At 47.9% G+C, this 115343-nt stretch carries 111 protein-coding genes and 1 pseudogene (2 of these 112 cut by a window edge); 51 read left to right on the top strand and 61 right to left on the bottom strand.

What is annotated here, in order from left to right:
• The 3 genes from KME11_12985 to KME11_12995 all read left to right on the top strand — a co-directional run.
• Window positions 1-2231, top strand: partial view of a PAS domain S-box protein gene (locus KME11_12985; GenBank protein MBW4516122.1) — the 3' portion only. The gene continues 1528 nt to the left of window position 1, outside the view; the window shows 2231 of its 3759 coding nt (coding positions 1529-3759); its start codon lies beyond the left edge, outside the window; its stop codon occupies window positions 2229-2231.
• Window positions 2232-2293: 62 nt separating this feature from the next.
• Entirely contained in the window at window positions 2294-5245 is a 2952-nt protein-coding gene (locus tag KME11_12990; GenBank protein ID MBW4516123.1) for a PAS domain-containing protein, read from the top strand.
• Window positions 5246-5248: 3 nt separating this feature from the next.
• Window positions 5249-5467 carry a XisI protein gene (locus tag KME11_12995; GenBank protein MBW4516124.1) on the top strand — a complete coding sequence of 73 codons (219 nt, stop codon included), beginning with the start codon at window positions 5249-5251 and terminating at the stop codon, window positions 5465-5467.
• A gap of 176 nt (window positions 5468-5643) precedes the next feature.
• Here KME11_12995 and aroH read toward each other — a convergent pair whose 3' ends face one another.
• Entirely contained in the window at window positions 5644-6021 is a 378-nt protein-coding gene (aroH, locus tag KME11_13000; protein ID MBW4516125.1) for a chorismate mutase, read from the bottom strand.
• Window positions 6022-6129: 108 nt separating this feature from the next.
• Window positions 6130-6969 carry a signal peptide peptidase SppA gene (gene sppA, locus KME11_13005; GenBank protein MBW4516126.1) on the bottom strand — a complete coding sequence of 280 codons (840 nt, stop codon included), beginning with the start codon at window positions 6967-6969 and terminating at the stop codon, window positions 6130-6132.
• 217 nt (window positions 6970-7186) lie between these two features.
• On the opposite strand from sppA, the gene KME11_13010 reads away from it, so the two are divergent.
• Window positions 7187-8008 carry a Cof-type HAD-IIB family hydrolase gene (locus KME11_13010; protein MBW4516127.1) on the top strand — a complete coding sequence of 274 codons (822 nt, stop codon included), beginning with the start codon at window positions 7187-7189 and terminating at the stop codon, window positions 8006-8008.
• A gap of 104 nt (window positions 8009-8112) precedes the next feature.
• Complete coding sequence (locus KME11_13015; GenBank protein ID MBW4516128.1) at window positions 8113-9021, top strand: alpha/beta hydrolase; 909 nt, start codon at window positions 8113-8115, stop codon at window positions 9019-9021.
• Window positions 9022-9169: 148 nt separating this feature from the next.
• Here KME11_13015 and KME11_13020 read toward each other — a convergent pair whose 3' ends face one another.
• From KME11_13020 to KME11_13035, 4 genes are all read right to left on the bottom strand, one after another.
• On the bottom strand, window positions 9170-10372 hold the full coding sequence (locus tag KME11_13020; GenBank protein ID MBW4516129.1) for an acetate kinase: 1203 nt from the start codon (window positions 10370-10372) through the stop codon (window positions 9170-9172).
• A gap of 13 nt (window positions 10373-10385) precedes the next feature.
• Complete coding sequence (locus KME11_13025) at window positions 10386-10979, bottom strand: GIY-YIG nuclease family protein (protein MBW4516130.1); 594 nt, start codon at window positions 10977-10979, stop codon at window positions 10386-10388.
• Between the two features lie 50 nt (window positions 10980-11029).
• Complete coding sequence (locus KME11_13030; GenBank protein MBW4516131.1) at window positions 11030-11398, bottom strand: hypothetical protein; 369 nt, start codon at window positions 11396-11398, stop codon at window positions 11030-11032.
• Between the two features lie 418 nt (window positions 11399-11816).
• Window positions 11817-12710: an FkbM family methyltransferase gene (locus KME11_13035; protein ID MBW4516132.1), complete on the bottom strand. Its 894-nt coding sequence runs from the start codon at window positions 12708-12710 to the stop codon at window positions 11817-11819.
• A gap of 187 nt (window positions 12711-12897) precedes the next feature.
• Between KME11_13035 and KME11_13040 the strand changes: the two genes are divergently transcribed.
• From KME11_13040 to KME11_13050, 3 genes are all read left to right on the top strand, one after another.
• Window positions 12898-13188 carry a hypothetical protein gene (locus tag KME11_13040; protein ID MBW4516133.1) on the top strand — a complete coding sequence of 97 codons (291 nt, stop codon included), beginning with the start codon at window positions 12898-12900 and terminating at the stop codon, window positions 13186-13188.
• Window positions 13189-13476: 288 nt separating this feature from the next.
• A complete protein-coding gene (locus KME11_13045) occupies window positions 13477-13758 on the top strand; it encodes a hypothetical protein (GenBank protein ID MBW4516134.1) in 282 nt (93 codons plus the stop codon).
• A 294-nt stretch (window positions 13759-14052) separates the two neighbouring features.
• The gene (locus KME11_13050; GenBank protein ID MBW4516135.1) at window positions 14053-15042 is read left to right on the top strand and encodes a hypothetical protein; all 990 of its coding nucleotides are present in this window, start codon (window positions 14053-14055) and stop codon (window positions 15040-15042) included.
• Window positions 15043-15180: 138 nt separating this feature from the next.
• Here the strand turns inward: KME11_13050 and KME11_13055 are convergent, their stop codons facing one another.
• The 5 genes from KME11_13055 to KME11_13075 form a co-directional block, all read right to left on the bottom strand.
• A complete protein-coding gene (locus tag KME11_13055) occupies window positions 15181-15651 on the bottom strand; it encodes a DUF1622 domain-containing protein (GenBank protein MBW4516136.1) in 471 nt (156 codons plus the stop codon).
• Between the two features lie 46 nt (window positions 15652-15697).
• Entirely contained in the window at window positions 15698-16822 is a 1125-nt protein-coding gene (locus KME11_13060) for an RNA methyltransferase (GenBank protein ID MBW4516137.1), read from the bottom strand.
• Window positions 16823-16895: 73 nt separating this feature from the next.
• Window positions 16896-17393, bottom strand: a complete 498-nt coding sequence (locus KME11_13065) for a DUF2243 domain-containing protein (GenBank protein MBW4516138.1) — start codon at window positions 17391-17393, stop codon at window positions 16896-16898.
• Between the two features lie 610 nt (window positions 17394-18003).
• On the bottom strand, window positions 18004-19314 hold the full coding sequence (locus tag KME11_13070) for a TldD/PmbA family protein (protein ID MBW4516139.1): 1311 nt from the start codon (window positions 19312-19314) through the stop codon (window positions 18004-18006).
• A gap of 140 nt (window positions 19315-19454) precedes the next feature.
• Window positions 19455-20315, bottom strand: coding sequence for a Tab2/Atab2 family RNA-binding protein (locus KME11_13075; protein ID MBW4516140.1), 861 nt, complete (start codon window positions 20313-20315; stop codon window positions 19455-19457).
• A gap of 218 nt (window positions 20316-20533) precedes the next feature.
• Between KME11_13075 and KME11_13080 the strand changes: the two genes are divergently transcribed.
• From KME11_13080 to KME11_13090, 3 genes are all read left to right on the top strand, one after another.
• Window positions 20534-20875 carry a hypothetical protein gene (locus tag KME11_13080; protein MBW4516141.1) on the top strand — a complete coding sequence of 114 codons (342 nt, stop codon included), beginning with the start codon at window positions 20534-20536 and terminating at the stop codon, window positions 20873-20875.
• Between the two features lie 42 nt (window positions 20876-20917).
• Entirely contained in the window at window positions 20918-21271 is a 354-nt protein-coding gene (locus KME11_13085) for a hypothetical protein (protein MBW4516142.1), read from the top strand.
• Window positions 21272-21442: 171 nt separating this feature from the next.
• Window positions 21443-22402: an NAD(P)-dependent oxidoreductase gene (locus tag KME11_13090; GenBank protein MBW4516143.1), complete on the top strand. Its 960-nt coding sequence runs from the start codon at window positions 21443-21445 to the stop codon at window positions 22400-22402.
• A gap of 13 nt (window positions 22403-22415) precedes the next feature.
• Here the strand turns inward: KME11_13090 and KME11_13095 are convergent, their stop codons facing one another.
• The 3 genes from KME11_13095 to KME11_13105 form a co-directional block, all read right to left on the bottom strand.
• Window positions 22416-24479, bottom strand: coding sequence for a thioredoxin domain-containing protein (locus KME11_13095; GenBank protein ID MBW4516144.1), 2064 nt, complete (start codon window positions 24477-24479; stop codon window positions 22416-22418).
• Window positions 24480-24837: 358 nt separating this feature from the next.
• Complete coding sequence (locus tag KME11_13100; protein ID MBW4516145.1) at window positions 24838-25080, bottom strand: nucleotidyltransferase domain-containing protein; 243 nt, start codon at window positions 25078-25080, stop codon at window positions 24838-24840.
• Window positions 25081-25089: 9 nt separating this feature from the next.
• Window positions 25090-26412 (bottom strand): D-alanyl-D-alanine carboxypeptidase, encoded by a 1323-nt coding sequence (locus tag KME11_13105; GenBank protein MBW4516146.1) that lies wholly within the window; start codon window positions 26410-26412, stop codon window positions 25090-25092.
• Window positions 26413-26552: 140 nt separating this feature from the next.
• Between KME11_13105 and KME11_13110 the strand changes: the two genes are divergently transcribed.
• Window positions 26553-27200: a cofactor assembly of complex C subunit B gene (locus KME11_13110; protein ID MBW4516147.1), complete on the top strand. Its 648-nt coding sequence runs from the start codon at window positions 26553-26555 to the stop codon at window positions 27198-27200.
• Window positions 27201-27291: 91 nt separating this feature from the next.
• Here the strand turns inward: KME11_13110 and KME11_13115 are convergent, their stop codons facing one another.
• Together KME11_13115 and KME11_13120 are read right to left on the bottom strand one after the other, a co-directional pair.
• On the bottom strand, window positions 27292-28377 hold the full coding sequence (locus tag KME11_13115; protein MBW4516148.1) for an energy transducer TonB: 1086 nt from the start codon (window positions 28375-28377) through the stop codon (window positions 27292-27294).
• Between the two features lie 568 nt (window positions 28378-28945).
• A pseudogene (locus KME11_13120) lies at window positions 28946-29188 on the bottom strand (SH3 domain-containing protein).
• Between the two features lie 413 nt (window positions 29189-29601).
• On the opposite strand from KME11_13120, the gene KME11_13125 reads away from it, so the two are divergent.
• Together KME11_13125 and KME11_13130 are read left to right on the top strand one after the other, a co-directional pair.
• Window positions 29602-30708, top strand: a complete 1107-nt coding sequence (locus KME11_13125) for a DegT/DnrJ/EryC1/StrS family aminotransferase (GenBank protein ID MBW4516149.1) — start codon at window positions 29602-29604, stop codon at window positions 30706-30708.
• Window positions 30709-30841: 133 nt separating this feature from the next.
• Window positions 30842-31399: a Uma2 family endonuclease gene (locus tag KME11_13130; GenBank protein ID MBW4516150.1), complete on the top strand. Its 558-nt coding sequence runs from the start codon at window positions 30842-30844 to the stop codon at window positions 31397-31399.
• Window positions 31400-31492: 93 nt separating this feature from the next.
• Here the strand turns inward: KME11_13130 and KME11_13135 are convergent, their stop codons facing one another.
• Complete coding sequence (locus KME11_13135) at window positions 31493-32086, bottom strand: Uma2 family endonuclease (GenBank protein MBW4516151.1); 594 nt, start codon at window positions 32084-32086, stop codon at window positions 31493-31495.
• A 183-nt stretch (window positions 32087-32269) separates the two neighbouring features.
• On the opposite strand from KME11_13135, the gene trpD reads away from it, so the two are divergent.
• Window positions 32270-33385, top strand: coding sequence for an anthranilate phosphoribosyltransferase (trpD, locus tag KME11_13140; protein ID MBW4516152.1), 1116 nt, complete (start codon window positions 32270-32272; stop codon window positions 33383-33385).
• Here trpD and KME11_13145 read toward each other — a convergent pair.
• From KME11_13145 to KME11_13155, 3 genes are all read right to left on the bottom strand, one after another.
• Entirely contained in the window at window positions 33382-34326 is a 945-nt protein-coding gene (locus tag KME11_13145) for a retroviral-like aspartic protease family protein (GenBank protein MBW4516153.1), read from the bottom strand. The genes trpD and KME11_13145 overlap by 4 nt on opposite strands.
• Before the next feature lie 105 nt (window positions 34327-34431).
• The gene (locus KME11_13150) at window positions 34432-35148 is read right to left on the bottom strand and encodes a hypothetical protein (GenBank protein ID MBW4516154.1); all 717 of its coding nucleotides are present in this window, start codon (window positions 35146-35148) and stop codon (window positions 34432-34434) included.
• A 32-nt stretch (window positions 35149-35180) separates the two neighbouring features.
• On the bottom strand, window positions 35181-35753 hold the full coding sequence (locus KME11_13155; GenBank protein ID MBW4516155.1) for a cyclase: 573 nt from the start codon (window positions 35751-35753) through the stop codon (window positions 35181-35183).
• Window positions 35754-36238: 485 nt separating this feature from the next.
• On the opposite strand from KME11_13155, the gene KME11_13160 reads away from it, so the two are divergent.
• From KME11_13160 to KME11_13195, 8 genes are all read left to right on the top strand, one after another.
• The gene (locus KME11_13160) at window positions 36239-36421 is read left to right on the top strand and encodes a hypothetical protein (protein MBW4516156.1); all 183 of its coding nucleotides are present in this window, start codon (window positions 36239-36241) and stop codon (window positions 36419-36421) included.
• A gap of 72 nt (window positions 36422-36493) precedes the next feature.
• On the top strand, window positions 36494-36676 hold the full coding sequence (locus KME11_13165; GenBank protein ID MBW4516157.1) for a hypothetical protein: 183 nt from the start codon (window positions 36494-36496) through the stop codon (window positions 36674-36676).
• Between the two features lie 5 nt (window positions 36677-36681).
• Window positions 36682-37068, top strand: coding sequence for a hypothetical protein (locus tag KME11_13170; GenBank protein ID MBW4516158.1), 387 nt, complete (start codon window positions 36682-36684; stop codon window positions 37066-37068).
• 55 nt (window positions 37069-37123) lie between these two features.
• Window positions 37124-37426 (top strand): acylphosphatase, encoded by a 303-nt coding sequence (locus KME11_13175; protein MBW4516159.1) that lies wholly within the window; start codon window positions 37124-37126, stop codon window positions 37424-37426.
• 149 nt (window positions 37427-37575) lie between these two features.
• On the top strand, window positions 37576-38955 hold the full coding sequence (locus KME11_13180) for an HlyD family type I secretion periplasmic adaptor subunit (GenBank protein ID MBW4516160.1): 1380 nt from the start codon (window positions 37576-37578) through the stop codon (window positions 38953-38955).
• Window positions 38956-39508: 553 nt separating this feature from the next.
• A complete protein-coding gene (gene leuA / locus KME11_13185) occupies window positions 39509-41203 on the top strand; it encodes a 2-isopropylmalate synthase (GenBank protein ID MBW4516161.1) in 1695 nt (564 codons plus the stop codon).
• A gap of 617 nt (window positions 41204-41820) precedes the next feature.
• Complete coding sequence (locus KME11_13190) at window positions 41821-42639, top strand: SDR family NAD(P)-dependent oxidoreductase (GenBank protein ID MBW4516162.1); 819 nt, start codon at window positions 41821-41823, stop codon at window positions 42637-42639.
• 114 nt (window positions 42640-42753) lie between these two features.
• Window positions 42754-43521, top strand: coding sequence for a biotin--[acetyl-CoA-carboxylase] ligase (locus tag KME11_13195; protein MBW4516163.1), 768 nt, complete (start codon window positions 42754-42756; stop codon window positions 43519-43521).
• 32 nt (window positions 43522-43553) lie between these two features.
• Here the strand turns inward: KME11_13195 and sepF are convergent, their stop codons facing one another.
• Entirely contained in the window at window positions 43554-44072 is a 519-nt protein-coding gene (sepF, locus tag KME11_13200) for a cell division protein SepF (protein MBW4516164.1), read from the bottom strand.
• Window positions 44073-44430: 358 nt separating this feature from the next.
• Between sepF and KME11_13205 the strand changes: the two genes are divergently transcribed.
• A complete protein-coding gene (locus KME11_13205) occupies window positions 44431-44622 on the top strand; it encodes a DUF2949 domain-containing protein (protein ID MBW4516165.1) in 192 nt (63 codons plus the stop codon).
• Window positions 44623-44659: 37 nt separating this feature from the next.
• Here the strand turns inward: KME11_13205 and KME11_13210 are convergent, their stop codons facing one another.
• Entirely contained in the window at window positions 44660-45631 is a 972-nt protein-coding gene (locus KME11_13210; protein MBW4516166.1) for a 50S ribosomal protein L11 methyltransferase, read from the bottom strand.
• Between the two features lie 30 nt (window positions 45632-45661).
• On the bottom strand, window positions 45662-45862 hold the full coding sequence (locus KME11_13215) for a hypothetical protein (protein MBW4516167.1): 201 nt from the start codon (window positions 45860-45862) through the stop codon (window positions 45662-45664).
• A 125-nt stretch (window positions 45863-45987) separates the two neighbouring features.
• Here KME11_13215 and KME11_13220 point away from each other — a divergent pair, with 125 nt between their 5' ends.
• Window positions 45988-46902, top strand: a complete 915-nt coding sequence (locus KME11_13220) for an RluA family pseudouridine synthase (GenBank protein ID MBW4516168.1) — start codon at window positions 45988-45990, stop codon at window positions 46900-46902.
• A 40-nt stretch (window positions 46903-46942) separates the two neighbouring features.
• On the top strand, window positions 46943-47530 hold the full coding sequence (locus KME11_13225; GenBank protein ID MBW4516169.1) for a 2OG-Fe(II) oxygenase: 588 nt from the start codon (window positions 46943-46945) through the stop codon (window positions 47528-47530).
• 164 nt (window positions 47531-47694) lie between these two features.
• On the opposite strand, the gene KME11_13230 is transcribed toward KME11_13225, so the two are convergent.
• Window positions 47695-48996, bottom strand: coding sequence for an aminopeptidase P N-terminal domain-containing protein (locus KME11_13230; protein ID MBW4516170.1), 1302 nt, complete (start codon window positions 48994-48996; stop codon window positions 47695-47697).
• 133 nt (window positions 48997-49129) lie between these two features.
• Here KME11_13230 and dprA point away from each other — a divergent pair, with 133 nt between their 5' ends.
• From dprA to KME11_13260, 6 genes are all read left to right on the top strand, one after another.
• A complete protein-coding gene (gene dprA / locus KME11_13235; protein MBW4516171.1) occupies window positions 49130-50266 on the top strand; it encodes a DNA-processing protein DprA in 1137 nt (378 codons plus the stop codon).
• Window positions 50267-50493: 227 nt separating this feature from the next.
• The gene (locus KME11_13240) at window positions 50494-51237 is read left to right on the top strand and encodes a fatty acid desaturase (GenBank protein MBW4516172.1); all 744 of its coding nucleotides are present in this window, start codon (window positions 50494-50496) and stop codon (window positions 51235-51237) included.
• A gap of 47 nt (window positions 51238-51284) precedes the next feature.
• A complete protein-coding gene (locus KME11_13245) occupies window positions 51285-52472 on the top strand; it encodes an NAD(P)/FAD-dependent oxidoreductase (protein ID MBW4516173.1) in 1188 nt (395 codons plus the stop codon).
• The gene (locus tag KME11_13250) at window positions 52469-53125 is read left to right on the top strand and encodes an HAD family hydrolase (protein ID MBW4516174.1); all 657 of its coding nucleotides are present in this window, start codon (window positions 52469-52471) and stop codon (window positions 53123-53125) included. The genes KME11_13245 and KME11_13250 overlap by 4 nt, the downstream gene beginning before the upstream one ends.
• 369 nt (window positions 53126-53494) lie before the next feature.
• A complete protein-coding gene (gene ispG / locus KME11_13255; GenBank protein ID MBW4516175.1) occupies window positions 53495-54727 on the top strand; it encodes a (E)-4-hydroxy-3-methylbut-2-enyl-diphosphate synthase in 1233 nt (410 codons plus the stop codon).
• A 158-nt stretch (window positions 54728-54885) separates the two neighbouring features.
• Entirely contained in the window at window positions 54886-56181 is a 1296-nt protein-coding gene (locus KME11_13260; protein ID MBW4516176.1) for a PDZ domain-containing protein, read from the top strand.
• Between the two features lie 31 nt (window positions 56182-56212).
• Here KME11_13260 and KME11_13265 read toward each other — a convergent pair whose 3' ends face one another.
• Entirely contained in the window at window positions 56213-56416 is a 204-nt protein-coding gene (locus tag KME11_13265) for a hypothetical protein (protein MBW4516177.1), read from the bottom strand.
• Window positions 56417-56462: 46 nt separating this feature from the next.
• Between KME11_13265 and lepB the strand changes: the two genes are divergently transcribed.
• Complete coding sequence (lepB, locus tag KME11_13270) at window positions 56463-57068, top strand: signal peptidase I (GenBank protein ID MBW4516178.1); 606 nt, start codon at window positions 56463-56465, stop codon at window positions 57066-57068.
• On the opposite strand, the gene KME11_13275 is transcribed toward lepB, so the two are convergent.
• Window positions 57065-57601, bottom strand: coding sequence for a ComEA family DNA-binding protein (locus KME11_13275; GenBank protein MBW4516179.1), 537 nt, complete (start codon window positions 57599-57601; stop codon window positions 57065-57067). The two genes, lepB and KME11_13275, sit on opposite strands and share 4 nt — an antisense overlap.
• 78 nt (window positions 57602-57679) lie before the next feature.
• Complete coding sequence (locus KME11_13280) at window positions 57680-58111, bottom strand: NINE protein (GenBank protein MBW4516180.1); 432 nt, start codon at window positions 58109-58111, stop codon at window positions 57680-57682.
• Window positions 58112-58196: 85 nt separating this feature from the next.
• Here KME11_13280 and KME11_13285 point away from each other — a divergent pair, with 85 nt between their 5' ends.
• A complete protein-coding gene (locus KME11_13285) occupies window positions 58197-59216 on the top strand; it encodes an aspartate carbamoyltransferase catalytic subunit (protein MBW4516181.1) in 1020 nt (339 codons plus the stop codon).
• Window positions 59217-59312: 96 nt separating this feature from the next.
• Window positions 59313-59786 (top strand): molybdenum cofactor biosynthesis protein MoaE, encoded by a 474-nt coding sequence (locus KME11_13290; GenBank protein MBW4516182.1) that lies wholly within the window; start codon window positions 59313-59315, stop codon window positions 59784-59786.
• Window positions 59787-59930: 144 nt separating this feature from the next.
• Here the strand turns inward: KME11_13290 and KME11_13295 are convergent, their stop codons facing one another.
• On the bottom strand, window positions 59931-60941 hold the full coding sequence (locus KME11_13295; protein ID MBW4516183.1) for a PleD family two-component system response regulator: 1011 nt from the start codon (window positions 60939-60941) through the stop codon (window positions 59931-59933).
• A gap of 230 nt (window positions 60942-61171) precedes the next feature.
• Between KME11_13295 and KME11_13300 the strand changes: the two genes are divergently transcribed.
• Window positions 61172-64234: a valine--tRNA ligase gene (locus KME11_13300; protein MBW4516184.1), complete on the top strand. Its 3063-nt coding sequence runs from the start codon at window positions 61172-61174 to the stop codon at window positions 64232-64234.
• Between the two features lie 103 nt (window positions 64235-64337).
• Window positions 64338-64799: a hypothetical protein gene (locus KME11_13305; protein ID MBW4516185.1), complete on the top strand. Its 462-nt coding sequence runs from the start codon at window positions 64338-64340 to the stop codon at window positions 64797-64799.
• Window positions 64800-64823: 24 nt separating this feature from the next.
• Here KME11_13305 and uraH read toward each other — a convergent pair whose 3' ends face one another.
• The 4 genes from uraH to KME11_13325 form a co-directional block, all read right to left on the bottom strand.
• Complete coding sequence (gene uraH, locus KME11_13310; protein ID MBW4516186.1) at window positions 64824-65183, bottom strand: hydroxyisourate hydrolase; 360 nt, start codon at window positions 65181-65183, stop codon at window positions 64824-64826.
• 125 nt (window positions 65184-65308) lie between these two features.
• On the bottom strand, window positions 65309-65659 hold the full coding sequence (locus KME11_13315) for a YbaB/EbfC family nucleoid-associated protein (protein MBW4516187.1): 351 nt from the start codon (window positions 65657-65659) through the stop codon (window positions 65309-65311).
• 188 nt (window positions 65660-65847) lie between these two features.
• Window positions 65848-66894, bottom strand: coding sequence for a UDP-N-acetylmuramate dehydrogenase (murB, locus tag KME11_13320; GenBank protein ID MBW4516188.1), 1047 nt, complete (start codon window positions 66892-66894; stop codon window positions 65848-65850).
• Window positions 66895-66968: 74 nt separating this feature from the next.
• Window positions 66969-68405, bottom strand: coding sequence for a UDP-N-acetylmuramate--L-alanine ligase (locus tag KME11_13325; protein ID MBW4516189.1), 1437 nt, complete (start codon window positions 68403-68405; stop codon window positions 66969-66971).
• A 327-nt stretch (window positions 68406-68732) separates the two neighbouring features.
• Here KME11_13325 and nadD point away from each other — a divergent pair, with 327 nt between their 5' ends.
• On the top strand, window positions 68733-69332 hold the full coding sequence (gene nadD / locus KME11_13330; protein MBW4516190.1) for a nicotinate (nicotinamide) nucleotide adenylyltransferase: 600 nt from the start codon (window positions 68733-68735) through the stop codon (window positions 69330-69332).
• Between the two features lie 116 nt (window positions 69333-69448).
• The gene (locus tag KME11_13335; protein ID MBW4516191.1) at window positions 69449-70462 is read left to right on the top strand and encodes a type I glyceraldehyde-3-phosphate dehydrogenase; all 1014 of its coding nucleotides are present in this window, start codon (window positions 69449-69451) and stop codon (window positions 70460-70462) included.
• Window positions 70463-70583: 121 nt separating this feature from the next.
• Here the strand turns inward: KME11_13335 and KME11_13340 are convergent, their stop codons facing one another.
• On the bottom strand, window positions 70584-71306 hold the full coding sequence (locus tag KME11_13340) for a response regulator transcription factor (GenBank protein ID MBW4516192.1): 723 nt from the start codon (window positions 71304-71306) through the stop codon (window positions 70584-70586).
• A 477-nt stretch (window positions 71307-71783) separates the two neighbouring features.
• Here KME11_13340 and KME11_13345 point away from each other — a divergent pair, with 477 nt between their 5' ends.
• Window positions 71784-72395 carry a CPP1-like family protein gene (locus KME11_13345; protein MBW4516193.1) on the top strand — a complete coding sequence of 204 codons (612 nt, stop codon included), beginning with the start codon at window positions 71784-71786 and terminating at the stop codon, window positions 72393-72395.
• 206 nt (window positions 72396-72601) lie between these two features.
• Here the strand turns inward: KME11_13345 and KME11_13350 are convergent, their stop codons facing one another.
• The 3 genes from KME11_13350 to KME11_13360 form a co-directional block, all read right to left on the bottom strand.
• The gene (locus tag KME11_13350; protein MBW4516194.1) at window positions 72602-72871 is read right to left on the bottom strand and encodes a hypothetical protein; all 270 of its coding nucleotides are present in this window, start codon (window positions 72869-72871) and stop codon (window positions 72602-72604) included.
• Between the two features lie 106 nt (window positions 72872-72977).
• Window positions 72978-76163, bottom strand: coding sequence for an SMC family ATPase (locus tag KME11_13355; protein ID MBW4516195.1), 3186 nt, complete (start codon window positions 76161-76163; stop codon window positions 72978-72980).
• A 146-nt stretch (window positions 76164-76309) separates the two neighbouring features.
• The gene (locus KME11_13360) at window positions 76310-76600 is read right to left on the bottom strand and encodes a hypothetical protein (GenBank protein ID MBW4516196.1); all 291 of its coding nucleotides are present in this window, start codon (window positions 76598-76600) and stop codon (window positions 76310-76312) included.
• Window positions 76601-77089: 489 nt separating this feature from the next.
• Between KME11_13360 and KME11_13365 the strand changes: the two genes are divergently transcribed.
• A complete protein-coding gene (locus tag KME11_13365) occupies window positions 77090-77506 on the top strand; it encodes a DUF1824 family protein (protein ID MBW4516197.1) in 417 nt (138 codons plus the stop codon).
• A gap of 93 nt (window positions 77507-77599) precedes the next feature.
• On the opposite strand, the gene KME11_13370 is transcribed toward KME11_13365, so the two are convergent.
• From KME11_13370 to KME11_13385, 4 genes are all read right to left on the bottom strand, one after another.
• Entirely contained in the window at window positions 77600-77833 is a 234-nt protein-coding gene (locus KME11_13370; GenBank protein ID MBW4516198.1) for a hypothetical protein, read from the bottom strand.
• 13 nt (window positions 77834-77846) lie between these two features.
• A complete protein-coding gene (locus KME11_13375; GenBank protein ID MBW4516199.1) occupies window positions 77847-78689 on the bottom strand; it encodes a thiazole synthase in 843 nt (280 codons plus the stop codon).
• A 39-nt stretch (window positions 78690-78728) separates the two neighbouring features.
• Window positions 78729-79238, bottom strand: a complete 510-nt coding sequence (locus tag KME11_13380) for a hypothetical protein (protein MBW4516200.1) — start codon at window positions 79236-79238, stop codon at window positions 78729-78731.
• Between the two features lie 63 nt (window positions 79239-79301).
• Complete coding sequence (locus KME11_13385) at window positions 79302-79811, bottom strand: hypothetical protein (protein MBW4516201.1); 510 nt, start codon at window positions 79809-79811, stop codon at window positions 79302-79304.
• Window positions 79812-79982: 171 nt separating this feature from the next.
• Between KME11_13385 and cimA the strand changes: the two genes are divergently transcribed.
• Window positions 79983-81620: a citramalate synthase gene (gene cimA, locus KME11_13390; protein MBW4516202.1), complete on the top strand. Its 1638-nt coding sequence runs from the start codon at window positions 79983-79985 to the stop codon at window positions 81618-81620.
• Window positions 81621-81656: 36 nt separating this feature from the next.
• On the opposite strand, the gene KME11_13395 is transcribed toward cimA, so the two are convergent.
• Window positions 81657-82685 (bottom strand): aromatic ring-hydroxylating dioxygenase subunit alpha, encoded by a 1029-nt coding sequence (locus KME11_13395; GenBank protein MBW4516203.1) that lies wholly within the window; start codon window positions 82683-82685, stop codon window positions 81657-81659.
• 320 nt (window positions 82686-83005) lie between these two features.
• Here KME11_13395 and msrB point away from each other — a divergent pair, with 320 nt between their 5' ends.
• On the top strand, window positions 83006-83407 hold the full coding sequence (gene msrB / locus KME11_13400) for a peptide-methionine (R)-S-oxide reductase MsrB (protein ID MBW4516204.1): 402 nt from the start codon (window positions 83006-83008) through the stop codon (window positions 83405-83407).
• Here msrB and KME11_13405 read toward each other — a convergent pair.
• Together KME11_13405 and KME11_13410 are read right to left on the bottom strand one after the other, a co-directional pair.
• A complete protein-coding gene (locus KME11_13405) occupies window positions 83397-83678 on the bottom strand; it encodes a peptidase (GenBank protein MBW4516205.1) in 282 nt (93 codons plus the stop codon). The two genes, msrB and KME11_13405, sit on opposite strands and share 11 nt — an antisense overlap.
• Before the next feature lie 106 nt (window positions 83679-83784).
• Window positions 83785-83928, bottom strand: coding sequence for a hypothetical protein (locus KME11_13410; protein MBW4516206.1), 144 nt, complete (start codon window positions 83926-83928; stop codon window positions 83785-83787).
• Window positions 83929-84134: 206 nt separating this feature from the next.
• On the opposite strand from KME11_13410, the gene KME11_13415 reads away from it, so the two are divergent.
• Entirely contained in the window at window positions 84135-85445 is a 1311-nt protein-coding gene (locus tag KME11_13415; GenBank protein ID MBW4516207.1) for an Nramp family divalent metal transporter, read from the top strand.
• A 14-nt stretch (window positions 85446-85459) separates the two neighbouring features.
• Here KME11_13415 and KME11_13420 read toward each other — a convergent pair whose 3' ends face one another.
• Window positions 85460-85768, bottom strand: coding sequence for a hypothetical protein (locus tag KME11_13420; GenBank protein ID MBW4516208.1), 309 nt, complete (start codon window positions 85766-85768; stop codon window positions 85460-85462).
• 188 nt (window positions 85769-85956) lie between these two features.
• Here KME11_13420 and KME11_13425 point away from each other — a divergent pair, with 188 nt between their 5' ends.
• On the top strand, window positions 85957-87435 hold the full coding sequence (locus tag KME11_13425) for a nucleoside:proton symporter (protein MBW4516209.1): 1479 nt from the start codon (window positions 85957-85959) through the stop codon (window positions 87433-87435).
• A 70-nt stretch (window positions 87436-87505) separates the two neighbouring features.
• Here the strand turns inward: KME11_13425 and KME11_13430 are convergent, their stop codons facing one another.
• The 9 genes from KME11_13430 to KME11_13470 all read right to left on the bottom strand — a co-directional run bounded on the left by KME11_13430 (window position 87506) and on the right by KME11_13470 (window position 98110).
• On the bottom strand, window positions 87506-88399 hold the full coding sequence (locus KME11_13430; GenBank protein MBW4516210.1) for a DUF4351 domain-containing protein: 894 nt from the start codon (window positions 88397-88399) through the stop codon (window positions 87506-87508).
• A 2-nt stretch (window positions 88400-88401) separates the two neighbouring features.
• Entirely contained in the window at window positions 88402-90105 is a 1704-nt protein-coding gene (locus KME11_13435; protein ID MBW4516211.1) for a hypothetical protein, read from the bottom strand.
• Window positions 90106-90190: 85 nt separating this feature from the next.
• A complete protein-coding gene (locus KME11_13440) occupies window positions 90191-92461 on the bottom strand; it encodes a hypothetical protein (protein MBW4516212.1) in 2271 nt (756 codons plus the stop codon).
• A gap of 286 nt (window positions 92462-92747) precedes the next feature.
• Window positions 92748-93158 (bottom strand): cobalamin biosynthesis protein, encoded by a 411-nt coding sequence (locus KME11_13445; protein ID MBW4516213.1) that lies wholly within the window; start codon window positions 93156-93158, stop codon window positions 92748-92750.
• A gap of 49 nt (window positions 93159-93207) precedes the next feature.
• Window positions 93208-95709, bottom strand: a complete 2502-nt coding sequence (locus tag KME11_13450; GenBank protein ID MBW4516214.1) for a U32 family peptidase — start codon at window positions 95707-95709, stop codon at window positions 93208-93210.
• 29 nt (window positions 95710-95738) lie between these two features.
• Entirely contained in the window at window positions 95739-96926 is a 1188-nt protein-coding gene (locus KME11_13455; GenBank protein ID MBW4516215.1) for a class I SAM-dependent rRNA methyltransferase, read from the bottom strand.
• Between the two features lie 113 nt (window positions 96927-97039).
• Window positions 97040-97264, bottom strand: a complete 225-nt coding sequence (locus tag KME11_13460) for a type II toxin-antitoxin system HicB family antitoxin (GenBank protein ID MBW4516216.1) — start codon at window positions 97262-97264, stop codon at window positions 97040-97042.
• Window positions 97261-97476, bottom strand: a complete 216-nt coding sequence (locus tag KME11_13465; GenBank protein ID MBW4516217.1) for a type II toxin-antitoxin system HicA family toxin — start codon at window positions 97474-97476, stop codon at window positions 97261-97263. The genes KME11_13460 and KME11_13465 overlap by 4 nt, the downstream gene beginning before the upstream one ends.
• Before the next feature lie 52 nt (window positions 97477-97528).
• On the bottom strand, window positions 97529-98110 hold the full coding sequence (locus tag KME11_13470; protein ID MBW4516218.1) for a Uma2 family endonuclease: 582 nt from the start codon (window positions 98108-98110) through the stop codon (window positions 97529-97531).
• 187 nt (window positions 98111-98297) lie between these two features.
• Between KME11_13470 and KME11_13475 the strand changes: the two genes are divergently transcribed.
• On the top strand, window positions 98298-100862 hold the full coding sequence (locus tag KME11_13475) for a helix-hairpin-helix domain-containing protein (protein ID MBW4516219.1): 2565 nt from the start codon (window positions 98298-98300) through the stop codon (window positions 100860-100862).
• A gap of 57 nt (window positions 100863-100919) precedes the next feature.
• Here KME11_13475 and KME11_13480 read toward each other — a convergent pair whose 3' ends face one another.
• A complete protein-coding gene (locus KME11_13480; GenBank protein MBW4516220.1) occupies window positions 100920-102251 on the bottom strand; it encodes an ATP-binding protein in 1332 nt (443 codons plus the stop codon).
• Window positions 102252-102368: 117 nt separating this feature from the next.
• Here KME11_13480 and KME11_13485 point away from each other — a divergent pair, with 117 nt between their 5' ends.
• Window positions 102369-102680, top strand: coding sequence for a TMEM14 family protein (locus tag KME11_13485; GenBank protein MBW4516221.1), 312 nt, complete (start codon window positions 102369-102371; stop codon window positions 102678-102680).
• A gap of 381 nt (window positions 102681-103061) precedes the next feature.
• Here KME11_13485 and KME11_13490 read toward each other — a convergent pair whose 3' ends face one another.
• The 4 genes from KME11_13490 to KME11_13505 form a co-directional block, all read right to left on the bottom strand.
• A complete protein-coding gene (locus KME11_13490) occupies window positions 103062-103442 on the bottom strand; it encodes a Mo-dependent nitrogenase C-terminal domain-containing protein (protein ID MBW4516222.1) in 381 nt (126 codons plus the stop codon).
• 496 nt (window positions 103443-103938) lie between these two features.
• Window positions 103939-105777: a ribonuclease J gene (locus KME11_13495; GenBank protein ID MBW4516223.1), complete on the bottom strand. Its 1839-nt coding sequence runs from the start codon at window positions 105775-105777 to the stop codon at window positions 103939-103941.
• A gap of 181 nt (window positions 105778-105958) precedes the next feature.
• Entirely contained in the window at window positions 105959-106849 is an 891-nt protein-coding gene (gene dapA / locus KME11_13500) for a 4-hydroxy-tetrahydrodipicolinate synthase (GenBank protein ID MBW4516224.1), read from the bottom strand.
• Between the two features lie 47 nt (window positions 106850-106896).
• Window positions 106897-107940 (bottom strand): aspartate-semialdehyde dehydrogenase, encoded by a 1044-nt coding sequence (locus KME11_13505; GenBank protein ID MBW4516225.1) that lies wholly within the window; start codon window positions 107938-107940, stop codon window positions 106897-106899.
• A 508-nt stretch (window positions 107941-108448) separates the two neighbouring features.
• Here KME11_13505 and tig point away from each other — a divergent pair.
• The 4 genes from tig to KME11_13525 all read left to right on the top strand — a co-directional run bounded on the left by tig (window position 108449) and on the right by KME11_13525 (window position 113267).
• Complete coding sequence (gene tig, locus KME11_13510) at window positions 108449-110032, top strand: trigger factor (protein ID MBW4516226.1); 1584 nt, start codon at window positions 108449-108451, stop codon at window positions 110030-110032.
• Between the two features lie 192 nt (window positions 110033-110224).
• Window positions 110225-110932 (top strand): ATP-dependent Clp endopeptidase proteolytic subunit ClpP, encoded by a 708-nt coding sequence (gene clpP / locus KME11_13515; protein ID MBW4516227.1) that lies wholly within the window; start codon window positions 110225-110227, stop codon window positions 110930-110932.
• 9 nt (window positions 110933-110941) lie between these two features.
• Window positions 110942-112276 carry an ATP-dependent protease ATP-binding subunit ClpX gene (clpX, locus tag KME11_13520; GenBank protein ID MBW4516228.1) on the top strand — a complete coding sequence of 445 codons (1335 nt, stop codon included), beginning with the start codon at window positions 110942-110944 and terminating at the stop codon, window positions 112274-112276.
• 118 nt (window positions 112277-112394) lie between these two features.
• A complete protein-coding gene (locus KME11_13525) occupies window positions 112395-113267 on the top strand; it encodes an alpha/beta hydrolase (GenBank protein ID MBW4516229.1) in 873 nt (290 codons plus the stop codon).
• A 2-nt stretch (window positions 113268-113269) separates the two neighbouring features.
• Here the strand turns inward: KME11_13525 and KME11_13530 are convergent, their stop codons facing one another.
• The 3 genes in view from KME11_13530 to pstA are tightly spaced (at most 57 nt apart) and all read right to left on the bottom strand, a layout consistent with a single transcriptional unit that may run on beyond the window.
• Window positions 113270-114175 (bottom strand): alpha/beta fold hydrolase, encoded by a 906-nt coding sequence (locus tag KME11_13530; GenBank protein ID MBW4516230.1) that lies wholly within the window; start codon window positions 114173-114175, stop codon window positions 113270-113272.
• A 57-nt stretch (window positions 114176-114232) separates the two neighbouring features.
• Entirely contained in the window at window positions 114233-115054 is an 822-nt protein-coding gene (pstB, locus tag KME11_13535) for a phosphate ABC transporter ATP-binding protein (protein ID MBW4516231.1), read from the bottom strand.
• A gap of 55 nt (window positions 115055-115109) precedes the next feature.
• Window positions 115110-115343, bottom strand: the 3' end of a protein-coding gene (pstA, locus tag KME11_13540) for a phosphate ABC transporter permease PstA (protein MBW4516232.1). Its footprint extends 663 nt past the window's final position; only the last 234 of its 897 coding nucleotides appear in the window; its start codon lies beyond the right edge, outside the window; its stop codon occupies window positions 115110-115112.

Here is a 115343-nt window from a genome sequence, read left to right on the forward strand (position 1 = left end):
AGGAGCGGGAAACCGTTGATCAGCATTACCGCATTGCTTTAGAGAACAACGAACCCTGGAACATTGAGTGCCGGATCTGTCGGGCAGACCAACAAGTGAGATGGATTTGGGTGCTGGGATACGTTTACTTTAATCCGCAGGGAGAGGCGATCCGCATGGTGGGGCTGGTTTCAGATATTAGCGATCGCAAGCAATCTGAGGCAGCGCTCCGTGAAAGTGAATCGCAATTCCGCCTCATTGTTGATAGTGCCAAAGAGTACGCTATTTTCACAATAAACTTGCAGGGCTATATCACGAAATGGAACTCTGGGGCAGAGCGGCTGTTGGGCTATTCCGAAGCAGAGGCGATCGGGTGTAAGGGTGAAATTATCTTTACCCCCGAAGACAACGAACAGGAACGAGCCGCATACGAAATACGAACCGCTTTAACCGAAGGACGGGCAGAAAATGAACGTTGGCACCTTCGCAAAAATGGAAGCCGCTTTTGGGCAAGTGGATTGATGATGCCCCTCCTGGATGAGACAAATACTCCGCAAGGCGTTGTCAAAATATTGCAAGACAAGACTGCGCAGCGACAGGCAAGCGAACGACTGCAATTGTTATATGAAACAACCCGCGATCTACTTTCGACAGATCAGCCCTTAGCGTTGATACAAAATTTATTTAGTAAACTCTCAGTGCAACTCGATCTGCACTGTTATTACAACTTTATGGTGGAAGAAAAAGACAATCAGCTAATGCTCCATCTCAGAAATTATGATGGCATTTCTGAGGAAGCCGCTCAGGAACTAGAATGGATTCACTTTGGCGAGTATCTCTGTGGGATGGCAGCCCAAGAGCGGCGGCAAGTGATCTTTAACGAAGCCCAACTGAAGACTCATCCCAATGCTCAAGTCGTCTATGCCATGGGTGTCAAAGCTTATGCTGGGCAACCCTTGATTACCCATGGGCGGCTGCTCGGAACGCTCTCTTTTGCTAGCCGAACTCGAACCTGTTTTATGCCAGCAGAAATTGAACTATTGCAATCAACCTGTGATCAGATCGCGATCGCCATTGAACGCACTAATTTAACTCATTCACTGCAACAGCAAGCCGAGCAACTTAGACAAGCGAACCGGATTAAAGATGAATTTTTAGCAGTCCTGTCGCACGAATTGCGATCGCCTCTCAACCCCATTCTAGGTTGGTCAAAGCTGCTGCAAAGCGGTAGTTTAAGCCCCGCAAAGACGGCTCAAGCCCTGACCACGATTGAGCGAAACGCTAAACTGCAAGCTGAACTGATCGAAGACTTGCTAGATGTCTCTCGTATTTTGCAAGGCAAGCTTCGTCTCAATGTGAGTGCAGTCAATTTAGCCCCAATCATTGAAGCGGCGATCGAAACGGTGCATTTAGCCGCAGAAGCCAAGTCTATTGCCATGGAAGCAACGCTTGATTTTCAGGCGGGTCAGGTTTCTGGTGATGCGACTCGCTTACAGCAAGTTGTCTGGAACCTGCTGTCGAATGCGGTTAAGTTTACGCCCACGGGCGGACACGTTACTGTACAGTTAGCGCAAGTGGAAAACCAGGCTCAGATGACCATTAGCGACACTGGAAAGGGAATTCCCCCTAACTTTTTGCCCTATGTATTTGACTATTTTCGGCAGGAAGATGGTGCTACCACTCGCCAGTTCGGCGGATTAGGACTCGGACTGGCGATCGTTCGTCATCTGGTTGAGCTCCATGGAGGCACAGTTCAGGTGACCAGCCCAGGCGAAGGGTTGGGAGCAACTTTTACCGTAAAACTACCGACAATGCCTGTCTCTTCTGCTATGACCGTCAATCGGCGGTCTTCTGAACCATCGCTTGACTTAAATGGCATTCGGGTCTTAGTCATTGATGATGAAACCGACTCGCGTGAGTTTGTCGCCTTTGTCCTAGAGCAGGCAGGTGCCAGGGTAACAACTGCTACTACAGCCAGTGAGGGATTCGCCATACTAACGCAATCTCAGCCCGATGTGCTGCTCAGCGATATTGGGATGCCCGACATGGATGGATATATGCTGATGCAACAAGTTAGGCTGCTGCCACCCGAGCAAGGGGGAAATGTTTTAGCGATCGCCCTCACTGCCTATGCCGGAGACTTTAACCAGCAGCAAGCCCTACAAGCCGGGTTTCAGCAACATTTGGCAAAGCCCATAGAGCCGGAGGCATTAATCAGAGGCATTGCTAATTTGATCAACAGCATTACGTAGAACCCGCGTTGATCGGTTATCGTTTTATTACACAACCCGATCCCATTGCTCGGCTGGTTAATATGTCTAGTTTGTCGCCCGAAAAACCTTTGACCCTATCTGTGCCCACCAACGAGGCAGAGCGATTGGCAGCACTCTACCGCTACCGAATTCTTGATACCCCGCCAGAAGCAGCGTTCGATCGCATCACTGCCTTAGCAGTAAGATTGTTTGATACTCCTGTTGCCCTCGTTTCTCTAGTCGATAAATCCAGAGCTTGGTTCAAGTCTTGCATTGGCTTTAGCAACCACGAAGTTCCACGGGAAAGTGCGCCTTGTAGCTTTGCTGTGTTGAAAGATGTTCCCTTAATCGTTCTCGACACGCTGCAAGACGATCGCTTTGCCTGTACACCCCTTGTTCAAGATGAACCTGGTGTACGGTTCTATGCAGGGGCACCTCTCCTCACTCACGACGGCTTTAACCTAGGAACCCTGTGTGTGGTTGACACCCGACCTCACGATTCTATGAGTCTTGAGCAGCAAGCGACTTTGGTTGATTTAGCAGCAATGGTTGTAGACGAGCTAGAACTTCGCTTGGCAGCCTACCAAATTGCCCAGGTAGATACAGCTTTATTAGAGGTTACCAAAGGCATTGCAACGGTTACGGGCGAGGCTTTTTTTCAAGCTCTAACGCAACACTTTAGCAAAGTTTTAGGCACTGATTATATTTACATTGGTCTAGTCGAAGGCGATGTCAACGTCATGATGAGACCGATCGCCACTTGTGCTCATGGTCAAATGATTGATCACCCAGCGTGTCCATTGCCAGGTAGCCCTTGCGAAGAAGTGGTTAAGCAACGGACAATTTGTTGCTATCCCAGTGGAGTTCAAGCTGTATTTCCCAATGTGCCACTGCTCAAATTGCTAGATGTTGAAAGCTATATGGGCACTCCGTTCTTTGATTCTAAGGGCACTCTCTTAGGAGTATTAGGCGTAATGCATGGGAAACCCCTAGAGAATATTCAACTGGCACAAACTTTGCTGTCACTCTTTGCGCCTCGCATTTCTACTGAACTCGAACGTCAGCAAACAGAGGTAGAACTCCGTCAGGCAGCAGAACGAATGAGCGCTGCCCAACATTGTGCCAAAGCAGGCTTGTGGAGTTGGGATATCATCACCAACGAAGTCTACTGGTCGCCCGAATACTACACTTTATGGAGCATCAGCCCCAATATTTCTGCGGCTTACGACACTTGGTTAAATGCAATCGTCGAGGAAGACCGCGATCGCGTTCGTCAGCATATTCAAGCCGCAGTAGCACAGCAACAACCCATTCAGGTTGAATATCGCTACCTCCATCCAGAACGCGGTTTATGTTGGTTTATGTCAATTGGCAACACGCTTTACAGTGCTGAGAATCAACCGCTGCGGGCAACCGGGATCTCCCTAGATGTTACCGATCGCAAGCAAGTTGAAGAAGAACTGCTGCAAAAGAATGCCATCTTGAACGTTATTAATGAGTCAGCACCTACGCCAATTTTTGTTAAAGATCGACAAGGACGGATTATTTATGGCAACCCAGCGACATTTGAGGTGTTGGGAAAATCCGCATCTGAGGTGATTGGCTTTCGAGATGGCGATCTCTTTCCAGACCTCGAAGATGCTGCCAGAGTGATGGCAAACGATCAGCGGATTATGGAAGCTGGACAAACCGAGGTCGTTGAAGAATCTCCTGATGGCGTTCGGACATTTTTGGGCATGAAATCTCCTTACCGGAATAAGTCTGGAGAAGTAATAGGATTAATTGGCATCGCCAGTGATATTAGCGATCGCGTGCAGCTTGAACGCGATCGTGAACGTGTTTTGCAACAAGAACAAGCCGCGCGTGAATCAGCCGAAACCGCCAATCGGATCAAAGATGAATTTTTGGCGGTACTGTCCCATGAACTGCGATCGCCGCTCAACCCTATTTTGGGTTGGACTAAACTATTGCAAAGCGGCAACCTAGATCAAGAGAAAACGGCTCATGCGCTAGAAACCATTGAGCGCAACGTCAAGCTACAGTCCGAACTCATCGAAGATTTACTGGATGTTTCGCGGATTTTACAAAGCAAGCTCAGTCTCAATATATCGTCTGTCAACTTAGGCTTAACCATTGAAGCAGCGATCGAAACCGTCAGTTTGGCAGCCCAAACCAAATCCATTAAAATCAACACCACATTAGATCCTGAAATAGGGCAAGTTCTAGGAGATGCTAGCCGCTTACAGCAGATTGTCTGGAACTTGGTTTCTAATGCAGTCAAATTTACACCGGAAGGGGGGCGCATTGAAGTGCGTTTAACCCGCTTTGATCATCAGGCTCAGATTACTGTAACAGATACCGGAAAAGGCATTACCGCCGAGTTCTTACCCCATGTCTTCGACTACTTCCGTCAAGAGGATAGCGCCACTACTCGTCGGTTTGGCGGGTTGGGGTTGGGGTTGGCGATCGTGCGTCACCTGGTTGAACTGCACGGCGGTACTGTTCAAGTCACTAGCCCTGGTGAAGATCAGGGTACAACTTTTACGGTCAGCATACCGTTAGCCGAGAGTGCTAACGGGCAAGGTGTTGAGTCACAAAAAACTTTCTCCGCACGAACTAACAAAAACTCGCTTTTAGGCATTCGAGTGCTGGTTGTCGATGATGAGCCGGATATGCGGGATGTTATTGCTTTCTCGCTAGAGCAATCGGGTGCAGAGGTCATTGCGGTTGGGACTGCAATGAAAGCGTTAGAAGCTCTAGCTCAGTTTCAGCCAGACATCCTAGTGAGCGATGTGGGTATGCCAGATATGGATGGCTATATGTTAATGCAGAGAATTAGAGCCTTAAATTCAGAGCAGGGTGGGCAAGTTAAGGCGATCGCCCTGACTGCCTATGCCGCCGAGTTTGACCAAAACCAAGCTCTACAAGCGGGTTTTCAACAGCACCTCGCAAAACCTGTAGAACCAGAGGTTTTGGTCAGGGCGATCGTCAGGTTATTTAAAAGTAATGCCTGAGGCATGAGTCAAACTCATCATTTACAGGGCTGTTTAATCTATGTAGAAATGGTGCAAGGTAAAGTTTGGGTACAGCGTGATGAGACGGAAAATAGCGTGACCAATGACCTACTTGCCGCAGGAACCTCCAAAGAGGCGATCGTTTTAGGATTTCACGAGCCGGCATTGCTGAATCAAAACATGAATCCTTCAAGGTCCCTTGCCTTTAGAAGAGGGATTTAGGGAGAGGTCTGTCTCGCTGCGTTGTCGAAACCTAACCCCTAGCCCCTTCCCTGCGAGGGCAGGGGAACATGATTTTCATATCGCAATTCAGCAGCGCCCACGAGCCTTCGGTACGAAACTATACAGAGTTTGCAGTCGCTTAAACATAAAAAATACGAAGCGCTAGAAAGGCTGGCTCAATCAACTCGCGCTCCAATTTCTGCCATACTCCAATCGGGGCGCAGGTGTCTGGCATGTCTCAGATAAGGATGGTGAATTTTTACTAGCACCGGAGTATTAATGTGAATTAAAAATCGAATGCAGCGGACTAAACTGCCTTCGACGTGCATTTGTTGGACATCTAGCAGCGGCACATTTTGCCAATGAGGACGCTCACGAGCGATCGCCGCCGGAAAAATTGCGTCTAAATCATGAGTTGCTGAGAAAGTGGCGCTAATGATGTCATCGGGGTCAATCGAATTGTGGGATTCTAGCTCATCTAATAATTCTTTAACAGCTTCTCGAATTGCCTGAACCGAATTTTCTGGGACAGTCGTTGCCCCCCGAATTGCCATCACTCGCCAGCCCACGGTCAAATCCTCCAATTGTTACGAAAAGGACGTTCACTTAAAAACAAACAGCCTAGTTTACTTAGAAATCAACATGGCTCTAGGCTAAAATCGCTAGGGTCGATAGAGCCAGAGCGGTAATCCGCTGGTAGACAGTTCAAATTCTAACCAGTCTGCTCCTGATTTTAGCCCCGGAGAATTGCTCAATCCGAAAGCCAATTGACTTCGACCAGGCAAAAAGCGACTGGCAAAACTTTTGGGTTCTTCTAAAGTGAAACACTGTGTCTTCTCAGGGTCAAGACCTGCTAGTTCAGCCACCCATCGACGTGCGTCTTCTTCAGAACCCAAGCGATCGACCACTCCCAGTTCTAGCGCCTGTTGCCCCGTAAAAATTCGGCCATCGGCAAAGCTTTTGACCACTTCTACTGCCAGATTTCTGCCCTCGGCAACCGTTTGGACAAACTGCTGGTAGCTCACATCAATCAGTTCTTGCAGAATGCTTTGTTCAGGGGCAGTTAGCTCTCGGTCAAACGAAAGAATATCTTTATAGGGGCCAGACTTGATCACCTTGAAAGACACGCCAACTTTTTCCAGCAAGCGTTCCAGGTTATTGCCCCGCAGAATTACGCCAATGCTGCCCGTAATCGTTCCAGGGTTTGCCACAATATGTTCGGCTCCTACACCAATGTAGACCCCACCCGAGGCAGAAATATTGCCAAAACTGGCAACAATTTTAATTTTTTCGCGCAATCGCTTCAGGGCGCTATAAATTTCTTGCGAGTCTCCAACGGTACCACCAGGGCTGTCAATTCGTAGTAACAGTGCCGGAAATTTTCGTTCTTCAATTGTCTTCAGAGCCTCTAGAACTCGTTTGCGGGTGGCAGCACCGATCGCCCCCGTAATTTCAATGCGAGCAATTTGTTTGCGGTATCGAGGTTTAAAAGGCCAAACCATGTTGCGTGAACCTATAAAAAGTCTTTAAACCATCCAGTTTACCGAATCGCCGGGTAGATCGCGCAATCCCCCCCAGGGGGTAGGCGTTCCATATCTATTCATGTGTCATCTATCCAGGCTTCATCTATCCATGCCTCATTTACGATACAGCCACAAAAGCATAGCAAGTGATAGGGTGATGGAGGCTGTTGGGAGAAAGAGCTACTGGGAGAAAACTATGGGAAACGACATTCGGCTCATCGTTGTAGATTTAGATGGCACAACCGTTGGTGCCACAAATCAAATTCAACCCGCTGTTATACAAGCGGTTCAGGCAGCACAGGCAAAAGGTGTGAAGGTCGCGATCGCCACAGGACGCATGTACCGTTCTGCCCTTCGCTTTCACCAAGAGCTCGGTTCTACAATGCCCTTAATGAGCTATCAAGGCGCGTTCATCAAAGATCCGATGACCGAAAAAGTTCACCAAAACCTGACGGTTTCTAGCCTTGGAGCAGAGCAGCTTTTAGACTATTTTGAGCATCCTGATCTGCGGCACAAAATTTCAGTGCATTTCTACATCAACGACGAGCTATACGTGCGCGAAATAACAGACGGCACAAAAGACTACATTCAGCGCTCCCTGATTCAACCCATTCCAGTCGGAGATTTGCGCAAAACCCTAGCAACGGAACCCACCAAAATTTTGGCATTGTGCGATGACCCAGCCCTGATTGATGAACTGCTGCTAGGCTTGCAAGTTCGCTACTCTCCCGAAGAGTTTTACTTCACCAAATCTGTTGCAACCTTTCTAGAGGCAACCCATCCCCAGGTCAATAAAGGCGCTGCCGTTCGCTACATTGCAGAGAAAATGATGGGTCTACATCCTGATCAAGTGATGACACTAGGCGATAACTTTAATGACCTAGAAATGCTTCAATACGCGGGAGTGGGTGTGGCAATGGGTGATGCACCCGAAGCAGTCAAGGCGGCAGCAAATTGGGTTGCGCCTACTGTGGCAGAGAATGGAGCAGCTCTGGCGATCGCCAAATTTGTCCTTTAGCACTCGGTTAAGCCAGCTATTTAGCTGTTACAAACAATATCAATTACTCAGCAACAAGTTTGCTAAACTGCAAGCAAATGTTGATCGTTGTTTAATGTTCCAACATGTTCCAACCTCCTGGTTTTTCCCAACATAGCATCGTCACTAGTTTAGGCTCACTGGTCTACTACACTGCTGACACAGCACCCTGGCGATCGTCCCATGAAGCCACAGAAAAGCGATCGACCTTAGTATTTTTGCACGGCTTTGGCGGAGGTTCCTCGGCATACGAGTGGTCGAAGGTTTATCCAGCATTTGCCTTCGAGTACCGGATCTTGGCGCCCGACTTATTGGGCTGGGGGCGATCGGAACACCTCCAACGAAACTATCAAGTCGAAGATTATCTGGTAACGCTGCGAGAGTTTTTAGAGCAAACCTGCGCTGGAGAACCTGTAACGGTTGTTGCATCATCGCTGACAGCAGGCTTTGTGATTCGGGTGGCGATCGCGCATCCCCATTTGTTTAAATCCCTGATTCTTTGCGCACCTTCAGGTGTGGCAGATTTTGGTAAAGACTACAAGAGCAATTTTTTTGCCAAGCTGGTCAGCATTCCCATCTTTGACCGATTTTTTTACAGTGCAGCGATCGCCACTCACTCCGGTATTCGCGGATTTTTATCGAATCGTCAGTTTGCTCGCCCTAATCGGATCTCTCAGGAAATAGTCGATGCTTACCTCACTTCTGCCCAACTTCCCCATGCCGAGTTGACTGCACTTTCCTTTGTACGCGGCGATTTATGCTTTGATTTAGCAGAGTTTATGCCGCAATTGACTACCCCTACCGCCATCATTTGGGGCAAGCAGTCTCAGCTGACTGACTACACCATTGGCGAAAAGCTGGCGAAGCTCAACCCGCAAGCCGTTCGATTTTTAGAAATTTTAGAAGATGTCGGATTAACGCCTCAGTTAGAGTTGCCTGCTGTCATGATTGGAATGGTTCAAAAATTTCTGGACGAACTAGGGGAAGGAAGTTAAGGGAGTTGCATGAAGATAAAACCCCAGTGGGATGCTTTGACTTTTCAGCCCCCTAAATCCCCCATTTTGGGGGACTTCCGAACCTTTCAAAGTCCCCCAAAATGGGGAATTTAGGGGGCGATTCGGGGCGTTATTTAATTGCAACTTCCTAACCTACGTTTTTCAGCAATCGCCAACAGTCCTTGGCGATCGCCCAGTCTTCCTCAGTATGAACAACTAAAATTCGCACTGCCGAAGCCGCCGTCGCAATATCTTGATCCATGGGCGAATGATTGTTTAAATCCCCATCTAACTGCCACCCCAAAAACTCAAACCCCTGACAAACTGCCGATCGCACGTTTGCTGAATGTTCGCCAATGCCTGCTGTAAACACCAGCGCATCCAAGCCGCCTAAACCAGGTAACAAAGAAGCAATGGACGATCGCAGCCGATCTACAAACAAATCAAACGCCAGTTGTGCCCGTGAATTTTCTGCCTTAGCGCCCAGAATCTGGCGCATATCAGATGACACGCCAGAAACGCCCAGCAAACCAGAATTGCGATTTAGGGCGCGATCGAGATCATCCACCGAATGCCCCTGTCGCAGTAGATAAATCAAAATACCTGGATCGATCGAGCCACAGCGCGTTCCCATCATTACGCCATCCAGCGGCGTAAACCCCATGGTAGTGGCAATACTGCGCCCATCCCGAATGGCAGCCAAAGAACAACCGTTTCCTAAATGGCAGATAATCAGCCGAGACTGAGGCATACCCAGAATTTGAACCGATCGCTCAGTCACATATTGATAGCTAGTGCCATGGAAGCCATAACGCTGAATGCCCTGTTCATACCAGTCATAGGGCAAGGGATAAACTGTGGAAGTCGGTGGCATTTGGGCATGAAAAGCGGTGTCAAAAACTGCCACTTGGGGCATAGTTCCCAACTGTTCCATGACCTCGATCCCCTCTAAGTTGAGAGGATTATGAAGCGGCGCAAATGCAGAGAACTGCGCGATCGCCGCCTTCACCGCCGGCGTAATTAACACACTTTCCCGATACTCTCGTCCACCCTGCACCACCCGATGCCCCACGCCCTTAATCTCATCCATTCCAGAAATCACCTGAGTTTCGCCTTGCCACAGGGTCGAGATCAGGTGCTTCATCACCTCCGATCTAGAGGTCATGGGTAAAGATTCAGTTTTCGTCATGTGTTGGGTCTTAATCTTAATTTCCACAGTTCCGGGTTGATAGCCCCAGTCAATCAGTCCTTCCCAAATGGGTGAAGGAGGATTTTGGGGAATTTCTCCCTCAAAATCATAAAGACCACTTTTTTGGCTACTCGACCCAGCATTGAGAACTAAGATTTTCATGATTTCCCTGATTTTATGTCATCTTTCCGCCCACAAAAGGCGTTCCCCAAAAGTTCCAATTTTGTTTGTTAAAAGGCGATCGCCACCGTTCAATTAAAGCCGATTCTAACTGTTGCCGAGGACGCACTTCTGCCGGAATATCCCAGTAAAATGCAGTATTAATGGCGGTTTCAATACCGTACTTAGCATGAAGATCTCGGTAGTTTAAAACATAGCGCTTGCAGTCATGGATTCCCTTCCAACGCTGGTTTGCCTTCACGGTTTCACCGACATACAACAATAACGGTACTTGCACATCTATCACAAAGTATAGGCTAGGCTGATCAGGATGTTTGTGGGCAGGTTGTTCAAAAAAGAAAAAGTTATAGAGGTACAGAGAAAAAGGATCGATCGCCTCTGCCTTCACAGTCGAAGCAACGATATCAAACAGCAAACCCTGTTCCTCAATTGGACTAAACCGCACTTCATCCTGATACTCTGCAACCCGCACCTTCCATTGCGACAAGGTTCCTTGGCTCATCCATAGTCCGGGCTGATCTTGATACCGGAAAGAAGTCCTCTTTAAATCGTCATCAGCAAAAAGAGAAGGTTGTTCGCCAGTGTTCAAGAGCCGCTCTCCTCCAAACCATTTGACGTTAAGAATAGCGCATCCTGTCTTTATGATTCTTGGCGATCGCCACATTCCTCTTGCTCAACCCCGTAGGGATGCATCGCACAAACCAACCGTTCGCCGCCATAGCGATGCCCATGATAATGACAACAGCCTCGGCAGACTTTAGGAGTAGAGTCTTCGAGCAATAATTGCTGCTCTCGGTTCATTTCCCTGAGCCTGTCCACATACAAGTCACCGCGGATAGTTCTACTTTTGCGCCGTCTGCTGCGCTCTAAAATTAGGCTGGTTGCAGTGAAGCTTACAAAACAAGAAGCAACAAAGGCAGAACTGGTGCGAATTTTCTCATTATCAGACCGAACTGAAATGTAGAGAGCTAAAACTGTACAGATACCGCCAAGTAGTATTCTTACCATGATGATCTGGAGCGAGTGCCTACTAAACCGCTTGCCTAAAACCTTGAGACTAGATGCAACCTGTTTCTCTTTGTAATTCTAACCTGATGAATTCTAACCTGCTGAATAGAGTAACGGAAACTTCAAGGCGCCGCTATTCTGAATCTAAAGTTCACCAGTATTCTAGGTAACGCTAAAAGATTTAAAAGCACAGATATCTCCAATCTTCTAAGAGGATGTCTGAGAAGTATCAAAGATTCTTACACTCGCCCCCCAACCCCCCATTTTAGGGGACTTCCGAGCCACTCCTTCTTCAAAGTCCCCCAAAATGGGGGATTTAGGGGGCGGATTGGATAGAAACCTAGACTTCTCAGACAACCTCTAACGAACCTTGAAGGTTTAGGGAAGTACTGGAAAGCTTACTCAATTTCTAATCTTCTCAAATTAAATTAAGCTTTTGCGCAGTCTCAACCTTACAGATCCAGAAGTTCAACCAATAATTTCTTTGTAAGACATCCGTTTGTTTCAGTCCGGTGACCTCATCAACGTTGAAGTAGAGGTATTTTTCTGGAGTCAATATGGCTTGAATTTCCTGCCCAATTTCATCACTTTGAACTTCAACAATAAAATCTGGCTGGAACTGCTGTATTGAATTCAAAAAACCTTTCAACACGTTAGCATCTTGTCCTTCGGCATCAATTTTGACCAAATCAACCGATCGAATGCCTTGTTTTTCAACAAAGGTATCTAGTGTAGTAACCTGCACTTGATGCACAATCGGCGTGCTTTTCTGATGATTTTCGTAATGTTCTAAACTGAGAGACGCAGAGTAGAGATTTCCTTGCCCTCGCTGAGGCACATAGAATTCGGCAGTACCCATAAAATTAGAAACAGCTTGGTCAACCACCTGAATATCGTAATGATTGAGGTGAATATTCTCTCTAAGGGCTTTGTTAAAAGAGGGCAATGGCTCGAAGGCATAAACTTTTGAGGACGGGTTGACGGTCTTGGCAATGAGAGAATAAAGCCCCGTGTTGGCTCCAATATCTAGAATAGTTTTAGAGAACTGACAAGCATTTTTCCACAGTTCAAAGCTGATGGGTTCGTACCCTGAGAGACCTTTCCAAAACAACGAATTTTCTAGCCACTCTCCAGTATGGCTCACCTGAAACTGCTCATTGCCCAAATCAACGCTGAAGTTCCCTTCAAAAGAAAGTAAGTCCCAGAATCGTTCGGGTGGAATGAGCTTTTTTTGGAGGGTAAGGGATAGGTTTTTTTTAACGAAATTTGAAATTCTATTACGATCGCCATTGACAACCCAAGATTGACTCATAACCAGACTCACCGTTTACTGAAAGCACGATTTATAGCTTATTACACAAGCGGAAATGTTACCCATTCACACAAATGATTTTTGCTGAACAGACTTTATCTGACTATAGCTAACTTTTTTTGATCGATCGCCTTAAAACACTCCTAACTTTTTCAGGCTGACTGGCTTGTGCATTGCTCCTAATGTAATGCCATCAGGTAAACGGCATGAAGCAGAAACAAGATTATTTGGAGATGAAGGAAACGATATTCTTAATGGTGGAACTGGGGATGACTGTCTGAGCAGTGAGAAAGACAACGATCGCTACATTGTTGATAGCATTGGCGATCGGGTGTTTGAAAACCTTAATGAAGGCATTGATACCGTAGAGGTTTCGGTTAGCTTCACGCTAGAAGCCAAAATTGAGGAATTAGTCTTGACCAGAATTAATACCATTAACGGAACAGGCAACGCTCTCGACAATAACATCAGTGTTTAGATCCAGGCACGTTCGGTGCCCTTACGCCTGCAAATGTGGCGATCGTCGCCAACGATGATCAGGCGCCTCTCAGTGCAGGTTTCATTACTTATAGGGCTGCAACAGGCAATCTGTTCTTCAATCAAAACAGTATTTTTGAGATCTTTTCGAGAGCCTATGTCTGCTAAGTTATCTACGCCCCTGTCCAAAGAAATAGAAGCAAAAAAAACTTATTACTAACGAATGAGGGGCAAGTAGTCTGGGAAACCTATACTTCTCGTAAAGACTTGTAAAGACTATCTTAGAATCATGCAAAACTCGTTATTTGACAAAGCTTTTCGAGACAGCGACGGAAACATCGTTGTTGCTCAGATGCCAAACTTGCCAATTTTGGTTTTTCTAACTGCAACGCTACTTACGCTCATACCGACAGGTGACAGCATTCATAGGGGGTTGGGTGCCATAGCTTTTGGTTCATTGTTTACATGGGCATGGCAAGAAATATTCGAGGGCGTTAATTATTTCCGGCGATCGCTAGGGTTTGTTGTGTTGCTTGGAGCGATCGCTTCTGCATTCTCGAGAACTCTCTAAGCATTCCCCTTTGTATTCTTTCACCCAGGGCGACTATTAGCCAAGGTATCACAAAAAGTTCTTCTATAAGTGTGCATAAGCAAGTATGCCACAAACTACACACTAACAGACGTGCAGCCTTTTAATGTGTGGGGCGGCACTGTCAAGCGTGTGATGCGATCGTGGTATTTTCTATTGTCCTAATCAAAAGTCAAAGGCTGACGCTTTATCAACTCAAAAGCAATCTATGGATTGTGAAGTCAATAGTAAGTTAGCGCTTAGGCTTGCCTGCAAACGTAATCCTAGTACACGTCAATGACTACTCCTACACGCTATTCTAATAACGATCAAGCTACAGGTATCAGTGTGTCTTCTAAACCGTCTCAGCTTATCAGCAAAGTTCGATACGGCGTTTGGCTATTTGGTATTTTCTCTTGGATGTTTGCTGTTACTGAGCGGTGTTTGGCTTGCTTTGCAGATGGTGCGTTATCTGCACCCGAATTGATTCCGATCTCATTGGTTTTCTCACTGTGCATTGTTTGGGTTCACTTAAAGCCAAGACATTCAGAAGCCGAAAGCTCGCCCATCGAAAACATTAGCACGCTTAAGTACTACAAAATAGATTCAGGCACTCCTCAACACGAAACCTATCGCCATAAGACTGAAGCGAGAATGCTTCAGTTAGAGAAGTATCACCTGATTACTCAAGAATATATCCTGCCAATTCCTTATCTTTGCCAAATCTATCACCTGCTGAATTTAAAGCATCTAGAGTCAGTTCACGGTTTTAGCCTCAATAACCTCAAAGTTACTGATGTCAGCCAATTTAAAGCAACAGCGAGCGGCGGCATCATCAAGTTTCAAACAGTTCTAGACTCATCTCTGAATGTCCTTAAGGTGTTGCGCCAGCCGATCGTTGAAGTGGCACTGGTATTACACACTCCGTATACCATTGAACTGAATGTTCCTGTCTACAGCGGTAAGAAAATAGCTGTTATTTTTAATGTTCTACCGCTTAGCAACAACGAACATAAGTTGTTCATTGATATTTATAGCAACCTACCCCTGCCAAAACCGCTATTACAAATTCTATTGCATGTCGCTTCTAGCCTAACGTTGTTTGAAGATTTGCCTTACCTCTCTAAGCTGGCTCAGTCAAACCTTAACCATTCCTCCAAATGGGGTAAGTCTGATCATAAAGCGATGCAACTTTTCAATCGATTTGTTGAGTTATATGGCTCTAGCTTACAGCAACCCCCAGCAATGGGAGCGGTTAAACTACAACCCATATCCAGTTCGTCCTAAATGAGCTTTAACGCGCTCATACTCTAGCAGGCAAGTCTAAATTAGGCAGGGTTTCGTTATCCTATCAGTTGTTTTCAGTACGGAAATAGGGTTTTCAAAATGGAAATAGAAAGGAATATCTTCGTACTTTTGTAGTGGTTAATCATTTCTTTGGTCTTCTGAGTAAATCTGATCTTGTGTAATCTGATTTGTTTGCTGTAACTCTCGTACTTCCCTTTGCAGGAAAAAGTTTAAGAATGTGCGAATGCCTGTTACAGCAGCCAATCTGGCGATCGCATCCCAACTGGGCGAAACCGCTGTACTCACAATATCTGCGGCTAAAAGAAACTCTAGTGAAAGTGCTAATGAGATGCCGAGTTCTAAGCGAATTTCCTGTTGAGCCGATTGGAACCGTTTTTGCTTTCTGCGAATCAGCTTCCGCAACGTAATTACAAAGGAAATTGCAACAATCAAGATGGCAATGAATTCCAAAATGACTTTCAAGAATAATGCAAATTCCTGCAAAATATTTTCTAAGAAGTAGATCAGTTCTAAACGCTGAGAATCGCTTTCAGTCACAACTGAAAGGAAACTATCGTGTCGTGCCAGCCAGCTAAAATCAATTGCCATAATTTCAGATTTTCTTGCGATCTTACGATCATTCAGCAACACTTACTCAGTACAGTTCGTACTTCATTAACTGACAAGGCAAGGTGCCATTATAAACTGCAATCCGTTGGGACGATTTTAATCCGATCGACTGCGAGAGTTCTTTATTGCCACTGAGGACAAACGCCGTCCAGCCTTTGAAGCGTTGCTTCAGCACGTCGCCTAATTGCTTATAAAATGTGCCCAAGTCGCTCTCCCGTTCTAGCCGTTCGCCATAGGGTGGATTGCAGAATACTACACCGCTGTCTGCTGGGGCAGCAACGTCTTCCAGGTCGATCGCTGCGAAATAAACGTGGTTCAGTACACCACAGTTTGTTGCATTAGCGATCGCTTGCTCAATCACATTTTCATCGCGATCGCTGCCCCAAATGGGTGCAGGAATGGTTTCGTGCTGGTTCGCTTCAGCAGATTGAATCAATTTTTCTAGCAAAGGTCGGTCAGCATCTAGCCAGGTTTCAAACCCAAACTGTTCCCGAAACAAACCCGGTGCAATGTTGAGTGCTTTCAAACTCGCCTCTAAAGGTAACGTCCCTGACCCACAGAGCGGATCGTAAAACATTTGTTCAGGCTGCCAGCCCGACAATTGGATCAGCGCCGCTGCCAACGATTCCTTCAGCGGTGCAGCCCCAACTGCCGGACGATAGCCGCGACGGTGCAAGCTCTGCCCCGAACTATCTAAACTGACGGTACACACGTTGCGTTCAAGATGGACACTGATTTGTACATCGGGTGACTGCAACTCAACACTAGAGCGATCGCCCAGCCGTTCTTGCTGTTGATCAACGATCGCTCTTTTAACCTGAAGCGCTGTGAAATGAGTATGGTTTAGCTGCTCACTTTTGCCCGTTGCATTAACCGCTAAGGTTAGATCTGGGGTAAGGTACTGCAACCAGTCAATTGTTTGAATCCCTCGATAAAGATCTTCTGAATTTTGGCAAGGAAATTCATGCAGCTTCATTAAGATCCGAAAGGGTAGCCGCGCCCACAGATTAACGTGATACAGCAACGTGCGATCGCCCGCAAACGCCACGCCACAAAACCCCGGCTCTACAGCGTTGGCACCCAACTGTTCTAACTCTTGCGCTGCCAGCATTTCTAGCCCGCGCGCCACTGTTGCAAAATACTGATTCATTCATGAGACTCATAACTGCAAGGAACGGTGAAGACCACTCGCCCTTAGCAATTATATCGATCGTCAGAAGAGCTTATGAAACTTCACCCCGAGGAAAGGTGTCATGACTGCCCGCCCGGATTAGCAGCCAGCCCACGAGCAGCAAAAGAACACCGCCAAATAGCAAGAAACCTAAGTCAAAGGGCAGCTTGTTGGTTGCATATTCATAAACATGATGAATGCCAAGAATTTGATGGTTAATAATGCCCTCGACCAAGTTGAACAAGCCCCATCCGGCAATGAGTGAACCTAGTAAAATCTTGCCCGACCACGGCACGTTACGCTGCTGTCCAGCGCGAAAAAGTAAATAAAGACCAACAGCGACCATAACGAATACCGCTGCATGGAAATAACCGTCCCATGTCATGTTGATTTTGGCATTTACTAAAGTATCGGGTGGGAAGCGGCTAGAGAGCATATTATGAACTTGCAGAATTTGATGCAGAACAATGCCGTCCACAAAACCGCCTAAGCCAATGCCCAGAAAAATGCCAGCCAAAACCAACGGTCTGCGGTGTAAGTTGTCTGCCATTATTCTTCTCCTTTGCGGATTGTTTTATGGATACATGAATCGCTTTCATTTTCATCGAAGCCTGTATTCTAGCGGAGTTTGAAAACGAAAGAAGCCGGTAAAAAAGGGCGATCGCTCTCAGCGTAACAGTCACAACATTGTTGAATAGGAGTATGAATCTGCTCAAAGCCCCTTTCTTTCAGGACATAAGGAGATTTCCGAATCAGAATATACCCGTGGGGCAGGCATCTTGCCTGCATACTGCTTTCAATGCAGGCAAGATGCCTGCCCCACAAAGGGATTTTAATTGATGGAAATCTCCTAAAATGCATCAACATTATTGAACAAGAGTATGAATCTGCTCAAAGCCCCTTTCCTTTAGGAGAGGGGTTTGGGGAGAGGTCGCTCTCACTGCGTTGCTAACTCAACCTAACCCCTAACCCCTTCCCTACGAGGGCAGGGGAACCGGATCTTTATACCTTCATTCAGCAACGCCAATGCATCTCATTAAGAAGCTGGGAATCAGAATCATTTTGAGCAGCGCTAAATTGCAGTCGGAAAATTCAGTTTTCCTTATTTAGGGCGAAAGATTGATTCAGAGTAGCGTTCAGAGCACCGGAACGTCCCAGTTTTAATTCCGCCCCGTGGTCGATAGCCCTTCCACAATCACTGACGGCGTATAGCACGAACCATTCCAATCGGCATCGCCTCCCAACTCCACCAAATTTTTTAGAGCCGTGTAGACATTGCCTGCAACCATTGTATCTTTCACTCGCCCCGCAATCTCGCCTTGCTCAATCCGGTACCCTAACTCCACATTGACCGAAAACTCTCCAGAAATACCTGCTCCACCCCCTAGCATTTGGTCAACCACAATGCCTTGCTCTAAGGTGCCAATTAAATCGGGGAGCGATCGCGTTCCCGACTCAACAATCAAATTAAATAATCCTGGCGTTGGATAGCTTCCTAACCCCGAACGAAAACCATTGCCTGTAGTGCCGCTAGTCAGCGCCCGTCCGACAGTGCGATCGGTATAGAAAAGCTGGAGTACGCCCTCTTTTATGAAGGTAATGGGCTGAGTCGGCGTGCCTTCATCATCAAAAGGACAGCTAAACGGCCCGGCATCGGGCTGTTGTGACAGAGTAAGGGCAGATGAGGTAATGGGTTCTCCTAGGCGATCGCCCCAGGGCGAAGCCTTCTCCACCACCTGTTTACCATTCATCGCTGCCTGCACAGTGCCCCAAAGCATATCTGCCGCTTTAGACGTGAACAAGACAGGCACTCGTCCGGCGGGTGGAGCGGCATTCTTTTGTGCCCATTCCAAACGCTGCATAACTTGCTGAGCTAGCACCACAGGGTCAAGCCGTCCGCGCTGGGTCTGACCATCCGAAACGCTCAAAAAGTCGTCTCCTCGCACCCACTCTGCCGAGAGGTAGCAACTGAGGGTGGTGTCGGTGTAGCCACAGTCTAAGCCGTTGGAATTGAGCAGACGGATGGTTTCTATGTCGCATTCCCACTCAGAGTCGCAGAGCAACTCGGCGTTAAACTCTCGCAGCAGGGCGATTGCCTCTTTGCCCCATTCCACCAGTTGGTTAACGCTAACTTCTTTGCCAAGGTTAGGATAGTGAGCCTGGGAGGCGGGTGATAGCTCAATGGTTTCAGGTTCGTTAAGTTGACTAATGGCGATCGCCCGTTCCACTAATGCCTGCGGCTCAACCGGACCATAGGCAACAGCTAAACCAGGGCAACCTTCTCGCCAGAGCCTGAGGGCAATTCCTTCTGCCTGAGAACTTTCTAGTTGCTTAAGTCGATTGGCTTCAAAAAAAACAGGACGAGACAAAGACTGCGACTGAAAAACCTCTGCCGCCCCAGCACCCGATCGCATTGCCAGTTCCAGCAATTGCTCTGCCATTAATTCCTGTTGTGACTGATCAGGATTCATAGTATTCAGGACTCATAGTACTCAGAACTCATCGTATGCACCGCTGCTTTACGTACTGAAAATTTTGCCATTGATCTTGGGGTAAACTGCCTCTTAATCTTTTCAAAAACCCCTCAATCTTTTCAAGAATAGAAGCGACTTTACGCCAGCTTAAGTTCTTGCATCAGCCAGAATCCTGCGAACGCTTCCGAGTTTTGGTCAGCCTGCACAGCCACAAAATGGACCTGATTAGCCTCTAGTTTTTTGGCTTCAAACCCTTTAACTTCCGCTTGCAACTCAGCAGTGGGCAGGTTTGCCAAAACCCAAGAGTCATTGGCTCCCGTTTCTAGGACAAGCTGAGGCGGAGAGGGATTGAACCGTAAAAACGCTAGCTCTAATCCTGACATCCAGGCGGCTAGAGGCAGCGCCCGAGACGAGAAAATAATTAAGCCAGGGATAGGCGTATGGGGTGAGAGGTCAAACATTTCGGGCGGGAAAGATTCGCTAAAGCCAATCTCCCACTCTGGCATTTCAGCAAACGCCGAAGTTTCGAGGGTGACAAATGCCCAACGTTCGCCAAGAAGGGCATCGGGGAGTGCCTGAGCGGGCACCTCTGGCAGGATGACGGAAGGATTCACGACAACCTGATAGTTTTCCATTGCTGGATAAACGCGCGTCATGCGTTCTTGAATCCATTGGTTAAGCGCCAGAGTCCGACGGCTAGGAGATGCCAGAATGCCTGTGTCGGCACACGCTTTGGTAATCATGTTATTCATTTGGCGGCGAAAGAAGCGAACCCGATCGGGCGGCTGAGGAGCTTGGGCGATCGCCTTCTCAAGTGCTGCTTTCAGCCAGACTGAGTTAACTTCTGTGTTGCTACAAAATTGGGAGTAGCGGAAGAGGGAATCAGGCTGAGTGCGAACATCAAGGGGACTTTCGCAAATAAGCACTTCCCAGAGTTTTTTCTGCCCTGCATCAAGGACAGGGCGCGAGTAAAAATCTAACTCCCAAATGGTAGTCATGGTGTATGGATGAAATTGACAACGGATGGCTTGATCATACGCCTAAGCGTAGAGCATTAGAAATAAAAATAACGAGTTCTTAAAGTAGTGTCTAGGGCGGTTTTCAGAACACGACTCACAGCATTACATCTCTACACACTGGGAGTTCCGAGTGCTAAAATAGATACATCGAAGAACGATAAAGTCAACCTTATTTTATCTATCCCAGAGAACGCTTAATGAACTCTCAGTTAATCAACGATAGCACGATTCAAGGCACGTTGAGCGAAGCTGCAACTCAACTAAAAAACCACTTCATTCGAGAAGAGGGAAGTGCATACTCTGTTGAAGATCTACAGCAAGCTTTGAGCAACTGGCTAGAACTCTCTGTTGAATCACTTCTGGATGATGTTTTGTTCCATGTCTTAGAAGGCGATCGCGCCTATGCATTTAACCGTCGTGCGTTTGAGTTGGAAATGCAAAGGCTTCAGACTGCTCAGTCAGAGCAGCCGTCTCAAAACGCTTCTGAGTCTACTTCTGAGCCTATTTCTAAAGTTACAGATAGTCAGGTTGCAGCCTAGAGATTCTTACAAATTTTAGCCGTGTTTCCTCCAACAATCACCATGAAACTTTTCGATTATCCCACCGCGATCGCCCAACAACAGCGTCAATTACTTCAAACCGAGCAACATATCCGCAGGCTTCAAGATATTCTTAATCATTTAACGGCTGCCATTGATACCTCGATCGCCTTCGACCCAGACTTTAAAAATGATGCTCAGCGTAAAGCCAGACGAGTTGAAATGATGGCATCTGCTGAGTATCGTAAAGCCGTCGCAAACCTGCTAATTGCCCAAGACAAGCGCACCGAAATTGAGATCGATTTAAACCTACTGCGCAACCAGCTTTCTATCCTCAAGCTAGAAATGCGAGAGACTATCACGAACCGCGAACTTCAACTCGTTGATGCCGCCTAATTTACAGCCTAATTTCCATTCAAGGCGTGCCATTTAAGCGCTACCCTTATCCCTGGCTTCTTAAAGAAACTAGGGATCTTTTGATGCTCTCTTACATAGATCTATTTTCTACCGACGAACTCGTCCCCACATCCGCTATAATCCCGTAGCTATGGCGTTACCTTCTCACTCATGACTGCTAAACGAATCTTTATGACAGGTGCCAGTGGATGCATTGGTCACTATATTGCCGATGCTCTAATCCGTGACACAACCCACGACTTATTTCTGTTTGTTAGAGATCCCCAAAAGCCGAAGTTTGATTACAATGCTCGTCCTGGAGTCACGATCATTCAAGGCGATATGCATGATATTGAGCAGGTCGGCAGGCTCTTGAAAACAATAGACATTGCCATTTTGGCAGCGACCTCTTGGGGCGGGGCGATCGAAACGCAAGACATTAATGTGGTTAAAACAATTCGGCTGATGAATCTGCTAGATCTGGAGGTGTGTCAGCAGGTTTTATATTTTTCGACTGCCAGCATTTTAGGGCGAGACAATCAACCGTTGCTGGAAGCCGGAGACATTGGCACAGACTACATTAAATCGAAATACCAATGCCATCAACAGTTGGCAAAGTTGGCGATCGCCCCCAAAATTACGACACTCTTCCCTACCCTAGTCTTTGGTGGAGATGAGCAAAAACCCTACTCTCACATTTCTGCCGGCATCGGCGACATTGTTAAATGGATGAATCTCATTCGCTTTTTTCAAGCCGATGGCAGCTTCCACTTTCTCCATGCCAAAGACATTGCCCAAGTTGTGCTGTGTCTGCTAGAGCATCCTCCTGAGCTAGATGATCCTCACGAATTTGTCTTAGGCAACCCGGCATTGACCGCCGACCAAGCCATTGCCGAAATCTGCGCTTACCTCAAAAAATCAATTCTGTTTCAAATTCCGCTATCCATTCACTGGGCAAATTTCTTTATTAAAGTATTCCGCATTCAAATGGCGGAGTGGGATCGGTTCTGCATTGAGTATCGGCATTTCACCTATGCCCATCCAGTCAGTCCGAGTAGTTTTGGGCTAAGCGGCTACTGCCCAACAGTAAAGGATCTGCTGCGGATTAGTGGAATTCCAGCCGGGCGTTAACCCACAAGAATGCTTAAAAGCTGTGGACTAAACTTTGCTGAATTTGCGTTTGCATCTGCTCTATGCTCATCGCAGGTTCTTGGCAACTCAACCCCTGACAAACCAGTCCAACTGCACCTGCTGGCAACTCTGGCGTTAACTGCTGCATCACCGTGGGTAGGTAATGTCGTTCTAAACCAACCGTTGCCCGAATACGCACAAGCGTCGGGTTAGAAAGCCAGTCGAGGGCAGAGAAGAGACTGGGACAAGCCTGAGGCGATTCTTGCATGATCCGCGCGAATGACTGAAGCGCTTGTTCAGCCCGATCGCGGTACGACAAATCTTCAGTGGCAAGGGCAAGGCGTATGAGGTTGGCGATCGCCACACCATTGGCTGAGGGTGTGGCAGTATCATCAAAGCTGCGCTCCCGAACGACCAAATTAGCGCTGGCATCAGTGTTGTAATAACCGCCTTCGATGCTCCACAAAAACTCATCGAATTCAGCCTGAACCTGGGTAGCATGGCTCAGCCAGTCGTTGGAGGTCGAGGTAAAGAGAGAGGCTTGGTCGAGGTCGAGGAGAGCCTTAATAAACAGAGCATAGTCTTCAGATTGGGCAATAACAGCGGGGTTGCCATTATAGTTAAGACGATGAAAGCGACCCCTTGAACCAGTCTCAGAGTGAGCGTCCTGCCATTGTTGATCTAGAATAAACTGTGCAGATTGGGCAGCAAGATCAAAATACTCTGGTTTTTGAAAGACAACCGAGGCTCTGGCTAAACCCGAAATCATGAGGCTGTTCCAAGCCACGATCATTTTAGTGTCGGTAACTGGAGGAATACGTCCTGCCCAAGGATAGGTTTTGGCGTCTTGGTTGTTGCGGGCGGGTGGAAATGTTGCAATATTTGCTGCGCCGTAGCGAATGATAAACAGCTTTTGTAGAGAAGCTTCTATCGTTTCAGAAAACGCTTCAGACCGCTGACGTTGGAGAACTATCTTACCCTCAAAATTGCCTCCAGGCGTGATGTTGAAGTGAGTTTTAAGTTCTGCTAATTCATTGGCAGTCAGAATCTGTTCCAGTTCTTGATAACTCCAGACATAGAAGTTGCCTTCTTCAGGCTCAACATCTTCGGGAGTGGCAAAATTATCGGCATCTTGGGCGGCGTAGAAGTAGCCCTGGGGAGCCATCATTTCGCGCTTCAGCCAGGTAACCGTGTGGGCGATCGCCCGTTCAAAGGCTGGCTCTTGAACACCTACGCTCCACAAATCAGCAAGATATTCAACAATTTGCCCATTGTCGTACAGCATTTTTTCAAAGTGAGGAACCGTCCAAGTAGAATCAACCGTATAACGATGAAAGCCACCGCCCACAGCGTCAAAAATTCCACCTAATGCCATATCCAGCCCTCGCTGCCGACAGATTGCCAGGGCATCGTAGCGAGAGGTTGGGAAATTAAAGCGACTTAACCTCAAGGCAGTTGCTGCATAAGGAATCATGGGAAAACTGGGACCCATCCCTCTAGAGCTAAGAATACCGGCGCTATACTCCAAACCATTGCGCAACAGGTCATTACTCAAATCACTGATGCCTAGGATTGCCCTTTGCTGGAGGCGATCGAAAATTTCCCCTTTTATAGTTTGTAGCTTCTCAGTTTCAGTGTCATAAAAGTGGCGAATGGCTTGCAGGGTTTGCAAAAATCCGGGTCTGCCGTACTTAGGGTCTACCGGAAAGTAAGTACCGCCATAAAAGGGGAGGCGATCGTCGGGCGATAGAAAAATATTGAGAGGCCAGCCGCCTTGTCCGGTCATCGCTTGCAACGCCTGCATATAAATGCTGTCGATGTCGGGACGTTCTTCGCGGTCAACTTTAATGGGTAAAAAGTTGGCGTTCATGTAATCGGCGATCGCTTCGTCAGAAAAAGCCTCGCCTTCCATGACAGTGCACCAATGGCAGCTAGAGTAACCAATAGATAAAAAGATTGGCTTATTCTCTTGACGGGCTTTTTCCAAAGCTTCTTCCCCCCAAGACCACCAATCAATTGGATTTTCAGCGTGTTTCCGCAAGTATAGGCTTTGAGATTGAGCAAGACGATTAGTCATAAAAAAGCCCGATGCACCTTAATAAAACGTTATCAACCAAATCACCTGATTAATAAACAGTATCACGCTGATAATGACTCAATTACTCTCGTAAGAGAGAGGAAAACCGTCATTTACGAGCCGTTTTTCCGAACCTTCTTCCTTTGAAATTTCCTGAGATTTTTACATTTTGCTCGCTAAAATTAAAGATAAGAACGAGCGTCTCTTTAATGAGATGTCTCGCTCCTCACACCTAAACCGTTCCTGGTCAAAAGCTGGGAACTTTTTTTATGGGCTTGATTCTGGGCTTGATTGGCGAATCAGCCATTGGTCAAACTCTGCGATCGCCTTGCTCTAAATTAACAAGGTCAAACTTTCACTAGGCAGGCATGACTAAGGCAAGCTGCTGATGGGCTTGCCACAACGCCTCATCTGAAATACCGCTGACAGCCAAATCAAGATCAGATTGCCAGTGCCATGGAGCATCACCTCGAAGAGAACCAAATAGAATTATCTTGGTTGCCCCAAAATCTTGCCTCAAAATTTGGGCGCATTGTTCTGCCACCGCGATCGCTTCTTGACGACGGCGTTCTAGTAAATCGGGCGAATAGACTGGCATCATATCCCAATCTTAAAGCAACTGATTGCGTTCAGGGGCACCCAACCGATTTAAGGAATTGTTAGCGCGATCGCTGGGCTGAACAGCAGACGGAACAGGTGCTGGGACACCCCACTTTTGTTGGAGTCGTTGCAGCAATACATCTTGTTGATTATGAAAGATGCGTAGATCGCCTGCACCGTAATTAATAATGGTGAACCAAATTAAGCCGCGATCGCGCGTGGGCACAACTCCGGCTAAGGCGCTAACTTCATTTAAAGTACCAGTTTTAACCACTGAATTAGCCGGGAGCGATCGCCCCTTCAGCGTCCCCACGTCTCTTCCCATAACTGGAAACAAATTCCCGACATTCAACTGCTTGTCCTGCAAATAGCCCTGAATAGTCAACATCATTTGAGTCACAGCGCGGGGCGAAATTTGATTGTTTGTACCTAGCCCAGAGCCATTTTCCAACGTAATTTCGATCGCCGGAACCTGAGCAACCTCAGCCGCCTTCTTGGCAATAGCAGGCGCACCTCCCAACAAATCTGCCATCATTTCCGACATAATGTTGTTGCTGTAAATGTTCATTGCCTTAAGAATGCCGACCAACTGCATCGACTGATGCCGAATCAGGGGTCTAGAAGGCGGAATGGTTTGGATAACCTGCACTCCGCCATTAATTTTGACTTGTGGGCGAGGCGTTCCAGCAGGCATCTGCTCAAATTGTGCCTTAACCTCACCATTCCATAGGTTCGGGTCTAGTCCTTGTTTCAAAAAATTTCCTGCAATCCTAGGATTAACTTCATAGTTCATGGCAAAATTGCCTGCAATTAGCAAGTTGCCTGTAACCTGGTTAATCCCGGCTTGGTTAAGGGCATTTCCCAGCGCCACGGCTTCTTCCCACACAAAAAAGGGATCCCCCTCGCCTTGCACAATTAAGTCACCCTTCAGTACGCCTCCCTGAATTGAGCCAGTTGTGCTGACTAGGGTATTGAATTGATGATCTGCGCCCCAGGTCGATAACGCGACTAGCGTCGTTGCAACTTTGGTTAAAGAGGCTGCCGGAATTGCCGTAGTTCCCAAGTGGTCAGCCAGCATCTGCTCCTCTTCCTGCATCCAAATACCCTGGGCATTGGTTGAGTAACCCAGGCTGCCCAGAGACTTAAGCTGCTGCTGAATGATTGTCACGGCATCAGGGTCGGGCTGAGTGAGCGATCGCAGGAGCGCCGTATTTAAAAACGACGACCAGGGCACAGCCTGTAAAGGTTCTACCTTGGGCGAATGATTGAGAAAAAGGGAAAGCAAACTGGAAGCGATGCCTGAAGCGATGCCTGAAGCGATGACTGCTAACACGAAGAACTGCCTTTTTGAAATGCTGAGCCTTTAATGATCAATACACAGGATAATGCATAGTTTAGAAAGTGGTGTTTTTCAAACTGACCTTTCATTGATTTTCAACGCTGATTTATTTTCAATCAGTCTATCTTCACAAAATGGCAAAACCTGATCAAAATCAAGTGCTGCGTCAACTGCCTATCGTAGTAGGAGCGATCGCAGGCACTCTGCTGATGACGAACCGCCTCTTCACAGTGGATTTAACTAACTCCCAATCTCGCTCTGATGCCCTGGGTATTATTATCAGCGCGGTACTGATTCTGACAGGACTCCTTTGGCAACGGGTTCAACCCAAGCCTCCTGATGCAGTGGTATTAATTGGAGAAGAGGGCTTTGAGTTGGTGAAAGATTTACCAGAAGCAGTCAGAACCGAGCTAGCGTGGGCTTCGCACTTATTACTAACTAACACCGTAACGCGATCGCTGGTGGTTTGGTACGACGGTAAAGTGCTGCTGCGGCGAGGCATCCTCAGCCCCAAGGCAGACGTAAAACCTGGGGCGATCGTACAACGAGTGTTATCGACCCAGAAGCCCGTTTACCTAGTCAGTCTAAAAATTTATCCAGGGCGAATCGAGTTTGACTACTTGCCCGAAAACACTCAAGGCATAATTTGCCAACCCCTTGGCGATCGGGGGGTTCTGATACTAGGCGCAAACGCTCCCCGCAGCTACACCCAGCAAGATGAAAATTGGGTCACTGGCATTGCAGACAAGTTAGCGAACACACTCAGCCAACTTTCTACTTAAAGGCGCTAAGAAAAAACCCCTGCAAAGTCCCTTTCCTTCAGGAGAGGGATTTAGGGAGAGGTCGCGCGCGCGTCTGCCCTTAATCGTCCATCTATGCCGCCCCTGGCGGAGCGTAGGTAACCCGAATCCAATAAGCTTCTTTTTTGCCCGTCGCCTCAAACGTTTGAGCCATCACATCTTGGAGCGCTATCTCGTCGAAAATAGCATACCCTGAACTTCGCAAAACTGTGGGATCAGGGGCAGGCTTGCCGTTTTCATCAACCAGCACCGCCACAATCACAGCGCCAGAAAGATTGCGATACCCAGCGACATTTGGGTAAGAGCCATTGATCTCGCCTTGCTGAATCGAACCAGTCACAGGGCGATCGACCCCTAGCCAGGCTTGTCCTGACTCTGCCCATTTTTGTCCTGCTTGCACATAGTCACTGTCGCCTGTCCCAGCTTCGTTGTAGGTTAACTTATTCCGAAGTTCTTGGTTACGAGCCAGCAGTTCTTGATTAATTTGGGCTTGCGATCGCTCAGTGGGTACAGTGGGCGACGGACTTGCCGCTACGGGTTCGCTTTCGCCACCCAATGCCGCAGCACCAGGGGTAGCAGTGGGTTGTGGCGAGGGCGTAGGAGTTGGAGAGGAAGTCACTGAACCCGGAGTCAAACCAGGGGTTTGCGTCGGCTGAACTGGGGGGCGAGGCGGCGGTTGGACTGTAACTCTAGGCGGAATGTAAGGAATAAAGGGTGCCTGAGTTTGGGGCACGGTAAAGGTAGGAGCGGTGTTGCCAAGGGGAGGAAATTGGAAAGAAGACCCAAATCCCCATAAAGAGCTAGAAGGAGTATTAAACGAAGGCAGAGGAGGCAATGTGGTGGGTGAGAGGGGCGATGAAGCCTTAGGCAAAGGCGTAATAGAGAGAGAGGAGGGCGTTTGAGCCAGGGGAGGCAAAATAATTTCGGGTGTTTGAAAATCTGGCACGCGCCCTTGTTCAGCGGCGGTTAGATCCACAACATCAACGGGGCTGGGCAACTCAGGTTCTTCTAGCCCTGGAGCATTGGAAAATAGCCTGGGGAGCAGCAGGAGAAGCGGCAGATGCAGCGCTAAAGAAGCGATCGCCGACAAAGCAGCCGGCTCTTGCATCCAGCGTTGAAAAACTAGAGGTAGACCCTTAACCCGGACTGAGGATGACATATATCCCATTTAGCCAATCGCCTTACGAACTTTAACAAGGTTAGCGAAAGTTTTTAAAAGCATCATCCCATCTTAGCCCGATCGCCCCTCTTTAATTCTTTCGCAACTGGCGCTACCTCATCGGGATAATGTGGAAGGCGAGATCGTCAAGTGCCTCTGAGAGTCAGCAGATCTAAAGAACTGCGATCGTGAGGCTGTATTCTCCAATCGCATCAGGCTTCTGCGCTTCAGGGACAAGCCTCACTCGGATTCGATAGTCACCTGTACTAGAGAGAATACCCGACCAATTTCTACTGCCTGTGTATAAGTTTGTGCCATCGGGTGCAAAGATTTGCACTTGCAAAAATTGACTGGTGCCAGTTGTGCTGGTCTTTAGAGTTTGACCAGATGCAGCATTAAGCACATAGTCTCGTGTTTGAGTGCCTTGTACTTTGCCTCCAACTGTGGCAGCCGATGTACCGGGTGCAAACGACACACGTTCAGAAGCTGGTGGATTGACAGGAGCAGGTGGACTGACAGGAGCAGGTGGACTGACAGGAGCAGGTGGATTAACGGGAACAGTTGCAGTGACCTTTAGCAAGTCACCGCGAATCCAACCCCGGGCTCTTGAAGTTGGAAATTCGACGAAATACCAAATAAAGCCATCTGGGGCGTTGGTTTGATTGAGAACGTTAACCCGATCGCCACTTAGCCCCTGGTGCCGAATTTGTGAACTAGTTGAAGGCTCGGCTCGAACATTGACCCGACTACCCGACGAAGATTGAATTGTTGCCGTATCTGCTAACACGGGCAACGCAGCAGCCCATATCATCAGCACAGCAGTCATTAAAGCTGAACCGTATTTAAATTTCATTGGCTAATTTGATTAAAAGGTTATAGCTAAGATTCCTGCTAGCAGGGAGTTTCAAGACTTTTTCGAGTCAGATTAAACTATGCTAAGTGTAAAATACCATAGCTCAAGGTCGATCGCGTCACTCTGTCTAGAGGAACTACTAATGAGTCTTGAGAGACACTAAGAGCAGAATTTTCTAGCCTGAGATCTCATTAAGCTAGATTGGAATCTCATAAGGGTTGTATCTAGAGAGCAGTGAACAAACAAGGCTCTGGGCTTGGCGATCGCCTCAAGATATCAGCAAGGGATCGCCTATTTTTTGAAAATCAAGGAACACAAGGTCATTTTGGTGTATCTAATTTGAATCAGGACAAAATTTGTGGTGTAAGCGAGTGAATTCTATCCCAGCCTTTGATCTAACCCAGCAGTACAAACTCATTGGGGAAGAAGTTAGTGCGAAAACCCTAGAGGTACTTGCCTCAGGGCATTACATCAACGGTTTGACCGTAGAGCGCTTTGAACAACAGTTTGCTAGTTATGTGGGTACAACCCATTGCATTGGCTGTAATTCGGGAACCGATGCTTTGTACTTGGCATTGCGCGCACTCGATATTGGGGTCGGCGATGAAGTGATCACAACGCCTTTCACGTTCATCTCCACGGCTGGCATGATTAGCGCAGCGGGAGCAACTCCAGTTTTTATCGATGTCGATCCCCAGACGTTTAATCTAGACCTAGACCAAATTGAAGGGGCAATTACGCCGCGCACTAAAGCCATTATTCCAGTGCATCTGTTTGGACAACCTGTAGATATGACGCGGTTAATGGCGATCGCGCAGTTTCATCATCTTTGGGTCATTGAAGATGCGGCACAGGCGGCAGGAGCAGACTGGGGCGGCGCAAAAGTTGGTAGCCTCGGGCACATTGGCTGCTTTAGCTTCTATCCCACTAAAAACTTGGGAGCCTGTGGAGATGCCGGAGCCATCCTGACTCAGGATGGAGCGATCGCATCTCGGATTAGAATGCTGCGTAACCATGGACAACAGCAGCGCTATAGCTCTGAGGCAGTAGGCATCAACAGTCGGTTAGATGCTTTGCAGGCAGCGATTTTGAGCATTAAGCTGAATTATTTGGAAGGGTGGAATACCCAGCGGCGGGCGATCGCGGAACGTTACGATCATGTCCTCAGCCATCTTCCTGGCGTTACTGCCCCAAAATCTTTATTAGGGCACGTTTGGCACCAGTACACCCTCCAAATTAAGGGCGATCGGCGCGACTCGGTTCGTCAAAAGCTGCAAGCTCAAGGCATTGGCTCTATGGTCTACTATCCAGTGCCGCTGCACTTGCAGCCTGTTTACGCAAATTTAGGATATCAACCCGGACAACTGCCCGTATCAGAACAGTTAGCCCAGGAGGTGTTGTCTCTACCGATGTTTCCTGAGCTTTCGCAGGAGCAACAGGAGCAGGTTCTTTATGCATTGAAGGACAGTCTGGCTTAGGGGCAGCTTTTGGAAGGGGCGATCGGTGACTTAGCCTTCAGCCTATCTGTTTTTTGCCTTAGCGCCATTTATGATTTAAACCAGCCTCTCATGATTAGCTCATGATTAAAGAAGACTCATTAATGAGGACTAGATGACAGCGAGGCAGAGCCACACCTACTTCACGCCCGAAGAGTATTTAGAAATCGAGCGCATTAGCCTGATTAAACATGAATATCTTGAAGGGCAAATTGTCGCAATGGCAGGCGCAAGCAAAGCTCATGTCATGCTTACAGGTAGCCTTTCCGCTCTAATTCTTAATCATCTCCGAGGCACAAGCTATGTTTCCTATGCGACTGACATGAAGGTGCGTCTGCCTGCTTCTCGGTTGTTCTACTATCCTGATCTGGCGGTAACTTGCCATGAAGAGGATAGAAATTCTGATGAAGACTTTATCTCTCATCCCAAACTATTAATTGAGGTTTTGTCTAAGTTGACGGAGGCATGTGATCGAGGTGAAAAATTTGCAGATTATAAAGCGATCGCTGAATTTGAGGAATATCTACTTGTTCACCAAGATCAAGTTCTAGCAGAACGATTTCAACGCAAGTCCCACAACCTTTGGGTTCCCACTATCTATCAAGCTGGGGAAACGCTGCAACTATCGAGATTGGGTTTTCCTGCCCAATGTCCACTCTCTACAACAACTTAGCACAACTGACTTTTCGCTGAAATTTCTTTGCGCCGAGATCATAGGCTGAAACTTTGAGAACTGGCGATCGCACCTCTACGAAAGTTCTCAATCCTATTTCTGAATCCCTTGCTGAAAGGTTTTGATCGCCTCTACATGATTCACCATGTTAATACAGCGTAGGAGTAACTCCAGATTAATTCCCGGTACGGCTTCGCTGTTCGCAATCTTTTCGTAGCGCAACTGATTCTCTTCTTCCCGCAAATGATGGATCTCTAAAACCCCATCCTCCCAAAACCAAACTTCGGCGATCTTGAGCCGCTTGTAAGCTTCTAATTTGTTGATCCCACCACTAGTGAACACAACTTCGATCGCTAACTCAGGACGCGATCGACCTGCTGCAAGTTTGTATGATTTATCAGCCTCTCGTTTTACAGCACCAGACTCGCTTTCCAGAGTCATAGAGCCAGTTGGATTAAAATCAAAACCTGCCATCAGCAGATAAATTTCTAAAAGAGCACCGATTCTTTCCTTGACTGTTTCATGCGGTTCACCAGGCATTTGTCGAATCTCCAAAATTCCATCTAAAAAAGAGAGGCGATAGCCAGGGCGATCGAGCAACTGCTCAACGGCTTTGAACTCTCGCCAAGTAATGCCCTCAAATAAGAGCGGAGTCTGGTTTTGAGGTTTGGCTAAGGTCGTTGTCATGAGCTTCTAACCTAGTAATTTTGCAGGTAGGACGTTGGCTCTGTTTAGCGAAAACTCTAACATACGAGGCACCTTGCGGTATCTGCGGAGCAGCGCACCTTTAGCAGCAGGCATTGTGCTCCCAATGTGCCCCAAAATCCTGATAAAGTCTTAAAAACATTAGCCGCAGTTCTTTTCAAGTTTATGATCACCTCCGTCCCTGTTGCTGAACAAGATTGGTCGCCCCTTTTACAACAGCTTTTAGAAGGTCAATCTTTAGATATGCTTCAAGCTGCCAACCTGATGCAAGGATGGCTGACCGAATCCATCTCGCCTGTTATGTCGGGAGCAATTTTGGCAGCAATTCAGGTAAAAGGCGTTTCTGCCAGCGAGTTAGCAGGTATGGCTCAAGTGTTGCAGTCGCAGTCGTTAGGTAGTTCTATAGCAGCCTCTTCCGCTTCGTTATCTGCTCCAGCATTATCTGCTCCAGCATTATCTGCTCCAGTAATAGACACTTGTGGCACGGGTGGCGATGGTGCTTCTACGTTTAACATTTCTACGGCAGTTGCTTTTGTGGCGGCAGCGGCAGGAATAGCAGTAGCAAAACATGGCAATCGGGCGGCTTCCAGCAAAGTGGGTTCAGCCGATGTTTTAGAAGAATTAGGCGTTAATTTGGGGACTGCACCAGAGCGAATCAAGGCAGCGTTGTCAGAAGTTGGGATTACGTTTTTGTTTGCACCCGGCTGGCATCCAGCAATGAAGCATGTCGCACCCTTAAGAAAAATGTTGAAGGTGCGAACGGTCTTCAATTTGCTAGGCCCGTTAGTCAATCCGTTGTGTTTAACAGGGCAAGTGATGGGCGTTTTTAATTCGGGGCTTGTGGAAACGCTTGCAGAGGCGCTTAACCAGCTAGGTCGGCAAGAGGCGATCGTGCTGCATGGTCGAGAGAAACTAGATGAGGCAGGGTTAGCAGATTTAACTGATATGGCAGTGCTTTCGGGCGGACGGGTGCAGTCCTTCGTTCTTGATCCTATGGAATTAGGGCTAAGGGCTGCACCCACTAGCGCTTTGCGGGGAGGTGAAAGACTAGAGAATGCAGAAATTTTGCGATCGGTGCTGCAAGGGAAGGGAACTCAGGCGCAAACCGAGGTAGTGGCGCTGAATGCAGCTTTAGCGTTAAAGGTTGGCGGCAGGGTGGCGATCGATCCGACTGATCCATCTGCTTGTTATCGCCAGGGGATTAGTATTGCTCAGGATATTCTTGCCAGCGGGGCAGCTTGGACAAAACTAGAGCAGTTGGTTAAGTTCTTAAAAGATTAGCGTTCCTGAAATTCCACTTCATTTTCACGAATCGTAATGTCGTAGTTACCAAAAAAGTCGTGACCCAATAAGCCCAAAGTCAGTTCGGGGCCTCCCATCGCGACCAAAACATTCTGGGCGATCGCTCCCCCCACTTCCATCGAATCAACGTAGCCCAACGAGAAAGATACGCCTTGAGCGCTGGCGGTATCTACCCTGGTTTCGCCCACCGAGCGAATTCCTAGTGCCGTTGCCATTCCTGATGTAATCAGAGTGCCACTGGCTCCGGTATCAACAATCATTTCATAGATTTGACTGCCATTGAAAGTGACAGCAATCACTGGAGTATTTCCGGCACGTCTGACAATGGGTGCAAAAAAGGCGGCACTGCTGGCGACACTGATGTTACTGGGACGGCTAGAAGTTGCCCGTGACGGAGCCAGAGGAGTGGCAGCAGCTTGGGGCGTGGCAGCAGCGATCGCACGAGGCGGTGCCAGATTGGGACGGCTAGATGAAGATCTTTTAACCACAATACCGGGATTGTTAGAGGTCGGTCGATCGCTTTGCTGCTGGGCAAATGCTAGGTTGCGGCGGTAGTCTTTAAGTTTTAGCGCTGCCTCAGCATAATGCTGGCTAGATTTTGGAACCGTGGACAATAGCTGAATTGCCTGTTGCCAGCGCTCTGAAACCAGGTGCCAGTCGTCTTTCGATTGGGCAGACTGGCTAATGTTGAAGGCACTAGAGGCACGAGCAAGACCCAAGGCATACGCATCTGGCTGCGTTACTGGAATCGAACTTGCTGCTGGAGGAACTGCCACTTGAACCGGAGACTGAACTTGAGAAGCGCTAACTGTCTGGCGATCGCCCTCCAGATGACTGACAACTGGGCGATCGCTACAAGCACCGACCACCGCCAAAGAACCTGAAAGAAGTGCAATCACAGAACGGTGCAGCCTAGACATAGCAATGCGCAATAAGGGTTTCTCTCCTCAAGTTTTCCCTTAAAGGGAGGGTAGAGTAACAGACCTATTGCGCTTGCTAGAGGCTAGGTTCGCCAAAGCGATGCATTATCCTTGACGGTTTACCACCTGCTGAAGTTCGTCGGCTAAGCCCGACTCTTGAACACAAACCGCATAAAGCTGAACAGAGCTTAGACCTGGGATTGTCTGCTGGGCTTGAGTGATAGACATTCCTGGAGTACTGCAAAAGTTAGAAACAACCTGACCGTACTGTTCAGTCGTACCGACCAAGTTTGTCAAATTATTGGTGCTTTCCAAGGTAGGGACGAGTCGTCCAATGATTTGGTCTGCCAGAAGAGTAGTCGATTCGGGCGAAGCGATCGGGATGAGACTGCTACGGGCGATCGCAGTTTGCACAGCGTTCTTTAACGTTGCTGCGCCATTAGGACTCGTCAAAAAGGACACCATCATTTCGGGGCTAATGCTGGGGTTGCCTGCAATCACCGTCTTCAGCCCAACTAAGCCAACCGCCGCTGCCACATCTGAAACGGTGCTCAGATAGTTGTCATAGGGAACCGCCGCCTTCGGTTCGCCATTGGCACACAGCACCGAACCATCGGCTTGAGCCCCTGCTGCCAGGTCAACGCCGCCTTGCTCTCGACAAGCATTCAGCGTAGTCTTGATATCCGGAGAAAACATCATCATCAGCTTTTGCAGAGCCGGGGAAGAGTTGGCTTGGGGCGGCTCAGCGGCTACAGCCGGGAACAAACCACCCAAAAATAGAAAACCACAGAGCCCTAAAGCCGAAGAAATCCGTTGATTCATATAATTAATGTCTACTCGCTAGGTACTGGCTGCTACTGTCTACAAATGACTTGCCGCATTGTCCGCATATTAGCAGGTAAATCTAGACGCATGGCTTGCTGAATGACGGAGGAAGGCACAGGAATGTTAGGAGTTGCGGCAACAGAGTAAGTCAGCAAAGTTCCTGCATAATAGTCTTGCAAATTTAGGGAGGCTGTAAAGTCTGAAAAACTGCCCCTCTCCAGACAAAACTGAATCTGTTGCCAGGAATTTTGCTGGGCAGTTTCAACCACTTTCAGATAAATTTCGACCTGAACGCTTAACATCCAAAAAGCTTTACTAGCTACTTGGTAAAGCCTTTTGGGGTTGCGAGCGCAGTCGCCTAAAATGTCACTTTGAATTAAGTCGGGGAAAAACTGTACCCAGCGAGGATAGTCAGTGACTTGCTGCCAAACACAGGCACGCGACAAAGGAACATACATTTGAGCGGTTACGGCTGCCCCCCAGGCAGAGTGCGATCGCGTGGTTAATAAGACCTCACCCTCCAGTAAGCAGGCTTGTTTTTTTTGATTCGACCCAGTTGTGAGGTCATAGGAAGTTAATAAAGCTACAGTTCCATTGGTCATTCTTTAGCGGCTCCTCATCACATTACCCATGGACGCGGTTGTAGCGTCCCTATGTATAGCAACCTCAGTAGAGACACTCAAACTTTTTTGAGTTAATTTACAAATCCTGCTCTTGGCTCACGGGTGTATAAACACATACTACGTAAATAAATGATATTTGTAAATTACGTAGAATTTTCAGTTGTCAAAAGCAGAAAACATGTGCAGTCCTCTGATGCATCTTTGTTCGTTATAGCCTCAAGCTGTCTGCTCAATAAAAATGTTCTGTTTAGCTCTGATAAAGATTTGACAAATACTTGAGCAAGAGCGCTAAGTTAGCAACCCCTTGAGATGCTTACTCTGGGACTGGCTGCTTGATTTACTTGCTTTTAGATTCAGTTGCCTGGGTCAATCTGGGTTAATCTGTCTACTTTGTCCTCCCAGAATTGCGCTCTCATGCCACAATTAGTTTCGACTCTTTCAGTTTATGTAGAGGCAAAAAGTCTGTGAGGCGTTCTCCTAACCTGGCTCTAACTATCTTTTTATATGTTGCGGGTATCTTGCTGGTACTTATGGCAGCGGTGCTGTTAATTCAAACTTTTGCAAAAGTAACCATTCCGACAACAGCAATTGGGGCACTGGTATTGCTAGCAGTGGGGGCAGGCATCTTAGCAGGGGTGCGTCGATGATAGAAGCCAGAAGAAGATCGTTTTGAGGACAGCCAACCTAAGAATTAGCGAATTGTCTTAGAGTAGATAGCAATGAAGCGACAGATTAGACCTGCGACAACTGTGTTTTTGACCATCCTCTGTATCGCCATTGTGACATGGGTATTGAGGGGGGCTGGGTTCTTAACTTTTTTGCCAGGGGGAGTTTTGTGGATGCTAATTTTTATGACGGTTGGTGCTGGGGTATTTAGTGCAATTCAGGGAACAAGGCGGTAAGCAAGATGGCAAGACCTGTTGTCAGAGTAACGCTAGAAGAAATTGAGCAATATCGCACTGAGTTAGCAGACGACCCGATCGCCCTCAGAGCATTAGAGATGATTGAAGACTGCGAAGGTGATTTAGAGGATGCGGCGATCGCCCTCGCCTTGCATGTGGGTCAAGAGCCTGATCAGTCGGATAACTGGCTTGACGGGGTTGCTAAGCGCTGGCGGGTTTCGCTGTGCAGTGGTGAACTTAAAGAGAATTTGCTGGCGGGATCAGTGGCTCAGGCGGTGCGATCGCTTTCTACTGATACAATGTTGCCTTCTGCCCTAGCTACGCCGATCGCCCTCTATGTCCTAAAAACTGGCGTAGAAGCCTTTTGCCAACCACTTCAGGAAAAGCTCTAAGTTCTGAACAAAGATCTTTTATGATTCCTGCTTCATGCATCCATTGGGCTTCCGAATGAATCAGCCTTTATCTCCAAATTCTCAAGTTCGTGCTCACGTCTTTATCTCTGGCAAAGTTCAGGGGGTCGGTTATCGTGCCTCTGCCTGGGATATGGCAGTTCTTTTACACATTAATGGCTGGGTGCGTAACCTGCACGATGGGAGAGTAGAAGCCATTTTTGAAGGTTCTCCTAACGCTATTGAAGAGATGATGCGCTGGTGCCACCAGGGTTCACCCGTTGCGCAAGTGAGCCAGGTTACGGTGGAATACGAATTTGCCGAAGGACTCAAAGGGTTTGAGGTAGAGCGGACGCGCTGACTAGTAAAACGACTCAGCGGGAACAAAGGACAAAACACAAGGAGTCATCCAAGTTGTAAAGTGAATAGTGATTAGTGATCTCAGCGATCGCCAGATCTTCAAGAATATCTGGGCAACCTATACCCAATCCCTCCCTCACCGTTCTCATTATGGATTCTCTTCCTCCTACTCAATCCGCTCAGGTTCGGCAAACTCGCCAGCAGTTTGTTAACCCAGAGGATTATCTTTCATACGAGCTAGGTAAAGCAGTACGAGAATTGCCGCCGCTCTATACGCGGGTGCTGGCAGGAACCTTGACAGCAATTGTGATGGGGACGATTGGCTGGGCGTATCTGAGTAAAATTGATGAGGTGGCAGTCGCCCAGGGCGAAATTATTCCGACATCGCAAATTCGTCCAGTGCGGGCATTAGAGGGTGGGGTGATTAGCGAGATCAAAGTTAAAGAGGGCGATCGGGTGAAACAGGGCGATGTGCTGATTAAGCAAGACCCCGCTCTATCGAAAACAGAAGTCGATCGCATCCAGCAAAATGTTGCCCTTGTCCGGCAAGACGTGGCTCGGCTAGACGCAGAAAGCAAAGGCAATAGCAGCAGTGGTTCCGCCATTCAAGATCAGTTGATTGCCTCACGCCTACGCGAATTTGACACCCGCCAAGCCGCGGCTAATGCCGATACCCAACGTCAAGTTGCAGTAATCGGCGAGGCAAGAGCTAGATTAGCTCGTCTTCAAGAAAATTTGAATAGCGCTAGGGCAACGATGATCAATGCTCAAGAAAGAGAATCTAGCCTGCGTCAATTGGTTGAGCAAGAAGGCGCAGTTCCCCGATTTGACTATCTGCAAGCCAAAGATCAGTTAACTGAGGCGCAAAACCAAATTTTTTCTTTAGAGCAAGATATCGTAGCGCAGCAGCAGTCAATTCAACAGGCACAGCAATCCTACACAGGAGCGCAGCAGTCGGCAAATCGCTTAAGCTCGGAGCGCCAAAGCGAGATTTTGACTCAAATGAACCAGCGGCGGCAAGATTTGACTGAGTTGGAAGGTCAACTGAATCAGGCTCAGGTGAGGGCAAAAGGACAGGTTATTGTGGCTCCTATCTCAGGAAAAATCTACAATATCCAAACGAGTCTGGCTGAACGAACCATTGCGCCGGGTCAAGACCTGCTCTCCATTCTGCCCGATAGCCACGACCTGTTGGTAGAAGCAAAAGTTTTGAACCGCGACATTGGATTTATTAAAGAAGGGATGCGAGTTAAGGTAAAAGTTGCAACATTCCCATTTCAAGAGTTTGGAACGATCGACGGAGAGGTTGTAAGACTTACTCCGAACGCAACTCTGGATAAGGATTTAGGTTTGGTCTACACTGTTCGAGTGATGTTAAAGCGCAAGACAATTAACGTTGAAGGGAAAGACGTTGAGCTAACTCCAGGAATGGCGGTTACTGCGGAAGTCGTGACGAGAAAGCGATCGATTTTAACGTTTATGTTAGAACCCATTACGCGACGGTTTAGTGAAGCGTTGACAGAACGGTAACAAGGGGATAAGTTTTTGGGGATAGAAATTTAGTCTTGACCTTAACCAATTCTAAGGATAGGATTTGTATCAGTTCACTGGAATGTTGATATGTCTACACAGCAGCAATCTCTACGTCAGTTCTCTACCCAAGCACTTGGGCTAGGGCTGCTGCTGCCCGTAGGGCATTAATAATTTTCACCCTAATATAAGCGATCGCCTTGACCTCCTCTCACTCTTAAACGAAGCCTAGTCACGAGAGAGGTTTATCTAGTTTTTCAAACACTGTTGAATAGAAGCATGAACCGATTCAAAGCCCCTTTCTTTTAGGAAAAGGGTTGGGGGAGAGGTCTATCTAACTTCGTTTCATACAGTGATTCAGCAGTTCTGTTTTTTGTAGTTCTAGTGTTTACCTTTCGGAGACTTTTATGCAACGTCATCTTAGTTTTGCTGCGCTGCTACGACTCATTATGGGTTGTCAGGTTTGGTCTGTGCGACAACCTGATAGCCCTGATTGCATTGCGTCGCATTTTCATCCGCATCGCCATTACTATTTACAAAGGACACGATCAGAATGTTAACCAATCCAACGACCAAATACTGCGCTTTTCCTCCCATCCATTTGCCCGATCGCACCTGGACTTCTCAAACGATTACCCATTCTCCTATCTGGCTCAGTACCGACTTGCGGGATGGAAATCAGGCGTTAATTGAACCGATGAATGTTCAACAAAAATTGCGATTGTTTCAGCTTTTAATTGACATTGGGTTCCAAGAAATTGAAGTAGGGTTTCCTTCCGCTTCTCAGACCGATTTTGATTTTGTGCGATCGCTCATTACTAATAATTTAATTCCTGAGCATGTCACCATTCAAGTTTTAACGCCTGCTCGTGAAGGATTAATCCGTCGCACTTTTGAATCATTGCAGGGTGCAAAGCGGGCGATCGTTCATCTTTATAATGCCACCTGTCCCACTTTTCGACGCATTGTTTTTGGACTCGATCGTGCCGGAACGGTTGCCTTAGCGACTTCTGCGGCTCGGCTTTGCAACGAACTGGCTGCCCAAAAACCTGAAACAGTTTGGCATTTTGAATACTCGCCCGAAACCTTTACGACGACAGAGTTAGACTTTGCCAAAACAATCTGCGATGCGGTTTTAGACGTTTGGCAACCCACGCCACAACACAAAGCGATCATTAATCTTCCTGCGACAGTAGAGGTTGCAACGCCCAACGTTTTTGCAGACCAAGTGGAATGGATGCATCGTCATTTGGCGCGGCGAGATGCTGTTGTCTTAAGTGTCCATCCTCATAACGATCGCGGCTGTGGCATTGCGGCGGCAGAGTTAGCACAGATGGCGGGGGCCGATCGAGTGGAAGGCTGTTTGTTTGGCAACGGCGAACGAACAGGAAATGTAGATTTAGTGACGTTGGCGTTAAATCTTTATACTCAAGGCATTCATCCGGAGTTAGATTTTTCTAACATCAACACAGTAGCGCAAGTGGTCGAAGACTGTACTCAGCTTCCCATTCATCCCCGTCATCCCTACGTGGGTGACTTGGTCTTTACGGCGTTCTCAGGATCGCACCAAGATGCCATCAAAAAAGGGTTAGCGGTTCAGTCGGAGGGGGTTTGGGAAGTGCCCTACTTACCTATTGACCCGGCTGACATAGGGCGCAGCTACGAATCGGTGATTCGGGTTAACAGTCAATCAGGGAAGGGGGGAATTGCTTTTTTGTTAGAGCGAGATTATCACCTGATGTTGCCACGCCGATTGCAGATTGAGTTTAGCCGAGTGGTTCAGCAGGCAATGGATCACCGTGGGCAAGAAATGGATGCTGCCATTCTTTGGCAGTTATTTGAGCAAGAATATATTCTGTCAGAACCCTTTCAGTATCTTTCCCATCGTTTATTAGAAGTTGAGCGAAATGTGCAGACGATCGCAGCAACGCTGCAAGTTAATGGGCAACCCAGACAGATCAACGGGCAGGGAAATGGTCTAATTGATGCCTTTTTAGATGCATTGAATTTGGGGATACGGATTGACCACTACGAAGAACACTCATTAAGCCAGGGCAGCGATGCCAGGGCGATCGCCTATGTAGAGATAGGTGGAGAGGGTTTTACTGGCTCGGTTTATGGAGTTGGAATTCATCTCAACATGATTACGGCTTCATTGCTAGCGGTTTTAAGCGGTGTCAACCGTGCGTTGAAGCAGGGAGGTGCTGAAGCTTTTTTGAAAAAGGTTGAGGCGATCGCTAGAGTCTAGTTAATTTAGAACCCAGTTGATTTAGAACCCAGTTGATTTTACTGATGCGAGAAGCGATCGCTCTTGAGGGCGATCGCTTCTCGCATCAAGTCTTGAGGACTTCCAACATTAATTCTTAGCCTTGACTCTTTTTACTTTCTCATAACGATCAAAGTTTAATGAGTTGAGGTCATCTAAAGTGAGCGCACTCTGGTCATCAGTAAACCGTGTTAGGAAGAGCTTCTGTAGAATTAGATTTTCTGAGTGTTTTGTCTCGAGATGTAACAATTTTCAATTTCTGTTAACAAACGTTGCAGATACTTGATCCCCTTGCTAGTGTGTGCTTGTTGGAATTGATGTTGATTTGCAAAGTTGATTCATGAACTAGGAGGTACGACCCAATGATCACTCACATCTTTTGTTTGTAAAAAGCTTTCCTTTCTTCACTCCAGCCTGGCATTTCAAAATAACTGGAGCGAATGGAATGACAAACGTGTGATGAGACTTGCCCCGTCATTAAGTTCACTCGATTCTTAAAAGAATTAATCACTTGTTGCCCCCAACCTCAAGGATGTGAAGTCGAAAAATGATTTTCGATTAGCGCTGCATGATGAGATTCCAACTTGGAGATTTTAGGTATGAATATTAAAGGAAAGACGGCGCTGGTGACAGGCGCGTCTCGCGGTATTGGACGGGCGATCGCCCTGGAGCTAGCTCAAAAAGGCGCAAAACGGCTGGTATTAGTGGCTCGCAACTATCAGCGCTTAGTCGAAGTTGCAGCTGAAATTGAGGCAATGGGAACTGAAGCAATTCCTCTAGTTTTAGATTTATCTGAACGGGTAGAAGTCAATATTGCGATCGCTCAAGCATGGCGAGATCATGGGCCCATCCATTTGTTAGTGAACTGTGCTGGCGTTGCTCATCAGTCGCCCTTTTTACAATCTCAATTACCGAATGTGCAAGAGGAAATCCTCACGAATTTAATGGGCATGTACACGATGACGCGGCTGATTGCCCGACGAATGGCGGTACAGCAGCAAGGCACAATTGTGAATGTGTCTAGCTTAATGGGGAAAGTTGCTGCACCCACAATGGCAACGTATTCGGCGACCAAATTCGCCATTGTAGGATTCACCCAGGCATTACGAGGTGAACTGGCTGCGCACAATATTCGGGTTGTTTCTTTACTGCCTTCATTAACAGATACAGACATGGCACGTAATCTTCAATGGTTTCGGTGGGTTGTGCCCACAACCTCTCAGCAGGTGGCTGAAGCGCTAATAGCCGGACTTGAAAAAGGCTCGACTGAGATTTTGGTAGGCTGGCAAAGTCATTTAGCAGTACTGGGGAATCGGATGGTACCTGGATTGATGGAGCGGTTTTTGCAAATGGCGGCTCCGCTACTGCCCAAGCGTAAACCGATCTACCCAAGATACGGTCATGACAGCCTTTCGTGAGATGCTAGAGGAACCTCTCCCCAACCCCTCTCCTGAAGGAAAGGGGCTTTGAGTCGGCTCATACTTTGGTTTTGTAACGCTGGAACTTGTGGCACTGTTTTCTTTTGACCCCGTATGGATCAATGTCCAGAATGGCTCTATTGTTTAGAGCAATGTCCTAGCACAAATACTTGGGCGATGGAAGCGCGATCGCTCCAGCAGGGCGATGTGGTGTTTACGCGCCAACAAACTGCTGGGCGGGGGCAACAGGGGCGATATTGGGATTCTCCGCCGGGGGTATTAACCGCTAGTTTTGTCTTAGAAGAAATTCCTGTTGAACAACTGTCGGGCATTAGCCTGGCGGCTGGCTTAGCAGTGATTGATACCGTTGAAGCTTTAGTGCCAACTTTGCGAGGAGAACTGCGCCTGAAATGGACAAATGATGTATTTCTACAGGGGCGAAAGCTAGCCGGTATTTTATGTGAGACTGCAACTAAAAGCTCTGCCAAGTCAGCACGAGTCATCGTTGGGATAGGGCTGAATCGCTGGGTTGAGTTTGAACGTTTGGAGTGGCAGAACGACTTTGCGCGGCGCGTCAGTTTGCACCAGGTGGTACATTCGAGAGATCCGCAAGGAGTGACTCCCGCTGAATTGCCTTTACTAGAACGGTTGCGCCATCACTTATTATTAACGGTGGAACGGTTGCGATCGCAGGGTATGAACGCCCTGTTACCAGATCTTCGTCAGCGAGATTTTTTGCTAGGTAAACAGATGACGATTGAAACGGCGAACGAGTCGGTGGTGGGCGAAGCCTTAGGAATTGGCGATCGGGGTGAACTCTGGCTGCGACTGTTAGATGGAACGGAACGAACCTTTGTTTCAGGGCATGTTTTATTGCTCTAGTACTTTATTGCTCAAATACTTTGTTGGATAGATTACAGGGCAAATGGATCAGCAATGGGATGGCGACGGGGCTGAGTGGATTTTTCAGATTCAGGTTTGGGTGAGGCTTTTGGAGGAGCCGCTTGGACAGGAACGGGCTGGGCAGTTTCTTCAAAGGTGCGATGACTAATGTGAACAGAGTTGGGGGTAAACAGAAAAACGTTGTGCCCAATTTGTCGATAATGTCCATCCATAGCAAAAGTACCGCCTGCAACATAGTCGGCGCAACGTTGAGCATGCTCGATATCAATCATGCTCAAATCTAAAATGACCGATCGCCGTTCCCGGAGGGCTGTGACTGCATCGGGCATTTCATCAAAAGATTGGGGTTGCATCAGAATCATTTCTGATTGACCGTGAGCCAGACCTGGCATTCCGATCAATTTGCGAGACTGGTTTCCTGCGGCAATTCCCGTCTCTCCTTCAAGGCTGATGCCCTCGTCTTCGTACTCATAGTCATCGTAGAGATCGTCTAGCCCTAGAACATCTCGCACACGTTGAAAAAAACTCATGACTTACCCCTTTAGTTCATTTGTTCTATTATAATCAGGTCGATCAGAAGTAAAGCAATTTCCTTAAAACTTCTCAAACTTTCCATCGGCTACTGAGTTGCCATGAATTCAACAAACGCCAGTTTTACTCAAATACTAAGAACTGTAAAGCTCTGGTCTGAATTGGAATTCCGAGAGTATACTTGCTCGGTATGTTTGCCTGTTAGGTGATGCATTCGTCTATTTAGTGGTGTGATGTTCTATAAATTTGTTTTCTAAATTCACCTGATTTTTGTGATCTCAAGCACCGCCATTTGACACCGAACCTCTTAACATTGCAAGCACTTCTACCGCTTTTGTTCCTCAGTCGCCATTTTCCATGCAGTCCTCTATTAAGCCGCACCTCATTCAATTTCTACAGCAGGAGCTTGCCGTTCCTACAGAGTCTATTGCTATGGCTCTGCGTCATCCTGAATCTTCGCCTCATTTGTTGCCCATGGTGTTGTGGCAGTACGGTCTGATCACGATAGAACAATTAGATAGAGTATTTGACTGGTTAGAATCAGCGTAAGGCTGTCTCAAAAAGCTGTCTCAAAAAATCGTGGCGCTCAAGGGTTCAACCGATACATCCAAGCAACCCATTCCTCTAAGCGTTCACAGTCAACCGCCTCAAAGCCTTCTTTCCCCAGAGCTAACGCAATAGCTGCTTCATAATCTACAGTAAATCCAGCAGTAATTAATAGACCCGATGGCATCAGGGCATGTCGAAAATCGGGAGCCAGAGTAATGTGAATTCGCCCTAAAATATTGGCGACAATCAGGTCAAACGAGGTAATCCCTATTGGGTTTGTGGAAGAGATTGGATTAATAGCTTCGACTTGATCTAATGGTTTTCCGCTCATCCAATGTCCTAACTCGCTTCCCTGTCCTAAGCTTCCTTGCATGACAGTGACTTGAGAGGCTACACCGTTCCGCTGTACTGCATCTTGAGTGGCTTGCACCGCGATCGCGTCATTATCAACTGCGACCACTTGCGCTCCTAGTTTAGCGATCGCCACACTCAAAATACCTGAACCTGAGCCTAAATCTAGCGTCTTCATTTCTGGGGCGATGTACTTTTCTAAAAGCCGAAGACTGAGTTGGGTTGCAGGGTGTAGACCACTTCCAAAGGCAAGGCTGGTTTTGAGATGTAGCGTTAATTCATGGGGGGCAGGTGCGTAGGTTTGATGGGCAAGTTCGTCAGCAAGAATGACAAAGCGATCGCCAACCCAATGAATGCGGGGGAGTGGAGAGGCTTCTTGGGAGTATCTAGCGATCGCTGGATACTCCACGATTCTCACTTGCAGTTCTGTTGCAATTCCTGTTCGGTATAGCGGCAGTAGCACATCAGCAATTTCTTGGGCTTGGGAGTGTGCCTGCTCAGGAAGATGGAGATAGAGCGTGAACGCCCACTGGTTATCAGGATCTTTTGCACATTCAACAATTTCGATATTGCCCGCATAGCGAGTTTCTGCCAGCAAGGTACAAACCCAATCGACTGCTTCGCTGGTTGTATCCAGGCTTAACTCCATCCAAGACATATCTTTACCAAGTGATATTTACCGTGATGTTTATCGAGTAATGTTTAATGTCACATCGCTCATGCCCCACACAGCAAAAAACTGACAAAACAAATCTTGCCTAGCCGTTGACAAGTCACCATCAGAAGAAACAACTCTACCCTGAAGTAACCGTCCGTCATCTGTTTCTAAATTTAACCACAGTTCACCCGCTTTATCCTGACTCAGCAGCAAGCGACCATTGGCTAACACTTATCCTGCCCGACTAGTTGATTGCACACCGCCTCTCAAACTTTCCTATAAGACTTTCCTAAACATGCCTGAACACCGATCGCTCATCTATGATGACAGGATATGTGCCGTTGTGAGCGGAGATGCTGAATCAGGGATGGATTTATCGGGAACAGGTGAAACCTGCCAATGTGGGTCAAACGCTAGTGGCATACTACACTCAGCACTATCAGCATTCGAGCGAACTGGAGTGGCGATCGCGCATTGCGGCGGGGCAAGTGTGGGTGAATGGTCAGGTAGCAACGGCTGAAACAACGCTGCGATCGGGGCAAGCTTTGACCTATCATCGTGAACCGTGGGAAGAGCCAGAGGTGCCATTGACGTTTGAGGTACTTTACGAAGATAGGGATTTACTGGTAATTGCTAAACCAGCGGGGTTACCTGTGCTACCAGGCGGCGGTTTTTTAGAGCACACCTTATTATGGCAACTACAATTGCAGTATCCGGAGGAAACGCCTGTGCCCATTCATCGATTAGGACGCGGTACTTCGGGTTTGATGTTGATGGCACGATCGCCCCGTGCTAAGTCACAGTTAAGCAAGCAAATGCGCGATCGAAAAATTTGTAAAACCTATCGAGCGCTAGTGCAGAATCCCTTGAGCACCGATGCCGCGATTCCCGATCGCTTCATAGTTACCCAGGCGATCGGGAAAGTGCCCCACCCCCTTTTAGGCTATATTTATGGCGCAACTGCCACAGGACAGTTTGCCCACAGCGACTGTCAGGTGCTTCAGCGCAACACTCAAACGACACTTTTAGAAGTGATTATTTTGACAGGGCGACCGCATCAAATTCGCATTCATTTATCGTTTATGGGTTATCCTCTGGTGGGCGATCCGCTGTATGCTATGGGCGGCGTAGCGCAGTTTGTTGACGGTGCGGTTGTGGTTCCAGGAGATTGTGGGTATTGGCTACATGCTTATCGGCTGGGGTTTACGCATCCTCGCACAGGGGCATTAATGGATTGGGTTTGTCCTCCTTTGGCTCCTCTGGCTCATTGAACACTGCGTTTCTTAAACTATCTTTTTACTATTTATTACTTTGTCTTATTACCATCTTCACCCTGACGCTTTACCGATCGCTTACCTAGGAAAATTGCAGCGTAAAATACTGGCTTGTCCTTACTTTGCGGTTAATAATTTGAATCGTGATTTTGTGGGCACTAAGGGATTTTCTGTGGTTTTCCGACGATCGCACCTCGCCACTGTCGAGCAACAGTTTCCGTATTTTAAGCCCTATCTTGAACGAGCCTTACAGCCTGATTGCAATGCGTTTTACCTGAATCCGCTGCTGCTAAAAACAGGCTCACGGGTTGATCCTCATATTGATCGATCGCTGCGTTCTTATTGCAAAACAATTGAGCCACCCCAGGTTGTCAGCGTGTTATATGTGAATGTGCCAGAAGAGTTACAAGGAGGAGAGTTAGTGTTGCGATCGCATAAACGGCAGGTTGGAAAAATCTGTCCTCAAACCAATACGTTGCTCTTTTTCCAAGGAGATTTAACTCATTCTATTAATGCAGTTGTGGGAAATCGCTTAAGCCTGGTTTGTGAGCAGTACAACTTAGAGGAAGTTGAGCTAGAGGATATTCCAGAGTTTAGGTTGGAGTCTAGAGTGATTAAGATATAAGGGGCGATCGGCGGCGTTAGGGCAGGTAAAAAAATAATTGACCTGTTGGGCTAGTTATCCAAGTTTGGGCAACACCAGGAAAGGATGCCGCATTGACGCATTAACGCACGCTCCTCTACCCTGTTACTTATACAGGATAGATTTTGAAACGCACGCAACCCTCATTAACTCAAATCCTCGATCGCTTTTGGCACCCCTTCTGTTAACACCTCACACCCCTGAGCCGTTACCAGAACATCGTCTTCAATGCGAATGCCAATGCCGTGCCAACGCGAATCAACTTCTGGCTGACCTTCGACAGGTTTAATGAACGGAGAAATATAAAGTCCGGGTTCGACTGTTAAAACTTGTCCAGGTTCTAAATTATGGGGCGTTTCGCCATGCTGATAAACTCCTACATCATGGACATCCAACCCTAGCCAATGCCCAGTGCGATGCATGTAAAAAGGCTTGTACTTTTCTTCTTTGATAATTTCTTCAATATCGCCCACTAGCAAACCTAAATCCATTAAGCCTTCCACCAACACGCGCACGGCAGTGTCGTGAATTTGCTTGTAGGGGTTGCCGGGATGCACTTGGGCGATCGCTTTCATCTGCGCTGCCAAAACAATTTCATACAAAATCTTTTGCTCGGCGGTAAATTTGCCGCCCACTGGAAACGTCCGAGTAATATCTGCGTTGTAATACTCGTAGGCGCATCCTGCATCAATTAACAGAAGTTCGTTATCTTGCATCTGCCGCGTGTTTTCCGTGTAGTGCAACACACAAGCATTTGCCCCCGATGCCACGATGGAAGGGTATGCCACAACTGTTCCACGCAATCCAAAGGTATGTTCAATTTCGGCTTGTACTTGGTATTCATATTTTCCAGGGCTCGCAAATTCCCTGGCGCGGTTATGGGCATCGACCGAAATTGCCGCCGCTGTTCGCATCAGGTCTAGCTCGGCAGGGCTTTTGATTTGGCGCAGCGCATGGAGCGTGGGCGCTGGATCTTCGATGCCAGTCGGACCTGTGCCGCGTTTCGGGTAGGTTGCCATCAACGCTTGCCATTGACCCAGAATCATTTCGTTAAAACGGCGATCGCGCCCTAATTTATAGTAAATTCGGTCTGCTTTTTCTAAATATTGAGGCAGCTTTTCCTTGAGGTCAGCGATTGAATACACTTCATCTGCCCCAAACCTTTCCTTTGCCGCCTCTACTCCCACCCGATAGCCCGTCCAGGTTTCTTTTTCCAGATCTTTAGGCTGAACAAATAACACAAAGTGATGCTCTTCGTGTTGTGTCGTCAGCACGGCTACAGCGTTCGCCTCATTAAACCCGGTTAGGTAAAAGAAATCGCTGTCTTGTCGAAAGTTGTACTCTACGTCGTTATGCATAACTGCCATGGGCGAACTGCGGAACACTGCCGTTCCTTTGCCGATTTTCGCGAGTAACTGTTGACGACGTTGAGCGTATTCCGTCTGCATAAAGTTTTTGGGTAATGAGAGTATGGTTTGAATTTTATCGTAGGTTGATTGGGCTTTGAGGCAAGGACTCCTGACTGAAAGGGGAACACTTAGAAAAGATCTACCCCGCCCTCGATCGCAACAGGAGCAACCCTTGGCACAAGAACGAGCATTTTGGCTTGCCTGGTCAAACATCCCAGGAACAGGCTCAATCTTAATCCAACGTTTGCGGCAGCACTTTGGTACACTGGCGGCTGCCTGGGTCGCCCCGATCGCCGAACTAGAAGCCGTCTATGGTTTTGGAGTCCAGAACACAGCGACGATCGCTTCTGCCCGCAGTGCTATTGATCCCGAAAATCTGCTGCAACAACATGAACAAGCCAATCCTGGTTTTTGGACACCTGCCGATGATGACTATCCCCAGTTGCTACTAGAAATTCCTGATTTTCCACCGATTTTGTACTATCAAGGAACCGTCGATCGCTTAGAAAATCAGGGCAGTGTACCTGCGATCGCCATTGTCGGCACCCGCAGCCCATCGGATTACGGCAAGCGCTGGACTCAAAAATTGACGATTCAACTCACCCAAGCAGGATTCACTATAGTTTCAGGGCTGGCAGCCGGAATTGATACCGAAGCACATTACGCTTGCTTAAAAGCAGGAGGCAGAACGATCGCCGTTTTGGGTACAGGCGTTGATGTCACCTATCCTTACAGCAATCGCAGTTTGGCTCAAAGCATCATCAAACATGGGCTTTTGGTCAGTGAATATGCGGCTGGCACTCAGCCCGATCGCACCAATTTTCCGCGTCGTAACCGCATAATCGCCGGACTCAGCCGCGCCACCCTGGTGATTGAAGCGCCCCAAAAATCAGGTGCGCTGATCACTGCCCGCCTCGCCAATGATTACAATCGGGACGTATACGCCTTGCCCGGCTCACTAGATAATCCTGCCTCGCGGGGCAGCTTAGAGCTACTCAACCAAGGCGCTCAGGTGATTTTGGGAGAAGCCGAGCTATTAGAAGCGTTGGGCAATATCCCTCAACTACATTCCACCACCCAACTTTCTTTATTAGCTTTAGAGCCGCCAGCACCACCACCCGATTTGCCACCCGAGCTACAGACAATTTTTCAGGTGATTCCAGTCATTTCAGCAGAGGCGATCGCCCTTGATCACATTATTGAGCAAACTGGACAACCCACTGGTGCGGTTCTCAGTGCCCTTTCTCATTTAGAGTTAATGGGTCTGATAGCGCAGATGCCTGGAATGCGGTATCGGCGGGAAGGATAGATTGTTAAATCATCCGAAGGACATCACAAAATCTTTTTCCATCTCTTCCAGCACATACCCCAAAATTGAGCGATCGCCATTTGGGTCGAGTTCTTAAGGAAGATGCAGGGCAATACATTTCAGTTTACACTGCCACTTGTAATGATACTTAATACTTGTTAGCACTCACCAAAAAGTGACAACGAGCTATTTGCAGATCCCATCAGAATCAGATAATGACGCTCCTTATGAATCAGCACAAGAATACGAATCAGCACGAGAGTGTAGGCTGGGGAATGGTTCTTGCCTTCTTGATAATTAGCCTTTGGCTCATGAGTTTAGTGGGCTTGCTAAAGCTCAATATTCAAGAAACATCATTCACTTGGATTATCCTAGGCATTCTGTTGCGCACTTTTTTGTCAACAGGGTTATTCATTACTGCCCACGATGCCATGCACGGTACCGTGTTCCCAAACAATCCAAAGATCAACCATGGCATTGGAACGATCGCTCTGATGCTTTATGCCTTGCTACCCTACAAAATGTTGCTTAAAAAGCATCACCTTCACCATCGTTATCCCACTGGAGAACGCGATCCCGATTTTTATGATGGGGATAATCAAAGCTTTTTTGCCTGGTATTTTCACTTTATGCGCGGCTACTGGAGTTGGGCACGATTTTTTGGGCTGCTTGCGATCGGGCTACTGCTCTATGGAGTTGTGCAAGTTTCTGTCATCAACCTGCTCTTATTCTGGTTCTTGCCCTTAGGGTTTAGCTCGTTTCAGCTTTTTTTCTTTGGCACGTTCTTGCCCCATCGCCGACCTGTTGGCGGCTACGAAGCTCCCTACTATAGCCAGAGCTTTCCACTCCCCATCATTTTGTCATTCCTCTCTTGCTATCACTTTGGCTACCATCAAGAGCATCACCAATATCCCCAGGTTCCTTGGTGGCAGCTACCCAAGGTTTATCGGCTGGCGGCTACCGCTGACTGAGGCAGAGCTTGTTATCCTAAAAGAGAAACTTCCCCTCCCCCATAACCATGACGCAAACCCGCATCTGTATCCTCGGTGGAGGATTTGGTGGTCTGTACACCGCTCTACGTCTAAGCCAGTTGTCTTGGAATCCATCAGAAAAACCTGAGATTACGCTGGTCGATCAACGCGATCGCTTTGTTTTCCTTCCCCTCCTCTACGAACTGGTTACTAAAGAGCTAGAAACCTGGGAGATTGCCCCTCCTTATATAGAATTGCTTAGCAATACGGGTATCCATTTCCGTCAACTCGCTGTGGCAAGCATTGATATTCACGCTAAGCAGGTGCATTTTCAAAATCATGCCCAGCTTGATTACGATTATTTGGTACTAGCAATGGGCGGCGAAACTCCGATGGATCGGGTTCCGGGTGTGGCAGAACACGCGATCGCCTTTCGCACCATTCAAGATGCTTATCGGTTAGAAGAGAAGTTGCGCCTATTAGAAGAGTCAAAGGCAGACAAGATTCGCGTGGCGATCGTGGGAGCAGGCTACAGCGGTGTAGAGCTTGCCTGTAAGCTGGCAGAACGGTTGGGCGATCGCGGTCGGGTGCGCTTGGTAGAAGCAACGGATCAAATACTGCGCACATCACCCGAGTTTAACCGCGAAACGGCAACTAAGGCATTGAGTGAACGCGATGTGTGGATTGATTTAGAGACGAAAGTAGAGTCGGTGACCGCAGAGGCGATCGCTCTGGAATATAAAGGACAGCTTGATATTATCCCTGTTGATATTGTGTTATGGACAGTAGGTACGCAAGTCTCAGAAGTCGTGCAAAACCTGCCGCTCAAGCACAACGATCGCCAACAGTTGGTCATCAACACTTCCCTTCAAACTGTTGAGCATCCCGAAATCTTTGCCCTGGGTGATTTAGCAGAATGCCTAGATGCAGAAGGGCAACGAGTTCCCTCTACGGCTCAGGCTGCTTTTCAACAAGCTGACTACGCAGGTTGGAACGTTTGGGCATCAATCATGGACAAGCCGCTCCTGCCTTTCCGTTACCAGGCTTTAGGCGAAATCATGAGCTTGGGCACTGATAACGCCACCCTCGCAGGCATGGGCATCAAGCTTGAGGGTCCCTTTGCCCATGTTGCTCGACGGTTGATTTACCTGTATCGAATGCCCACGCTCGATCATCAAATCAAAGTAGGATTAAACTGGGTCGCCCAACCACTCCGGGAATTGCTTTCGCCATGAAGGTCACGTCAGAGAATCGACCCAAAGTCATATTTCTAGATGCTGTTGGTACTTTGTTTGGGGTGAAAGACTCGGTGGGCGAAGTCTATCGCGGCATCGCCCAGCGCTTTGGAGTTGAGGCAGACTCGGCTATGTTGAATCAAGCTTTTTTCCAGAACTTCCGAAATGCTTCGCCTATGGCGTTTCCTGGCGTAGAGGCTAGCGAAATCCCCTACCATGAATACTTGTGGTGGGAGGCGATCGCTATTCAAACCTTTTCTCAAGCAGGCGTTTTTGAGCAGTTTACCGATTTCCCCGCCTTCTTCGCGGTTCTTTATCGCCATTTTGCGATCGCCGACCCCTGGTTTGTCTATCCCGACATTCCTGCTGCCCTAACCCAGTGGCGCGAGCAAAAAATTGAGCTAGGTGTACTCTCAAACTTTGACTCTCGCCTCCATGCCGTCTTGCCTGCTTTAGGCTTAGCAGAATTCTTTTCCTCAGTCACAGTCTCAACCGAAGTCGGGGCAGCAAAACCCAATCCACAAATTTTTCAAGCCGCTCTGGAAAAGCATCATTGCTTACCTGCCCAGGCTTGGCACATTGGCGATAGTCAAAAAGAAGATTATGAAGGGGCAAAGGCAGCAGGCTTACAGGCAGTTTTGCTAAAACGGTAAGGCTGGATAGAAAGCGTCCAGGTCTAACGCACGTTAGGGAGTTGCGTGAAAATAAAACCCCAGCGGGGTGCATTAACTTTTCAGCCCCTAAGTCCCCCATTCTGGGGAACTTCCGAACCTTTCAAAGTCCCCTAGAATGGGGGATTTGGGGGGCGATCCAGGGCGTTATTTAATTGCAACTCCCTCATCTCAATTCAACACATTAAATTATTGGTATTCCTCAAGATTGGTATTCCTCAAGACCTTCACTGCCCAACTTGCCCCGATTTATGGCAATCTGGAAAGCAAGAGTTGATAGCTTTCTCAGCATCCAATCTCTTCGCAAAGACCTTCATAGACCTAGACCTTCATTCTTCAACACCATAGGGTATGCAAACTCTTTCCAATCCTGTAATCCCTACTCAGGAATCTTCTTACTTAGGACTTCCTACTGATGGTTCTATCCATCGCCGCAAAACGCGCCCTGTTCCGGTAGGCAGCATCACCATTGGAGGTGGGCATCCAGTCGCAGTCCAATCCATGATTAACGAAGACACCCTTGATATTGAGGGTTCTGTCGCTGCCATCCGTCGTCTCCATGAGATTGGCTGCGAAATTGTCCGGGTGACTGTGCCCAGCATGGCCCATGCCAAAGCCATGGAAGAAATTCGAGAAAAGTTGTTTGCATCTTACCAACCCGTGCCCTTGGTGGCAGATGTCCATCACAACGGTCTAAAAATTGCCTTAGAAGCCGCTAAGCATGTTGATAATGTGCGAATTAATCCTGGACTCTATGTGTTTGAGAAACCTAAGGTAGGTCGGGAAGATTATTCGCAAGCTGAGTTTGACGAAATTGGTGAAAGGATTCGAGAAACCTTAGAGCCCTTGGTTATTTCGCTGCGAGATCAAAACAAATCCATGCGGATTGGCGTAAATCATGGCTCCTTGGCAGAGCGAATGCTGTTTACCTATGGCGATACTCCCGAAGGCATGGTGGAGTCGGCATTAGAGTTCATCCGCATTTGCGAATCGTTAAACTTTTACAACATTGAACTCTCGCTTAAAGCGTCTAAAGTCGCTGTAATGATTGCCGCGAATCGGCTGATGGTACAGCGAATGGACGAACTAGGCATGGATTATCCGCTCCATTTGGGGGTCACCGAAGCAGGTGACGGAGAATACGGACGGATCAAGTCTACTGCTGGAATCGGCACGCTATTAGCTGAAGGTATTGGCGACACGATCCGCGTTTCTCTAACTGAAGCTCCCGAAAAAGAGATTCCGGTTTGCTATGGAATTTTGCAGGCTCTGGGCTTACGGCGCACGATGGTGGAATACGTAGCCTGTCCTTCCTGTGGGCGTACCCTGTTTAACCTGGAAGAGGTGCTGCACAAAGTCCGGGAGGCGACTAGCCATCTCACTGGACTCAATATTGCTGTGATGGGCTGTATTGTCAATGGTCCGGGTGAAATGGCAGATGCCGACTATGGCTACGTGGGTAAACAGGCTGGATTCATTGCCCTCTACAGAGGTCGCGACGAGATCAAACGAGTTCCTGAAAATCAGGGCGTTACTGAACTGATTAACTTAATCAAAGCGGATGACTGCTGGATTGACCCGTAAGCTATCTGCATATCTGCATAATTTATCTGAGTGCTAACGCTAAATCAGCGCTGTTTAAAATCTAAATTTCAAACTAGTTTGTCCCGTCCGTCTTGTCTTGGCTGTGCTAGATTGGGCGTACTTATTTTGCAGTCTGTCCTTCTCAGCTTAAGCGGAAAATGCCAATTACAAAGCGTGGACTAATCCTGGGTGCAACGATCGCGGGTGTCACGGGTGTGGCGCTCACGGGCGTAGGTTTGCATTCGTCTCAGGGACAAGCCTTTCTTCAGGAAAGTCCCAAACAATTGATTGATGAAGTTTGGCAATTGGTTGACCGAACTTACGTAGATGAAACGTTTAATCAAACCGATTGGCGAGCCGTAAGACAGGAATATTTGGGGCGCGAGTATTCTAGTCGCGAAGCAGCTTACGATGCGATCCGCGAAATGCTGGAGAAGTTAAACGACCCCTATACTCGCTTCTTGGATCCCCAGGCATTTAGAAGTATGCAGGTAGATACTTCAGGCGAACTGACCGGGGTGGGGATTCAGCTTTCTCAAGATGAGGAAACCAAGGCGCTAATTGTGGTTGCTCCGATTGAGGGAACGCCAGCCTCTCAGGCAGGCATCCTAGCGCGAGATGTCATCACCAAAATTGATGGTCAATCGACTGAGGGCATGGACTCTACTGCTGCCGTTAGTTTAATTCGGGGAGAAGTGGGCACTGAAGTAGTCCTGACCATTAAGCGGGGCGATCGCGAAATTGACTTTCCTCTTAAACGGGCTCAAATTCCCATCCACCCTGTTCGCTACTCTAAAGAAGACTCTCCCAACGGACCAATTGGCTACATTCGCCTGTCTCAATTTAGTGCCAAAGCAGGAGATGAATTTAAAGCAGCTATCCAAGATTTAGAAAAACAGAACGTCACTGGCTACGTTCTTGACCTCCGAGTTAACCCTGGCGGACTGCTCTACTCTGCGATCGACATTGCCCGGATGTGGATTAAAGAAGGCGTGATTGTTTCAACGGTCGATCGCCAGGGCATATCCGAGCAAGAAACTGCCAATAACACAGCGCTCACCGAAAAGCCCTTAGTCGTTTTGGTAGATGGTGGCTCTGCTAGCGCCAGCGAAATTTTATCGGGTGCCCTCCAAGATGACAAACGAGCGGTGCTGATTGGTAGCAAGACTTTTGGCAAAGGTTTAGTGCAATCGGTGCGGAGCCTGGGAGATGGTTCAGGCTTAGCAGTGACCATTGCTAAGTACCTGACTCCTAGCGGACGCGATATTAATAATGCAGGTATTCAACCCGATGTTGTTGTGGATTTGACCGATGAACAGCGTGAAACTCTTTTTGGGGCAGACAACAAAATTGGCACATCTGAGGATATTCAGTATCTTAAAGCCTTGGAAGTGTTGAGCCAGAAAATCGTTCAGCAAGGTGCAGCTAATCCCCAGGCTGCGGCTAGTCCTTAAGCATAGGCTGATTTGTAATGGGTAAAACGCCTTAGCTAGGCTGACATTTCCCTGCCCGAATCAACCCGACTCGACGCGCGATCGCCTCTCCCTGAGAATCAAAAGGGCCCCAAGTTTGTTTATCAGACGGGGGGCTTTGTTGAGGTGGATCTACTTGTGGCAAATCGATCTGAACAATTTCACTCTGAACAATTTCACACTGTCCTGTAGGTTCCTTCACGATGTACCAAGCCATAATTCTTTCCTCCTGATAAACTGACAAAGTCAAACGCAAGGTAATTATGACTTCCCAACAGCAAGATTCCCAGACCCCCAAGATCCAACTTTCCGAGCCTCAAGGGTTTTGGCAATCTGCTTTTTGGAAGAACCAACGAGAGAACCTTCAAATCCTGGCGATCGCTCTCATTCTTGCTGTTATCATCCGTTTGTTTATTGCCGAACCGCGCTACATTCCGTCCGATTCGATGGTGCCGACACTGCAAATTGGCGATCGCCTGGTCATCGAAAAAGTCGCCTACCGTTTCCGTGCGCCCATCGCCGGAGAAGTGATTGTGTTTGAGCCGCCCGCCCGACTGCAAGAATATGGCTACTCCGCCGATCGTGCCTTTATTAAGCGCATCATTGGCACACCCGGCGACCAGATTGAGATACATCAGGGGCGAGTCTACCGCAACAATCAACCCTTAACAGAATCTTATATTGCAGAACCTCCGCAGTACGAAATGTCGCCTGTAACCGTGCCCCCCCATCAGTTTTTCGTCATGGGCGACAATCGTAACAACAGCAATGACTCCCATGTCTGGGGGTTTTTACCTCAAAAGAACATTATTGGCAGGGCAATTTTTCGTTTCTGGACACTAGAGCGGTTTGGAGTGCTAAAAAATTAGAACTGTAAGTAATGCATGATCTCAGCCGTCAGTTGTCCTGGCAAAGCCAATCGCCGCTGCAAATCTGCCAAAGTTCTATAAGCGCCCTGCTGACGGTTTTGCACGATCGCCCTTGCTAAAAACAAATCTACTGCCGGAATTTGAGCCAGCATTTCAACAGATGCCGTATTGGGATTAATGAGAAAAGGTGTAGCGCTACTCTCAGATCCGTAGTAGCAAAATTGCAGCACAGGTGCTAAGAATTGTAGTCGTTGGGTTGGCAGACTTAGGGCAGCAGCAATATCTTCTAGGCAATGAAACGATACGCCAGACTGACTCAGAGCAACGAGCGATCGCGCCTGATGGATTGATAAACCGGGCAACCTCAGCCAATCATCAACTCCTGCCTGATTCACGTCAATTTTGATCCCCAACTGGGCGGCAATGGGAATTTCTTCGGGATGCAGCCGATAGTAAGGATCGTGCAGCATTCGCGATCGCTGCGATCCCTTCTTTTTGCTCCCACCGCCTCCTAACCACCTTGCCAGTTTCATGTCTTGCTCCCAGTAACCTGAGCTTTGATCTGAGGATCTTAAGGGGCGATCGCTATCCACGGAAACGCCCTCTTATTCCTAGGTGATGCGATCTAACAATTGCCGTCGTTTTTGCTCAAACTCATATTCCGAGACGAGTCCCTCCTGCCGCAACTGCTCCAACTGCCGTAACGCCTCTGCTACTGTTCCCACAAGGGGTGCGATATTGGCAGGTACTGGGGGCATATGCGACACCGCCAAACCTGCTCCCGACTTAGCCCCTGGCGGGAGGGCGTTAAAGTTCTGCTCAAACTCCTCCCCATCTTGAAACAAATACCAGGCTCCCTCAATTAAGCTAGCGACAGTGGAAATTGGCGTTAATCCTAGCAACAGGTAGACAATTCCCCACCGGGGCTGCCCTAAATAAAACTTATGCAAGCCTGAGATAGTGCCATTGAGGACGGGAATCGGAATGGCTCCAGCAAAAGCCAACACTGCGGCAACTTTTCGATCTTTGGGTTTACTCAACATGCCCAGAACAGAATGACGTGTCTGAAATTATAGGCTCTGATGTGAAAAAATAGCTGTGCTAGTCAACTCCGTTACAATCTTTCGTATGGTTACTCAGTCATGGAATCGTCGCCACATTATTTCTTTAGAAGACTTTCAGCCTACTGAATACGACACTATCCTGCAAACGGCAGTCAGTTTTCAGGAGGTACTATCTCGGCGTACCAAAAAGGTGCCGACACTACAAGGGCAAGTTGTTGCCAACTTGTTTTTCGAGTCTTCAACTCGCACTCGCAGCAGCTTCGAGCTAGCTGCCAAGCGTCTTTCGGCAGATACCCTGAATTTTGCAGCGAGTACGTCCTCTCTAACGAAAGGAGAGACCATTCTCGACACTGCCAAAACCTATCTGGCGATGGGTACAGATATTATGGTGATTCGCCATCGAGAAGCAGGCGTGCCCCAAGCGATCGCCGATGAAATGGATCGTCTTCAATCGCGTGTGGGAGTGCTCAATGCAGGCGACGGGCTGCACGAACATCCCTCCCAGGCGCTGCTCGACCTATTTACGATTTGCACCACTCTCGATGCCGAAAAACCTAGACTTTCCCTTTTAGAAGGTAAAAAGATTGCGATCGTCGGTGATATTCTCCACTCACGAGTTGCCCGTTCTAACATCTGGAGCCTGACTGCCAGCGGAGCCAAAGTCCACTTAGCCGCCCCTCCCACGCTGCTACCTCAGATCTTTGCCAACTATTCCATTCCTAGAGGGATGGAGGGCTGGGAGGATGTTCGCAGCGATCGCAAGCTCTTCCTTCACTGGAACTTAGAGCCTGCGCTCAAGAATGCCGATTTTGTCATGACTCTACGGTTGCAAAAAGAGCGAATGACTCAGCATTTGCTGCCTAGCCTGCGGGAATACCATCAGCGCTTTGGCATTACTAGCGATCGCCTCAAACACTGCCACCCAGAAGTCAAAGTTCTTCATCCAGGCCCAGTAAACCGAGGCGTAGAAATTAGCTCCGAACTCATGGATGATCCAAAAGTCAGCTTAATTTCACAGCAGGTTACTAGCGGCGTTGCCGTTCGGATGGCACTTTTATATCTCATGGGCAGCGGCAAGATTTAAAAGTCAGCCATACTAATCAGTCAGTCACTAAAAAGTTAGTCACTAAAAACAAGTCACAATAGGATCGCTCAGCATCCCTCATCAGTACAGCATCCCATGGTCGTTTCTACTCCTCTCTTAATTCATCCCAGCGACAGCTTTGCCATTACCTTTGTCCCTCTCTCATTAGAAGAGGCTTATCATCTGGCTGACGATCCGGCAAATGGTGCAGTGGTGGTCATGAGCGGTATGGTTCGCAATCAAACTGAAGGGAAGCCCGTCGTAGCGCTGGAGTACCAAGCGTATGAACCGATGGCGTTAGAGGTGTTTAAGCAAATAGCGGCAGAAATTCGCCAAACTTGGGGCGTGACGCGAGTCGTCATCCATCATCGAACCGGAAAGTTGCAGGTGGGCGAAATTAGTGTGCTGGTGGCGATCGGCTGTCCCCACCGCTCTGAGGCGTTTGCAGCTTGTCAGTATGGCATTGATACTCTGAAGCATTCCGCCCCGATTTGGAAAAAAGAAATTTGGAGCGATGGTTCTACTAGCTGGGTCAGTATTGGGGCTTGTGAACAAAAAGAAAGCTGTTGAAGTGCGATGCCCTACCGTTACTGCCCTATCGCAAAAACTTGATCAATCGTCAGGTTTATTCTGGGAAGGTAAGCGAAAGAATAGCTCTTACTCAATACTAAAGCCAAAGCTAGAGGGGCAATTCATAGCTCGCTTCTCCTTAAATTACGGAGTCAACGTACAAATGCGATCGCGCCCACTTTCTTTCGCTAAATAGAGCGCCTTGTCTGCCAACTTGATGAGCGTTATGGGTGAGCTATGCCGACTAGGATGAAGACATGAAATTCCTAAACTCAGGGTCATTTTTTCACCTAAGGGCGAACTCGCGTGCGCAATATCCAGCTTTTTCATTGCTGCCTTGATAGATTCAGCAACTTGATTAGCTCCCGCCAAATCAATGCCTGGAAGCAGCACCACAAATTCCTCTCCCCCGTAGCGTGCCACCAAATCAGTCGGACGACCAACTGTCTTACTAATAGTTTGCGCCACTTGTTTCAGGCACTTATCACCTGCCAAGTGACCATAGGTGTCGTTGTAGCGCTTGAAGTAATCGATATCAACAAAAATAAGAGATAATAGATCTTGCGTTCTAGACGTTCTTTGCCACTGGTAAATTAGAGTTTCATCAAAGCAGCGGCGGTTAGCAACTTGGGTCAGCCCATCTACTGAAGCCAAACGTTGCAACATTTGGTTCACTTCTTGTAGTTTCTGGTTCGTGTCTTCCAACTGACGGTAAAGCTGGCTCTGCTGAATCAGGCGACGCACCTGTCGGCGTAGCAACGCCCAATGAATAGGCTTGGTAAAGTAATCTGCTGCCCCTACCTCAAATGCTTGATCAACTGACTGTTGATCCTCTAGTGCCGTGATCATCAGGACGGGGGTTAAAACCATCAAATAGTTTTTTGTCTTTTGAGCCAACTCATAGGTTTGTCTATCATTAGATACAGTATTCATCTGTAGCTTCTGAAGCTGAGCGCAACATGCAAACCCGTCCATAATTGGCATGATGATGTCTAACAGCACAACATCAGGGCGTAAACGCGCATACGCTTCTAACGCCTGTCTGCCATCTTCTGCTTCTTCGACCTGATAGCCTTCGCTCTCTAGTCTTCGCCGCAGGTGAGTTCGCGTAAAGCGATCGTCATCGACAATGAGAATAAGTGGCGTATCATCCATCTGTTATCAAGCCAGCCCTCATATGACAATCTACAACAATGAGTCTTACGACCCTACCAGCGTGAAGTGAGTATCACCCAATACCCAACAGCATGGATACGGAGATGGGCATAGACCGATCTTCTCCTAAATCGGCCAATCCCTCTAAAATCGTTAGAATCTTTACGATCAAAAATGGCAGAATTTTAGATAGTTTGGAAGCATGTCCTTATTAAGTAAGAGTTTTTCTGATGACCGCTAGTATTTCTCCCCTCGCCAGTCAATATGATCCATCGATCACAGAAGCCAAGTGGCAGCAGTACTGGGAAGATCGCCAAGTATTTAAGGCGGATCCCAACGCGGGTGGAGAGTCTTACTGTGTGATGATACCGCCGCCAAATGTAACAGGCAGTCTTCACATGGGTCATGCTTTTGAGAGTGCCCTAATTGACACCCTTGTGCGCTATTACCGCATGAAAGGGCGAAATACGCTATGGTTACCCGGAACAGATCACGCTAGTATTGCGGTGCAAACGATTTTAGAGAAAGAGCTAAAATCACAGGGCAAAACCCGCCATGATGTAGGACGAGCAGCCTTTTTAGAACGGGCTTGGCAGTGGAAGGCAGAGTCAGGCGGCACCATTGTTGGGCAACTGCGTCGGCTGGGTGTGTCGGTGGACTGGTCGCGGGAACGGTTCACGATGGATAGCGGATTATCGAAAGCAGTTCTAGAAGCTTTTACGAGGCTGTACCAAGAAGGGCTAATTTATCGAGGCAAGTACTTAGTGAATTGGTGCCCGGCAAGTCAGTCGGCGGTGTCGGATTTGGAGGTAGAAAACCAGGAGGTGAACGGCAATCTTTGGCATTTCCGATATCCTCTTACTGATGGTTCGGGTGTGGTGGAAGTAGCCACGACCCGACCTGAGACCATGCTGGGTGATACGGCGGTGGCAGTTAATCCTAACGACGATCGCTACAAACACCTCATTAACAAAACGGTAACGCTGCCCATTTTAGGACGGGAAATTCCGATCATTGCCGACGAGTATGTAGATTCTGAGTTTGGGACAGGCTGCGTCAAAGTGACTCCGGCTCATGATCCGAACGATTTTGAAATGGGTAAGCGCCACGATTTACCCTTTATTACCGTCATGAACAAAGACGGCACCATGAACGAGAATGCTGGCGAGTTTCAAGGGCAAGATCGTTTTGTGGCACGGAAAAATGTGGTGAAGCGATTGGAGGCAGACGGGGCGCTCGTGAAAGTAGAAGCCTATCGCCACACGGTTCCTTACAGCGATCGCGGCAAAGTGCCAGTAGAGCCTTTGCTTTCAACTCAATGGTTTGTCAAAATTCGCCCTATGGCAGACCGCGCCCTAGAGTTTCTAGATGCGCAGCAAGAGCCAGTGTTTGTGCCAGAGCGCTGGACGAAGGTGTATCGAGACTGGTTGGTGAACCTGCGAGATTGGTGCATTTCGCGGCAGCTTTGGTGGGGGCACCAAATTCCAGCTTGGTATGCCATCAGCGAAACCGGGGGAGAGATTCGAGAAGATACGCCGTTTGTGGTGGCAAGGAATGAGGCAGAAGCACGGGAACAGGCGATCGCTCAGTTTGGCGAATCTGTCCAGCTTGAGCAAGATCCTGATGTGCTAGATACCTGGTTCTCCTCAGGACTATGGCCTTTCTCTACGTTAGGCTGGCCCGACCAAACGGTGGATTTAGCCACCTACTATCCCACGACCACCCTAGTAACCGGGTTCGATATCATCTTTTTCTGGGTTGCCCGAATGACAATTCTGGGCGGACACTTTACTGAGCAAATGCCGTTCAAAACCGTCTACATTCATGGGTTAGTGCGGGATGAGAACAATAAAAAAATGTCTAAGTCTGCCAATAATGGCATCGACCCGCTGCTGTTGATTGCCAAGTACGGCACCGATGCCTTGCGCTATACGCTCATCCGCGAGGTGGCAGGCGCAGGACAGGATATTCGTTTGGATTACAACCGCAAAACTGATGAATCGGCATCGGTGGAGGCTTCTCGCAACTTCACCAACAAGTTGTGGAACGCTTCTCGGTTTGTCATGATGAACCTAGATGGACAGACTCCAGAGCAATTGGGTGAGCCGCAGAATTTGGAATTGTGCGATCGCTGGATTCTGTCTCGCTACAACCAGGTGATGCAACAAACCAATCAGGAAATCGACCAGTACGGTTTGGGGGAAGCCGCAAAAGGGCTTTATGAATTCATTTGGGGCGACTTTTGTGATTGGTATATTGAACTGGTTAAATCTCGGTTGCAAGAAAAAGAATTGGCATCTAGTAAGGCGGCGCAACAAACATTAGCACATGTCCTGGAAGGAATTCTACGATCGCTCCATCCCTTCATGCCCCATATCACCGAGGAGCTATGGCAAACCCTGACCCAGGCAAATGGAGACGAGAGCTTAGCGGTACAGTCCTATCCTCAAGCCAACGAGAGTTTAATTAATCCCGACCTAGAGCAACAGTTCGAGCTACTGATTGGCACCATTCGCACCGTGCGCAATTTGCGGGCAGAGGCAGAAATTAAGCCAGGAGTAAAGATTCGAACCTTTTTGCAATCAGATAGCGATCGCGAACAGCAAATTCTTCTTGCCGGACAGGCATATATTCAAGACCTTGCCAAAATTGAGCGCCTGACCATTGGCAAACCTAACATGCCTGTCGCTCCTCCTGAATTCTCTGAATCTCTGCCCACGAGTCCTTTTGACTCAACAGACAAACCTAGACTGCTCGGCAACTACCAAAAGTCCGCTACGACCATAGCGCTATTTTTAGGTGGATTAATCTTGCTGCGAATCATTTCAGCAGTACTAGGAGTGATTGATCATCTGTTTTTGGTTACGCCTGTGCTGAAGCTGATTGGGGTTGGTTGGTTGGTTTGGTTTGTTCGTCGATATTTGCTGAAGTCGGGCGATCGCAAAGAACTCAGCGAAAAAATTAGCCAATTGAAAGCCCAAACCACTTACCAAGCCACAACCGTTGAAGCAACGGTCATTACCGACCAGCCGCAACAGATGATTGCAGGAGTCGTTGGCACGGTTCAAGTTTTAATTCCTTTAGAAGGTGTAGTTGATGTGGAGGCTTTACGCACCAAACTCCAGAGAGATCTAACTAAGGTAGAAAGCGAAATCGTCTCACTAACTCAACGGTTGAGAAATGCCAACTTTGTTGATAAAGCACCACCTGATGTTGTCCAAGGTGTTAGAGATGCATGGGCAGAAGCAGAAATTCAGGCAGAAATTTTGAAGGATCGATTAGACCGCTTGTAAGGAAGAAAAACCCTTTCTGGGCGTTTTAATCATGAATGATCTTCCTGAAGATCAGACGGTATACTGGTAACTTCTCGTAAAGCATTGGAACTCTTGCACTGAAATGTTGCATCTAGCTCAGGTGATACAAGCAGACCCTGGGGGTAAGGTGAAGCTGCAACTCCTTGCACAGCAAAAAGCTGAACATGCTTGGGTTGTTTTAGCTCATGAAGACGGTAGCTTCTGGTGTGATGCCGATTATCACCCTGGAGCACTAGTTCTATTGGAACTTTCTCCAACCAAGCAGGTACAGCATATTAGTGATGCTACAGGCTGGATACTAGAAATAGTGGAACAATACTTGTCCTTGGGCATTACCCCTGCAATTTTGCAGGAAGAAGTGCAGCGGGCAGAGCAATGGCGACAGTCTCTCACATTGCAAAGTCAAGAACTAGGACGGCGGGCACTAGAGGTGGAAGCACGCCGCGACCAAATTCAAGAACTAGAAGAAAACTTAAAGGTAGAACGACAAAAGCTAGAGGAAAATACGGCGGAATTGAAGAACCCTGCCCCTGCCCCTGAGTAAGTCTCTCTCCTGAATCAGCTTTGTTTAGCTTCCCCGATAGGTGCTGTATGCCCAAGGAGAAACAAGCAGAGGCACATGATAATGGGCATTTACGTCAGCAATGCCAAAGCGAATCGGAATATCACCTAAAAAGCAAGGAATAGGCAGATTTTCCAGGTGAACAAAATACTCACCGATCGCAAATACTAATTCGTAAACGCCGACCTGAAGTTCGTCACCGCTCAGCAGTGGTGAATCTGTGCGACCATCTGAGTTAGTGTGCGTAGCCTTGAGGTGCGTTCTCTTACCCGACTGCGGATCAATTTGCCAGAGCGCGATCGCCACATTTGCGGCTGGGCAGCCTTGAGCCGTATCCAACACATGAGTCGAAAGTTTACCCGACATGGCGATCGCACTCCTAATAATTGCAATGAATCCATCCAATGAACCCATACTAAAAGTGTAGAGACGGATTATCCCTACACTTTTAATTAGCATACCTTTACAAATATTTGCGAAGTGTCAAAAATCTATAGACCCGGCAAATTTAGTCCACCCGTTAACTCTTCCATCCGTTCTCGCATAATTCCGGTTGACTTTTCATAGGCATCTTTCATCGCCGCCGCAACTAAGTCAGAAAGAATGTCAGCCCCTTCTGTCAAAGCATCAGGAGAGATTTCTACCCGACGAGGCTCTTGGTTGCCACTCACTACCACCTTGACCAAGCCGCCCCCCGATTCGCCCAAAATCTCCATCATTTCCAGTTCTTCTTGCAGCTTCTTTGCACCTTCTTGAACCTGTTGGGCTTTCTTAAATGCCTCGCCTAGCTCTTTCATTTTGCCCAAACCGAAACCGAAGCCTTGTCCTTGTCCTTTCGTCATAATTCCTTGCCCTGTATGGGTTGAACGTTAGCTAAGTCCAATTATTGGAAAGAGCCATAGCAGCTATTCAATATAGCTTATATGGGAAAGAACAGAACTTCTCTCCCCAAGATGCTTTTCCCGAAGCGAAACGTGATCTTAAGAAAAGCACATTTACATTGATGTCATTATTTATGCCACTTAGAATTCTAAGCCATTTGGAATTCGCCCAGCATTTTGACTTCAGGTTCTAGGAGTAGCGACCATTTCTTCTCGACCTCTTCCTGAACCAACCGAATTAATTGAAAGATGTCTGCCGCAGTAGCGCTGCCACAGTTCAGAATGAAATTGGCATGGCGTTGGGCAATTTGTGCGCCGCCAATTTGATGCCCTTTCAGACCACTTTGCTCAATTAGCCAGCCTGCTTTGTAGGACTTAGGATTCCGGAAAACACTGCCACAACTGGGCAAATGATAGGGCTGACTGTTGCGCCGTTGGTTTAGGTGCGCTGTAGTGTCTGCCATAACTTGCCGAGGATCTGCTCCAGGTTGAAGTTGCAGCGTTGCTTGAGACACTAACCGAATCATGTCAGGTGAGGCTGTATGCGCCAAACCTTGCAGGACAGATGTGCGATAGCCAAAGTTAAGCGCTTGAGGCAGTAGCACTTCAACCAAACCATCGATCGCCAACACGTGGACATTGACCAACATCTCAGCAGTGCAGGCTTGATGCGCACCAGCATTCATAACTACAGCGCCGCCAACTGTTCCAGGAATGCCCACTGCCCACTCTAAACCTGCCCAGCCCCGTTCTGCGGCTTGCCAGGCTAAGCGAGCAATTTGGTCGCCAGCCGCTGCCGTAAGTTGCCCTGTCGCCTCGTCGAAGTGTGTTTGTTTAAGGTGACGGGTACAGACGACTAATCCAGGTAGACCGCGATCGCTCACCAACAGGTTAGACCCTGCGCCCACCAACGTAATCGGCAGTCCTCGTTCTTTTGCCCAATTCAAACCTGCCTGCAAATCTTCGGTAGTCCGAGGAGCCAAATAAAGCTCTGCGGGACCCCCAACCCGAAAAGAAGTCAGGCTCGCTAACGATGCTTGAGGTCTAATGAGACAATCTGTGCCCGATATCCGAATCGGCTGAGGCTTGCGTCCTAGGGGTAAAAAGCGAGACGAACCAGTGTTAATCACGGAGTTTTTGGAAATCACTCTTGGAGATGCAGTTGGAGCAGTAGGCGGTTCGTGAGATAAAGTCATGATCTTCAGGTGCTTGAAATGCGTTGAGTGAATGAATACAAAACATGAACCACCGACGGTTGCTGTAGGCAGGCTTATCTTAAGCTAGGAATTGAGCTAGGAATCGGTTGCTTCTGTTGAATTTTCTGATAGAAGCTCATAAGCTCAGGAATCACACGATTAAGATTCCCTGCTCCTAAAAACAGCACTAAGTCGCCAGGAAGCAGTGTTTCCATGAGGTAGGCAGAAACGGTTTGCAGACTGGGTTGATAGATGGATTGAGGATGGCGCGTGGCGATCGCCTCTGCCAATTGCAGTCCCGTCACTTGCCCCAAGTCTGCTTCACCCGCACTATAAATATCTGTAGTAATCACCAGATCAGCATTCCCAAAGGACTCTGCAAATTCTGCAAGAAACGTCTGGGTGCGGCTATAGCGATGGGGTTGAAACACAGCGATCACTCGTCGCGGATCAGTCGTAGATTCTGCTCGCAATCTAGCAGCGGCTAGGGTAACCTGAATTTCGCTAGGATGATGCCCGTAGTCGTCAATGAATAAAATGCGGTTGTACTCACCTCGATGTTCAAACCGACGGCGAGCGCCTTCAAAACTGGCAAGAATGGTAGCAATTTGCCCAAACTCTAAGCCGACTAAGCGACCAATCGCGATCGCCGCCAGCGCATTGCTAAGATTATGCTCACCCAAAATTGGAAGATTCAGCCGACCCAACACTTGACCCCGCTCTATAATCAGCGCGATCGTTCCGTCAGCACCATAGACTACTTGGTCGACCGTATAATCGGCAGCCGCCTGCGAGAGGCTGTAAGTAATAGCAGGTTGAATAAACTTTTCAACAGCGGGCGAATCAATGCAGCCAATCACTTGCTGACACTGTCTGGCAAAAATTTGAAAGGTATCGATTACCTGTTCTAGGGTGGTGTAGTGATCAGGATGATCTAACTCAATATTGGTGATTACCCCAATTTGAGCCGAATGCTTGACCAAAGAGCCATCCGATTCGTCAACTTCTGCTACAAAGTGAACGCCTTTGCCCACGTAAGCATTACCTTCCCAGGCGTTAACCTCACCGCCAATGACAATGGTGGGTTCTAAACCGGCTTTGAGCAGCAAATAGCCAACCATGCTACTTGTTGTGGTTTTACCATGAGTTCCAGCGATCGCAATGCCTTGATATTGCTTCATCAAAGCCGCCAGCAAATCAGATCGATGAAAGATTGGACAGCCCAGTTCAACTGCCGCCCGATACTCAGAATTTGCTGGGCTAATGGCAGTAGAACAGACAACCTGCGGTAAAACACCCTGAGCCACTCGGGTAATATTCGCGGCTCCCTGAGTCAAAAATATCTGTGCCCCTTGCGCCTCTAAGCGCTGCGTAATATTGCTAGAGGCAAGGTCTGAACCCGATACAGGCAGGTTTCTTTGAGTTAAGACATGGGCAAGAGCCGACATCCCAATCCCGCCAATTCCAATGAAATGAAAGGGTCGTCCGCTGAAATCAACAGCATCAAGCATCGTAACTCCTTACACACACACCACACCGACAATCACGCGATATCATAGCAAGAATTACTTTTTTTGCGATATATCCTAGACCAAATTTGCCGAGTTTAATTCAGTAATTTTTCGCTCTTTTCTCTTTCAACTTTGTAAAAGTAAAATTGAAATTGCAAAAATTCTACTCAGTATTTGAAATTTGGTGACATTTTTTTAGGCATCTATCCCAATGAATCTTAAATTCCCTAGAAACACCTTAACTAGCTAAACTCTGACGATAGAATTCTATATAGATTCAATCGCAGTTGCGGCAATTCCTGAAACTTACTTAAATCTTTGTCTGCAATGCAGAAAATAGCGGTTTTTGGGGGAACATTCAATCCCGTTCACTGGGGGCATTTGCGAATCGCAGAAGCGGCAATGAGCCAGAAATCCCTCGACCAAATTCTATGGGTAACTGTCTGTCCTCGCTACAAGGCTGCAACCATCTTAGAGTTTCGGCATCGGCAAGCCATGGTAGAACGGGCGATCGCGCCGTATCCTAGTTTTAGGCTATGCACATTAGATGCCCATCAGTCAAACTATGCGATCGACATTATTTTTTTACTCCAAGCCCGTTACCCCAACAGCGAATGGTATTCGATCGTTGGGCTAGATGCATTTCGATCGCTGCCTCGCTGGTATCGCAGCCTAGAACTCGCAGCACAATGTTATTGGCTAGTTGCACCCCGGAGAGATAGCGAGATTGAGGGCAAAATTAGCCTGGAGAAGACCCTAAATTATTTTGTCCAACAAGAGGTCAAAGTCCAGTGGGAGTACCTGAAACTTCCCCACATAGAAGTTTCCTCAAGCTTAGTCCGGCAACAGTGTCATCATTCTCGTTCTATCCATGCTCTGGTTCCAGAAACCGTCAGAACATACATCCTCGAGCAGGGCTTGTACTGACCTGCCTTTTGATCCCGCCCTTCTACCTTTCAAAAAATCCGCTTGAGACGCTTACTCCCAAAAGTGTATGATTTGGTTTACTACTAGCTTATTTATTACTCTGAGGTTAAGACGCAGTGATTAGAGTGGCAATCAATGGTTTCGGGCGCATCGGGCGCAACTTTGTGCGGTGCTGGTTAACACGGGAAAATAGTGGGCTTGAATTGGTTGCAATAAATGATACCTCTGACCCTAGAACCAACGCTCACCTGCTGACTTACGACTCCATGCTAGGCAAGCTCAATGCTGATATATCAGCAGATGACAATACCATCACCGCCAACGGAAAAGTTATTAAATGTGTCTCCGATCGCAACCCTCTTAACCTTCCTTGGAAAGCTTGGGATGTTGATCTGATTATTGAATCAACCGGTGTTTTTGTCTCAAAGGAAGGGGCTTCTAAGCATCTTGAAGCAGGAGCCAAAAAAGTTTTAATTACGGCTCCTGGCAAAAACGAAGATGGTACCTTTGTCATGGGGGTTAATCACAATGATTACGACCACCACAAGCACAACATCATCAGTAACGCCAGTTGCACCACTAACTGTCTAGCTCCTGTTGCTAAAGTACTTCACGAAAACTTTGGCATCATTAAAGGCACTATGACCACCACCCACAGCTATACCGGTGACCAGCGCCTTCTGGATGCCAGCCATCGAGATGTGCGACGGGCAAGGGCAGCAGCGCTAAACATTGTCCCAACCACTACTGGAGCGGCTAAAGCAGTTGCTTTAGTGCTGCCTGAACTCAAAGGTAAGCTCAACGGAATTGCGCTGCGGGTACCCACACCCAACGTTTCAGTGGTGGATTTGGTCGTGAACGTTGAGAAGTCAACCATTGTTGAGCAAGTCAACGAAGCGCTGAAAGCTGCATCTGAAGGCCCTATGAAGGGAATTTTGGGCTATAGCGAGCTAGAGCTTGTTTCTTGTGACTATCGCGGGCACGACTGTTCTTCCATCATTGACTCTGGTCTAACCATGGTGATGGGTGGCGATATGGTCAAAGTGATCGCTTGGTACGACAACGAGTGGGGCTATAGTCAGCGCGTTGTTGACCTTGCTGAAATTGTGGCTAAGAACTGGGTCGCATAAGCGACTCATTTGGGTTTATAAGCTTAAAAATTGAAGGAGAGGGGCAGTGTTCCTCCCCTTCAATTTTATGCAAGCCAATCATTTATGTATGCCAGATTTTTATGCCAGATTTGAACTTGTGTTAAGCCTCCGCAGCCACAGTCTGAGCATCTTGGGGAGCCTCAAACTTATAGCCCACTCCACGGACAGTCTGAATTAGAGCAGGTTGAGCCGTATCAATTTCGATCTTTTTACGGATTTGCCCAATGTGAACGTCCACAACCCGTTGGTCGCCTACATACTCATAATCCCAAACTTTCTGAATGAGCTCAGCGCGTCGCCATACCCGACCTGGATGGCTGGCGAGGAAATGTAGCAGATCAAACTCTAAGGCAGTCAAGGCGATCGCTTCATCATTTAAAGTTACTTCCCGTCGCACTGGGTCAATCACCAGACCATTAAATGAGAGACACTGTTGTTCAGCCGTCGTGACTGCCCGGACTCGCTTCAGAACAGTTCTTACTCGCCGCTCCAACTCACCTAAGCTAAACGGCTTAGTGAGGTAGTCGTCTGCCCCTTGGTCAAATCCTCTAATTTTGTCAGCCTCGTCGCTGCGGCTAGTCAGCATTAATACAAAGACCCCTGTTCGACTTTGCATTTCTTGACAAAGAGCAAAGCCAGTCGAGTCTGGTAAGTTGATGTCGAGAATCACCAAGTCGGGGTTGAACTGCTCAAAGAGGGTTAGGGCTGATTTCCCATCTTCGGCAGCTTCTAACTGATAATCCTGTTTTGAAAGAAAACGATGAATCAGAGTCCGAATGGCGGGATCATCATCAACTACAAGAATCTTTTTGGCTTGAGCCATGACCATAACCTTATACGCTAATCGGTGAGCTTGAACGGATCGAGAGGAATTTGTTAAAAAATCTTGAAAGCTAGGTGAAAAATTGTATGCAATCCCTACGCCCTGCTCTGAAATATATTCACAATAAATATATACTCGGCATTAAGGGTGAAAACAGAAACAATTACCAATTCGATAACTTGTGGGGCATTGTTGATAGGGCATTGATCTACATCCAGTGAGCCTTGGACAAAAGAAGCTAAACTTTTAGCGTAAAGCATAATTGCAAGTAATCTTTATATTGACCCTATTTAAGAAAATAGAATAGATGATTACACTGATGATTGCTGGAATCATTCACCCAGTCCTTGTGACTACACCAACTCAATGAAGTTAGCATCTTAGACAAAAATCGGGTGATACTAGGAGATCTAGGGCATCACTAGATTTTTTATAAAAAATATTAATTGGATTAGCGGGAGTCTCCGGAGGTTGCAAATGAGCGGTAATAGTCACTATGAGATACTTGGGGTAAATGAAAACTCATCGTTTGATGAGATTCAGGAGGCTCGAAACATCCTTTTAGAAGAAAAAGGTGGCGATCGTAAGCAGACTGAAGCAATTGAGGCTGCCTATGATGCCATCCTGATGGATCGGCTACGTCTTCGTCAAGAAGGAAAAATTAAGGTTCCTGAACGGATTCGCTTTCCTGAACGCTTAGTAGAACCGCCCCCAGACTTTGCCCCAGCAGCCCCACAGCAAGCTCCTGGGTGGTTAAAGAACCTACTGGATCGACCAGTCCTGTCTGACCTTGCTCTGCCAGGGGGGCTGTTTTTAGGTATGGGTGCCTTAAGCTTGCTTTTAGGCAATCCGACAGTGCCCTTAGCTCTGGGGGTAGGGCTAAGCCTATACTTCCTCAATCGTAAAGAAAAGAAGTTCCTTCGTGCCTTTTTATTGACCCTGGGTGGGTTAGTGGTGGGCTGCTTTGTGGGACTTCAAATTGGTGGCTTGGTCGCAAGCCAATTAGCAACGATTTCACTTACGCTAGAGACATTTGCAGCAGGAGTTGCACTGATTGTTCTATGGCTAGTCAGTAGTTTCTTACGTTAAGAAGATTTTTCGAGGCCGGCTAGGTCTGCTTGCCTCGAAAAAGCATTGTGAAGAGGCACTGTGGAGACACCAATATCTCCTTTAGAGTGCTTTTTTAATGATCTTAATGAGTAGTATTCTTCTTTCAGAGGAGACAAGTTTTCTAGTGAGGAAAGCGATCGCCTCTTGCAGCGTATTTTGCTTAGATTCGGAGAGATAGCAAAAAATTAAAGTTCAGGGGCTTGCTCAGAGTCTTCAGATTTAGAAGAGGTAAAAAGTCCGGCTTTAAGAGTGAAGTCAATAGTGGCAGTAGTGGGCACCGTGCGCACTGTTCCACTGGAAGAAGTGCTGATAGAGGTTTGATGGCAAAGTAAGGTTAAGACACAGGAGCATACTGCTAACAGGCAGAAATCGAGGTTTCGCCCCGATTTAAGCCAGTCGCCAGGGTAGACGAGGGCGAAGTCGCCAGAGTTCTTTTGGGATTGCACCTTTCTCATGATTTCCATCTATCGGTTAACGCAAAATCTAATGGCAAGATCTCAAGATCTAATAATAGTCCAGACTGCTGACTAGACTGCCCAGTTCCCTTAAGAAAGTTAGGGGTTATTCCATAATTCTGACTTGTGAACCGTTTTCAGTTTTGTAGACTTCGATGCGGGTTTGAAACGCTTCTTTTAGGTGAGGCATGTGAGTCACAGTTAGGATGCAAGCAAAGTCAGCAGCGATCGCATTGATAGAGCTAATCAGGCGATCGCATCCAGCTTCGTCTTGGGTGCCAAAGCCTTCATCGACAATGAGAAGCTGTAATGCCGTACCCGATCGCTGTGCGAGCAACCGGGCAAGAGCCAGGCGAATGGCAAAGTTAACCCGGAACGCTTCGCCGCCAGAGTAAGTTTCATAGGGGCGAGTACCGTGAATATCGCTAATGAGGATATCTAAGGTTTCTATCAGCTTGGGGTTGAGAATTTTAGACTTGCGGTTAGAACGTTGGGTCACAAATTGGATGTGAAGTTGATTGGCACTCAGTCGTCCTAAAATTTGGTTGGCTTCAGCTTCTAGTTGAGGTAAAACGTTTTCAATCATTAAAGCTTGCAATCCATTCTTACCAAAGGCTTGGGAAAGTTCTTGATGAATTCTAAGTTGGTGACGAGTGGCTTGAAGTTGAGTCGTTAGGTCAATGTGCTGAGCTTTGAAAGCCTCAACGTGCTGTTGTTGCTGTTGCAGCCGACCCAATTGGGCAAGGTGATGATCGAGTTGGGTACGATTTTGGTGAATTTGGGCTTCTAGGGCTTGAATTTCTGAACTAGAGTCAGGGTTGTCTTGAAGTTGTTGTTGAAGAGATTCTCCATGGGCGAAGACAGTTTGAAGCGCCTGATGGCGATCGCTTAACAGGACGACCAACTCTTGCGATCGCTGTTGAAGGAGAGGATAGTGGTGCTGCGCTTGAAGCAACTCTTGGTAGCGTAATTGTGAGGGTTGCTCTTGCCGAAGGGTTTGGCGCAGAGCAGTATGCTGTTCTAGGCTGTAGTCGAGGGCTAATAAGTGGCGATCGATCTGGTCGATTTGCTGTTGAAGAGGAGTATAGGCAATTGCTTCTAGAGAAGCTTCGAGATGAACGATCAAGGCGGCTAGCTCTGGCAACCGCTGTTCAACCTGGGCTTGTCGACGGTGCGCCTGCTTGATTTCGGCTTGTTTAATCTCTGCCCAACGGTAGCGATCGACCTGACCTCGGGCTAAGGCATGATTTTTGTCATCGTAGTTCAACTGTTGCAGGCTAGCCTCAACAAGACGCAGTTCTTCCGCCAGATCAACAGCAAAATCGTTTTGATGGAGCGATCGCTCAATATCCAGTTGCTCTGCCACAACCTTCTGGAGCCGTTCTAGACCCTCTACAGAGCGCTGAAGCTGTTCTTGCAATTGCCCCCGTCGCTCCAATGCCGCTCCATAATGAACGAGTTCTTTGTCTACGTCTCGGTATTCTTGACGCAGGACTCGGATTTCGCGATCAGAGGTAGTCAGTTGTTCTCGAATGACCCAGATCTGGCGGCGAATTTCTTGTTGTTCGTGCTGGTGATGCTGAAGGACGTGCTGCCAGTGCTGTTCATCCAGCGGGCGATCGCATAGTGGACAAGGGGGAAAAGGCTGAGTAGGCACTAGATCATGATTCTCAGAGAACAGAGGCAGGTATTCCACCAAAACCTCTGCACTGGACTGATAAAGCGCGTAGGGTGAGCCACCTTTAGTCCCATTTTCTTCGAGGGTGGGAGGCGCTGCCCTAATCGTTTCTGGAGTCTCTTTTTGCGGTTGTTCCCGCCGAAGCAGCAAAAGCTTTTGGTCAAGCTCTGCCAGTTCCCGCTCAAACTCTCGTTGCCGCTCTTGCAGGCGCTCTAAAAAATTGCGGCGCTCTACACCCTTTTCGCGAACTCGCTGTTGATAGAAACGACGTTTTTCGAGATGGTTGATTTGTTGGGTAATTTCTAGGAGAGTTTGCTGAAGCTGGGGCTGTTGTTGTTGTTGGGCTTCTAGGCGTTGCTGCAAAGCGTGAAGTTCTTCCAGACGGGCAGTGAGCCGCGATTGGGCGCGATCGAGTTGGGTCTGAAGCTGGTGTCGGCGCTGGGTGAGGGGTGATGCCTTCATTTGGAGTTGATCCAATTCTGATAATCTTGCCCTTGCCTGTTGAAGCTGCTCCAGGGCAGTTGCAATCTCGTCAGCTTTGCTAAGAATTTGTTGATTCTCTTGCTGCTGTTGGTGAAGCGCGTCTTGCTGTACTTGAGCTTGCCTCAGTTGGTCTTTGAGAATGCTAATTTGCTCAGCTTGTTCCTGTAATAGTTGCTGCCGCTGGGTTTGAGCCGCTTGATAGGTTTGAAACTTAGCAGTTTGAACTTCTTCTTCGGCTTGAAGCGTGTGATATTGGGCGTAACGAGCCGCGATCGCCTTCCCCTCTGCCAGAATATTTTCAAGCTGTCGCTGTTGCTGTTGTAGATTATTTAAATCTTGCTGCAATCGCTGGCAATCTTGTTGAAGATGCTGTTGCTGTTGCTGTTGCACCGTCAGTTGTTGCTGCCAGTCTTGACGCTGCTGCTGAGTTTGCTGAAGCTTGCGCAGGCGATCGCCATCACAAGTCTGTTGCTGTTGCATTTGGGTTAGCGTTACCCTGAGATTGGCTGCTTCGATCGCCAGTCCATCGCCTTGGCGCAACTGCGTAGATAATTCTTCAAGGTTGCGTTCTAGCACAGTCAGTTCTGCCTTGAACTGCCTCGCCTTTTCCTTGGCTTGTTCAGCAATTTCATCGTACTGATTAAGCTTGAGTAAATCGGCAAGAATTTGCTTGCGATCGCTAGGGCGCTTCAGCATAAACTCATCGGCGCGCCCCTGCCGTAGATATGCCGAGTTAATGAAGGTGTCGTAATCTAACCGCAAATGCTGAGAAATGATCTGTTGAGTAGCTCGTACCCCTCTTTCAGTCAGCGATCGAAAGCCTGGGGGCGAGAGAACTTGAAATTCAAGGGTGGTAGCTTGCCCTCGGTAACGACTACGAATAATTCGGTAGGTTTGATCGTGGCACTGAAATGTAAAGTCTACCAACGCTTCCATTGAGCCTTGATTAATGATGTCGTCTTCAGTGCTAGCACGACTTTGCCCCCAAACTGCCCAAGCGATCGCTTCCAACAACGATGACTTCCCAGCCCCATTAGCACCACAAATACAGGCGACATGGAGACCTCGAAAACTGAGGGTTGCCTCACGATAGCTAAGAAAGTTTTTAAGCGTGAGCTGTTGAGGTATCACGAAGTCAGGATCTAGATCTTATGAAACCAAGATAGCAGTACATTAGCACTTTAATACTACCGAACTATTCCATTCGCTCCAACATCAACCTAGCAAAATACTATTCTCTTAAATTATTTGTAGCAGGAGATTCTTGAACCAATTTCCTAAGACTCTTGGCAAGTGATATTTTCTAGGCTCAACTTTTCTGACACCGCAGTCAATTCACTTTGTCGAGGCAAGACAACGGCATCAAGTTCTGCCTTCATATCGAATCCTTGCCAAGCCACCATTCCTGAAATTTGCGTCAGCTTAAAGGGAGATGCCGCCAAGGGGCACGTACTCCAACTACCTTGAACCGGAACCCCCAGCTTCTGGCAATTCCCTCCCCGTCGCCCCTCTGATCGATAGAAGGTGCAATGACGACAGGATAAAATATTGCCTGCTAGAGATTTCATAGTGTTTGGTCTTTCCGACGCGAATCTTCGTCCTCATTCTGATCCATAGTTTTTACGGCTTTTCCCTCAGAAAACAGTATCTAAACCTTACCCAGAGGCACTTTGAACGATCCCGAAGAAAACCTAATATTTTAGATTGTCTTTAGACTCTTGTTACGTTTAGAGAAAGACTTTCAAGAGGTAAGATTCTGTCCAAGACCTTCTAAGTAACCCTACGGATATTGCCTAGAACAGGCTGGGGATCGCGTCAAACAGGAAGCGAAAGAACAGCGCAAATGCGATTAATCGCGAGTTAAGAGAAAATAAATTTTACAAAATGGTAAGAAACAGAAATTCATTGAATATCAATCAATATGCAAACTAATTTTTGATAAAAATTACGCTGAATAATATAAATTTGTAATCTAAACCGTGTGTCTTTATCCGTAGAATTGCTGAAGAGCAATATCATTTTTGCAGTAAAGCTTTTGTCATTAAAAACTAACTTGTATGTCCGATTCCACCCCTCTTGACCTAGAAACTGCCCATAGGATTTTGAAGCAGTTTGGTACGCTTAAGCCTGCGTCCATACCTGGCGTAAACCAGACCAGGGTTCAGCAGGCGTTACTGCTAGCTGCAAGTCAGTCTGACTATCAAATGCTGGGCGTTTGTGCTGACACTTTAGAGCAAGGAATTCTGGCTTTGCAGGGCTATGCTGAGGCATTAAGCTACAGCCCAACCTTCAACTTGGAGCCTGTCGAAGGTTCGGTCTACATCAAGTTCAATCCAAACTCGGCGAAATGTTATGCCAGCCCTTATGACGGAGAGCATCGGGGCGTTTTAGTGTCTTGTCAGTCTGCCGATGATGCAGATGTTAATGAAACCTATGGACATTTACCGCTGGATTTGTTTGAGCACTCGACCTAAATCTCTTCCCCAACCCTCTGCTAAAGGAAAGAGGTCTTTGATTCAGGCTCAGACTTTCATGACAGCGCCGACATTAGCAACGCCGTTTTTTCTTCACCTGACGATACTACGCCATAAACTTTCCCAGATTTTTGCAAACTGAGTGTTCCAGATCTGCGTCATTTGTAGCCATAGCTCTTCAGGGCCAACGCCAAAAAAAAGCTGTAGCCCTAGCACGACTGCTGCGATCGCCAGCGCTGTGCCAACGGTTGCTTTAACCACCTTTAGCAACCAACCAAATACCAAAAAAGCCACCAACAGCGAAGCAACTACAATTAGCCCCGTCATAGCTCTCCCATTGTCAATTTATTGTTCCTGTTAATGGCGAACTAGCACTAGCATAAGCTTTAACAGGGATACGTCCTGCCAAATAAGCCATGCGTCCCGCCTGCGTTGCCATGCCCATCGCTTCAGCCATGAGCGCTGGGTCTTCAGCTTGAGCGATCGCCGTATTAATTAACAAAGCATCTGCTCCCAGTTCCATTGCCTGGGCTGCTTCGCTAGGTGTGCCAATGCCTGCATCGACCACGACTGGAACCGTAGCATTTTCAATAATAATTTGAATATTTGCTAAATTCTTGATACCCTGCCCTGACCCAATGGGAGAACCCAGAGGCATCACAGTCACACAGCCTACTTCCTGCAACCGCTTCGCCAACAGTGGATCAGCATTAATGTAGGGCAATACGGCAAACCCCTCTTTTACCAGCTGCTCTGCTGCCTCTAGCGTGCCAATCGGATCAGGCAAGAGGTACTTACCATCGGGAATAACTTCTAGCTTGACAAAATTGTTGTCTTCTTGCCCCAACAATTTTGCCATTTCCCGCCCCAAACGCGCCACCCGAACCGCATCTTCGGCAGTCTGACAGCCCGCTGTATTAGGCAGCATCCAAATCTTGCTCCAGTCGATCGCCTCTGCCAATCCTTCATGTCCTGGCGCACTAGTTTGAACCCGGCGCACTGCCACGGTGACAATTTCGCTACCACTAGCGGCGATACTTTGGCGCATTTGGTCAAAGTTACGATACTTGCCCGTACCCGTCATTAAACGAGATTGAAAGGTGCGTCCAGCAATGGTAAGCGGAGTTAAGGAAAGCGCGCGCTGAGGAGATGAGAGCGTAGCAGATTGAAGGGATGAAACCATGGTGCGTACTAAGAGGAGAGGTCATTCAGAACTCCTAGCCTACCACCAAGCAGAGATCGGTCGGTCGGCAGAAGTGGGGCGAGGGGTAGAGGTAACCGTCTGTCTAGAGCCAGGAGCAATGACCGATCGTTGAGAAGTTTGGCTCGGAATCCTCTTCAATTCTTCGGCAGCAAGCTTTTCGGGCAGCGTCTGCCAACCGATTTTAGCTTGAGGGCCATAGACAAAAGCATCTAAAGAATCGCTAAAATTTCCAACGTTTTTAGAGAAACGTGCCACTAAATCTTGACCCAATCGCCGATAGTCTTGAACATCACGGGGGCTGATAGATGGGCGATCGGTTTGAACACCAGGCTGACGATCGGGCGAGAAGATTGCCAGGTCATCAAACCTAGGATTAAGAGAGCGATTCGCTAGAAGGATGGCAAAAAAAATCAGTAAACTAATAGCGACAAACTGAGTCACATTTTTAATTAAACGAAGCGCTGTAAATGCCAGCCCAACGACAGAAATACCCAGCAATGACAGAATAATCGTGACAGGTTCAGGCATGTGAGTGCCTCCTAAACAGAAGAGTTAGTGAGAGCAACCTGTCCTCTAGCTGTTCTTCAAACATCACCATAGAGCGGAAACAGGCGGAGTACGAGGCGCGTTCCCAGCAGTCGTAGGTGCAGGATTGATAGGACGAGCAGGTTCGCTCACAGGGGGCAGAGCAGATTGAGCCGTCAAATCAACCAGATTCCATCCTTTGTCAGCACTTGGGGAGGCAGAAGAGGGTGGAGTGGCAATTCGGGTAGAGGGAACATTTGCTGAAGGAACGGTCGTTGAGGGAACTGTCGTTGAGGGAACAGCATTAGGATCTAGCGGTACAGGCTCAACGCTGCTGGTTGAATTGGGATTTGCCGTGGAGGGGACGGCGGGTGGGGGCGGCGGTAAGGAGGGCAGCCCTAGTTTGACTTCACCAGTGCGAACAGCGTTGAAGGTTTCGGACATTTTGCCGGGAGCAATGAACAGAGTGGCGATCGCCAATGTAGCCAAACTCAGCGGTCGAATCAGCCCTTTCAAAGCTGCGCCCACCACTGCAAAAACTGCACTTAGCACCCAAAAGCTCAGCAATCCGTCCACAACTCACCTCTGCTGCAACATAATTTTATTGTAAGACAGCCCACCCTCTGTTAAGAAAACCCGCGACTTAAATTTATATCGCCTCAACTAGTATCAATTTTCCTTACAATTTCCTGATAACGTGTCTTTTCATCACCGCAAGCCCACCTAAAACCTATGACTGTCGATTTAATGGACGCTCAAACAATCTGGCTCTACGACACAACGCTGCGAGATGGCGCACAGCGCGAAGGTTTATCGCTGTCGCTAGAAGATAAGCTGCGAATTGCGCGTCAGATCGACCGTTTAGGAATTCCATTTATTGAAGGGGGTTGGCCTGGTGCAAACCCCAAAGACGTGCAGTTTTTTTGGCAATTGAAAGAAGAGCCTTTGACTCAGGCAGAAGTTGTGGCATTTTGCTCGACTCGCCGTCCCGGCAGAAAAGCAGATGAAGACCCCATGCTACAGCCCGTCTTGGCGGCTGGAACCCGTTGGATTACGCTCTTTGGCAAGTCCTGGGATTTGCATGTTACTGAGGGACTACAAACCACATTGCCCGAAAACTTGGCGATGATTCAAGACACGATCGAGTTTTTCCGCAGCCAAAATCGGCGGGTGATTTACGATGCCGAACATTGGTTTGATGGATATCAGCAAAACCCAGAATATGCGCTGAAGACTTTGGCAGCGGCGATCGCTGGCGGAGCCGAGTGGTTAGTTTTATGCGACACCAACGGTGGCACATTGCCGCACCAAATTACGGCGATCGTGGCTGCTGTCATTGAGTTTGTGAAGCAGCAAGCTGCCTCTCCTCAAATTGGCATTCACACCCACAATGATTCTGGGACAGCCGTTGCAAACGTCTTAGCCGCCGTCATGGGGGGAGCCAAAATGGTGCAGGGAACCATCAACGGCTATGGCGAACGCTGCGGCAATGCCAATCTTTGTACACTTATTCCCAACCTCCAGCTAAAACTGGGCTACTCTTGCGTTCAATCGACTCAGTTAGCCCACTTAGCAGAATCTAGTCGGCTCATCAGCGAAGTAGTCAACCTAGCGCCTGACGATCATGCCCCGTTTGTGGGGCTGTCAGCATTTGCTCATAAAGGCGGTATCCATGTCAGCGCGGTTGAGCGCAATCCTCGCACCTATGAACACATTGAGCCAGAGCTCGTCGGAAATCTGCGCCGGATTGTCATTTCTGACCAAGCAGGATTAAGCAACGTCTTGGCGAAAGCGCGGAGTTTTGGCATTAATTTAGATAAACAAGATCCGCAGTGTCGGCAAATTTTGCAGCACCTTAAGATCTTAGAGAACCAGGGGTATCAGTTTGAGGCGGCAGAGGCAAGTTTTGAGCTACTCATGCGAGAAGCGCTGGGACAACGGCAACCGTTCTTCACTTTAAAAGATTTCCATGTCCATTGTGATATGTTGCCTGCTGCATCCCTCGATCTATCACCTGAGGGGGCAAGTCGATCTTTGGCAACCGTTAAAGTCTCTATCAACGGTAAAGATATTTTAGAAGCAGCCGAAGGAAATGGGCCTGTTTCTGCGCTGGATGCAGCACTTCGCAAAGCCCTAATTGGCTCTTATCCAGAAATTAGCTCGTTTCACCTCACCGATTACAAGGTGCGTATTCTGGACGGTGGAGCAGGCACAGCGGCTAAAACGCGGGTGCTGTTGGAATGCAGCAATGGTCATCAGCGATGGACGACTGTAGGCGTTTCGGCAAATATTATTGAAGCCTCTTACCAGGCAGTCGTAGAAGGATTGGAATACGGTTTGATGTTGCAGTTCCAGGCGAAAGCAGCGGTGGCATCTGGGTCTTAGGAAGTAGGTTATGGAAAATCCTGGTCTCCATAATTATTAGTCTCCAGAATTACTTTTCGCTTTGGTTTGCTCTACTTCGCCATGTGCCTTCAGCAGGGCGGCAATTTTTCGTCGCATTAAAATCCCAGGTTTATCGGTCATCATGTGTTGCTCTTGGGCGATGTCGAGAGGAACATTGTAGTCGGTTGTTTCTAAAATCGCTTTGTCTTCTAGCGTAACGGCGCGATCGAAGGCGATCGCACTGGCTGCAGAAGTTTCGGCTTCGGTATCATTGCGCAAACAAAACTGAACAATCTGCGATCGCGAATCACTAATTGGAACTGCCGTATTGACAATAACGTGGACTAAGCCGTTGGGATAAGCAATCTGCAGCCGACAGGTAAAGGGCATGTGCCAAGTCATATCTAAAGTCCGCAGGGTTTTATCTTGCTCCATCTTGAGGTTTTGCTGCTGCAATTCAGGGTTTGTCACGCCAAGAGTGCCCTGCATGGCAATTCCCTCTTCGGTTTCCCGAATCTCCATAGAATCGGGCACTGGGTGTTCGGCACTGCCAAAAGTTGTGACGTGAACAAAGGTCGGATGCGCCAAATCAAACTCGTTCTCCATAACCCTCAACCCCGCGCAGTTCCAAGGCTCGTAGAATTCGTGAATCAGCCGAAAATTGGGGTCGATCGCCTCTGGAATGTTGGGAATCTCTGCCAGCGGTTCGCCTAGGCAAACCCAAGCATAGCCATAGCGATCGGTGCAGGCATAAGCCTCTATTTTGTAGCTAGGAGAGATCGCGTCGGAGGACAGTTGAGGAACATGAGTACACACACCTTTTGCATCGTAGCGCCAGCCATGATAGGGGCACTCAATGCAGCCCTCGGTCACTTTGCCCAGAGAAAGTTGGGCAGAACGGTGACAGCAACGATCTTGAGCGGCAGCGGGATGTCCTTGGGAATCTCGCCAAAGAACTATTTTTTGCCCCAGCAATTCAAATGATAGAGGGCGATCGAGTAATTCTGATAATGGTATAACAGGATACCAGAAGCGCTTCAAGACAGGCTGTTGAGTGACTAACATCGCGATCTCTCAATAAATATAAAAAGTTTTCTAACCTGATTTAAACTCTAGCAACCGCTGACAGACTGTTCTCAATGAACTTGTCTTAGTAAACTTAAGTCCAAGCAAGTCAAAGTCAAACATCCTTTTCTCCTCCAGCTTAATTTGCTCTAGCTCAATCTTCTATACTAAAGATGTTGCGCCCTAAAGAACGTGACTAGGATTGTAGAGACTTCACCAGAGTCTGAAACAGCGCCATGCTGCGAGTTCCCCTGGTAGTGCATCTCAGTATTTTAATGGGCTTAAAATAATCAAAGGACTTAATTAGGATGAGTGACGAAATGGCAAATAAAATACAGAAAACAGATGCCGAGTGGAAGCAAATGCTGACTCCTGAGCAATACCGAGTGACTCGGCAAAAAGGTACAGAACGCGCATTTACGGGAGAATACCACGACAGCAAAGAGAAAGGCATTTACCAATGCGTTTGTTGCGGCAGTGACCTATTTACCTCTGATACCAAGTACAGTTCTGGGACGGGCTGGCCTAGCTTCTGGGATCCTATTAGCAAAACCAGCGTAGAGCTTGTCGAAGATCGCACTCTGTTTATGCGCAGAACTGAAGTAGTTTGTGCCAATTGCGACGCGCATTTAGGACATGTGTTTGGCGATGGGCCTGAACCGACTGGACAACGCTATTGCATGAACTCTGCTTCTTTGAAATTGGTTGATCCTAAGAATTAGGTTGAGACGGCTTTTTGCGAAATAGACCTGACATGCTCAAACCTGTAATCAGCATGATGGCAAGTCCTAAACCATTCAAAATGGGATAAATGCCTCCTAGGTGAAAGAGTTCACCGCTGTGCAAGCCCAGCAGAAAGTTACGGGAAATCCCCAGGTTAAAGTTCCATTCAGCAACCATTGTCACTAGCATTCCTGTAACGGTGGTGAGGATAAGTGGCAGAGCGACAATAACAGACAGAGTACGATGATATTTCCGAAAGGCTCGTTTCATAGAAATAGATCGGCGAGAAGAATATAGTCGGTAGGATCATGATCATCCTACTGACTGTTATATCTAAATTTATATCTAATTTATATCTGAGACGGCTCCGGTCACTTTATCTTTCGCCGCGCTGGTCACGCCGATCAGGTTTTGCCCTACAGTAATTGGCAGCATCAGTTGTAGCTTTCTCAGTGTTGTAGCCTGCGATTGCCAGCACGCTCACTGTAGCGATCGCCAGCATTGAATGCGACCAAATCATAAAGAGATCCTTTGAAAACCTGTAGCCGCTGACACTCAATAATGCGCGAGGAAAGATAGGCAAGGAATCATCAAGAAGTCGAAAAAACCTACCTTTTTAAGGTTTTGGGCTTTCGTTTCTCTTCCGGAATCAAACTCATGAGAAATATCTGGCAGCCAGCAAAAATGATAGGATGAATAATGAAAGAATTATGAAATCACCTTCCTATGGCTGACTCGTCCCAACCACCAAGCCTTCCCGAAGTCCACCGTAGCATCCCCATTCCCGAGAAAGGATTTTGGCGTAAGCTTTTAGCCTACGCTGGGCCTGGGTATCTCATATCGGTTGGGTATATGGATCCTGGCAATTGGGCGACTGATATTGCTGGCGGGTCACGATTTGGCTACACCTTACTCAGCGTAATATTGCTATCGAACTTGATGGCAATGCTATTGCAAGCCCTTTGTGTTCGGTTGGGAGTTGCCACTGGAAAAGACTTAGCCCAAGCCTGTCGAGATTACTTCGGCAAACGAACTAGCTTTGTTCTCTGGATACTCTGCGAAATTGCGATCGCTGCCTGTGACCTAGCCGAACTTTTGGGCAGCGCGATCGCTCTTCAGCTTCTCTTCGGGCTACCGCTTGTGTACGGTGTCTGCCTCACTGCCCTTGATGTTTTCGCCTTACTCTTCCTTCAACACAAAGGCTTCCGCTATGTCGAAGCGCTGATCATTACTCTTGTAACCACCATCGGCATCTGCTTCACCGCCGAGACCCTCTTTGCCAAGCCTAATATGGGTGGAATTTTGCAAGGCTATATTCCCAATGTCGAAATTTTACGCAACCCAGAAATGCTGTACCTGGCGATCGGCATTTTAGGGGCAACCGTCATGCCCCATAATCTCTATCTCCATTCTTCCATTATTCAAACTCGCCAATGGCAACCCACCGAACAAAAACGCTGGGAAGCTATCAAATTTGGCACCCTCGATTCAACCATTGCCCTGTTGTTAGCGCTGTTCATCAACTCCGCTATCTTAATTGTGTCTGCGGCTGTGTTCCACGCTTCTGGAAATCAACAGGTTGCCGAAATTCAGGATGCTTATCAGTTGCTTTCCCCCTTGGTTGGGGTAGGAGCCGCAAGCACTATCTTTGGTTTAGCCTTACTCGCCTCTGGGCAAAGTTCGACCCTAACTGCTACTCTGGCAGGGCAAATTGTCATGGAAGGGTTTGTGCGACTGCGGATGCCTGCATGGCTGCGGCGCTTGGCGACTAGGCTATTGGCTATGGTTCCAGCGCTGATTGCTGTGATCTGGTTTGGAGAGCAAAGCACTGGGCAACTGTTAGTGTTGAGCCAGGTCATTTTGAGCTTGCAACTCTCGTTCGCAGTTGTGCCACTGGTCATGTTCACCAGCGATCGCCGCATCATGGGAGAATTCGTTAACCCTTCTTGGCTTAAAACTTCGGCTTGGGGCGTGGCGATCGTCATTATGGGATTAAATGGCTGGCTACTAATCCAAACTTTTCTAAGCTGGTTTTAAGCCTAACAAGTCGCCTAATTTTCAAATAGATTGCGATCGCCCCAAAACGGGTCAAAAGACGGATCGATGGCTTCTAAGAAATCAGGCTTTTTCAATTGAGTAGGAGGGCGATCGGTGCTCCATGCCCACCATGCTGTTTCGCACTTACACTTGTAAAACTCTTGCCACTTACGGCGATGCTCTGGATTGTAAACCGGCGATCGACGATTGATCCACACCTGAGTTGCTTCGATCGAAGCCGCACGACAGCTAGGACAACAGAAAGACTGGGCATGAATTGCAGGCTGAATCCAGTCAGGAGGAGTTGGAGCGAAAGCTTCCATAGCACACAGGGGATGAGGACATTTACATGGTACAAGGTTCGGAGAAAGGCAAGATGAGAGTTAAGCTTTAAAGTTCGCTACGTCACGGTCAGCAGAAAATTCAAAAGAGCAAGCGACTAAAGTTAGGACTTTGATGGGCAGGCTAAATCCTGTTCAGCTTATTCTGTTCTTGCGTTCCCTTAACTATTATGCCTATCCTCAATTTCGTCTCCTTCATCGGAATCTTTGGGCTATGTGCGATCGCTTGGTTATTCTCCGAAAACCGTAATCCCAAATATTTCCCTTGGCGAGTCGTCATTATGGGAATTGGCTTACAGCTTGTATTGGGCGCGCTTGTCTTTTCGGTGCCTGGTGTAAGAGACTTGCTGCAAATCTTTAGTAACTTACTCAATGTTCTATTTGATGCAGCAGACGCTGGAGCTAGGTTCATCTTTGGTCGGAATATTCTACCCTTACCCGGTCAAGAGCCTATTATCCTGTCGCCATTGGCAGAGGGTGCAAGCTGTGCACCCGATACGGCAGGGCAAGTAATACCTGGTTTTTGTGGCATCAAGTTAGGCTATATCTTTGCCTTTCGGGCATTACCCGCAGTCATTTTCTTTTCAGGATTAATGGGGCTGCTCTATAACCTGGGCGTTATTCAGGTCATTACCAATATCTTCGCTAAAGTTTTCTACACCGTGATGCGGCTGAGTGGGGCTGAAGCGTTAAGTGGGGCTGCCAATATTTTTGTCGGCATTGAAGCGGCGATCGTGGTTCGTCCCTTTCTCGCAAAAATGACCCGCAGTGAACTCTGTGCTATCCTTTCCTGCTGCTTTGGCACGGCAGCTTCTTCTACTTTAGCGATCTACGTCAATTTCCTCCGACCTGTGTTTCCTAATATTCTGGGACATTTGGTTTCCGCGTCCATTATGGCGATTCCAGCTTGCTTTGTTCTCTCCAAAATTTTGGTTCCCGAAACCGAGATCCCCTTAACCGCAGATGGCATTCCTAACGAAATGATGGCACTGGCACTCACTGATCATTCAGACCAGCCCGAAACCGTTGGCGGCGAACCGATCGAGCGCGTCAGCCCCATGGATGCCGCCATCTTAGGAGCGTTAGATGGGGTGAAAATGGCAGTGCCGATCGCCGCAATCCTGATTTTGATTTTGGGCATGGTCTATCTCATTAATCAAATCTTTGGCGGTTTGGCAGCGTTGCCCAGTCCCGTTGGTGATATCTTCAAAGTCGTCACGCTGCAAAATATTTTAGGAGCCTTGTTCTTACCCCTGACAGCGCTGTCAGGGGTATCTTTGAACTGGAACGAACTCTGGGAATCTTCAGTCATTATTGGGCGACGATTGTTTGAAACCGCTATTCCACCCTATCAAGCATTAGGTGCAGCGGCGGCTTTACCGACAGCAGAACGAGTCATTAGCGATCGCGCCGTCCTCATTATTAGCTATGCTCTCTCCGGTTTTGCCCACCTCGCCTCAGTGGGTATTTTTGTTGGTGGCACTGCTGCCCTTGCTCCTTCCCGCCGCAGAGAAATTACAGAACTGGGCTGGAAAGCGCTCTTTGTCGGCACGTTAGCCACCTATATGATTGCCTGTGTTGCCGGAGTATTTGATACAGGCAGCGCTAGCATTTTGGGTTCTCCAGCGGCTCTTACCTTAGTTAAATGACACACGAGAATTAAATGACACACGAGAATTAAATGACACACGATCGCTAGAGGCATCTCGAAGCGATCGCTCACTGCGCTAACCAAGTCTCTAGATCCGCCAAACTCACAAAATCTAGTAGTGCTTCGCCTAGTGCGTCCAGCCGCTCTAAAGGAAGCGCTTCGACTTGGGCTTGCATTGCTTGTGGCAAAGAACCCACACGCCGATTCAGTTGACGGAGAATGAGCGATCGCTCTCCCCGTTCAATTCCTGCTTCCATCCAGCTTGTCACGACTTCCATAACAACCTCTTTTTGACTTGGATCAATTTTATCAAGTTCCGTTTGAAATACCTCTTCTTCCTGCTGTTCTAGCCTTAAATAGGTATCTACAAACCCTGATATCATCTTTGCCTGAGCCGGATTCAGTCGCAGTCGAGCCATTTGCTTTAAGCACTCTAGCTTTACAAGGGGTCGCTCTTGTCGCTCCATCTTCATTTTTGCCATGAAGGCACTGGCAACCGGATTTTGTAGTTGGGCATACGCTTGCCAGTTCAAGTGGTTGAGCCGAATTGCTCGATAGTTAAACTGCAAAACTTCCCAATCAGAAAACTTAACTTTGTAAGTACGGTCACCTTCTTCACGCGGACTACGATGAGAAAAGATCACAATGGGATAAACAGGCAACTGATAAATGCGATGCAGTTGAGAAAAATAATTGAACATGCGGCGATCGAAGTTTTTACCGAACACGCCTTGATGCTCTAGATGCACGATAAAAAATGAGTCTTCGTTTAGAAACCTGGCTTTGACTACCACATCGGCTTCGTAAGTGTCGCCCTCAGTTAAGTCAGCGAAGATTTCTTGAGGTTGGAACTCCAGGGAATGGCGATCGAGATAGACGGCGACTTGAGGAAAAAACAAGTCGATGAATTCTGGAAAAAATTCCCCCAGTAATTCTTTAAAGGCATGATCATGATCTGGCATTGCTAAGCCTCTGCAAACACAGGTAGGGCTAATGGCTCTGCCAACTTCTGCTGAGTTGTGGTTAATAGCGTATCTAAATAGCTGCGTAAATGATTCCACTGATGGCGATTAGGACGATAGGTTTGATCAGGCTGCTTGGCAAACAAAGGAGCAAGCTGCACCGACTGGTAGTCAGGGTTAGCGCGTGAGTCGGAAGTGAGCCAAAGGGCATCAGGATCGGCGAGAGCAAAACCACTGGGTAGGTGTCCATCCAATAAAGCCAGAATGGGAGTATGGCAAACTTGGGTGTCAATGCCTTGGTGCTCTAATAAAATCATGATTTCAGCGATCGTCACAGGATGATTGGGGAAAACTCGCAGCAGTTCTTGCAGCAAATAGTAGTCGCTGTACTGGTGGCGGCAGCGATCGACAACCTGGCGATGCAAGGGCAGAACTGCTAACCCGTAAGCTACACGGCTACAGCTTGGGATACAAGTTTCTTGGGGTGATGAGGGGAGATCATAGGTGTCTTGAATAATAGTGGCGTTGGGCAGCTTTTGCCGCAGCCACCGAGCGATCGCCCCCAATGATGCCGTTCCGCCACTGCAAATCACTTGCTGAACAGCTAAAACAGGCGTTCCAGTTTGAGTTAGCAGCGCGTTCAGTTCGCGGTTTAACCGTTGCACATAAGGTAAAATTACCTGACTCGCGAGGTCTTGTCGCAGGATTGTTTTATAAACCTCTCCCAGTTTTAGGGTAAAGCTGCTCTGCTGCTGGAGCTTAATCTTGAGGTATTGTGCTGCCTCTAACAATGCCTGCCCTGCTGCCGAATCAGTCAACCGTTGGTGCAGTCGGTATCGCTGAGCCAGGTCAGGCTCACCAGGAGCAGGAAAAATTAAGTCATCAAAATAGATCTCTTCTAGAGAAATTTTCATATCTAGATCCACTTCGCCTGGTTCACCCATTTCCCGATTCAAAATGAGTTGACAAATAATATCTTGATCAATGCTACTGCCCGCGTAGGATAAGGTGCGAAATTGAAAATCTTTGTGGTGCAAAACTTGCGATCGACCGGGTAAATTGACCATTGCCATTTCTGTAACCGCGGCTCCTGCATGGAAAACCAAAGTTTCGCCCTGCCAATCGGCGTGATGCAAATGTACATCTTGTCCAGGATGCGGCGGCAACTGAATCTCTGCTCGATCGGCAGGACAGATGGCTGAAAGAAGAATCGCGATCGCCTCTTCAACTAAGAAAATTTGCTCAGGCTGTGCGACCAATCTCGCCCCCAAGACTGCCTCCCGCAGATTGAAGCTGTAGGTATCCGACCAACCTGCCGGGTAGCCAAGTACCACCGTTGCTAATTGCCGCATTGCCTGCTGAAAAGCTTTGTCTTCTAGCCCCATTGCCCCCGACAGCAGGGCAGCAGCATTAGGACAGTTGGGATTGAGAGTCATTAATAAACTTTGAAGAGACTGATGCACCCAACTCAGCGGGAACTGGAGATGATCAGCGCCTTGCAACATAGGCTCCCACCGAGACAGGGTTGGGGAGTAGTGAGGAATGCCCAACTTGAGGTAGGGCTTAAAGTTCTTTAAGACAAACTCTGGAGTGTCGGCTGTGGCGGCTAGAGCAACGGCAGCAGGGAGACAAAATTTTCGGCGATCGCCTGGCTGCTGGCTATGCCAATAGAGAGGATAAAGCTGACGAGTTTCACGGTTTAGCAAAACGGCTGAGATCCCCGTCGTGCCAATGTCAATTCCGAGATGCCAAGCTTTAGAAGCTGACGGGGAGGATGGGTGGCTCGCTCGATCACCCCCGTCCTGGACGGTGCTCTTCTCTAGAGTGCGATCTTTTTTTTTTGAGCAGTTCCTCCAACTCAGGCGATCGTCCGTCTAACTCTAGATCAGGAGATGGCTCAAATAATTCATCGTCTAACCCATCAAACGAAAAGGCATTGAACTCTTCAGGGTCTTCAGTCAAGAACGCTTCACGGTCGATTGGAGTAGATGAATGATCTTGCGGCATAGAAGTTTGGGGGGGAGATGCAGAAATAGATTCTGGGAGAACAGAGGTTTCTAAAGATAAGCCAACTTCCGAGTCAGGTGGATCAGAAACTGAAAAGTCAAAGTTGTTGAGGTCGAACTCTGTGGAGGATTGTGGTAGCAGGGTAGGATCAGCAGATTGCGGTAAGCCGACGGGATGCCCAGTCTCATCATCAAACAGCGTCATGTCCGCTTGAACTTGAACAGGTGAAACTTGAGGCAGATCAAAAATAGAATCGGAGAACTCTAGGTTTGATAAATCTGATTCCAGCAACTGACGCGTATCTTCTGGCAGAGCTTCTAAGTCAAGCATTGCAGGCGGAGCTGCATCTAGCAACAGACTTTCTTCAGGGTGAGCGGGTTCATAGGTGTTTTCTTCAAACTGTTCATCGATTTGAGAGGAAACAGTTGAGGGATCACCCATAAGATCAGAGAGAGAGGCGATCGCATCAGGGGGAGTTGACTCTGGGTCAGCAGTGACTTCTTGCAGAGGTGTCGCCGAGATCCCTTGCGGATCTCTCGAAGATCTCGTGGCTGGCTCAGGGTCAGGAACCTTCAGCAAAAATATTTCGACCGATTGAGATAACTCAGCATCAGAAAATTCTGGAGGAGGCGCTGCTTCTGCTTCAACGACCTCTGCTGGATCACCCATGCCTGAGAAAAACAAGTCACTTAGCTCAGCTATCTCTGCGATCGGAGTTTCTGTCTCTACCACTGCTTCGACTGGAGTCACAAATTCAGCAGTAAGCTCAACTGCTACTTCCCCAGCTTCCACTTCTACCCTATCTCCAAACAAACTTTGGTAAAGCTCATCATCAGCTTCCGAGTCATCAACCTTTGACGATTCGGCACCTGCACTTAATTCTTCAACACCCCTGCCGTTCAGTTGGTTCAACAAATCCATCGCCGAAGATAAGTCTTCAGTTAAGTCCTCAGTCTCAGCATTAGGGGGTGCAGTTGAAATTGAGGGCAACGGCTCTAAACTTTCCTGAAACAGAGTAATGTCTTCTGCATTGGTTGAATCTAGATGGTGCTGAAGTAGGGTAATTTCATCGTCATAAAAGCTGAGGGGGGCATCATCAGTCGAGAGGTCTAAAGGCTCTAAACCAAGGTCTGACTGATCCAAATCAGGAGTTTGACTAGCTGGGTTTAAGCCATTTAGTTCTCCTAAAAGTTGATCAATCTCAGTATCTACAGAAGGGGAACTCGTACCTAAACTAGGCGCTTCGACCTGAAGGGAAGATTGCAAGTAGGTTGAAGTTTCGCGCCCTAAATGTTCTGCCAAGCGATTGACCAACGCCGAAAACATTGCCTCACCCTGCTGCCCCAAGGTGTGCATTCGATTCAAGCCTTGCTCTAACGAATCCTCGTAGCTATTAATGTTAGCGTGCATGGATTCAAAAATGATGCGAATGGCTGAATCGAGGCGCATCATAAGCTGATCAGATTGGGCTTGTAGACGCTGCATGTGCTGGAGCCGCTGGGCTGGGCTAAGAGCATCGCCATCGCCCAAGAAGGGCTGATCAGCAGGCGTTTGCGCCGATAAACTTGCCAGCATATTGGCGACTTGCCCCGTCAAGTTTTCTTGCAACTGCTGCATAGAAGACTGAAGAAACTCAGACACAAATTGCTGATTAGCGGCAGGTAAAGACTGCTGCCGCTGTGCTTCAAGCTGCTGAACTTCTTGTGCCAATGCCGATCGCCGCTGTTGCAATGCATCAATGTCTGAGCGCAAAGGCTGGAGCATATTAGTGCGCAAATAATTCATTTCCTGCAAAACAGCTTGCAAAACCTGTTGAGCAGTTTCAACCGACTGCCCCGTCATTGCGCCAGGGGCAGTACTGCCTGTTAACGGTCTATCCTCTGCTTCCCGTGTCTGTTGTTGTAGCACTACTAGGTAGCTGCGGGTTTGTTGCAGCACCTGGCGCTGCTGGTCTACCTCACCAGATTGCAGCCAAGGAAAACGAGGGATGCTTTTACGAAGCGCCTCGTCAATTTGTCGAATGAGTTCTTGAATTTGGACAGTTTGCGGAGTCACTATTGAATCCTTTGTATTAAGCTTGACGGGCGTGTAGCTAGACTGACGGGAAGCAATACAGGAAGCAGAGGGTAAAGGATTGGCATAGCTGCCCAAATATTAACGCCATCCCCCGTGACGGGATCAAAATAATGCTTCGATGAATGGTAATTCAGGAGATGTCATTTCTTTTACATCTTTCTACTTAAGTTGAATGGAGCTTTCAGGAAAGTCTAGCGCTTCTCTACTAATCTGTTTTGATGTGGTAACTCAGATTTAGGAGTGACATGGATTAAAGATACAAAAGTTAAGATTGAGCGATCGCCACTGTCACGCCGCCTAAGTAATCTTCATGACGAAAGGTCTGTTTCGTGACACAAAGGTTTGCCCCAAGAGGTGCAGCTAGAAGGGCAGCCGCTTCGGCAACGCTAGGGCAACCCACTAAGGCTTGGGTACGGGGAGAGGAGCAAGTGGTGGGAATTTGGCTCAACTCGGCGGCGGTGAAGCTCAACAGGGAAAGATGGCGATCGCGGCAGTATTCTACTAATCCTGCTTCATCGGCTTTGCGATCGAGGGTGGCAATTGCGGCGATCGCAGTTTCGAGGAGATGATGACTTTGGCAGACCTGGGCGATCGCCAGTTCGATGAGTAAGCGAGAGGAATGGCGCTGACAGCCAATGCCGACCCAGAGTGTTTTTGGCAGGTGGGTTTTTGGCATAGGGTTAAATTTTCTGACTGACTGTTTTAAAGAATCTACTTTAAAGAATTTACCGTGATGCGGTTCCACGAGTCACCCCGAGTTGATTCTGCACTTTCAACGCTCTCCAAAGCTGAGAACCTGAGATTTCTCCTTGCAAAAGCTGACGGTAATAGTGAAGAGTTTGTATGACTTGCTCGGGGCTTTCATCTACAAATTCAACGCGGAAATGATGCACTCCTAAATTTTGAAGCTGTGAAACATATTCTGCGCCCGTTTGAGCCGTCGCATTAAATACAGTATTACGACACCCTGCATCAGCTTTGAGAACGTGCTGTTTCCCTGTGCGATCGAGCAACTTCACCTCGTGTTGTTCACAGGGGCGACCACAATTTGTATAATCAGTTCCCTGTGACATGAATGCACAAAAGACACAATGCTCCATATGAAACATCGGCATATGCTGGTGGATAGTGATTTCAAACCAATCGGCAGGACAGCTTGTGATTAAATCTTTAAGTTGGTCAATATTGAGGTCATAGGAAGCAGTAAGGCGCTCCAAATTAAAGTGCTGCTTCAAGTAATCGGCAGTCAGACCGTTGGCAACGTTAAGGGAAAAGTCTCCCAGGCAGCGCGCGGCTTTGCCGTTACCGCAAGGGTCGCCTGCAAAAAATTGAAGCTGATCATAATTTCGCACTAAATATCCATCGGCTTCGCTATCGCGCACTTGCTGTAAAATCCAGTTCTCTCCCGGTTTTGTAATTCGAGGAGGGGCGACCCAAATCTGTTGATGATGGGAGTGCGCTAGGGTGACGGCATCTCGGTAAGTTCGGGGATCTTCAAATTCGCAGTAGACCGTGGAAATATCAGATTCTACAACGGCTTTAAGCTGCTCAAAAGTGCGAACTAACGGTACGAGGGAGGGGTAATGCGATCCCTTGCGGATATCTCGAAGAGCTCGCCCGGATAAATTCTCTGCTATCTGAGGGTAAAGGGTAAGACGGGATGCATTAGGGTTGAGTTGCCATTGTTTGGGGCGCGATCGCAGTTCTTCTAGACCGTTCACAATTTCTCGTCGTAACCGATTCAGTTCACTGACTGGAATCATGACCTTACCTGTAATATGATTCGTTAATTTTTCCAGATAAAAAGGTGTGTTTCCTAGTCGTCCTAATTGTTCTTCTAGACGTTCTGAAGTCAGATGTTTGTTGTGCGCCTCGACCAAAGGCATAGTAGATTCGACCTGGGTGATATTTCCTTGTTCATCACGGGCGATCGCCACTAAGTTCTGTCCAATCTCGCCGTGGATTTCTAGCTGAATAGAACGTTGAAACTGAGGGATTTCTGTATTAAAACTTTGGCGAAGATGGCGATCGAGTTCAGGATCGCTCGTTTTCCAAACCTTGTTCCCTACTTCAATTTTGCGGAAGTTCAACGCATCTCGTCCAAAGCTCAAAACTGCATTCTGTCCTCGTTGTTCAACCGTGTAAATTCTACCGCCCTCTTCCTTCGCCTCTGGATGTCCGGAATCAAACACAACACCATCTCCGGCTTTGGGAAATTCCTGTACTTGTACCGTTACCTTTTCATTGCGAATTTCTGTGACTTCTCCCAGGTAAAAGCCTCGTTTTTTGCCAAACCGAGCGTGAACTAATTCTTGGTTGTTAATTCCTTCAAACCAGCCTGTATAAAGACCGCGAGAGAACGCCATTTCCAGGTTATATTGCTCTTCTGAAAGCACCGTATGTTCTAAATTAGCCATGATCCGATCTAACGCTTTGCGATAAACCTGAGTGACGTTAGCCACATATTCTGGCGTTTTCAAACGACCTTCGATTTTAAGGCAAGTTACTCCTGCTTTTACCAGTTCGGGTAGAACTTCTAGACCCGCTAAATCTTGAGGACTGAGAAGATATTTGCGATCGCCCAAATCCAACAATTTTCCATCTACCACCAAGTCATAAGGCATCCGGCAAGCCTGCGCACATTCTCCCCGATTCGCCGATCGTCCGCCCAAAGCCTCGCTCGTCAAACATTGTCCCGAATACGCGACACACAACGCGCCATGCACAAACACTTCTAACGGCAGTTCAACCGCTTGCTGAATTTTGTTGATTTCTTTAATAGAACACTCACGAGCCAGCACCACCAATTGACAACCCAACGCTTGGGCAAACTTCACACCCGCCGCGCTGGTAATGGTCATTTGCGTAGAAGCGTGAATGGGAAAATCTGGTGACAGGTGACGAATCAGGCGACAGATGCCAATGTCTTGCACGATCGCCGCGTCTACTCCGGCTGCAATCATAGAGCGTAAATACTGCTCGGCTTCAGCCAGTTCGCTAGGAAAAATCAGCGTGTTGAGCGTGACATAGCCCTTAACTCCCCGACGATGCAAAAACGCCATCAGTTCGGGCAAATCTGCCTCGGTAAAATTTTGCGCCCGCATTCTGGCATTAAACCGATCCAAACCAAAATAAATGGCATCGGCTCCATTTTCCACAGCGGCTTTGGCACAGTCCCAGTATCCGGCTGGAGCAAGGAGTTCGGGGCATTTGAGAGCAGAAGGCATGGGGGCGATCGCAAGAGAACCTCTTCATCCTATCGCACTCGTCCGACGACAAACTTGAGGTAACGCCCTTCGGGAAATTGGGCTGGGACGGGATGATCGAGCGGCTGTCCGGCTTCGTGGATAATTTGCAGGCGATGTCCGGTACTGGCTCCGGCGGCGGCGATCATTTCCTTAAATGCGTCGGGGTTAACTTGGCTAGTGCAGCTTGCGGTTGCTAATAAGCCGCCAGGGGTAACGCATTGCAGGGCAAGGGCATTGAGTTTGGTGTAGGCACGGAGAGCGGCGTGGCGATTTTGCTTGGTTTTGGCAAAGCTGGGCGGGTCGAGAATTATTAAGTCGAAGCGCTGTTTTTGTTCGACGTAGCGACTGAGTAAGGTGAAGCAATCTTCGGTGATAAAGGTATGGCGAGATTCGTCTAATTGATTGAGATGAATATTTGTCGTTGTGGCTTGTGCTAGCGATCGCCCTACATCTACACTGACCACTCGCTTTGCTCCGCCTCGCAGGGCATACAGTGAAAAGGCTCCCGTGTAGGAAAAGCAATTCAGTACTTCCCGGTCTTGACTCCAACCTTCTAAAAACCGCCGATTTTCTCGATGATCCAGGAATAGTCCAGTTTTTTGTCCGGTCTGCAAATCTACCTGAAACTTTAGATGATGTTCTTGTACCGTCAAATCTTTCGGCGCGGCTTGTCCCCAGAACAACCTGCCTTTACCGGATTCTTCATCTCTTTCTTCGGGCAAATCAGCAGAGTGCTTGGTTCGTAGAATAATGCCTTTGAGAGAATAGGTGGCGATTAACGCAGCAACCAGATCCTCTAGAAGTCTGGCAGCGCCTTCCATGTAGGTTTGAATCACGGCATAGTCGCCATATAAATCGACCGTTAGTCCAGGTAGCCCGTCACCTTCGCCAAACAGCCAGCGGTAGGCGGTGCAGCCCTGTTGCCGGAGGGGCGATCGCAGTTCCCAGGCAGCTTGCACTTGGTCATAAAACCATTTTTTGTCGGGCACCTGCCGTTCTGAAAAAATCCGAATGGCGATCGAACCGTTGGCATCCCACAATCCATATCCTGTCCACCCCCCGCAGCGCACCTTCACCCAAGTTCCCGATGGAAAGCGAACTGAGGGCGGCACATGGTTGCGGTAAACCCACGGATGTCCTTGGGCGAGGCGTTGTTTGAGGTGCGTGGGTAGTTGAATGTCTGGGGCTTTGGGCATGGGGTGATGAGTGGAGCGATCGCGGGGATGGGATTAATTTCTTCAAGTTGCTGTTGTGGATTCTGATACTACCTCTAAAAGTTTCATCGTAATGCGATCGCCCCCTCTTCTCCTTACGCTGCTTGCAAAGTTTGCGGTTGAGGTAGGAGCCTTCCCTCGGCTTCATAACTTTCGATGATTAGTTCCAGCACCTCTTGAGCATTTTTGAGCGCCTCTTCGTAGGTGTCACCGTGGGTAAAATACCGCTGAATCTCTGTCGAAAATTCTGGCAGTTCAACTAGGTAGCAGTCATCCTCATCAGACCAAGCAATATTTACTCGATATTTAAGTTGGCTCATTCGTTTTGTTCCTTTTCATCTAATTGTTGTAACGCTGTATTTACCAATTTTTCTAAGTAGGGCTTTGCGTCTTGGCTATCTTTCCCAGCCAGAGTAATTGGCAATTCTGGTAGTCCCGAATGAATCCAGCGTTCGTGGCTACCCCGGATTCGCTTACATTCAAAGCCAGCTTGACGTAGAATTGCCTTTAATTCCCTGATTTTCTTGGGCATATTTTTTCCAATTGTGCCAACTCTTTAACTGCAATTCCTCTGGTTAATGCTCTTAAAAATCCCATTCTTCAAACAAATCTGTGACAGGCATGGAGAAATCCGGCACCACATCCTCACCTTCTAACTGATCATGAGGACGCAACAAGCGATCGGGTTCCGGTGAATGGTAAACCAACACGTATTTCTCATCGGGATGAATGACCCACACTAAACGAGTGTCATTGTTAAAATACTCCACAATTTTTTCGTGGATCTCTTCAACAGTGTTGCCAGGTGAGAGAATTTCGACCACTAGATCAGGAGAACCTTGAAAGAAGCCGCGCGGTGGACGCTTTAATCCCTTGAGCCGTTCTCTTGCCACAAAGGAAACATCGGGCGATCGCTTGTTACCCGTCTTTAAAGTAAACGCTGTACTAGAATCGCAGACGGCACCCAGCCTATTTTGCTGTACAAACGTTGTCAAAACTGCGACTAAAATACAAGCCACATAGCCATGCTCCATCCCCGAATTGCCCATATCCACCAACGCCTCATTCACTAACTCATAACGATGCCCATCTTTAGGCAACGCCATAAACTCCTCATCCGTCCAAGTCTTCTGATCAATAGAGATAGTTTTGCCAGAGATCGCCATAGTTCCAGCCCTCTCAGATTTTCCTCAATCGCTGTCTCCAGTTTCGCACTTTCAGTAAACCGCTACTCCCAAGTTATCCTCAAGTCAGAGATTCAAGCCATCTCTTGAGAATTTCATTGGCAGATTCTACTCCCAAGGATTGCTCGCGCTACTATATTGGGTGCATGAAATTACGACGCGCGATCGCATGATAAACATCCCTCAACTTTTGGCTGAAGAACTCTCCCTGCGCCCCGCCCAAGTTGCCAGCGCCCTAGAACTGTTGGCAGAAGGAGCAACGGTGCCCTTTATTGCTCGGTATCGCAAGGAGCGAACGGAGGAGATGAACGAGATTCAATTGCGGGATTTGTTCGATCGCTTTGCCTACCTCACCGAACTGGAAGAGCGAAAAGCCATCATTTTGAGATCGATCGCCGATCAAGGTAAGCTCACCGCCGACTTAGAAACCCAAATTACAGCTAGCCTGCTTAAAACCGAACTGGAAGATCTCTATCTGCCCTATCGCCCCAAACGCCGCACCCGCGCCACGATCGCCAAAGAAAAGGGACTAGAGCCATTGGCAGATTTTATCCGCGCCTTGAATCAGCCTAACGTCCAGACGGTGTTACTGGAACCGGAAGCCGCTAAGTTTGTTTCAGAAGAGAAGGGCGTAAAGACGGCAGAAGAAGCTTTGAGGGGCGCATCGGATATTTTGGCGGAGGAAGTGGCGGAGAAAGCAGCGTTACGGGCGTATTTACGCGATTATTTGACGGATTCGGGAATGTTTGTGTCGCAGATGAAGGGGGAACAGCCGGAGGGTTCGACTAAGTTTGAGATGTATCGCAGCTACCAAGCTAAAGTGAAGGCGATCGCCCCTCACAATTTGCTAGCACTTTACCGGGGAGAAGCGGAGGGCATATTAAACTTCGACTTGAACTTTGATGAAGAGCAGGTTTTGGCTTATTTAGACTCTGAAGAAATCCACAGCAAAGCCCCTGCCATTCGTACTTTTTATCGCGGGATGTTAAAAGATGCGTTCAATCGGCTGATGAAAACTTCGCTGATTGGAGAAGTGCGATCGGCGAAAAAGCTACAGGCTGATGTGGAATCGATTCAAACCTTTGAGGCGAATTTAAGAGAACTTTTGCTGTCTGCTCCGGCAGGCATGAAACCGACAATGGCGATCGATCCTGGTTTTCGCACGGGCTGTAAAGTTGCGGTGCTAGATCAGACAGGTAAGTTTTTGGAATACCAAACCATCTTTCCCCATCAGGCGGCAAACCAGCGGGTGCAGGCAGGTCTGGCTGTGAAGAAGTTGGTGGAAAAATATCAGGTAGAACTGATTGCGATTGGTAACGGCACTGCGGGACGAGAAACAGACGAGTTTGTGGAGGAAGTGCTGCAATCTTTAGACCTCAAGCCCGTGAAAGTGATGGTGAATGAGTCGGGGGCTTCCATTTATTCAGCCAGTGAAGTGGCGATCGCTGAATTTCCTGACCAAGATATCACGGTGCGGGGAGCTATTAGCATTGGAAGACGGCTGCAAGACCCGCTAGCAGAACTGGTGAAAATTGATCCGAAGTCTATTGGTGTGGGTCAATATCAGCACGACGTTGATCAGAAGCTGTTGCGCAAAAAACTCGATGAAACGGTGGAAAGCTGCGTCAATTATGTCGGTGTTGACCTGAACATGGCTTCAAAAGAACTCTTGACCTCGGTGTCTGGCATTACGGGGGCGATCGCTAATAACATCGTGGCGTATCGGAATGAGAACGGAGCATTTGGCGATCGGCGCACTCTTCTCAAAGTCCCTAAGCTGGGCCCTAAAGCCTACGAGCAATCTGCTGGTTTTCTGCGCATCCGGGGCGGCAAGAATCCTTTAGACAATACCGCTGTACACCCTGAAAGCTATGGTGTGGTCGAAAGCATGGCGAAAGATCTCAATGTCCCTTTAACCGACATGACCCAGGTGGCGGAACGATTAAAGCAAGCCGACCTAAAGAAATATGCGACGGATAAAGTGGGCGAACCCACCCTGCGAGACATTTTGGCAGAACTGGAAAAGCCAGGGCGCGACCCGCGTGCCGAGTTCAAATATGCCACATTCAAGGAAGGTGTGAAAGACTTGCGCGACTTAACCGTGGGCATGGAGCTAGAGGGCGTAATTACCAACGTGGCTAACTTTGGGGCATTTGTGGATGTTGGCGTGCATCAAGATGGGCTAGTCCATGTGTCGCAGCTAGCAGATAAGTTCGTCAGTGACCCGCAGCAAATCGTGAAGGTGGGGCAGGTGGTCAAAGTTCGGGTGTTAGAGATCAATGAGAGTCTGAAACGGATTAGCTTGTCGATGAAAGCGGGCGGTGAAGGCATATCGGGTAGAACTGGAAAGCCTACAACTCAGCCTATTGTCCATAAAAGCAAGCGATCGCCCCAAACTCTATCGCCCCAAACTCTATCTCAAAGCAAGCATCCAGAACAAAGCAGCGTTAACTCCACAGAAAACAACGTCAACTCAGCAGGAAATAGCGTCAACCCTACACAAAACAACGTCAACCCTACACAAAACAACGTCAACCCTACAAAAAACAACGTCAACCCTACAAAAAATAGCGTCAAGCTAACAGAAAATAGCGTCAAGCCAGTAGAAACCAACATCAACCCAGCAAAAAATAGCGTCAACCCCACACGAAACAACGTTAAGCCAGCAGAAAACCGACCTGCCGCCGATCCAACCCTAGAAGACTTGAAGGCGAAGTTTGGAAAGAAACGCTAAATCTAGCCGAATCTATTTTAGATTTTGGATTTCATGTAAAGTCCTAACCTCAGATCCCTAATGCGCTTGATCTGCCCGCAAAAAATCGACAAACTGCCTCGCTGTCCTCCCCGATCGCCCATTCTGTCGAGTTGCCCACTGCAACGCCCGAAACTCTAAATCCTTATCCCTAATCTCGATCGCCGCTTCCTTCACCAAATGACGGACAATTTCTAAATAGGTGGTTTGATCGGCAGGCTCAAAGGTCAGCGTTAAGCCAAAGCGATCGCTAAACGACAGTTTTTCCTGCAACGTATCCCAGTGATGAATCTCATCCGCATCTTTGGGTGTGGGGCGATCGCCGTAAAACTCCCGCACTAGATGCCGCCGATTGGAGGTCGCATACACCGCTACGTTTTCGGGTCGCGCCGTCAAGCTGCCTTCCAAGACCACCTTAAGCGCCTTAAATGACTCGTCATCTTCCTCAAAAGACAAATCATCGACAAAAATAATGAACCGATGGGGCACCAGACGCAACTGCTCGACGATCGTGGGCAGATCTTTTAAATTCGCCTTGCCCACTTCAATCAGCCGCAAACCGCGATCGCCATATTCATGCACCAAAGCCTTGACCAGCGAAGATTTTCCCGTGCCTCGACTGCCGTAAAGCAAAACATTCAACGCTGGGTAACCTGCCAGCAGCGCCTCCGTATTCTTCAGCAACGCCGCTCTAGGAATCTCGTAGCCCACTAGCGATCGTAGCCGAACTGGGTCAGGGTGGGCAATACCCGCAAATTGCCCGTTTTGCCAACGAAAGGCATGATGGGTTGCAAATACACCAACGCCAGCTTGGCGATAATAATCGGCTAAGTCGGGCAAAATTTCTGTCCAATCTTCTAATGTTTGGAATTGTCGCCAAAGATTTGAGTCGAGGGCATGGGTGGGAGCGATCTCTGCGAGATACCCGCAAGGGGTCGTCCACTCTACTAACGGTGCAGAAAACGAAAACCTAGCCTTCATCCAGAGGTTAAACTGATGACCGCTGCATTGATACAAGCTTTGTAGCCCTCGTAAATCCTGCCGTGCCGCCAAGACTAAAGCAGGTGGCAACTCGGACAAAGGCGATCCTTTGTGAGGTACTCGCTGTACCCCACGAGTAAAAGGATTATCTGCCCGCGTAATCTGCGTCAACAAATAATCCTGCCAGCTTAGCCCCGCCGCCGCCATCGTCCGAAACCATTGCCCATACGTTTCTAAACAAGCCAACTCATCCTTACTCTGCTGCCGAAACACTTGTAGCAACCGCAAAAATGCCTGCCCAATCTCATCATCGAAAACTGACTGATACAGCAGTAACGCTGCCACCTGACGCTGCAAAACCTCGATTGAAGCAGAAACAGACTCGCTCATTGATACCAGATGTTACAGAACATTGATTACAGACGAATTAGGGGTTGAACAATGAGAATATGAGCGAGGGTTGGCAACTCTCGCCAGCTTACAACTACCCTATCATTCTTATCCGCTATGACTCCCGGAACCATCGCAGCGATCGCTTATGCCATCCTCGCCATCATTGGCGGCATCATTGGCTACGCCCAAGTTCAGAGTAAAGTTTCCCTGATTTCTGGTATCGTTAGCGGCTTACTTCTCTTAGCCGGAGGTATTGCTCAACAGCAGGGCATGAGGTGGGGACTGCCGCTATCTGTTGCGATTACCGCGTTACTAATTGTCGTCTTCGCCGTGCGTTGGTTTAAAACCCGCAAGCTCATGCCAGCCGGACTTATGATTGCCGCAGGCATTGCAGCTTTAGCCGGAATGCTACTGCAATTTACCTAAATCTTAACTGTATCGACCTCAGAGCCTAGAACAAGCCTCAACCCAATAAGGTTTACTTTGGCTTATCAAAAGCGTGTAAGCTCGTTGCTTTGTCTGACGCATTAACGACCAATAGTTGATAAATTTCTCAGATTTGTAAGGAATCTGGGAAATTTTAGGCTACATAGATAGTCAAAACTTGTTTGAAAAATTCTCTTGACTGAGAGGATTTGCTCTATTGAGGTTTCGGTTCTGCCTTTAGCAGCCTCAATTAAAGTAATTCACAACCCCTTAATGGGGATACTGAAAGGTATCATCTTTACTTTGCCGATCGCGTTACCGTCGACTCTACTCGTATCAAGCCCCTTAGGACTTAAACAACCTCTCTAAAATCAAAGTTATCTAACAATAACTAGAGATGTCCTTGCCACAAACGTCTGCTAAGTAACAGAGTGCCCGAAAACGCAAAGCTACCACTTCATCGTAGACAGGATTCAGCTTACAGAGAGGTGGAATGTAGAGTAGGGTATAGCCTTTGAACTGCACACGTCTTTCAAAAGGGCATTGAGACGGAATTTGCTGACACAAGAAGTGAGCAAACCCTGCATCTTTGACTTCAATTTTGTTTAACCATTGCCGTACTGGAGAGAAAAGGTCGATCGCAGGCTTAGTGGATGGTGCCTTAGGAGGTACTACTGGGCTAGAGCTCGTATTGGTCTGGTTAACCCAACCCCAACTAACAAGGGTAGAGGTTTTTGTTTCGTCATTCTTTGATGAGTTCATCGTTCCTTCCTTGATTCCAACTGGCTAGTGACCTAGATGGGATAAATCACTCGTAAAGTTCCCTAATAGACTCATACACAGGTTAAAGCAGCTTTATCGGAACGAATTGTTAATACTTGAAGCCAGAAAAAGTAGTAAACCTAATACTTTTTCAAGAGCAGAAAAACCCTCGCCTCATCAAGTGTGTAGAAGGCTACACGTCGTTCATACAGCTTTAAGTGACATGGCTATTGTGTCCGAAGAAAATCGGATGGAAGTTCGTGGAAACACGGATTTTTGAGATTGATAAATCTTTGAAATAGGGCAGCTTCACCTGATATTTTACTGATGAAGTGTGACGGAAGCTACAGTTTTAAATGAGCCAAGACTCGACGTAAAAAAAAGAAATTGAAATAGTTTCGTTGTGATTTCCGCTTAACACCATAACACTCAAAAAGGCGACCTGTCGATCGCCTTTCCAAACTTTATTTGAACTTAAAGGGCAGCTACCAGATTATTAAGAAGCAACCTTTGCCGTCGATCGCTGTCTCCGAGAACTGCTTGGAGCAGTAGACTGGGGCGTTGGCAGCGGTTGCGTGGCTTGCGGACTTGATGGATGAGATGCGGAGGACTGTTGCCCTGAAGCCTGTTGGGTGGTTTGCATCATGAACACTAGCGTAGGACTAGATTGCAGTTCCCGTCGCAGTAACCGTCGTAAGTCAGCTTCGATGTCTGCTTGCAGCTTTACCCAGTTCACTTCAGCAGCTTTGCCATTACCCGAAGCGGGAGCGATTTCTGACCAACCATTTTTAACAACATTCTCAATGCTCTGAGACACTGCTTTTTCAAGGCGAGCCTTCTCAATGCTGGTCACAACACCGCGCAAATGTACTTCCGGCTTCGCGATCAATTCACCCGTCCAGTTGATAGTAGCAGCGACCGTAACAATCCCCTCTTCAGCCATCTGCTGACGCTCTTTGAGAACCCGCTCTTGAACAATTCCTGAGCGAGAAGCATCGACTAGTTCAATCCCTGAAGGCACCTTACCCGAAACCTGGATGCGATCGGGAGTCAGTTCCACAACGTCGCCGTTGTCGATAATAATCATGTTCTCTGCCGGAATACCCATACTCTGAGCAGTTTCAGAGTGCTTGACCAGCATCCGGTGCTCACCATGAACAGGGATAAAGAACTTAGGACGGGTCAGGGCAATCATCATTTTCTGATCTTCCTGAGCGCCGTGACCCGAAACGTGGATACCTTTATCCTTTCCGTAAACCACCTTTGCCCCCTGCATCATCAGTTTGTCAATTGTGTTGACAACGGCAATGGTGTTGCCCGGGATGGGATTTGCCGAGAATACGACTGTATCGCCCTCGCGGATTTTGACTTGGCGGTGATCCTGGTTGGCAATCCGAGTCATGGCTGCCATGGGTTCGCCTTGCGATCCAGTAGTCAGAATCAGAACATTATTATCTGGCAGTTTATTGACCATGTTGAGCGGTACAAAAACATCATCCGTGCATTTGATGTACCCTAAGTTCCGAGCATGGGCAATTACGTTCAGCATTGAGCGACCTAGCACCGCAACCGATCGCTTGTTCTTTTTCGCCAACTCCAAAATCATGTTGACGCGATGTACCGAGGAGGCAAAGGTCGTTACTAAGAGCCGTCCCGGAGCCTGGGAGAAAATACGATCGAGGTTAGGAAAAACTGCTCGCTCAGAAGGTGTAAATCCTGGCACTTCCGAGTTAGTAGAGTCACTGATGAGGCACAGCACACCTTTTTCACCATGCTCTGCTAAGCGCTGCAAATCAAAAGTTTCGCCATCTACAGGCGTATGATCAATTTTGAAATCGCCTGTGTGAATCACCACGCCCAAAGGGGTATGGATTGCCACCGTGAAGCTATCCGCCATGGAATGGGTATTGCGAATATATTCCACGAGGAAAGAGGCACCAATGCGAACCATGTCGCGGGGACGGACAGTGCGCAGTTCGGTGCGATCGGAAACGCCTGCCTCTTCTAGCTTGTCTTGCAGCAGCGCCATTGCCAAACGAGGCCCATAAATCACCGGAATATCGAATTGCTTGAGGTGGAAGGCAATGCCACCAATGTGATCTTCATGCCCGTGAGTGACGATCATGCCTTTAATTTTGTGGCGATTTTCCCGTAGATAGGTCATGTCAGGCAAGACAATATTAACTCCGTGCATTCCATCAGAGGGAAAAGCAAGCCCGGCATCTAAGAGGATAATCTCGTCGTTGTACTCAAACACGCAGGTATTTTTACCAATTTCGTGAAGTCCACCGAGAGGGATAACTTTTAATACGTCAGCTGAACCATTTTGACTCATGTGTGTCCTTAATTCTTCAAGGTGATTAGAAACTTTTGCAACGAAGGCGTTGCTAGAAAACAGAACCTTGAGTTCATGGAAATGACAGAACTCAGGGATAGAGAGAAAACTCTTTAGATGACCTATTTAGTTGTGAGCAAATCTGTGGGTGCGATCGCTTTTCTAAATTGCAAACAAGGCACTATACAGGAAGTAATCCTATTTCTTCCATGACTTTCCGAAGGATTTGATCAACATCAAGGGACTGATCTGCTAGAGGTGGGCGAGTATTGCCAACTTGCCATCCTTGTAGCCTTAGAGCGGCTTTCAAAGGAATGGGATTTGCAGTCACAAATAAAGCTTTGAACAGCGGGATAAGCTGTAAATGAATTTTACGAGCATCAAGAACCTGACCTTGTTCAAACGCCTGAACCATCTGCTGCATTAAATCTCCCACCAAGTGACTGGCTACACTGACTACTCCTTTTGCGCCCACTGCCAACATGGGTAGCGTCAAAGAATCATCACCAGAGTAAATGCCAAACTCGGGTGGAGTTGAACGTCGAACTTGACTCACTTGGTCAAGATTGCCACTGGCTTCCTTGATTGCCACAATGTTCGGAATTTTAGCAAGATGAATCACAGTTTCGGGTGCTAAATTTTGACCGGTACGTCCTGGAATGTTGTAAAGCATCATAGGTAGATCGGGACTGGCTTCAGCGATCGCCCGGAAATGCTGGTAAAGCCCATCTTGAGGAGGCTTATTGTAGTAAGGAACTACTTGCAGTGTCCCATCTAATCTTAGCTGATCTGCCTTTTGTGTGGCAGCGATCGCCTCTTGGGTAGAGTTTGACCCCGCCCCTGCGATAATTTTAGCTTTCCCAAAAATTGCTTTTTGAACCACTTGAAATAGTTCAAATTCTTCATCCCAAGTCAGGGTAGGCGATTCGCCCGTCGTCCCACAGACAACCAACGTATCACTGCCATGCTCAACTAAGTAAACGGCTAACCGCTCAGCTAAAGCATAGTCTACACTACCGTCCTTAGCAAACGGCGTGATCATTGCAGTCACCACACGTCCAAAATCTACCACACGTTACTAACTCCTCGATCGTCTAACTAAACTATTTTGATTTCTGACTAGGCAGTTACTGCCAGTTTTGTAGGGCGAATTAAGTCTTGTGCAACTAATAATTCAGCAATCTGGATTGCGTTCAAAGCTGCTCCTTTGCGAATCTGGTCACCACTCAACCAAAGTTCTAAACAGTTAGGGTCAGAAATATCTTGGCGAATCCGACCTACCAATACGGCATCTTGCCCACTTGCCTCGCTGGGCATAGGAAAGTAGTTCGCTTGCCAGTCTTCAACCAGCTTAACTCCCGGAGCTTGGCTCAAAATCTCACGGGCTTGAGTCACAGAAAAAGGTGACTCAAATTCTAGATTAAGGGCTTCTGAGTGGGCGCGCAATACGGGAACCCGTATACAGGTCGCGGTTACTCGGAGGTTGGGCGCTGAAAAGATTTTTCGAGTTTCATTAACCATTTTCATTTCTTCTTCACAATAGCCCCGATCGTCAATTGGAGTATTGTGGGGAAAAAGGTTAAAGGCTAAAGGATAGGGAAAGATTTCAGCTTTAGGTTCTTCTCCATTGAGAATCGCTTGTGCCTGTACTTTCACTTCTTCCATCGCTCTAGCGCCTGCACCACTGGCAGATTGGTAGGTTGCAGCCACAACTCGACGGATGGGCTGTACCTGATGCAGGGGGTAGATTGCAACTGCCATCAAAATAGTAGTGCAGTTGGGGTTAGCAATAATTCCTTGGTGCTGGGCAGCCGCCGCAGGGTTAACCTCTGGAATGACCAGTGGAACATCAGGACGCATTCGGAAAGCGCTGGAGTTGTCGATCATGACAGCCCCGGCTGCAATAATTTTGTTTGCCCAAGCTTTAGAAACAGAACCTCCAGCAGAGGCAAGAACTAAGTCAATATTGTCAAAGGAGCGATCGCCAACCGCTTCAACTACGTACTCTTTATCAGCAAGCACCAGCTTCTCACCTGCCGAACGAGGAGAGGACAGCAGCTTCAAGCTAGCCACCGGAAAATGACGCTCAGCCAGTAACTCTAAAAGCTCAGTGCCGACTGCTCCTGTCGCACCCAGAACAGCAACTCGATAAGTTTTAGGCAACCTCAATATCCTCCAATCAAACAACAAACAGTCTTTTTCTTGAAAACAACACTAAAATTTTTTGGAGTCACTCAATTACTAACCACAAGTGAGGTACATAGAAAACAGTGTAGAGGCGAGTCGAACGTTTATTGATTGCCAGATACAAAGCTTTAGGCGTAAGCCTTCCATTTAGGGTACGATTGCCCTTTTCTTTATTGAACCTTAGAGGGTTGAACCTTACTTATAAGTCTGCCAAGGTTAATATTTGGCATAGTAACACTGGGCGTGTATCGACTTAAGCGTACTTGCTTTCTCCAAATCATAGCGGATCTCTTACGCTTTTGAAGAAGACGATATTAAGAGATACATTACTATAATATCCCCAAATCCTGACTCCCTGCTGCGGAAGCATGACGAGATATGTTTCACTCCTGAGCAGTTGAGTCAGAATCAGCTACTATAGCTAATTGCGGCAAAGCTGACTAGTTTCAGCCCCATAAGAAGCGACACGCAACGAGAAATTCTAATGAAAGTTACCCAGGCAAAGCTCCCCGCCAGTCAAATTGGTCTAGAAATCGAGATTACCCCTGAGATGTCATCAAAGGCTTACGAGAAGGCTCTCCAGGAGTTTACTCGGAATGCCAACATTCCTGGGTTTCGGAAGGGCAAGGTGCCCCGACAAGTTCTGCTACAGCGGTTTGGTTCGAGCCGAATTAAAGCCACAGTGGTTGAAGATCTGATTCAAGACAGCCTGAAAAAGGCAGTTGAGACCGAAAAAATTCAAACAATGGGTCAGTTTAGCCTTCAATCGTCCTTTGATGAGTTGGTAGAGCAGTTTGAGCCAGGTGCGTCCCTAACCTTTGCTGCCGCGATCGACGTTCCGCCTGAGGTCAAGCTGGGTGAATACACAGGATTGACCGTTAAAGCTGAAGAAGTGAAATATGACCCTAGCAAAGTAGACACGGTGCTAGAAGATTACCGCAAACGGGCTGCCACACTGGTTCCAGTCGAAGGACGGGTTGCTGAGCAGGGGGACATAGCGATCGTGGACTTTGCAGGGCGGTTTGCAGATGCGCCTGAAGGCGAAGAGCCGGGTGAAATTCCAGGGGGAAGTGCTGAAGATTTTCAGATTGAACTTTCTGAAGGCAAGTTCATTCCTGGGTTTATTGAAGGAACTTTTGGAATGAGTCCTGGAGAAACAAAGGAAGTCGAAGTGACTTTTCCAGAAGGCTATCCGCAGGAAGATTTGGCAGGCAAACCTGCCGTGTTTACGATTACTCTTAAAGAGCTAAAAGCTCAAGAGCTTCCCGATCTGGATGATGATTTTGCTCAGGAAGTGAGTGCCTTTGAAACCCTGACAGAGCTACGAGAATCGCTAGAAACTCGTTATCAGAAAGAAGCCGAGCAGAAGACCAAGAACAATAAGCAGGAAGCTTTGTTGACTGAGCTAGTGAAGCATATTGAGGTTGAACTGCCTGAAACTTTGGTGAAACAAGAAATTGATTATTCTGTCACGCAAACAGCGATGCAGTTTAGCCAACAAGGGATGGACGTTAAAAAAATGTTTACCCAGGAAATTGTTTCTATGCTGCGGGAACAGGCGCGTCCTGAATCTATTACTCGAATTCAGCGCACTCTGGCTCTAGGGGAAATCGCTAAGCAGCAATCTTTAGAGGTAGAGGCTAGTGCCATTGAGGTCAAAATGAATGAAATTTTGGCTGAGTATGCTGGGCAGGATCGAGAGATTGACACAGAACGTCTGCGGGAAGTGGTTTCGGAAGACTTGCTTAAGGATAAAATTCTAGGCTGGTTAGAAGAGCAAAGTTCTATAGAACTAGTCCCAGAGGGGTCACTGGAGCCTGCTGAGGAAGAATTGGAGGAAGATACAGAAGAGGCAGAGGAAACAGTTGTTGAATCAGAAGCAACCTCTGATGATGCGATCGATGTTGCCGCTGAGGTGGTAGAAGAGGTTGCTGATGAAATAGCTGCTGATGAAATAGTTTCTGATGAAATAGTTGCCGATAAAGCGATCGCCGCCGAAGTGATAGAAGAGGCTCCTGCTGAAACCCCTAAAAAATCGAAGGGAAAATCTGGCAAGCAAACGTCTTAATCTGAATCGAAGTAGGATAGGGGAGAATGAGGCGGTTCTTGGTAGATATCTCAAGGCGATCGTGGTTCATTCCTCCCTTAGGTCTAGGGCATTTAGTGCCTAATTGTTGGGTAGAGTAAGGGTGCTTAGGTCGGCAAACCCCATAAAGCCGATTTCTATCTCAAAACAAGCGTTCACTGTATTTCAGGTCTTATGCCCCAGTCTAAAGATTCCAAGTTTTCCCCGTCCAGCCCCAGAGATTTTGGGTTTAATGCCTCTATCTCGTACCCTGTTTCCTCCACCATTGAGGTGCGAAACGTTGTGCCAATGGTGCTAGAGCAGTCAGGGAGAGGTGAGCGCGCCTTCGACATTTACTCTCGCCTTCTGCGTGAACGCATTATTTTTCTGGGCACTCCTGTCACTGACGATGTTGCAGATTCGATCGTGGCTCAGCTGCTTTATCTAGATGCCGATGATCCTGACAAAGATATTCAAATCTATATCAATTCGCCAGGAGGATCGGTTTCGGCAGGAATGGCAATCTACGATACAATGCAGCAGGTTCGCCCCGATGTCGTTACGATTTGCTACGGTCTGGCGGCAAGCATGGGCGCATTTTTGCTGTCAGCAGGCGAACATGGAAAACGGCTATCCCTGCCTAGCGCTCGGATTATGATTCATCAGCCCTTAGGAGGTGCCCAGGGTCAGGCAGTAGATATTGAAATTCAAGCCAGAGAAATCCTGTACATTAAGCGTACTTTGAACGAATTGTTGGCTTATCATACGAAGCAACCTTTTGATAAAGTTGAGGCTGATACAGAGCGCGATTTTTTTATGTCGGCAGAAGAAGCTAAGGACTATGGTCTGATTGATCAGGTTGTCACTCGCAAAGATTTACCCACAATTACCGCAGTGAAATAAGGGGCGAATATGTCTAAGTATGACTCCCATCTCAAATGTTCGTTCTGCGGCAAATCGCAGGAGCAAGTTCGGAAACTCATTGCCGGGCCTGGCGTTTACATTTGTGATGAGTGCGTTGACCTCTGCAACGAGATTCTAGATGAGGAGTTGTTCGACTCGACCGCAGCCGTCCCTCAGCCTTCTGCACGGAGAGATGGACCAGAGAAGCGTCCGGCTCGCTCTGCTAATATGTCGATGAGCCAAATCCCTAAGCCGCGTGAGATCAAGAAACATCTTGACGGGCACGTGATTGGGCAAGATGAGGCGAAAAAAATTCTTTCGGTAGCGGTTTATAACCACTATAAGCGTCTAAGCTTTTTGCAGTCTAAAGGAACGGCAAAGAACGAAGACCCAGTAGAGTTGCAAAAGTCGAACATTTTACTGATTGGTCCTACGGGCTGCGGTAAGACTTTGTTGGCTCAAACTTTAGCTGAAATGTTGGATGTACCCTTTGCTGTGGCAGATGCGACAACTCTGACCGAGGCAGGGTATGTGGGAGAGGATGTTGAAAATATCCTGCTGAGGCTGCTCCAGGTTGCAGATTTGGATGTGGACGCAGCACAACGCGGCATTATCTACATTGATGAAATCGATAAAATCGCCCGCAAGAGCGAGAATCCTTCAATTACCCGAGATGTGTCAGGAGAAGGGGTTCAACAGGCGTTGTTGAAGATGTTGGAAGGAACGGTTGCTAATGTGCCGCCGCAGGGAGGGCGCAAGCATCCGTATCAGGACTGTATTCAGATTGATACAAGCAATATTTTATTTATTTGTGGTGGAGCGTTTGTGGGTTTGGATAAAGCCGTAGAACAGCGGATGGGCAAAAAGTCGATGGGCTTTGTTCAGCCGGGTGAGGGGCAGATGAAGGAGAAAAAATCGTCGGATGTGCTAAAGCACCTAGAGCCAGACGATATGGTGAGGTTTGGAATGATTCCTGAGTTTATTGGGCGGGTGCCCGTGATGGCAGTGGTGAATCCGCTGGATGAGGATACGCTGACGGAGATTTTGACAGAGCCAAAGAATGCTTTGGTGAAGCAGTTCCAGAAACTGATGCGGATGGATAATGTGAGCCTAGAGTTTAAGCCAGATGCTATTCGGGCGATCGCTAAAGAAGCATTCCGCCGCAAAACTGGTGCCAGAGCGCTACGTAGCATTGTTGAGGAACTCATGCTGGATGTCATGTATGAGCTACCTTCTCGCAAGGACGTAACTCGTTGTGCCATTACTCGTGAAATGGTAGAAAAGCGATCGACTGCTGAACTGTTGGTACATCCTTCCTCATTGCCTAAGCCAGAGTCCGCATAGAATTCTTAGGATTTTACAGATAAACTTAATTTAGTTTGAGCGGAGGTTACGCCAGGCTGACCCTTAGCGATACCTATTTTTGCCTTTTACTACTTTTTACTACCTTCTAGATTAGAAAATGCCTGAGATTAATATTCGTGGTGTAGATCACTACTACGAGTGGATTGGAGTTCCGGGACAGCCTGTGCCGTCGGGTAAGCCCGTGTTGGTCTTTATTCATGGCTGGGCAGGCTCAACTCGCTACTGGCAGAGTACAGCCCTGGCGTTTGCTGAGCGGTTTGATTGCCTGCTATACGATATGCGAGGGTTTGGGCGATCGCGTCTCCCTCGTCCTATTCCTTCTGAAGTAGAGGCGATAGGCTACGAACTTGACAGCTTTGCCGATGATTTAGCGTTGCTGCTGGATGGGTTAGGAATCGAGAAAATTTATCTGAATGCTCACTCTACGGGTGGCTCAGTCGCAGTCATTTTTCTTAACCGTTATCCACAGAGAGTTGAGCAGGCAATTTTGACTTGTAATGGGGTGTTTTCGTACAATGCCTTGGCTTTTAAGACATTCCACTTTTTTGCAGGCTACGTGGTTGCTTTTCGCCCTCAGTGGCTCAAAAATATTCCAATGGTCGATCGCCTCTTTATGGCGCGCTTTGTTCGTCAACCCCTAGCCCCAGCAGCAAACCAAGCGTTTCTAGAAGATTTTTTGATGGCAGATCCTGAGGTAGCGCTGGGAACGGTTTATACGGCGGTCAGTAAAAAAGCTGCTGAAGAAATGCCCAATGAGTTTGCTCAGCTAACGGTGCCGACGTTACTAATTTCGGGGGAGTTTGACCAAATTATTCCGGTAGAGCTAGGACGAACAGCCGCAGCCTTGAATGATCAGGTCAAACACGTGGTGATGAAGGACACGGCTCACTTCCCGATGTTGGAAGACGTAGAGACTTACCTAGAGGTAACGCAAACATTTTTAAAGGAAGGCGCGATTGCGCTAGCCTAAGTTCATGTCTTCGCCGCTAGCCAGTTGCTCAAGATAGCATTCACCTGTTCTGGAACTTCGTCTTGGGGGCAATGTCCAGCGCCTTCGAGGGGAATGAACTGCTGGACAGCCGCATATTTTGCTAACTCCTGACCCAGGGCGATCGGTTCCCATGGATCGCGATCGCCCCACAGCAGGAGGGCAGTGCAAGGTAGCACCTCTAGCAAGTCCTCAGGCAGAGGGCCCTGAGAGTACCGAGTAAATGCCAAAAATACATCTGCGGCTCCGGGTTCAGCAGCCGGAGCCATTAGCATATCTACTAGCTCATCAGTCACCGCTTCAGGATGAGCATAGGCTTGTAGAAGGATTTTGCGAACGGTTTTAGGTTTAGCGAGGAGATTAAAAAACCTGTGCCCGATCCAACGAATGCCTAAGATATTTTGCAAGATAGGGGTACCGAGGCTGCGATACCAGGGGAGAGTGCTGCGACGGCGATCGTGTAACAGTCGCAGCGAACAGTTCAACATTGCTACTTCTCGCACCCATTCTGGATAATCAACTGCCGTTTGCATGGCGACGATGCAGCCAACAGAATTGCCGATCAGGAAAGCTGGAGTGCCGACAACTTCCCGGCAAAAATCAGCAATTTGCTGTGCCCAAGTTTCAAATGTGTAGCTTATTTCGGTGCCAGGTGTGGGCTTGGCAGAACCACCAAAGCCAATTAGGTCAATGGCATAGACTCGATAGTGCGTGGCTAGTGCTGGAATATTTTTTCGCCAGTGTCCCCAAGAGGCTCCAAATCCGTGAATCAGAACGATCGCTGCCCCAGTTTCGCCTTGAGTTTGGTAACAAATCGAAAACCCTTGCCACGTCCAGATTTTTGGAGCAGCAAGGGTTTCTGAGAAAGAAGCGATCGGAATAGAAGTCATATCAGAAGAAGAGATAAATTTACATTTCTTTACTTCTTATTCTGACAGGTTTTATCTTTAGCCGAAGCGACCGCTGACATAATCCTGTGTAGACTTTTCCTTAGGATGATTAAAGATGTTTTGGGTGTGATCGTGCTCCACCAAGTAGCCATACCGTCCGCCACTTTCAGACGCTTCAGCGTTGAAGAATGCCGTCATATCAGCGACACGAGATGCCTGCTGCATATTGTGGGTCACGATAATGATGGTGAACTCTTTCTTTAGCTCATGCATTAAATCCTCAACCCGCAGAGTTGAGATCGGGTCGAGGGCAGAACAAGGTTCGTCCATGAGAATAACTTCAGGCTTGATGGCGATCGTCCGGGCAATGCACAAGCGCTGCTGTTGTCCTCCTGAAAGCGACAAACCGCTTTGCTTCAGCTTATCTTTCACCTCTTCCCAAAGAGCGGCACTTTTAAGCGATCGCTCTACCAACTCATCCATGTTGCCTTTATAGCCATTAATCCGCGCCCCAAACGCAATATTGTCGTAAATCGACTTAGGGAATGGGTTAGGCTTTTGAAACACCATGCCTACCCGACGGCGCACTTCTACTGGGTCAGTTTGCTTGGCGTACAGATCAATGCCTTCAAAGGTGATGCGACCTTCAACTCTAGCGCTAGGGATCAAGTCGTTGAGGCGGTTATAGCACCGCAACAGCGTACTTTTGCCACAACCTGAAGGACCAATTAATGCTGTTACCTGATGACGAGGAATATCCAGGTAGACATCTCGAACAGCATGGAAGGAACCGTAATAGATATTGACTTTTTCAGTGTGAATCACCACATCCGACAGGGAGGGTTGAGTAGAGTTAGATTGAGTATCGGAAACAGCCATAGGTTTCGGAGGATTGACAGGACAAGGTGAAGGACTTTAACGATGTGAGTGCCAACTAACCGAAGGTTTGGCGGCGGGAAAGGCTACGAGCGCCAATGCTGATCACAAGAATCAACATCACTAAGAACAGAGAAGCAGCCCAAGCTAGCTCTTGCTGATTCTGATAGGGCGCGCCCGCAAAGTTATAAATCAACACCGGAAGAGTCGCGATAGGTTCAAGTACGCCTCTAGCGTAGTACTGGTTGAATAATGCTGTAATCAGCAAAGGAGCCGTTTCGCCCGATGCCCG

This window comes from Timaviella obliquedivisa GSE-PSE-MK23-08B (assembly GCA_019358855.1).
Classification (GTDB): domain Bacteria; phylum Cyanobacteriota; class Cyanobacteriia; order Elainellales; family Elainellaceae; genus Timaviella; species Timaviella obliquedivisa.

What these genes read in the sequence shown, in the direction of transcription:
- KME11_12990 (MBW4516123.1), top strand. Translation starts at nt 2,294, where the DNA reads ATGTCTAGTTTGTCGCCCGAAAAACCTTTGACCCTATCTGTGCCCACC.
- KME11_12995 (MBW4516124.1), top strand. Translation starts at nt 5,249, where the DNA reads ATGAGTCAAACTCATCATTTACAGGGCTGTTTAATCTATGTAGAAATG.
- aroH (MBW4516125.1), bottom strand. Translation starts at nt 6,021, where the DNA reads ATGGCAATTCGGGGGGCAACGACTGTCCCAGAAAATTCGGTTCAGGCA.
- sppA (MBW4516126.1), bottom strand. Translation starts at nt 6,969, where the DNA reads ATGGTTTGGCCTTTTAAACCTCGATACCGCAAACAAATTGCTCGCATT.
- KME11_13010 (MBW4516127.1), top strand. Translation starts at nt 7,187, where the DNA reads ATGGGAAACGACATTCGGCTCATCGTTGTAGATTTAGATGGCACAACC.
- KME11_13015 (MBW4516128.1), top strand. Translation starts at nt 8,113, where the DNA reads ATGTTCCAACCTCCTGGTTTTTCCCAACATAGCATCGTCACTAGTTTA.
- KME11_13020 (MBW4516129.1), bottom strand. Translation starts at nt 10,372, where the DNA reads ATGAAAATCTTAGTTCTCAATGCTGGGTCGAGTAGCCAAAAAAGTGGT.
- KME11_13030 (MBW4516131.1), bottom strand. Translation starts at nt 11,398, where the DNA reads ATGGTAAGAATACTACTTGGCGGTATCTGTACAGTTTTAGCTCTCTAC.
- KME11_13035 (MBW4516132.1), bottom strand. Translation starts at nt 12,710, where the DNA reads ATGAGTCAATCTTGGGTTGTCAATGGCGATCGTAATAGAATTTCAAAT.
- KME11_13040 (MBW4516133.1), top strand. Translation starts at nt 12,898, where the DNA reads ATGCCATCAGGTAAACGGCATGAAGCAGAAACAAGATTATTTGGAGAT.
- KME11_13045 (MBW4516134.1), top strand. Translation starts at nt 13,477, where the DNA reads ATGCAAAACTCGTTATTTGACAAAGCTTTTCGAGACAGCGACGGAAAC.
- KME11_13050 (MBW4516135.1), top strand. Translation starts at nt 14,053, where the DNA reads ATGACTACTCCTACACGCTATTCTAATAACGATCAAGCTACAGGTATC.
- KME11_13055 (MBW4516136.1), bottom strand. Translation starts at nt 15,651, where the DNA reads ATGGCAATTGATTTTAGCTGGCTGGCACGACACGATAGTTTCCTTTCA.
- KME11_13060 (MBW4516137.1), bottom strand. Translation starts at nt 16,822, where the DNA reads ATGAATCAGTATTTTGCAACAGTGGCGCGCGGGCTAGAAATGCTGGCA.
- KME11_13065 (MBW4516138.1), bottom strand. Translation starts at nt 17,393, where the DNA reads ATGGCAGACAACTTACACCGCAGACCGTTGGTTTTGGCTGGCATTTTT.
- KME11_13070 (MBW4516139.1), bottom strand. Translation starts at nt 19,314, where the DNA reads ATGAATCCTGATCAGTCACAACAGGAATTAATGGCAGAGCAATTGCTG.
- KME11_13075 (MBW4516140.1), bottom strand. Translation starts at nt 20,315, where the DNA reads ATGACTACCATTTGGGAGTTAGATTTTTACTCGCGCCCTGTCCTTGAT.
- KME11_13080 (MBW4516141.1), top strand. Translation starts at nt 20,534, where the DNA reads ATGAACTCTCAGTTAATCAACGATAGCACGATTCAAGGCACGTTGAGC.
- KME11_13085 (MBW4516142.1), top strand. Translation starts at nt 20,918, where the DNA reads ATGAAACTTTTCGATTATCCCACCGCGATCGCCCAACAACAGCGTCAA.
- KME11_13090 (MBW4516143.1), top strand. Translation starts at nt 21,443, where the DNA reads ATGACTGCTAAACGAATCTTTATGACAGGTGCCAGTGGATGCATTGGT.
- KME11_13095 (MBW4516144.1), bottom strand. Translation starts at nt 24,479, where the DNA reads ATGACTAATCGTCTTGCTCAATCTCAAAGCCTATACTTGCGGAAACAC.
- KME11_13100 (MBW4516145.1), bottom strand. Translation starts at nt 25,080, where the DNA reads ATGATGCCAGTCTATTCGCCCGATTTACTAGAACGCCGTCGTCAAGAA.
- KME11_13110 (MBW4516147.1), top strand. Translation starts at nt 26,553, where the DNA reads ATGGCAAAACCTGATCAAAATCAAGTGCTGCGTCAACTGCCTATCGTA.
- KME11_13115 (MBW4516148.1), bottom strand. Translation starts at nt 28,377, where the DNA reads ATGTCATCCTCAGTCCGGGTTAAGGGTCTACCTCTAGTTTTTCAACGC.
- KME11_13130 (MBW4516150.1), top strand. Translation starts at nt 30,842, where the DNA reads ATGACAGCGAGGCAGAGCCACACCTACTTCACGCCCGAAGAGTATTTA.
- KME11_13135 (MBW4516151.1), bottom strand. Translation starts at nt 32,086, where the DNA reads ATGACAACGACCTTAGCCAAACCTCAAAACCAGACTCCGCTCTTATTT.
- trpD (MBW4516152.1), top strand. Translation starts at nt 32,270, where the DNA reads ATGATCACCTCCGTCCCTGTTGCTGAACAAGATTGGTCGCCCCTTTTA.
- KME11_13145 (MBW4516153.1), bottom strand. Translation starts at nt 34,326, where the DNA reads ATGTCTAGGCTGCACCGTTCTGTGATTGCACTTCTTTCAGGTTCTTTG.
- KME11_13150 (MBW4516154.1), bottom strand. Translation starts at nt 35,148, where the DNA reads ATGAATCAACGGATTTCTTCGGCTTTAGGGCTCTGTGGTTTTCTATTT.
- KME11_13155 (MBW4516155.1), bottom strand. Translation starts at nt 35,753, where the DNA reads ATGACCAATGGAACTGTAGCTTTATTAACTTCCTATGACCTCACAACT.
- KME11_13165 (MBW4516157.1), top strand. Translation starts at nt 36,494, where the DNA reads ATGAAGCGACAGATTAGACCTGCGACAACTGTGTTTTTGACCATCCTC.
- KME11_13170 (MBW4516158.1), top strand. Translation starts at nt 36,682, where the DNA reads ATGGCAAGACCTGTTGTCAGAGTAACGCTAGAAGAAATTGAGCAATAT.
- KME11_13175 (MBW4516159.1), top strand. Translation starts at nt 37,124, where the DNA reads ATGAATCAGCCTTTATCTCCAAATTCTCAAGTTCGTGCTCACGTCTTT.
- KME11_13180 (MBW4516160.1), top strand. Translation starts at nt 37,576, where the DNA reads ATGGATTCTCTTCCTCCTACTCAATCCGCTCAGGTTCGGCAAACTCGC.
- leuA (MBW4516161.1), top strand. Translation starts at nt 39,509, where the DNA reads ATGTTAACCAATCCAACGACCAAATACTGCGCTTTTCCTCCCATCCAT.
- KME11_13190 (MBW4516162.1), top strand. Translation starts at nt 41,821, where the DNA reads ATGAATATTAAAGGAAAGACGGCGCTGGTGACAGGCGCGTCTCGCGGT.
- KME11_13195 (MBW4516163.1), top strand. Translation starts at nt 42,754, where the DNA reads ATGGATCAATGTCCAGAATGGCTCTATTGTTTAGAGCAATGTCCTAGC.
- sepF (MBW4516164.1), bottom strand. Translation starts at nt 44,072, where the DNA reads ATGAGTTTTTTTCAACGTGTGCGAGATGTTCTAGGGCTAGACGATCTC.
- KME11_13205 (MBW4516165.1), top strand. Translation starts at nt 44,431, where the DNA reads ATGCAGTCCTCTATTAAGCCGCACCTCATTCAATTTCTACAGCAGGAG.
- KME11_13210 (MBW4516166.1), bottom strand. Translation starts at nt 45,631, where the DNA reads ATGTCTTGGATGGAGTTAAGCCTGGATACAACCAGCGAAGCAGTCGAT.
- KME11_13230 (MBW4516170.1), bottom strand. Translation starts at nt 48,996, where the DNA reads ATGCAGACGGAATACGCTCAACGTCGTCAACAGTTACTCGCGAAAATC.
- KME11_13240 (MBW4516172.1), top strand. Translation starts at nt 50,494, where the DNA reads ATGAATCAGCACAAGAATACGAATCAGCACGAGAGTGTAGGCTGGGGA.
- KME11_13245 (MBW4516173.1), top strand. Translation starts at nt 51,285, where the DNA reads ATGACGCAAACCCGCATCTGTATCCTCGGTGGAGGATTTGGTGGTCTG.
- KME11_13250 (MBW4516174.1), top strand. Translation starts at nt 52,469, where the DNA reads ATGAAGGTCACGTCAGAGAATCGACCCAAAGTCATATTTCTAGATGCT.
- ispG (MBW4516175.1), top strand. Translation starts at nt 53,495, where the DNA reads ATGCAAACTCTTTCCAATCCTGTAATCCCTACTCAGGAATCTTCTTAC.
- KME11_13260 (MBW4516176.1), top strand. Translation starts at nt 54,886, where the DNA reads ATGCCAATTACAAAGCGTGGACTAATCCTGGGTGCAACGATCGCGGGT.
- KME11_13265 (MBW4516177.1), bottom strand. Translation starts at nt 56,416, where the DNA reads ATGGCTTGGTACATCGTGAAGGAACCTACAGGACAGTGTGAAATTGTT.
- lepB (MBW4516178.1), top strand. Translation starts at nt 56,463, where the DNA reads ATGACTTCCCAACAGCAAGATTCCCAGACCCCCAAGATCCAACTTTCC.
- KME11_13275 (MBW4516179.1), bottom strand. Translation starts at nt 57,601, where the DNA reads ATGAAACTGGCAAGGTGGTTAGGAGGCGGTGGGAGCAAAAAGAAGGGA.
- KME11_13280 (MBW4516180.1), bottom strand. Translation starts at nt 58,111, where the DNA reads ATGTTGAGTAAACCCAAAGATCGAAAAGTTGCCGCAGTGTTGGCTTTT.
- KME11_13285 (MBW4516181.1), top strand. Translation starts at nt 58,197, where the DNA reads ATGGTTACTCAGTCATGGAATCGTCGCCACATTATTTCTTTAGAAGAC.
- KME11_13290 (MBW4516182.1), top strand. Translation starts at nt 59,313, where the DNA reads ATGGTCGTTTCTACTCCTCTCTTAATTCATCCCAGCGACAGCTTTGCC.
- KME11_13295 (MBW4516183.1), bottom strand. Translation starts at nt 60,941, where the DNA reads ATGGATGATACGCCACTTATTCTCATTGTCGATGACGATCGCTTTACG.
- KME11_13300 (MBW4516184.1), top strand. Translation starts at nt 61,172, where the DNA reads ATGACCGCTAGTATTTCTCCCCTCGCCAGTCAATATGATCCATCGATC.
- KME11_13305 (MBW4516185.1), top strand. Translation starts at nt 64,338, where the DNA reads ATGTTGCATCTAGCTCAGGTGATACAAGCAGACCCTGGGGGTAAGGTG.
- uraH (MBW4516186.1), bottom strand. Translation starts at nt 65,183, where the DNA reads ATGTCGGGTAAACTTTCGACTCATGTGTTGGATACGGCTCAAGGCTGC.
- KME11_13315 (MBW4516187.1), bottom strand. Translation starts at nt 65,659, where the DNA reads ATGACGAAAGGACAAGGACAAGGCTTCGGTTTCGGTTTGGGCAAAATG.
- murB (MBW4516188.1), bottom strand. Translation starts at nt 66,894, where the DNA reads ATGACTTTATCTCACGAACCGCCTACTGCTCCAACTGCATCTCCAAGA.
- KME11_13325 (MBW4516189.1), bottom strand. Translation starts at nt 68,405, where the DNA reads ATGCTTGATGCTGTTGATTTCAGCGGACGACCCTTTCATTTCATTGGA.
- nadD (MBW4516190.1), top strand. Translation starts at nt 68,733, where the DNA reads ATGCAGAAAATAGCGGTTTTTGGGGGAACATTCAATCCCGTTCACTGG.
- KME11_13340 (MBW4516192.1), bottom strand. Translation starts at nt 71,306, where the DNA reads ATGGCTCAAGCCAAAAAGATTCTTGTAGTTGATGATGATCCCGCCATT.
- KME11_13345 (MBW4516193.1), top strand. Translation starts at nt 71,784, where the DNA reads ATGAGCGGTAATAGTCACTATGAGATACTTGGGGTAAATGAAAACTCA.
- KME11_13350 (MBW4516194.1), bottom strand. Translation starts at nt 72,871, where the DNA reads ATGAGAAAGGTGCAATCCCAAAAGAACTCTGGCGACTTCGCCCTCGTC.
- KME11_13360 (MBW4516196.1), bottom strand. Translation starts at nt 76,600, where the DNA reads ATGAAATCTCTAGCAGGCAATATTTTATCCTGTCGTCATTGCACCTTC.
- KME11_13365 (MBW4516197.1), top strand. Translation starts at nt 77,090, where the DNA reads ATGTCCGATTCCACCCCTCTTGACCTAGAAACTGCCCATAGGATTTTG.
- KME11_13370 (MBW4516198.1), bottom strand. Translation starts at nt 77,833, where the DNA reads ATGACGGGGCTAATTGTAGTTGCTTCGCTGTTGGTGGCTTTTTTGGTA.
- KME11_13375 (MBW4516199.1), bottom strand. Translation starts at nt 78,689, where the DNA reads ATGGTTTCATCCCTTCAATCTGCTACGCTCTCATCTCCTCAGCGCGCG.
- KME11_13380 (MBW4516200.1), bottom strand. Translation starts at nt 79,238, where the DNA reads ATGCCTGAACCTGTCACGATTATTCTGTCATTGCTGGGTATTTCTGTC.
- cimA (MBW4516202.1), top strand. Translation starts at nt 79,983, where the DNA reads ATGGACGCTCAAACAATCTGGCTCTACGACACAACGCTGCGAGATGGC.
- KME11_13395 (MBW4516203.1), bottom strand. Translation starts at nt 82,685, where the DNA reads ATGTTAGTCACTCAACAGCCTGTCTTGAAGCGCTTCTGGTATCCTGTT.
- msrB (MBW4516204.1), top strand. Translation starts at nt 83,006, where the DNA reads ATGGCAAATAAAATACAGAAAACAGATGCCGAGTGGAAGCAAATGCTG.
- KME11_13405 (MBW4516205.1), bottom strand. Translation starts at nt 83,678, where the DNA reads ATGAAACGAGCCTTTCGGAAATATCATCGTACTCTGTCTGTTATTGTC.
- KME11_13410 (MBW4516206.1), bottom strand. Translation starts at nt 83,928, where the DNA reads ATGATTTGGTCGCATTCAATGCTGGCGATCGCTACAGTGAGCGTGCTG.
- KME11_13415 (MBW4516207.1), top strand. Translation starts at nt 84,135, where the DNA reads ATGGCTGACTCGTCCCAACCACCAAGCCTTCCCGAAGTCCACCGTAGC.
- KME11_13420 (MBW4516208.1), bottom strand. Translation starts at nt 85,768, where the DNA reads ATGGAAGCTTTCGCTCCAACTCCTCCTGACTGGATTCAGCCTGCAATT.
- KME11_13425 (MBW4516209.1), top strand. Translation starts at nt 85,957, where the DNA reads ATGCCTATCCTCAATTTCGTCTCCTTCATCGGAATCTTTGGGCTATGT.
- KME11_13430 (MBW4516210.1), bottom strand. Translation starts at nt 88,399, where the DNA reads ATGCCAGATCATGATCATGCCTTTAAAGAATTACTGGGGGAATTTTTT.
- KME11_13445 (MBW4516213.1), bottom strand. Translation starts at nt 93,158, where the DNA reads ATGCCAAAAACCCACCTGCCAAAAACACTCTGGGTCGGCATTGGCTGT.
- KME11_13450 (MBW4516214.1), bottom strand. Translation starts at nt 95,709, where the DNA reads ATGCCTTCTGCTCTCAAATGCCCCGAACTCCTTGCTCCAGCCGGATAC.
- KME11_13455 (MBW4516215.1), bottom strand. Translation starts at nt 96,926, where the DNA reads ATGCCCAAAGCCCCAGACATTCAACTACCCACGCACCTCAAACAACGC.
- KME11_13460 (MBW4516216.1), bottom strand. Translation starts at nt 97,264, where the DNA reads ATGAGCCAACTTAAATATCGAGTAAATATTGCTTGGTCTGATGAGGAT.
- KME11_13465 (MBW4516217.1), bottom strand. Translation starts at nt 97,476, where the DNA reads ATGCCCAAGAAAATCAGGGAATTAAAGGCAATTCTACGTCAAGCTGGC.
- KME11_13470 (MBW4516218.1), bottom strand. Translation starts at nt 98,110, where the DNA reads ATGGCGATCTCTGGCAAAACTATCTCTATTGATCAGAAGACTTGGACG.
- KME11_13475 (MBW4516219.1), top strand. Translation starts at nt 98,298, where the DNA reads ATGATAAACATCCCTCAACTTTTGGCTGAAGAACTCTCCCTGCGCCCC.
- KME11_13480 (MBW4516220.1), bottom strand. Translation starts at nt 102,251, where the DNA reads ATGAGCGAGTCTGTTTCTGCTTCAATCGAGGTTTTGCAGCGTCAGGTG.
- KME11_13485 (MBW4516221.1), top strand. Translation starts at nt 102,369, where the DNA reads ATGACTCCCGGAACCATCGCAGCGATCGCTTATGCCATCCTCGCCATC.
- KME11_13490 (MBW4516222.1), bottom strand. Translation starts at nt 103,442, where the DNA reads ATGAACTCATCAAAGAATGACGAAACAAAAACCTCTACCCTTGTTAGT.
- KME11_13495 (MBW4516223.1), bottom strand. Translation starts at nt 105,777, where the DNA reads ATGAGTCAAAATGGTTCAGCTGACGTATTAAAAGTTATCCCTCTCGGT.
- tig (MBW4516226.1), top strand. Translation starts at nt 108,449, where the DNA reads ATGAAAGTTACCCAGGCAAAGCTCCCCGCCAGTCAAATTGGTCTAGAA.
- clpP (MBW4516227.1), top strand. Translation starts at nt 110,225, where the DNA reads ATGCCCCAGTCTAAAGATTCCAAGTTTTCCCCGTCCAGCCCCAGAGAT.
- clpX (MBW4516228.1), top strand. Translation starts at nt 110,942, where the DNA reads ATGTCTAAGTATGACTCCCATCTCAAATGTTCGTTCTGCGGCAAATCG.
- KME11_13525 (MBW4516229.1), top strand. Translation starts at nt 112,395, where the DNA reads ATGCCTGAGATTAATATTCGTGGTGTAGATCACTACTACGAGTGGATT.
- KME11_13530 (MBW4516230.1), bottom strand. Translation starts at nt 114,175, where the DNA reads ATGACTTCTATTCCGATCGCTTCTTTCTCAGAAACCCTTGCTGCTCCA.
- pstB (MBW4516231.1), bottom strand. Translation starts at nt 115,054, where the DNA reads ATGGCTGTTTCCGATACTCAATCTAACTCTACTCAACCCTCCCTGTCG.